At 45.5% G+C, this 115,343-nt stretch carries 84 protein-coding genes (2 of these 84 only partly in view); 61 read left to right on the forward strand and 23 right to left on the reverse strand.

What is annotated here, in order from left to right; translation table 11 throughout:
* Nucleotides 1-1,429, reverse strand: the 5' portion of a protein-coding gene (gene cls / locus U1I11_RS09580; protein WP_322905872.1) for a cardiolipin synthase. Its footprint begins 23 nt before the window's first position; 1,429 of the gene's 1,452 nt are visible here — the first part of the coding sequence; it begins with the start codon at nucleotides 1,427-1,429; its stop codon lies off the left edge, out of view.
* Nucleotides 1,430-1,794: 365 nt separating this feature from the next.
* Here cls and U1I11_RS09585 point away from each other — a divergent pair, with 365 nt between their 5' ends.
* The 3 genes from U1I11_RS09585 to U1I11_RS09595 all read left to right on the forward strand — a co-directional run bounded on the left by U1I11_RS09585 (nucleotide 1,795) and on the right by U1I11_RS09595 (nucleotide 5,727).
* A complete protein-coding gene (locus U1I11_RS09585) occupies nucleotides 1,795-2,847 on the forward strand; it encodes an NAD(P)/FAD-dependent oxidoreductase (protein WP_322905873.1) in 1,053 nt (350 codons plus the stop codon).
* A 649-nt stretch (nucleotides 2,848-3,496) separates the two neighbouring features.
* Nucleotides 3,497-4,840: an amidohydrolase gene (locus U1I11_RS09590; protein ID WP_322905874.1), complete on the forward strand. Its 1,344-nt coding sequence runs from the start codon at nucleotides 3,497-3,499 to the stop codon at nucleotides 4,838-4,840.
* A gap of 281 nt (nucleotides 4,841-5,121) precedes the next feature.
* Nucleotides 5,122-5,727, forward strand: coding sequence for an undecaprenyl-diphosphatase (locus tag U1I11_RS09595; protein ID WP_322905875.1), 606 nt, complete (start codon nucleotides 5,122-5,124; stop codon nucleotides 5,725-5,727).
* 508 nt (nucleotides 5,728-6,235) lie between these two features.
* Here U1I11_RS09595 and U1I11_RS09600 read toward each other — a convergent pair.
* The gene (locus U1I11_RS09600; protein WP_322905876.1) at nucleotides 6,236-6,586 is read right to left on the reverse strand and encodes a DUF3243 domain-containing protein; all 351 of its coding nucleotides are present in this window, start codon (nucleotides 6,584-6,586) and stop codon (nucleotides 6,236-6,238) included.
* Between the two features lie 973 nt (nucleotides 6,587-7,559).
* Between U1I11_RS09600 and U1I11_RS09605 the strand changes: the two genes are divergently transcribed.
* A complete protein-coding gene (locus U1I11_RS09605; RefSeq protein ID WP_322905877.1) occupies nucleotides 7,560-8,144 on the forward strand; it encodes a hypothetical protein in 585 nt (194 codons plus the stop codon).
* Between the two features lie 259 nt (nucleotides 8,145-8,403).
* Nucleotides 8,404-8,943: a hypothetical protein gene (locus U1I11_RS09610; RefSeq protein ID WP_322905878.1), complete on the forward strand. Its 540-nt coding sequence runs from the start codon at nucleotides 8,404-8,406 to the stop codon at nucleotides 8,941-8,943.
* Nucleotides 8,944-9,415: 472 nt separating this feature from the next.
* Here the strand turns inward: U1I11_RS09610 and mprF are convergent, their stop codons facing one another.
* Nucleotides 9,416-12,064, reverse strand: coding sequence for a bifunctional lysylphosphatidylglycerol flippase/synthetase MprF (gene mprF / locus U1I11_RS09615; RefSeq protein ID WP_322905879.1), 2,649 nt, complete (start codon nucleotides 12,062-12,064; stop codon nucleotides 9,416-9,418).
* A 960-nt stretch (nucleotides 12,065-13,024) separates the two neighbouring features.
* On the opposite strand from mprF, the gene U1I11_RS09620 reads away from it, so the two are divergent.
* On the forward strand, nucleotides 13,025-13,960 hold the full coding sequence (locus U1I11_RS09620; RefSeq protein ID WP_322905880.1) for a cellulose binding domain-containing protein: 936 nt from the start codon (nucleotides 13,025-13,027) through the stop codon (nucleotides 13,958-13,960).
* 887 nt (nucleotides 13,961-14,847) lie between these two features.
* On the forward strand, nucleotides 14,848-15,714 hold the full coding sequence (locus U1I11_RS09625) for a VOC family protein (RefSeq protein WP_322905881.1): 867 nt from the start codon (nucleotides 14,848-14,850) through the stop codon (nucleotides 15,712-15,714).
* Between the two features lie 567 nt (nucleotides 15,715-16,281).
* On the opposite strand, the gene U1I11_RS09630 is transcribed toward U1I11_RS09625, so the two are convergent.
* Both U1I11_RS09630 and U1I11_RS09635 read right to left on the reverse strand, forming a co-directional pair.
* On the reverse strand, nucleotides 16,282-16,701 hold the full coding sequence (locus U1I11_RS09630; RefSeq protein WP_322905882.1) for a DUF4190 domain-containing protein: 420 nt from the start codon (nucleotides 16,699-16,701) through the stop codon (nucleotides 16,282-16,284).
* Between the two features lie 205 nt (nucleotides 16,702-16,906).
* Nucleotides 16,907-17,362, reverse strand: a complete 456-nt coding sequence (locus U1I11_RS09635) for an IDEAL domain-containing protein (protein ID WP_322905883.1) — start codon at nucleotides 17,360-17,362, stop codon at nucleotides 16,907-16,909.
* Nucleotides 17,363-17,585: 223 nt separating this feature from the next.
* On the opposite strand from U1I11_RS09635, the gene U1I11_RS09640 reads away from it, so the two are divergent.
* The 9 genes from U1I11_RS09640 (at nucleotide 17,586) to U1I11_RS09680 (ending at nucleotide 26,612) form a co-directional block, all read left to right on the forward strand.
* The gene (locus U1I11_RS09640; RefSeq protein WP_322905884.1) at nucleotides 17,586-18,098 is read left to right on the forward strand and encodes a mismatch-specific DNA-glycosylase; all 513 of its coding nucleotides are present in this window, start codon (nucleotides 17,586-17,588) and stop codon (nucleotides 18,096-18,098) included.
* Between the two features lie 330 nt (nucleotides 18,099-18,428).
* Nucleotides 18,429-19,016: a TetR/AcrR family transcriptional regulator gene (locus U1I11_RS09645; RefSeq protein WP_322905885.1), complete on the forward strand. Its 588-nt coding sequence runs from the start codon at nucleotides 18,429-18,431 to the stop codon at nucleotides 19,014-19,016.
* Nucleotides 19,017-19,102: 86 nt separating this feature from the next.
* Complete coding sequence (locus U1I11_RS09650; RefSeq protein WP_322906189.1) at nucleotides 19,103-20,584, forward strand: MDR family MFS transporter; 1,482 nt, start codon at nucleotides 19,103-19,105, stop codon at nucleotides 20,582-20,584.
* A 702-nt stretch (nucleotides 20,585-21,286) separates the two neighbouring features.
* Nucleotides 21,287-21,904: a flavin reductase family protein gene (locus U1I11_RS09655; protein WP_322905886.1), complete on the forward strand. Its 618-nt coding sequence runs from the start codon at nucleotides 21,287-21,289 to the stop codon at nucleotides 21,902-21,904.
* A gap of 51 nt (nucleotides 21,905-21,955) precedes the next feature.
* Nucleotides 21,956-22,774, forward strand: coding sequence for a uroporphyrinogen-III synthase (locus tag U1I11_RS09660; protein WP_322905887.1), 819 nt, complete (start codon nucleotides 21,956-21,958; stop codon nucleotides 22,772-22,774).
* Between the two features lie 325 nt (nucleotides 22,775-23,099).
* Entirely contained in the window at nucleotides 23,100-24,041 is a 942-nt protein-coding gene (locus U1I11_RS09665) for an oxidoreductase (RefSeq protein WP_322905888.1), read from the forward strand.
* Nucleotides 24,042-24,196: 155 nt separating this feature from the next.
* Nucleotides 24,197-25,006, forward strand: coding sequence for a pyridoxine/pyridoxal/pyridoxamine kinase (pdxK, locus tag U1I11_RS09670; protein WP_322905889.1), 810 nt, complete (start codon nucleotides 24,197-24,199; stop codon nucleotides 25,004-25,006).
* A 174-nt stretch (nucleotides 25,007-25,180) separates the two neighbouring features.
* Nucleotides 25,181-25,864, forward strand: coding sequence for a hypothetical protein (locus tag U1I11_RS09675; protein WP_322905890.1), 684 nt, complete (start codon nucleotides 25,181-25,183; stop codon nucleotides 25,862-25,864).
* A 463-nt stretch (nucleotides 25,865-26,327) separates the two neighbouring features.
* Nucleotides 26,328-26,612: an HPr family phosphocarrier protein gene (locus tag U1I11_RS09680; protein ID WP_322905891.1), complete on the forward strand. Its 285-nt coding sequence runs from the start codon at nucleotides 26,328-26,330 to the stop codon at nucleotides 26,610-26,612.
* Between the two features lie 355 nt (nucleotides 26,613-26,967).
* On the opposite strand, the gene U1I11_RS09685 is transcribed toward U1I11_RS09680, so the two are convergent.
* The gene (locus U1I11_RS09685) at nucleotides 26,968-27,837 is read right to left on the reverse strand and encodes a helix-turn-helix transcriptional regulator (RefSeq protein WP_322905892.1); all 870 of its coding nucleotides are present in this window, start codon (nucleotides 27,835-27,837) and stop codon (nucleotides 26,968-26,970) included.
* 246 nt (nucleotides 27,838-28,083) lie between these two features.
* Between U1I11_RS09685 and U1I11_RS09690 the strand changes: the two genes are divergently transcribed.
* The 3 genes from U1I11_RS09690 to U1I11_RS09700 all read left to right on the forward strand — a co-directional run bounded on the left by U1I11_RS09690 (nucleotide 28,084) and on the right by U1I11_RS09700 (nucleotide 31,185).
* Nucleotides 28,084-29,337 carry an ABC transporter substrate-binding protein gene (locus U1I11_RS09690; RefSeq protein ID WP_322905893.1) on the forward strand — a complete coding sequence of 418 codons (1,254 nt, stop codon included), beginning with the start codon at nucleotides 28,084-28,086 and terminating at the stop codon, nucleotides 29,335-29,337.
* A gap of 105 nt (nucleotides 29,338-29,442) precedes the next feature.
* Nucleotides 29,443-30,315: a carbohydrate ABC transporter permease gene (locus tag U1I11_RS09695; RefSeq protein ID WP_322905894.1), complete on the forward strand. Its 873-nt coding sequence runs from the start codon at nucleotides 29,443-29,445 to the stop codon at nucleotides 30,313-30,315.
* A 60-nt stretch (nucleotides 30,316-30,375) separates the two neighbouring features.
* Complete coding sequence (locus tag U1I11_RS09700) at nucleotides 30,376-31,185, forward strand: carbohydrate ABC transporter permease (RefSeq protein WP_322905895.1); 810 nt, start codon at nucleotides 30,376-30,378, stop codon at nucleotides 31,183-31,185.
* A 575-nt stretch (nucleotides 31,186-31,760) separates the two neighbouring features.
* Here U1I11_RS09700 and U1I11_RS09705 read toward each other — a convergent pair.
* Complete coding sequence (locus tag U1I11_RS09705; protein WP_322905896.1) at nucleotides 31,761-32,483, reverse strand: response regulator transcription factor; 723 nt, start codon at nucleotides 32,481-32,483, stop codon at nucleotides 31,761-31,763.
* A 179-nt stretch (nucleotides 32,484-32,662) separates the two neighbouring features.
* A complete protein-coding gene (locus U1I11_RS09710) occupies nucleotides 32,663-33,850 on the reverse strand; it encodes a sensor histidine kinase (protein ID WP_322905897.1) in 1,188 nt (395 codons plus the stop codon).
* 312 nt (nucleotides 33,851-34,162) lie between these two features.
* Here U1I11_RS09710 and U1I11_RS09715 point away from each other — a divergent pair, with 312 nt between their 5' ends.
* From U1I11_RS09715 to U1I11_RS09810, 20 genes are all read left to right on the forward strand, one after another.
* The gene (locus U1I11_RS09715; protein ID WP_322905898.1) at nucleotides 34,163-35,284 is read left to right on the forward strand and encodes an iron-containing alcohol dehydrogenase family protein; all 1,122 of its coding nucleotides are present in this window, start codon (nucleotides 34,163-34,165) and stop codon (nucleotides 35,282-35,284) included.
* A 65-nt stretch (nucleotides 35,285-35,349) separates the two neighbouring features.
* Entirely contained in the window at nucleotides 35,350-36,387 is a 1,038-nt protein-coding gene (locus U1I11_RS09720) for an ABC transporter substrate-binding protein (RefSeq protein WP_322905899.1), read from the forward strand.
* 228 nt (nucleotides 36,388-36,615) lie between these two features.
* Nucleotides 36,616-37,503 (forward strand): aliphatic sulfonate ABC transporter permease SsuC, encoded by an 888-nt coding sequence (ssuC, locus tag U1I11_RS09725; protein ID WP_322905900.1) that lies wholly within the window; start codon nucleotides 36,616-36,618, stop codon nucleotides 37,501-37,503.
* Between the two features lie 95 nt (nucleotides 37,504-37,598).
* Nucleotides 37,599-38,450 (forward strand): ATP-binding cassette domain-containing protein, encoded by an 852-nt coding sequence (locus tag U1I11_RS09730; protein WP_322905901.1) that lies wholly within the window; start codon nucleotides 37,599-37,601, stop codon nucleotides 38,448-38,450.
* A 47-nt stretch (nucleotides 38,451-38,497) separates the two neighbouring features.
* Nucleotides 38,498-38,809, forward strand: coding sequence for a glutaredoxin family protein (locus U1I11_RS09735; protein ID WP_322905902.1), 312 nt, complete (start codon nucleotides 38,498-38,500; stop codon nucleotides 38,807-38,809).
* Between the two features lie 27 nt (nucleotides 38,810-38,836).
* A complete protein-coding gene (locus U1I11_RS09740) occupies nucleotides 38,837-40,162 on the forward strand; it encodes an LLM class flavin-dependent oxidoreductase (RefSeq protein ID WP_322905903.1) in 1,326 nt (441 codons plus the stop codon).
* A gap of 295 nt (nucleotides 40,163-40,457) precedes the next feature.
* Nucleotides 40,458-41,393 (forward strand): LysR family transcriptional regulator, encoded by a 936-nt coding sequence (locus tag U1I11_RS09745; RefSeq protein ID WP_322905904.1) that lies wholly within the window; start codon nucleotides 40,458-40,460, stop codon nucleotides 41,391-41,393.
* A 394-nt stretch (nucleotides 41,394-41,787) separates the two neighbouring features.
* A complete protein-coding gene (locus U1I11_RS09750) occupies nucleotides 41,788-42,762 on the forward strand; it encodes a transporter substrate-binding domain-containing protein (RefSeq protein WP_322905905.1) in 975 nt (324 codons plus the stop codon).
* A 201-nt stretch (nucleotides 42,763-42,963) separates the two neighbouring features.
* Nucleotides 42,964-43,737, forward strand: coding sequence for an amino acid ABC transporter permease (locus tag U1I11_RS09755; protein WP_322905906.1), 774 nt, complete (start codon nucleotides 42,964-42,966; stop codon nucleotides 43,735-43,737).
* Complete coding sequence (locus U1I11_RS09760; protein ID WP_322905907.1) at nucleotides 43,734-44,444, forward strand: amino acid ABC transporter permease; 711 nt, start codon at nucleotides 43,734-43,736, stop codon at nucleotides 44,442-44,444. Before U1I11_RS09755 ends, U1I11_RS09760 begins: the two co-directional genes overlap by 4 nt.
* Nucleotides 44,441-45,193 (forward strand): amino acid ABC transporter ATP-binding protein, encoded by a 753-nt coding sequence (locus U1I11_RS09765; protein WP_322905908.1) that lies wholly within the window; start codon nucleotides 44,441-44,443, stop codon nucleotides 45,191-45,193. The genes U1I11_RS09760 and U1I11_RS09765 overlap by 4 nt, the downstream gene beginning before the upstream one ends.
* A gap of 108 nt (nucleotides 45,194-45,301) precedes the next feature.
* Nucleotides 45,302-46,360, forward strand: coding sequence for an LLM class flavin-dependent oxidoreductase (locus U1I11_RS09770; RefSeq protein WP_322905909.1), 1,059 nt, complete (start codon nucleotides 45,302-45,304; stop codon nucleotides 46,358-46,360).
* Nucleotides 46,361-46,756: 396 nt separating this feature from the next.
* On the forward strand, nucleotides 46,757-47,950 hold the full coding sequence (locus U1I11_RS09775; protein WP_322905910.1) for an amidohydrolase: 1,194 nt from the start codon (nucleotides 46,757-46,759) through the stop codon (nucleotides 47,948-47,950).
* A gap of 48 nt (nucleotides 47,951-47,998) precedes the next feature.
* The gene (locus tag U1I11_RS09780; RefSeq protein WP_322905911.1) at nucleotides 47,999-49,273 is read left to right on the forward strand and encodes an aminotransferase-like domain-containing protein; all 1,275 of its coding nucleotides are present in this window, start codon (nucleotides 47,999-48,001) and stop codon (nucleotides 49,271-49,273) included.
* Between the two features lie 455 nt (nucleotides 49,274-49,728).
* Nucleotides 49,729-51,924 (forward strand): CBM35 domain-containing protein, encoded by a 2,196-nt coding sequence (locus U1I11_RS09785; RefSeq protein WP_322905912.1) that lies wholly within the window; start codon nucleotides 49,729-49,731, stop codon nucleotides 51,922-51,924.
* Nucleotides 51,925-52,081: 157 nt separating this feature from the next.
* Nucleotides 52,082-53,782, forward strand: a complete 1,701-nt coding sequence (locus U1I11_RS09790; RefSeq protein WP_322905913.1) for a cache domain-containing sensor histidine kinase — start codon at nucleotides 52,082-52,084, stop codon at nucleotides 53,780-53,782.
* Complete coding sequence (locus U1I11_RS09795; RefSeq protein ID WP_322905914.1) at nucleotides 53,779-55,386, forward strand: response regulator; 1,608 nt, start codon at nucleotides 53,779-53,781, stop codon at nucleotides 55,384-55,386. Before U1I11_RS09790 ends, U1I11_RS09795 begins: the two co-directional genes overlap by 4 nt.
* 439 nt (nucleotides 55,387-55,825) lie before the next feature.
* A complete protein-coding gene (locus U1I11_RS09800) occupies nucleotides 55,826-57,127 on the forward strand; it encodes an ABC transporter substrate-binding protein (RefSeq protein WP_322905915.1) in 1,302 nt (433 codons plus the stop codon).
* A gap of 184 nt (nucleotides 57,128-57,311) precedes the next feature.
* Nucleotides 57,312-58,208 carry a carbohydrate ABC transporter permease gene (locus U1I11_RS09805; RefSeq protein WP_416235610.1) on the forward strand — a complete coding sequence of 299 codons (897 nt, stop codon included), beginning with the start codon at nucleotides 57,312-57,314 and terminating at the stop codon, nucleotides 58,206-58,208.
* A 30-nt stretch (nucleotides 58,209-58,238) separates the two neighbouring features.
* Nucleotides 58,239-59,078 carry a carbohydrate ABC transporter permease gene (locus tag U1I11_RS09810; RefSeq protein WP_322905917.1) on the forward strand — a complete coding sequence of 280 codons (840 nt, stop codon included), beginning with the start codon at nucleotides 58,239-58,241 and terminating at the stop codon, nucleotides 59,076-59,078.
* Nucleotides 59,079-59,792: 714 nt separating this feature from the next.
* Here U1I11_RS09810 and U1I11_RS09815 read toward each other — a convergent pair.
* From U1I11_RS09815 to trhO, 3 genes are all read right to left on the reverse strand, one after another.
* On the reverse strand, nucleotides 59,793-61,913 hold the full coding sequence (locus tag U1I11_RS09815; RefSeq protein ID WP_322905918.1) for a glycoside hydrolase family 36 protein: 2,121 nt from the start codon (nucleotides 61,911-61,913) through the stop codon (nucleotides 59,793-59,795).
* A gap of 570 nt (nucleotides 61,914-62,483) precedes the next feature.
* Nucleotides 62,484-63,338 (reverse strand): AraC family transcriptional regulator, encoded by an 855-nt coding sequence (locus U1I11_RS09820; protein ID WP_322905919.1) that lies wholly within the window; start codon nucleotides 63,336-63,338, stop codon nucleotides 62,484-62,486.
* 817 nt (nucleotides 63,339-64,155) lie between these two features.
* Nucleotides 64,156-65,040 carry an oxygen-dependent tRNA uridine(34) hydroxylase TrhO gene (gene trhO / locus U1I11_RS09825; protein WP_322905920.1) on the reverse strand — a complete coding sequence of 295 codons (885 nt, stop codon included), beginning with the start codon at nucleotides 65,038-65,040 and terminating at the stop codon, nucleotides 64,156-64,158.
* A gap of 410 nt (nucleotides 65,041-65,450) precedes the next feature.
* On the opposite strand from trhO, the gene U1I11_RS09830 reads away from it, so the two are divergent.
* Complete coding sequence (locus U1I11_RS09830) at nucleotides 65,451-66,473, forward strand: UDP-N-acetylmuramate dehydrogenase (RefSeq protein ID WP_322905921.1); 1,023 nt, start codon at nucleotides 65,451-65,453, stop codon at nucleotides 66,471-66,473.
* Between the two features lie 141 nt (nucleotides 66,474-66,614).
* Here U1I11_RS09830 and U1I11_RS09835 read toward each other — a convergent pair whose 3' ends face one another.
* From U1I11_RS09835 to rsgA, 3 genes are all read right to left on the reverse strand, one after another.
* A complete protein-coding gene (locus U1I11_RS09835) occupies nucleotides 66,615-67,844 on the reverse strand; it encodes an MFS transporter (RefSeq protein ID WP_322905922.1) in 1,230 nt (409 codons plus the stop codon).
* Between the two features lie 549 nt (nucleotides 67,845-68,393).
* On the reverse strand, nucleotides 68,394-68,864 hold the full coding sequence (locus tag U1I11_RS09840) for a MarR family transcriptional regulator (protein ID WP_322905923.1): 471 nt from the start codon (nucleotides 68,862-68,864) through the stop codon (nucleotides 68,394-68,396).
* A gap of 300 nt (nucleotides 68,865-69,164) precedes the next feature.
* Nucleotides 69,165-70,226, reverse strand: coding sequence for a ribosome small subunit-dependent GTPase A (gene rsgA, locus U1I11_RS09845; protein ID WP_322905924.1), 1,062 nt, complete (start codon nucleotides 70,224-70,226; stop codon nucleotides 69,165-69,167).
* 739 nt (nucleotides 70,227-70,965) lie between these two features.
* On the opposite strand from rsgA, the gene U1I11_RS09850 reads away from it, so the two are divergent.
* Nucleotides 70,966-73,341, forward strand: coding sequence for an AraC family transcriptional regulator (locus U1I11_RS09850; protein ID WP_322905925.1), 2,376 nt, complete (start codon nucleotides 70,966-70,968; stop codon nucleotides 73,339-73,341).
* 306 nt (nucleotides 73,342-73,647) lie between these two features.
* On the opposite strand, the gene U1I11_RS09855 is transcribed toward U1I11_RS09850, so the two are convergent.
* From U1I11_RS09855 to U1I11_RS09870, 4 genes are all read right to left on the reverse strand, one after another.
* Entirely contained in the window at nucleotides 73,648-77,430 is a 3,783-nt protein-coding gene (locus U1I11_RS09855) for an S-layer homology domain-containing protein (protein WP_322905926.1), read from the reverse strand.
* A 407-nt stretch (nucleotides 77,431-77,837) separates the two neighbouring features.
* Nucleotides 77,838-79,499: a type 2 periplasmic-binding domain-containing protein gene (locus U1I11_RS09860; RefSeq protein WP_322905927.1), complete on the reverse strand. Its 1,662-nt coding sequence runs from the start codon at nucleotides 79,497-79,499 to the stop codon at nucleotides 77,838-77,840.
* 36 nt (nucleotides 79,500-79,535) lie between these two features.
* Nucleotides 79,536-80,447 (reverse strand): carbohydrate ABC transporter permease, encoded by a 912-nt coding sequence (locus U1I11_RS09865; protein WP_322905928.1) that lies wholly within the window; start codon nucleotides 80,445-80,447, stop codon nucleotides 79,536-79,538.
* Between the two features lie 105 nt (nucleotides 80,448-80,552).
* Entirely contained in the window at nucleotides 80,553-81,524 is a 972-nt protein-coding gene (locus tag U1I11_RS09870) for an ABC transporter permease (RefSeq protein WP_416235430.1), read from the reverse strand.
* Nucleotides 81,525-82,087: 563 nt separating this feature from the next.
* On the opposite strand from U1I11_RS09870, the gene U1I11_RS09875 reads away from it, so the two are divergent.
* The 5 genes from U1I11_RS09875 (at nucleotide 82,088) to U1I11_RS09895 (ending at nucleotide 88,822) form a co-directional block, all read left to right on the forward strand.
* Nucleotides 82,088-82,624, forward strand: a complete 537-nt coding sequence (locus U1I11_RS09875; RefSeq protein WP_322905929.1) for a general stress protein — start codon at nucleotides 82,088-82,090, stop codon at nucleotides 82,622-82,624.
* Nucleotides 82,625-82,896: 272 nt separating this feature from the next.
* Nucleotides 82,897-83,898 (forward strand): general stress protein, encoded by a 1,002-nt coding sequence (locus U1I11_RS09880; protein WP_322905930.1) that lies wholly within the window; start codon nucleotides 82,897-82,899, stop codon nucleotides 83,896-83,898.
* A gap of 360 nt (nucleotides 83,899-84,258) precedes the next feature.
* Entirely contained in the window at nucleotides 84,259-85,107 is an 849-nt protein-coding gene (locus U1I11_RS09885; RefSeq protein ID WP_322905931.1) for an ABC transporter ATP-binding protein, read from the forward strand.
* Nucleotides 85,104-86,627, forward strand: a complete 1,524-nt coding sequence (locus U1I11_RS09890) for an ABC transporter permease/substrate-binding protein (RefSeq protein WP_322905932.1) — start codon at nucleotides 85,104-85,106, stop codon at nucleotides 86,625-86,627. The genes U1I11_RS09885 and U1I11_RS09890 overlap by 4 nt, the downstream gene beginning before the upstream one ends.
* A gap of 227 nt (nucleotides 86,628-86,854) precedes the next feature.
* The gene (locus U1I11_RS09895) at nucleotides 86,855-88,822 is read left to right on the forward strand and encodes an ATP-dependent DNA helicase (RefSeq protein WP_322905933.1); all 1,968 of its coding nucleotides are present in this window, start codon (nucleotides 86,855-86,857) and stop codon (nucleotides 88,820-88,822) included.
* A 200-nt stretch (nucleotides 88,823-89,022) separates the two neighbouring features.
* Here the strand turns inward: U1I11_RS09895 and U1I11_RS09900 are convergent, their stop codons facing one another.
* Together U1I11_RS09900 and U1I11_RS09905 are read right to left on the reverse strand one after the other, a co-directional pair.
* Nucleotides 89,023-90,438 (reverse strand): M28 family peptidase, encoded by a 1,416-nt coding sequence (locus U1I11_RS09900; protein ID WP_322905935.1) that lies wholly within the window; start codon nucleotides 90,436-90,438, stop codon nucleotides 89,023-89,025.
* Between the two features lie 424 nt (nucleotides 90,439-90,862).
* On the reverse strand, nucleotides 90,863-91,270 hold the full coding sequence (locus tag U1I11_RS09905; protein WP_322905937.1) for a MerR family transcriptional regulator: 408 nt from the start codon (nucleotides 91,268-91,270) through the stop codon (nucleotides 90,863-90,865).
* A gap of 281 nt (nucleotides 91,271-91,551) precedes the next feature.
* Between U1I11_RS09905 and U1I11_RS09910 the strand changes: the two genes are divergently transcribed.
* Nucleotides 91,552-92,259: a DL-endopeptidase inhibitor IseA family protein gene (locus U1I11_RS09910; RefSeq protein ID WP_322905938.1), complete on the forward strand. Its 708-nt coding sequence runs from the start codon at nucleotides 91,552-91,554 to the stop codon at nucleotides 92,257-92,259.
* 102 nt (nucleotides 92,260-92,361) lie between these two features.
* Nucleotides 92,362-93,438: an SDR family oxidoreductase gene (locus U1I11_RS09915; RefSeq protein WP_322905939.1), complete on the forward strand. Its 1,077-nt coding sequence runs from the start codon at nucleotides 92,362-92,364 to the stop codon at nucleotides 93,436-93,438.
* Nucleotides 93,439-93,797: 359 nt separating this feature from the next.
* Here U1I11_RS09915 and U1I11_RS09920 read toward each other — a convergent pair whose 3' ends face one another.
* Both U1I11_RS09920 and U1I11_RS09925 read right to left on the reverse strand, forming a co-directional pair.
* A complete protein-coding gene (locus U1I11_RS09920; RefSeq protein WP_322905940.1) occupies nucleotides 93,798-95,234 on the reverse strand; it encodes a sensor histidine kinase in 1,437 nt (478 codons plus the stop codon).
* Nucleotides 95,200-95,874: a response regulator transcription factor gene (locus U1I11_RS09925; RefSeq protein ID WP_322906191.1), complete on the reverse strand. Its 675-nt coding sequence runs from the start codon at nucleotides 95,872-95,874 to the stop codon at nucleotides 95,200-95,202. The genes U1I11_RS09920 and U1I11_RS09925 overlap by 35 nt, the downstream gene beginning before the upstream one ends.
* A 252-nt stretch (nucleotides 95,875-96,126) precedes the next feature.
* Between U1I11_RS09925 and U1I11_RS09930 the strand changes: the two genes are divergently transcribed.
* From U1I11_RS09930 to U1I11_RS09990, 13 genes are all read left to right on the forward strand, one after another.
* A complete protein-coding gene (locus tag U1I11_RS09930; RefSeq protein ID WP_322905941.1) occupies nucleotides 96,127-96,582 on the forward strand; it encodes a hypothetical protein in 456 nt (151 codons plus the stop codon).
* Nucleotides 96,583-97,290: 708 nt separating this feature from the next.
* Nucleotides 97,291-98,277, forward strand: coding sequence for an FAD:protein FMN transferase (locus U1I11_RS09935; RefSeq protein ID WP_322905943.1), 987 nt, complete (start codon nucleotides 97,291-97,293; stop codon nucleotides 98,275-98,277).
* A complete protein-coding gene (locus tag U1I11_RS09940; protein WP_322905944.1) occupies nucleotides 98,258-98,851 on the forward strand; it encodes a ferric reductase-like transmembrane domain-containing protein in 594 nt (197 codons plus the stop codon). The genes U1I11_RS09935 and U1I11_RS09940 overlap by 20 nt, the downstream gene beginning before the upstream one ends.
* A 736-nt stretch (nucleotides 98,852-99,587) precedes the next feature.
* Nucleotides 99,588-101,192, forward strand: a complete 1,605-nt coding sequence (locus U1I11_RS09945) for an acetate--CoA ligase (protein WP_322905945.1) — start codon at nucleotides 99,588-99,590, stop codon at nucleotides 101,190-101,192.
* A 318-nt stretch (nucleotides 101,193-101,510) separates the two neighbouring features.
* Nucleotides 101,511-103,907, forward strand: coding sequence for an EAL domain-containing protein (locus U1I11_RS09950; protein WP_322905946.1), 2,397 nt, complete (start codon nucleotides 101,511-101,513; stop codon nucleotides 103,905-103,907).
* Nucleotides 103,908-104,467: 560 nt separating this feature from the next.
* Nucleotides 104,468-105,400: a LysR family transcriptional regulator gene (locus U1I11_RS09955; RefSeq protein ID WP_322905947.1), complete on the forward strand. Its 933-nt coding sequence runs from the start codon at nucleotides 104,468-104,470 to the stop codon at nucleotides 105,398-105,400.
* 9 nt (nucleotides 105,401-105,409) lie between these two features.
* Entirely contained in the window at nucleotides 105,410-106,531 is a 1,122-nt protein-coding gene (locus tag U1I11_RS09960; RefSeq protein WP_322905948.1) for a 5-methyltetrahydropteroyltriglutamate--homocysteine S-methyltransferase, read from the forward strand.
* A 220-nt stretch (nucleotides 106,532-106,751) separates the two neighbouring features.
* A complete protein-coding gene (locus tag U1I11_RS09965) occupies nucleotides 106,752-107,348 on the forward strand; it encodes a hypothetical protein (protein ID WP_322905949.1) in 597 nt (198 codons plus the stop codon).
* A gap of 170 nt (nucleotides 107,349-107,518) precedes the next feature.
* A complete protein-coding gene (locus U1I11_RS09970; RefSeq protein ID WP_322905950.1) occupies nucleotides 107,519-108,466 on the forward strand; it encodes an alpha/beta hydrolase in 948 nt (315 codons plus the stop codon).
* Nucleotides 108,467-110,514: 2,048 nt separating this feature from the next.
* Nucleotides 110,515-111,213 carry a GNAT family N-acetyltransferase gene (locus U1I11_RS09975; RefSeq protein WP_322905951.1) on the forward strand — a complete coding sequence of 233 codons (699 nt, stop codon included), beginning with the start codon at nucleotides 110,515-110,517 and terminating at the stop codon, nucleotides 111,211-111,213.
* A 129-nt stretch (nucleotides 111,214-111,342) separates the two neighbouring features.
* Complete coding sequence (gene poxB, locus U1I11_RS09980; RefSeq protein ID WP_322905952.1) at nucleotides 111,343-113,073, forward strand: ubiquinone-dependent pyruvate dehydrogenase; 1,731 nt, start codon at nucleotides 111,343-111,345, stop codon at nucleotides 113,071-113,073.
* Nucleotides 113,074-113,634: 561 nt separating this feature from the next.
* Nucleotides 113,635-113,811: a hypothetical protein gene (locus tag U1I11_RS09985; RefSeq protein ID WP_322905953.1), complete on the forward strand. Its 177-nt coding sequence runs from the start codon at nucleotides 113,635-113,637 to the stop codon at nucleotides 113,809-113,811.
* Between the two features lie 368 nt (nucleotides 113,812-114,179).
* Nucleotides 114,180-114,926: an SDR family NAD(P)-dependent oxidoreductase gene (locus U1I11_RS09990; RefSeq protein WP_322905954.1), complete on the forward strand. Its 747-nt coding sequence runs from the start codon at nucleotides 114,180-114,182 to the stop codon at nucleotides 114,924-114,926.
* Nucleotides 114,927-115,264: 338 nt separating this feature from the next.
* Here the strand turns inward: U1I11_RS09990 and U1I11_RS09995 are convergent, their stop codons facing one another.
* A protein-coding gene (locus U1I11_RS09995) for an LLM class flavin-dependent oxidoreductase (protein ID WP_322905955.1) crosses the window boundary here: on the reverse strand, nucleotides 115,265-115,343 show its end. Its footprint extends 1,133 nt past the window's final position; only the last 79 of its 1,212 coding nucleotides appear in the window; its start codon lies beyond the right edge, outside the window — the gene reads right to left on this strand; its stop codon occupies nucleotides 115,265-115,267.

A 115,343-nucleotide genomic window follows, 5' to 3' on the forward strand; every position in this document is an offset into this window, starting at 1 on the left:
GGGCAAACGATTCGATCACTTTACGATACCACGGACGATTTCTGTAGCCTTGCAGCGTCAATATATCGCTGTCTTGAATATCCTGCAAAAAAAGCTGTTGCAGTTGTGTAGCCGCTGCAGAATCATATACGACCGCATTGATCTCAAAATTCAGCTTATAACTACGAATATCCATATTGGCGGTACCGACCGAAGCGATTTTGCCGTCGATAACCATCGTTTTGGCATGTAAAAAGCCTTTGTTATACAAATAACAATGCGCATCCAACTCCAACAATTCTTGCAAGTACGAATACGATGCCCAATATACCATCGGATGATCCGGTCGTTTCGGAATCATCAAATGCACTTCCACGCCGGATAAAATTGCCGATTTTAGCGCGGTAATCATACTTTCATCCGGTATAAAATAAGGCGTTTGGATCATTACACTTTTTTTCGCTTCATAGATCATTTTAATGTACGAATATTTGATCGTTTCCAGACTGCTATCCGGGCCGCTTGATACGATCTGCATACCAATATTACCTTCAAACGGCTTGGAAACAGCGAATAATGAATAATCCCGATCCATCGGTGTGTTTAGCGCCAGATGCCAATCACGTAAAAAATGCGTCTGCATTTGCAAAATGGACGAACCTTCCACACGAAGATGCGTATCGCGCCAATAGCCAAATTTTTTCACATGACCGAGATATTCATCGCCTACATTGAAGCCGCCGATATAGGCGCACAACCCATCGATAATGACCACTTTGCGATGGTTGCGATAATTAACCTTAAAGTTAATGAGCGGAATGCTGGGCGGGAAAAAGGCGGCTGCCTGTCCACCGGCATCACGGAATGCTTGGAGGAATTTTTTGTTAATTTTGGAGCTGCCCCATGCGTCATAGACGAGTCGCACGGTTACGCCTTGTTTAGCTTTTTCGGTCAATGCTTGCATAAGCTGACTGCCTAGATCATCGCGTTGAATGATGTAATACTGCATATGGATGTATTCTTGGGCTGCCGCAATATCGCGGAACAGCGCCTCAAACTTTTTCTTACCATCCGAAAATATTTGCACCTGATTGTCCTGTGTGTACAGTGAATAATTGCTAATTAGATGCAGATGTACAAGTTCATGATATTGACTGATCGCAGGATCATTAAACCGAAACTTTTTTTGCTCAAATTCGGCACGCTGATCGTTGACGACCGATTCGATGATAGAGCGAAATTCTTTGCGCAATCGAAACCGTTTGACCCGGCTTAAATTTTGTCCGAGGAACAAATACACGATAAAGCCGACGATTGGAATAAACAGCAACACCATCAACCATGCCCATGTCGCTCCGATATTGCGCCGCTCTAGAAAAACGATGAATAATGCCAGAAATAAGTTGATTATGAGCAAAATCCAGGAGAAATGCGAGTAAAAGTTCAACATTCCCAGCTTCCCACCTTATAAGAATTGTCCATCAGCAAAGGCGCTTACGCAAATATAGTCCTCGGTATGAATAAAATTCCACATTAGCGCCGATGTTTGTTGTTCAAGCAAACGATCGGCTTATTTTACATCATACAGCGGCTATTTTCGTTTTGGCGCATGCGCGAGTAGGCACTTTACTATCAGCATACCAAAAATACAGTGTTTGCACACTACTCCATATGTATTCATACCCAAAACAAATGCGTATAGCCATTGCATCTAGTTTCAGCTTAATCTATAATGATAATCATTATCATTTGTAAATAACGGGAAAGTATAAATAAACTGTCTGTAGGACAGTGTCGATATAGGGGGCTTTATGTATGACAAGCAAGCATGAGCTAGAGTTATATGATGTAACGATTATCGGCGGTGGGCCAGCAGGATTGTACAGCGCCTTTTATAGTGGTATGCGTGATATGAAAACAAAGATTATTGAATATAACCCAACATTGGGCGGCAAAATTTTGCTTTATCCAGAGAAAATCATCTGGGATGTAGGCGGAGTGCCACCGATTAGCGGGGAAGGACTCATTCGCAATCTGACCGAGCAAGCGATAGTATTCGACCCGACGATTGTGCTGAATCAGCAAATTGTCGATTTGGAACGGTTGGCGGATGGAACGCTGCTGTTGACGTCCAATACAGGTGAGCAACATTACACACGTACCGTCATTTTGGCGATGGGACATGGTATTCCAAAAATGCGTAAGTTGGAAATCGCAGGTGCAGACCGTTACGAAGTGACTAATCTGCACTATACGGTACAAGAGTTGGCGATATTCCGTGACAAACGGATCGTCATTTCCGGCGGCGGCGACTCAGCGGTCGATTGGGCAAACGCATTGCAGCCGATTGCGGCAAGCGTAACGGTTGTACATCGACGCGAACAATTTGGCGGTCATGAGCGCAATGTGCTGCGTATGAAAGAACATTGTCATGAAATACTTACCTCGTTTGAGCTGACCGGTCTGCAAGGAAGCGGAGCGCTTGTCGAAGGTGTAACTGTAACACATGTAGAAACAGGTGAAATGCGCACACTCGAACTGGACGCATTAATCGTGAATCATGGTTTGACGACCGATTTAAGCCCGATGTTGGGCTGGGGATTAGAGCTGGGCGAATACAATATGCCGGTCGTCGATTCGGCACGGCAAACGAATATTCCGGGCGTATTTGCCGCAGGCGACCTAATCCAATATGACGGCAAGCTACGCCTAATTAGCGGAGCGCTCGTCGATGGCGGTACAGCCGTCAATAGTGCTAAGCGCCATCTTGATCCGGAAGCTCACAGCCAAGCGTACGTATCTTCACACAATCAAAAATTTAAAGAGAAAAATAAGCAACTAGAACAACAGCCTGTAACGGCTCGCTAATAATTGATATTAAATAGGTCATTCAAACCTGATTTTTACTTGAGACAAGCTATTAGTTATGAATAGGATATGCATAACAATAAATAAGATGCGTTCAGTAGAGGCGCAGCTTAGCAAAAATAGTCGTATATAATCTTTCCAAGTCTCTGTGCTAGCGATCGTACAGAGGCTTTTTGTTATGCTTCCAAGTGCGTAGCTTCTGAGTCGGGATGGAAGTCCATCCCCTTATTCCGTACCGCAGCGATAGATGCACGATCACTTTAATTTGTGGCATAGGCTCTACTCTAGTACGTGTACTTCAGTAACTTACTCTCAATAAAATGCGATTTGCAAAAAGATTTCTCTCGTTCCAATTGACCTTTACGTTACGTCAACGTATACGCTATCTCTATTACTGTAACCTGTCTAGTGAGCTGTCTCAAATGAAAATTGTGTTTGAACGTACCTTAACCTATTCATCATCAAGTGAGGGGGAGATCGATAAACTGTAAATGTATTTAAGACAAACTACTAGTACTTTGACCGAGATCAATTCGAGTTTTGAAGCTGGCTCAAGTTCTTATGGATAAGAAAATCAATACACAATCCAAGTTGACATTGAATGTGATCGGCGTACTAGGTAGTGAAGCAGATTAAGGGAGGCAATACGATGAATACAACGAATACAACGCTCTGGATTCGGCAAGCGTTAATCATTACGATGTGTGGCGAGCAAGATGTATTTTCAGGGGATATTTTGCTTGAAAATGAGCGAATTGTTGGCGTGTACGGTCAGCAACCCGATCAGCGCGAGCTGCTAAAGCAACAGGTGGCACGGCTTGGTCGTTTGGATCGGATTATCGATGCTTCCGGCATGGCGGTCATGCCCGGCTTGATTAATGCGCATCAGCATAGCCCGATGAATTTGCTCAAATGTTTTTCCGATGATCTAAAGTTGATGGACTGGTTGGAGCAAAAAATGTTTCCTGCTGAAGCGAGAATGACCCCGGCAGATATTTACTGGGGCAGCAAGCTGTCGATGGCGGAGATGATTCGTTCGGGTACAACCGCATTTGCCGATATGTATATTCATATGAATGAGATTGCTCAAGCGGTGCAGGAAACCGGGATGCGCGCTTCACTGACACGCGGGCTTGTATTTGGCGATGAGCGTGGGCAACAACGTATACAGGAGGCGATTGAGCTAGTTGAACGTTGGCATGGCGGTGCCGATGGGCGCATTACGACGATGTTTGGCCCGCATGCTCCTTACACATGTCCACCCGAGCAGCTACGGGAAGTGATTAAACTGGCGGAAAGTTATCAGTTGCCAGTGCATATTCATCTCGCTGAGACGAAGGAGGAGACAGCGCAAATTGCAGCGCGTTACGGGCAAACACCGACACAGTATTTATCTGAGCTGGGGTTATTTGAACATCTGCATGTACTGCTAGCACACGGAGTGCACATCACGTCTGCTGATATGAACAATCTGAAAGGAATGCGTGGCGGTATCGCGCACAATCCGCTTAGCAATTTGAAATTAGGTTGCGGGATCGCACCGGTGCTGGAATTACAGCGTCAAAGTATTACGGTTGGGCTTGGTACGGACGGAGCCGGTAGCGCCAGTACACTCGATATGTTCGCTGGCATTCGTGCTGCTTCACTGCTGCAAAAGCTTTATTATGGTGATCCTGCTGTACAATCTGCTTATCGCTTTTTGCAAATGGCGACGATTGATAGTGCACGTCTGCTACAAATCGATCATGAAGTTGGCACACTGGAAGCTGGCAAAAAAGCTGATTTGATCTTGATTGATCTGAACAAGCCGCATTTACAACCATTGCATCATGTAATTTCAGCGATTGCTTATGCCGTCAACGGAGCGGATGTGCATACAACGATCGTAAATGGACGTGTATTAATGGATAACTATGAGTTGTTAACGCTCGATGAGCAGCAACTGTTGCAGCAAGGACGCGAGCGTTCACAACGGCTGGTGAGCGGTTTATAAATGATTTTTATAATGGATAAATAAGGTTGATTTAACATTAATTTTACGTAAACTTTACACAAAGTTGATCTATACGCCAGACTGCTTTACAATTTTACAGGGCATCATTACATATGTGCCTCTGGGATGTACACAAGTGGCGAGTGATTCACTCTATACTATGAACCGCTTCAATCGTGAACAGAGCTGCTTCTATAGCGCTGCACTCGTATCGGGTGCTAAGTTTGTGTATACGACCAGATGAGATCAGATGCTGAATCGTTCAGCAGAAGGGATGTACGATGAAACATATGGATGAACTGTTATTTTTGTGGATCAACAGCGGTGCAGAGCGATTAGCTTTTTTGAATCCGTTGATGGTGTTTTTGTCTAAGTATGCGGTTGTGTTTTTTATAATCGGAGCGCTTGTATATTGGTTTACAAGGGCGCGTGCTGATCGACGGATGATTAGCGAAGCGCTTGTGTCCGTAATTATTGGTTTCACAGTAAGTTGGTTGTTGGGAGAGATGATCTACCGGGATCGTCCGTTTGTAACACTGCATGGACAGGCGATTCAGCTTATATCACATGCGGCAAATGCTTCATTTCCTAGCGATCATGCACTTGGATCATTCATTATTGCAATGACGATCTGGCAATTCCGCCGTCGTGCCGGTTGGCTATGGTTGCTGCTAGCATTTGCAATTGCATTTAGCCGTGTATGGACAGGTGTTCATTATCCGGGGGATGTGCTGGCAGGTGCACTGATCGGCATTTTGGTTTCGGTGCTTGTACACCGTTTATTTACACGTATTTCACTGGCAAGTAATTTGCTGGAACTTGGTATTTATTGGTATGAACGGATTGAACGTAAAATTTGGCGGCAACGAGGTTACCGTAATCATTAATAAGCTGTCCGGCTTGAAATCGTTCATGACAAGACAACTCATCGCTTCTTAAAAGTTGGATAGTGTAACGCTTGATGCGAACAGGCAAATTGCTTCAACAGATAACACAATGAAACACGTCTTGCACCCAAGTGTGCAGGCGTGTTTTTGGTTTGTTTGAACAAGTTAGGGACATGAATATTTTAAAATTAACTTCTATATATTACTTTGATCATGTTAAATGTCAGCATAGATTATGTGCTTTCATGTCCCAATCGCCTATAATATCGCCAATTCAGAAGAAGGAATACATGCGTTACAGTACGTTATATTATATGCCGAAATGTGTGTAATTTGGCGTTTAAGGAATAGCCAACGGCTGTCCTGACTTTATAGTCAAACAAAAAGACGGATTCCAAGTGTCCTTGAAAACCGTCTGTATTAAAGCTGGCGTTGTATTGTAAGCGATACTATTGCGCTCCTTAACAGCGTTAGCTGCTGATGAGCGAGGCAATATTCATTCATTTATTTATTTATTTTCGTTCGACTTCACCATTTTGACAAGCAGATGGGCAAGTTTATGGCGTTCTTCTTCATCGCCTACTTTCCACAGCTCATACAGCAATTGCTCCTCATTGTTTTGCGGTTCTTCGTGTTTGGCTAAATAATCAGCGATTTTTTGCGCCACTTTGGCAATACTTTCTTCGCCTAAGCCAATACTCTCCGCCATATGGATTCTTTTACCAAGATAACTACGGAAATGTTCAAAATCGTCCAAAATCTGTTTCTTACGTTCGTCGCTCATCCGGTCGATTACCGGTTCCACCTTGTCTGTAGCCACTTCTCCAGATTTGTTTACGATATGCGGTTGTTCTGTCATGTTGTTCATCCTCCTCTATCGTTGTAGGTGTGTTCATTTCCTGTACTCTATTAACCTTACAGCTGGCGGCTAATCGGATATAATAACAATGATTGTTCATAAATGCACTACTATGTTGTTAGTAGATGTATATTTTTTGGAATTTGGATAATTTCGACAAAATGAAACATTGTTATGAACATATAAATATTAAATCGGGATGAAAATGTCAGTAGATCATAAAGGAAATAAAGCTGAATGCACAATTACGTAAAACCGGACTGGAGGATATCTTTAAACGGTTATGCTCGCCATTTCATCGCTAGAAATGGTCGCGGTTGTCGTATTTTAAATAAAATGCGTGTTACATATGGCATAATCTAATGCTAATCAAACGCAACGGATTGCTTCAAAACAGTTTGAACATATGCCCGATATAAGCTCTAGGCAAAATGAAGCGAGAAATATACAAAAATTGCGTGCCATTTGATCGATTTATATGCTAAAACATAGCGCCAAAATAAATAAATTCAACCAATAAATTCAACTTAAAATCGATAACAACAAGGCAAATCAGCATATTAGGGGTGGTTTTAGAACCTGGTATTAATTTTGTCAATTAGAATTAACATTATTGCAACCAATTCATCTAGCAACCAGTGTATAGTGAAACTATCAACAAGCGCAGCGGCAACATTACAGTCAAGCCGCATAACAAGTTACCGAAATAGCAAATGGAAAATTTGCATGGTTCTGGCACTCAATGTTGTGGTTAATAACTGTTACGGCAGTAACCTAAAACAGATCACCTACATGATGCAACATTTTATAAACAGGATGCGTTTATAACAGAGAAGACGCCAACAGCACATGGAAAGCAAAGAATACATATTCCACCGCTTTCCGATCCAAATTAAAACAGATCGAAAATGGTAATGAAGTTTCCTGGCATGTGCCAGACTGATCGACCATTGAGAGAAGGGGAGATGCAGCGATGATGAAAACAATGATGGGTATACTGGGAGCAGGTGCTGCTTCTTTAATCTTTTTGACGTCGGCCAGTGTCGGTACAGCAACACCGGAAGCGATGGCAAAAGCTCCAACCGTACAAGCAGCTACCGTTACGACAAGTGTAGCCAAAGACACGTACAGTGATACGACGCCTGCGGATGGCACTTTTACCGTATTTATTAACAAAATTGATCGTGACAACAAGGGTAGCTACAAATTGACGATCGATCCGATTAACTGGTACACCGGTGAAGCTGCCAACAAAATGTTTGCCAAAGATAACCCTGAAAATGCCGATATGGGTGCACCAGACGGTTATTATATCGTCAATGATGATACCCGTACGTATGATTATACAGCACCAGAAAGTGCACAAGTGTTGATGCAAATTTATGATCATACTGGACGTTGGGAAGATATCGATACAAACTGGAACGAGCCAGTCAGCATGTCCAAGCTAAGAGCGATTTTCCAAAAACCTGATCTGCTTGATCCTACCGTATTCCCTTATCATATTACGGTGAAAAACGGTGAAATCGTCAAGATCGTACAGCAATTTATCCCATAAGCACAACGATCAAGTGCCGGACAAACGTTTTAATCGTATGTACAGCTTGTATTTATTGTAGGGATCGTCGCTCCGGCTATATAGAAATGCCGGACGGATGATCCCTTTTTTATTATGTGATGTAGTTATCGATAGGCAAAATTTTATTCGCGGCGCATAATCTGGTATGATGCTAATGGATGTTCTTTTGCCTGGTTGCCAAATACAAAGCAACTTTTACAGGCATAATGCGTTACACTATTGAGGAGGTGTATTTACGATGCAACGAAATATTCAATCATTCATCAGACGCAGTCCGTTTGCATTGCTGCTATTGATGGGAATTGTGTTGCTTGCAGCCTGTGGCAATCAGGCACAGCAGCAGCCCGCAGCAAGTTCTGCCAACACAAACGGCAACACGGACACTGAAGTTACGACACCACAGGATACGAACGAGACTACTCCAGCGGATAACAGTTCTACCGCCGGAACCGGAGAAGAAAGCACGGCATCTCCTGAAACGAGCACAGGCACAACAAATGAAGAAGGAACAACAAAAGGCACAACCGATACGTCAACAGGAGATCAAGCTGAAGTTACTCATGTTGCCAGCGGTACATTTTCCGGCTTGGCAGATGAGCATTCTGCGGAAATTATGGTAGACGGTAAACCGGTTGTATATCAGCTGACTGACAGTATCGCTGATGCGGCTAGCAAGCTGAAAGAAGGCTCTGAAATTACGTTCAAATATACGGAGAAGCCTGTGCCTAATGATGCTTCAACGATGGTAAGAACGATCGTAGAGCTGAAAAGCAAGTAATCAAACTAATCCGATGCAATCATCGCTCCGCTAGGCTAAACAAAATGCTGGCTACGGAAGATGGAATATGCATATTGGCGCGGCATATGTGCCGTATAAAGCTCAGTAACTGCAAATAGTAAGCCCTGTGTACCGATGATGTTTGGCGTACACAGGGCTTTTTTTTGTGCTATTGGATTATGCAGTCGTTGTATAATTTTAGCAAGTACGCTCTATCCCCAAAAATCTCCTACTTCAATCAGACCGCAAAGTCGATCAATGCGGGACAAGTCAATAACCGAATACGGCACATATAAAGATAGAAATATGCCTATTTGCAACAAGCGGACTCAGATGAACTAACATACATATAAAATGACGATAGCATAACGATAGCCCTTCACGATCAAAGTGAAGGGCTATCGATTAATGGTTAGTACATCAAAGTTAACAATTACAATTAACAGGAGCAACGTACTCATTGCTCATACTGTTAATTCGTCGATTCGACGGATATCGGGCGACGCGATACGAGACGCACCAAATCGATCGTCAAAATCGGCAACGGCATGCCGGCAGGATAGGCGAGATAACGTGCTTCCCATTCCGGCGAAAACTTTTCTTTGTAACGTCGTAAACCTTCAAACCCGTACCAGTGTCCGCCGTATTGGAATACGAGTCGTGCCAGCTTTTCCTCACGGTGAGCATTGGCATTTTCACCGACACTTGATAATGGTGACATGCCGAGGTTGAAATAAGCATATCCACTTTCTTTTGCCCATTCGATCAAGCGCACAAACAGTACATCCATCGTGCCATTTGGCGTTTCGTTTAGATGGCGCATCAGGTCAATCGAGATCACTTGATGGTTATCGTAAGCAGGAGCAAGGGTGGCGAACGCCAATATACGACCCTCCGCTTCGCGTAATAATGCGATCGGTCCTTGTTGCAAATACGATTCTTTGAACCAGCCGAGCGAATACGCTTTTTCTTTGCGATCGCCTAGCCATTCATTGGAAATCGTACGCAGCTCAGCTAGCAGTTCGGCAGAGAAAGGCGGCTGTAACACTTCAAAATGCTGTCCTTCGCGCTCGGATTTGTTTTTGGCTGTGCGCAAACCTTGATTGCTTTTGCCGGACAGTGTGAACTTATCCAGCGGTACAAGCGCTTCTTCACCAAGCTTGAAAAAGTTATAACCATTCTCATGATAAATGGACAAATATTCCGGTGACGCTTGGTAAAAAACTGCTGTTAACGCATAATGATCGGCATAGCGCTGAAATTCCTGAATTGCCTCACCGACCAGCGTTTTATCTCCGATCGGATCACCGAGCACGACTAACTTATCGCGGACGCGTGCGTAAGGAATAAGTACGCGGTCTGCCTGTGCCCAATAAAAACTTTTATCGCCCAAATACAATAAATGGGACAGTAAATTGCCGTGCTCATGTTTTAAAAATTCACGTAGCTTATCCAGTTCGGCATTATCCGGCGTATGCTCAATATGACGATTCGGACGCAATGCAAAAATAGCCGCAAGCAGCACAAGTGCGCTAATGAAAGCGATAACTGCTGTGACCGCATATTCGTGCGGATCGAGGAACCATTGTTGTGCTCGTGCCGGGAGATGTCGTAGCAGCTTTGGATGAATTTGCGCGCCAACGAGATAATAAGACAATGATGAGATAAACGCAAGCACAACCCAAATACCGACACTACGCGGTGACAGACTGGCGCTTTCGCGATTAAAGCGTGCGCGCGATACCCACAAAATAATCGCAACTACGAGCAAAATGATCGCTTCTTCGTAATCAAAACCTTTAGCAAAGGTAAACACAGCGCCGGCGATAAGCAGACCAGCTGTCCATACAAAGGCACGTCGGATACGCAGTGAAATGCCGCGTGAAACGACGATCAGCATAATGCCGATTACAACCGATAATTGTTCGGAAAAGCGCATCAATGGCAAGGACAGTATATTTTCCATAAAGCGTAGGCGGCTAATTAGACCGGGCGTTGCCGCTGACAGCAGCAAGATAATCCCACTCGCCAGCACGAGCTTGCCAAGTGCCCAGGCACCCAAATCACCGAGCAAGCCAAATTGTGACGGCCAGCCCCAAAATTTGATCCACGCGTTACGCGATGAATCGACACTGTTTGTAATCATATCTTTCATTTGATCGCGGCTTGGACTAATTTCAAAAGCAGACAGCACCAAACCGATTAACCACGGAATAAGGAAATAAAAAATACGGAATAACAGTAGTGCCGTAATGGCTGGTGTAGCGTCGATACCGAGCGTTTGCAAACCGAGCAGTGCGGTCAGGTCAAATGCACCAATTCCGCCCGGAGCCATACTAATAATCCCGGCAATCGCGGCAACGATATATACACCGATCACCGAAGCAAATGGCAGATGCTCTAAATCATGATAAATAATGAGCCAGAACAAGACGGCTGCACATGCCCACTCCAGAAATGAAGCGATCACCGAAGCGATGACAACTTTCCACGGTAGTTTGCCATCGCCTTTATGGAACCATTTGGCAAATAGCGTTGAGCGCTGCATTAGCAAAAAGAACGGAAGGTACAATGATATGCCCCATACCGCCCAACGTAGCCACGGATGTGCATTAAATAACAGTTCTGCCGGAAAGACGCCGATAATGACAAGCCAGCCGAGAAAAGAGAGACCGACCAAAATGATCGGTGACAGGAACAGCACGGCAGACCCCATCGTTTTGATCGGAACGCCGCTTTTTTTGTACAAAATCGTTCGTAGTCCGACCCCGGTCAAACCGGCAAACCCGATCATATTATTGAACGTATTGGCAATCCATGCATAACGAAATGTCGCTTTCCAATCGACATCGAGCTTGAATTGTCGCCGTAACAAATAGTCGTAGGCGCTCATGGCAGCAACGGCGATAAAAGCGACGACCGAAATTTCCACAATTGCGGATATCGGCATACGCCGTAGCTCAAATAGCACTCTCGCCAAATTAATATGCTGAATTTCCTTACGGCCTTGAATGAAAATAATGACCAGAATCACAAGCGGGATCAATATTTTAATAATTCTTGCCCTAAACAGGGCGGTAAGCAATTGCAGTATTTTTAGCTTGCGCAGCGATTCTCTCATAAGTGTATGAATTCCACCTTTGTCGATATAATTAGCAATTCATTTCGTGGCTTCAAGCTTAAATTAAGTATAATACAGCATGCAAATTGCGGATCAAGCATCACTATGAAACCGATCTTCAACGTGCTTATGTGGTTAGGTTACTCGTATAGTACGATGCAAAGCTGCTTTATGTTGCAGCGATCAGGCATATGATGGCATCGCTGTACGTATGCTATGACCCATCCTTGATATTACATCGGTAATTCATTGCCTAATGATGATGCAATGACTGAAAAACGTCCCTATAAACTTTATATGGACTAGATCGTCAAGGCAACGAACAGAACATCATAGCAGGCAAACGATCCAAGCTTCATTTAGGTGCCAGTTGGCTTTGCGCGGTAGAAGCAGAATTGCCGAGCATGCCGCAACCGCTTAGTAGTAGGGCGGATACGATCATACTTTTATCTATTGTATACTATCCGCCTGTGCATTTTAAATGCGCATCTATAAAAACACGGCTATTGTGGGCATAATTGTACATGCTCTATCATACGGGACGATGCTGCTCTATTGGCTACATTAATGTCATAAATATTTAACGTACATCAAATGTAAAGCCGACGCATGAAAAATGGATGTTTGCGTATCCAAATTTCAGATCGTATAGGACAAATGGAATTGTTATCATCGCCACGATTGCAACTTCAAGGCTATCTGCAATTGATGACAAAAATGTTATAATTCAGACTTGGTGAGTGTTTTATTTGCAATAGTACTGTTTAATAATGCTTCACAAAGGCTCACAAATGAACGTATTTACATGTTATGCATATTGTAAATACGTTCAACTCGTAATAAATTAGGCAAAGGAGGGAGAATACACATATACACATAGAAGTTTTAAGCCAAAATACTTAACAGCATGAATGGCATCAATGCGAGCGTGGTGTTTCACCACAAATTAGATGGAGGTTGATGATGAATATGGTACATTGGTCCAAAAAAGCTTCAGCGGTGTTGGCGGTTTCCATTTTGGCGGCAGGCAGCAGCTTGCTCGCTGCACCAAGTGCAAACGCAGCGATCGAAACGACTCAGGTGATGAACGATATTAAGTGGGACAATACATCCGCACCGGCTGCGCCGAGCAATGTGACCGCACGTTCCGGCTCTAATCAAGTCGTCGTCACTTGGACACCGGTACAAGGTGCATCGAGCTATGAAGTACGTCGATATAATGTTGTAAACAACACCTATGATAGCGTGCAAAGCAATACGTACGCGATGCTGACTACTGGTATTACGGATGCAGTATTTGCAGATACATCAGTTAGCAATGGCAAAATGTATGGTTATGTAGTTGATGCGGTATTGCCAAACGGTCAAAAAACGCAAATGTCCGCGCCGGTGATCGGAGCGCCAGCCGAACAAGCCGGCACTGTCAATCAGTCGCTCGTATTGCAATCGCAAATTAGCAATTCCGGTTCCAGCACGATCAATCCGACAATCAACATTCTCAATACGGGTACACAAGATGTAAACTTAAGCGATATCCGTGTACGTTATTATTTTACTGGGGGTACAGGACTGAATGCGCGTAACATCACATTCAATAAGTTCCCGTTCAACACGAGAAATGTGGAAGCGTATGTTGTAAACATGCCGCAGCCACAAGCAGGTGCAGACAGCTATGTAGAATTGCTATTTAATGCGGAAGCTGGCGTAATTCCGGCTGGCGGCGAAAGTGGGGATATGAGCTTTACGATCCAGAGAATGAGCGGTAATGTAAGTTCTGACTATTCCTACAGCTCCAATACAGCGATGGCGGATAATGCCAAAATCGTTGTCTATTATCAAGGCGGCCCGGTTTGGGGTCATGATCCAGGCGTAAAAGAAAACGACAGAGTGAACTAAGCTCTGTACACGTATTGTTTGTATATGTATAACTTGCGCGTTGTACAGCGCTGCACGTATTCATCAAAAAGCCTTTCATTTTGCTGCGGCAGAGTGAAGGGCTTTTTGCATATCCCACATAACGTTTGTAATCTATACGACCGAAACCGAGGCAATTCAACATAGTTAGGTCATAATGCTGAATGAGAAACTAGGGCGTGTACGTAAACCTGGTATGTTGGAGCAACCCCACTGCGGTACGGAATAAGGGAACGGACTCCCGTCTCATACGGGAATCCACGAATAGGGAGAGACGATAGATTCCCGTGTTCAAAGTAATAAGGTATTTTGCTGCGCAAAAACCTTTTTTTAGTGCCCTCCGTGTTTGGAAACCGCAAACACTGAAGTCGTCCTTATCCTGTATTCCTTCCCGCAGTGAAGTACTTCTCGCAGCATACGAGTTTGCATACACGCCCTAGGTGGTGTCTTCAAACGATGCTACGACTCACTTTATCGTTCACAAAGGTCAGAAATAAGCTCTTGTACAGACAGCTTAGTCTGACGCAAATTACCCGTATCGAACGATCTGTAAAGCAGTTTGAAGACACGCCCTAGTGCGATCACGAGATTAATTTAATTTCTGTATCTCGTTCAAGCTTTTATTCATAACGATTTCAGTACACAATCAAAGCTGAACTTTAACTTGGTTGACGTGTTAGGCTACAAACAAGCTTAGCATGAGATAAAGCTATTACGAATCTGATGGAGACAATCGACCTGATACCTATTCATTTACATAGAGCAATCAAACATGCAATTTCGCTACTTGCATAGTTACTTACAAAATGTTAATATAATTATCAAAAGTAACTAATTAAAAATAACCTCCTTTAGAAAGGGACATGATCATGAATACTTCTATAATCGATCCGGCGCTGGAAATTGGTCTCGTTAGCATTAAAGTCAGCCAATTGGAGCGCTCGCTTGTTTATTATACGGAAGTGATCGGCTTGCAGGTGTTGCGGCAAACGACAACGACCGCAGAGCTGAGTGCTGATGGAGAGACGACGCTATTGATTATTGAGGAAATTGCCAATGCGACTATTCCGCGCCGCCAATCGGTGGCTGGGTTGTATCATTTTGCGATTTTGCTGCCTGATCGCACCAGTCTGGGGCTTGCGCTGCGCAATTTGGTGCAGCATCGTCAACAAGTTGGACAAGGCGATCATCTCGTTAGTGAAGCGTTATATTTGTATGATCCAGACAATAACGGGATTGAGATTTATGCCGACCGTCCCCGTTCCGTCTGGCAAAAAGATGAGCACGGGCACTATATTATGGGCACAGAGCCTGTTGATGTGGACAGCTTGTTAGAGTTGGCAGAAGGACAACCGTGGTATGGATTGCCAGCGGGCACCAAGATCGGTCATGTGCATTTCCACGTATCTAGTCTTGATGAAGCGCGCAAATTTTATGTGGATACATTAGGTTTTGAAATTATGTTGACCGATAATCGCTCGGTGTTGTTTATTTCGGCTGGCGGGTATCATCATCATATGGGGCTGAACATATGGGCTGGTGCAGGTGCGCCCAAAGCGCCTGCGAATTCGACAGGTATCGCTTATTATACGCTGCAAATGCCAGATCAAGCCGCCGTGCAGGCGGTAGCTGAGCGTGTTCAAGTTGCAGGTTTGCCGCTGCAATACGATGGGCAGGAACTATGGATCACCGATCCATCCAACATCCGTATCCGTTTATATGTACCACAAGTATAATTGCCAAATGACAAAAAGAGGACAGCATAACCTACTATGCTGCCCTCTTTTTGTGTATAATGCGATAAGTATTGCTTGACCTAGTAGCTTGTCTCAAATTTATCCAGGGATTGCGTTCGTCTGAATCCTGCACGGTTCAAGCAGGGTTCAGATGGACGTAACCTTACATCTTCCTGAGACAAGTCACTAGTAGCTTGACCGAGTTAAATGTTAATTTTGAGCATGCGCTGGAATGCTGATAAATAATAGCTTGTTCCAGCTTTAATACTCAAATTAATCTCGGTCAGAGTATTAGTAGCTTGACCGTGCTAAATATGGAGTGTAATGTCGTATAGCCTAAAGAAGTTACGGCGTTATGCAGCTATGATCAGCCGTTGGAGTCGATCAGACAGCACCTGTACGCTGGTCAGCCTACTGGGGTTGCGTACACGCCCTCGAGGAGGCGTACCCTTGTTTCGATGTACGAAATCGTTATAGGCTGCTTATCGCAGACGATACTTGTACGACTCATTCAAGCTTTGCCACTCCATAAGATAGATAGTGGCTCGTTCAAGCTAAGCTTACTGCTTAATAAAAATTGGAGTTGTCATTTTGCTGGAAGGTCGGTTCCCAATTGTCTGATCCATTGTTCGAATAATCTTGTAACGAGACACCGATAATAACGACGATAAATATAACGAACAGGATGTGCAGCAATAAGCCGATAATACCGCATACCAATCCGCCAACTGCCATGTTTTTACCATTCAGATGGGAGCGTTGCAATTCCTTAAACGCAAGGATCGCAAAAATGATCGCCAAAATACCGATAATCGCGCCTACACCAGGCAGGAAAAACAGTGAGGCGATCGAGCAAATACCGAGTACAAGCGCAGCGATCGCTTTGCCGCTGTTAGGGCGATACGGATCATAAGGATTATGCTGTCCGTAAGGCGATGGCGTGCCATACGGCGGTTGCGAGTAGTGTGGGGGTTGGTTAGGGTCCATAATGGATGTCCTCCTTTACTATTGTATGTATGTGATGCCCTTAGGCGACAGGTTGTATACGATGTATTCAACCATCTTTTATATCATAGCAACAATTTCGTATAAAAGCATGGGAATTCAGCCGGAATCATAACAAAAGGGCTGTCTTTTGTCGCTTGATCACGATAAGACAGCCCTTGGCGGCATGTATGCTCAATACGGTAATTTACAGTGAACTTGGCAGTGGACGTGTCATCGTTAAATACATTTGCGTCAGTTCATCAAACCATTCTCTGTCTTTGATCACAAGCGCAAGATCAATTAATGCTTTCAGTTGTTCGGCTTCCAGTGTAACATGATCCTGAAAAGAGATTTCGGCGGTTGCTAATATGCTGCCATCTGTTTCCTGTTTCATAAACACGCGGATCGTGCTGTCCATATATTCCTGTCTTAAAAAATAAATCACTTCGCTCATCAAAATCGGACGCGAATGGGTCGGATATACGCAGTCCATTACTTTTACCCAATAATGTTTGTTCGTCAGCTCGACTTCGCCTTCATGGTTTACAAGACGGCTATCTGCTTCAATATGATATTGCAATTCCATCGTCTGCACGGGGAAGTTACGGTTTAATTGTTTATGAAGGACAGCATAAATTTGCTTTTCGTTTAATGTAATCATGCTAATCATTCCTTTGCTAATATTCTCGTTTAGTGTCAAATGTAAAGGTTGGTATCCATCTGTAAAATGTCAGGTGACGATAACTGAAAAATGAAACTTACTTAATTGATAAAATATATCGGTCTATAGTCACAGTTTTTGTAGAGTGTTTTTGTCGAAATACATAAAAAAATGGTGACGATATTGAAAGAATTACATGTTACTTATGAAAGGAGCAAATCATTTGCCTACTATACCTGATCATATTAAGCACGAACTGGACATTTTATTTGTCGGTTTTAATCCAAGTCTTCGTTCTGGTGAAGTGGGACACCATTATGCGAATCCGCGTAATCGCTTCTGGTCTATTTTGTATCGTTCCGGATTGACGCCGCGTTTATATCACCCGGAGGAAGATGGTGATTTGCTGGAACTTGGGTATGGTTTTACGAATATTGTGTCGCGTCCTACGCGTGGAATCGATGATATTTTGCCGGAGGAATATGCGACAGGACGAGTAGAATTGCGCGCAAAGTTGGCATTGTATCGCCCGCGTATCGCCTGTTTTGTCGGTAAAGGGGTGTATACGAAGTATAGTCAGCGCAGTCAGGCACCGTGGGGCATACAGTCCGAATCGGTAACAGAAGGGATAGTGGAATTTGTGGCACCATCATCCAGTGGGCTAGTGCGGATGCCGCTTGATGATATTGTCGATATTTATCGTGAGTTGCAGCAGTATGTGACAGGCAATAGATAAGCTGCCCGTTGGCATACATGCAAATCGATCTTTGATTTCATACAGCGCTAATTATGTGATATTAAAATAATAGACGAAGTAATGGTTTAATTTTGTTTATACAATAGTTTAAATTGTAGATGAATTGACTTTTTGCTCGATTTGCGTTTTAATTATATAGACCGATCGTTATAATCGTGTGCGGGGATGTAGAATCGCTCATACTGATCGTATTCCATATTGATCAACGACAGACCGGTTTGTTCAATGAACATAGCGCTTTAATTTATCCACAAACCGCTATCTGGATGAAGCGATACCGATTAAGTATGCGTTAAAGGAGTGATTTCATTGGGCGAAAAGTCCAATGCCAAGGAACAAATTATCAACACAGCGGCACGTCTTTTTTTTTCGCAAGGATATCATGCAACAGGGCTAAGTCAGATTATTAAGGAAAGTGAGACGCCCAAAGGTTCGTTATATCATTATTTTCCGCAAGGTAAAGAGGAGCTTGCACTCGTCTGTATCGAAAAAGCCAATCTGCATGTGATGGACAAATTTCGGGAAACATTTACTAAGCATGAGAGCACAGGCGATGCAATTCATGATTTTGTATATCAGTTGGCGGTGGAGACCGAGGCAGCAGGTTATACCGGCTTTATTCCGTTCAGTTTTTGGGCTTCGGTGGAAGCGTCTTGTATTAGCGATCGTTTGCGTGTTGCCTGTCAACAAGTGTTTGCCGGCTGGCAGCATATTATCGCGAACCAGTTATTGCAGGAAGGGGCGGATGCAGAAGCGGCACAAAACGCGGCGATTTTGACGCTATCGATGATGGAAGGTGCGCTGATTATTAGCCTGACCAATCAAAATAACAAACCGCTGCTGACGGCTGCACAATATTTGTCCACAGTGATGAAAACGATTCGTCGGCACGGTTAAACTGTGCTTGCTTTGTGCGGCACATAAACGATACACACTACACATAGAGAAACACAATCAAGGAGGATGGGAACGTGGATGCGTCCATGAATCAAGGTTCCAGCGAGAACCAGCAACAAACAAAGCAGTATAAGGCAGTACCGATTTTATTTGCGATGCTGCTGAGCGGTTTTATCGGCTTGTTCGGTGAAACGGCATTGAATGTGGCGATTACGCCGTTGATGGGGCTGTTGCAAGTCGGCCCGACGACAATCCAGTGGCTGACGACCGGCTACTTGCTCGTAATGGGTATTTTGGTGCCAGTGTCCGGTTTGCTGCTGCAATGGTTTACGACACGGCAACTGTTTACAACATCGCTACTGTTTTCAATTGCCGGTACGATCGTGGCGGCGCTGTCGCCTACATTTGAAGTGTTAATGATGGCGCGTTTGCTGCAAGCGGTCGGTACAGCGCTATTGCTGCCGTTAATGTTTAATACGATTTTGGTTATTTTTCCGATCGAAAAACGCGGCTCGGCAATGGGTCTGATCGGGCTTGTCATTATGTTTGCACCGGCGAGTGGCCCGGCGATTTCCGGTTTGATTTTGGCGAATTTGTCGTGGCATTTTATTTTCTGGATTTCGCTGCCGTTTTTTATCATTTCGTTATTGTTCGGTTGGCGTTTCCTGCCGAACATTTCCAAGCTGACTAAGCCAAAAATTGATGTGTTATCGATCGTACTGTCAACGCTTGGCTTTGGCGGTATCGTTTATGGATTTAGCAGTGCAGGTGGTCATGGTGCGAGCGGAAGTGGTTGGAGTAGTCCAATCGTGATCATTACCCTTGTGATCGGTATCGTATCGTTGTTGCTGTTCAGCATCCGTCAATTGCGGATGGAGCAACCGATGATCGATCTGCGTGCATTCCGTTACCCGATGTTTACGATCGGTCTGCTGCTCGTATTTATTTGTATGATGATCATTTTGTCGTCGATGCTAATTTTGCCGATGTATTTGCAACAAGGGATGGCGCTCAGTGCATTAACCGCTGGTCTCGTACTGTTGCCAGGCAGTCTGCTTAACGGCTTCCTGTCTCCGGTTATGGGCAGACTGTTTGATAAATTTGGTCCGAAATGGCTCGTTACGATCGGTCTTGTTGTCGTCGCTGCTGTATTGTTCCTGTATACAGGCATTCACTCGACTACACCGATTGCGGTTATCGTTACGCTGCATATTTTTATGATGGTCGGCATTTCGATGATTATGATGCCTGCACAAACGAATGGTCTCAACCAGTTGCCGAGCCACTTTTATCCGCATGGTACGGCAATTATGAACACATTACAGCAAGTTGCTGGTGCAATCGGCACCGCACTTGCCGTTAGCATTTTGAGCGCCGGACAGAGCGGTTACTTAAGCGGTGTCGCTGATCCGGCAAGCACAACGAACCAGCTTGCCGCCTTTACGACTGGTGTCCAACACGCCTTTATTTTCGCTATGATTTTGGCGGTAGTCGGTCTGCTGTTCTCATTCTTTATTAAACGCGTCCGCGTTGGAAAGCAAGCCGGTATGCCAAGTTCAGGGCATTAAGAACAGGCTGGCGCAGTATAGCGTACACAATGCAGCACAACTGTCGATCTTGGTCGGTATATGGATGTAGATGTAGCTACTAGCATGTGTCAGATCGATGGATGGTAGGTTTAGCTACTATTGGCTTGCTTATGCATTATGCATATGCCCACATCCGTTCAACTTGATTTTATTTAAGGCAGAGCGCTATAAACATACTATGGATGGACATTATGCTGAGCTTACCTGTTGTATCGTTTGCTGAATTGAATGAATACCGCGCCTTGCAGATGGTAATATCTGTGATGCGCGGTATTTTATTTAGTGCGGTCATATTGCGAGGAGGATTTTAATGACACATATAGCTTTAATTTAATTAAAATAAAACATTAACCGTCTTATACGCTCATCCTTAAAGCAACTACATACCGCTAAAGCTGATTATGTTTAATCAGCTGCTTTTGGTTTTAAGCCTTAACTGGCTATGATTCGCTGTTATGACAGAGAATGATGATAAGAGTTGCTTTTACGAAATGTGAATTTTTGTTATGCTAAATAAAATTTAAGGCGTGTACGCAAATTCATATGATGAAAGCAGTGGTTGGTATTTCCCCACATATCGTATGCGTACACATATTAATACGCAGTAAGCGTACATGTGAAATGATTACGACAGCATGATACAACAACGATCCATTGATCGATTACAGGAGGCATATGAGGATGATTACTATTGATCCACAAACTATTTCGACTTTACAAAATTATAAGCTCGTAACCGGCTCGGTTGTGCCGCGTCCGATTGCATGGGTTAGTACGTTGACAGAGAGCGGCGTAATCAATGTAGCGCCGTTTAGTTATTTTAATATCGTCGCCTCTGATCCGCCGATCGTGTCGGTATCGGTAGCACGCCGTGAAGGGCAGATGAAAGATACGGCGCGCAATGCGATTACAGGTGGGGAGCTGGTCATTCATATCGTTAGCGAGCATTTGACCGAAGAAATGAACCGTACCGGTTCGACGCTGCCGCCGGATCAAAGTGAGCTAGAGCTAACAAGTCTTAGCACCGTGCCAAGTGATCGTATCGCTGTACCAGGTATTCGCGAGGCGCTTGTGCGGTTTGAATGTAAATTGGAGCAGCATATTCCGATTAAAAATGATGCAGGTGATGTGTCCAATGATCTCCTGTTAGCACGAATCGTATGTTATCATTTTGATGAAAAGATTGTGGATACCGACAAATATTATGTGCATACCGATGAACTTAAACCGGTAGCGCGTATTGCCGGCAACGAGTATGCACGATTGACAGAACCATTTGTCGTGGAGCGTCCGCTCTGATCGAGCTGGCGTTTGTACGGTAAGCGTGTTATAGACAGAGGGGGAGCAGCAGTGTCTAAACCATTGGCAGGCAAAACGATTGTTATCGCTGGCTCACGCAAGCTGGACGAGATGACAACATTAATTGAACGGCAGCAAGGAACCGCAATCGTTCGTTCGTTGCAAGGAATGACCTTGTTCAAAGAAGCAGAAATGCAGCAGGAGCTATACAGGCTGATCGAGACGCCGCCGCACTGGATAGTATTTACAACCGGGATCGGTACGACAGCGTTGTTTGAGGCGGCAGATCGTCTTGGGATCGGGGAAGCTTTCCGAGCCGCTGTAAGGCAGGCGCGGATTGCGATTCGCGGCTACAAAACGTACAACGCGCTCAAAGCGGAACAGCTCGCTCCGGATGTGCGTGATTCGGACGGCACTGTACATGGGCTGGAACAGCAGCTGGATGAGGTGGATTTGAGCGGTGCGGACATCTGGGTACAACTGCATGGTGAACCGGCGCCTGAACTGGTGCAATTTTTGCTTGACAAAGGGGCGCAGCATGTGCACACATTGCTGCCATATCTGAATATACCGCCAGAGCAACAGACGCTCGCCCAGCTTCGCCAAGAAATTGCAGATGCGAGCGTGGATGCGATCTGTTTTACAACGGCGGTACAAGTGCGCAATCTGTTTGCCAGTGCGCGTGAATTTGGTTATGAAGCGTTGTTGCGTGAGCGACTGCATGGGCCGATCGTTGCGGTTTCGGTCGGTAAAGTGACTTCACAGGCGCTGGAGCAAGCAGGCATCAGCCGCATTATCGCCCCGGAAAATGAGCGCATGGGCGCGATGATTATCGAAATGTGCCGCTATTATGAGCAGCAGTCCGTATAGGGCTGCTGTTTTTGCTACGGATAGTCGTCTGGCGCTGGAAGGCTGTTATTTGTCGATTCATATCGATATGATAGTTTGCTGGACAGAGGGGCGCCATCTAAACGCCATTAGCATATAAGATCGTTGCACTGGAATGGTCATTGCGTGTACATATACGTATAATGGGTATTATTATTGCAACACGTATGGTCGCTAGGTTGACGAGTTGTTCCAGTACGTTCAGTCAGCGCGTCAAACGAGAGCAAAACAATCGTTGGCACTGTACGTGTAAAAATGAATTTCGATTTCCAGCTTCATATTATGAGTATAGACAGGAGAGGATCGAATGTATAAGCAATGGACAGCAGATAGGATTCCCGATTTGACCGATAAACGAATCGTCATTACGGGGGGGAGTGGAGGTCTCGGATTGGAGACGGCGAAGGCGCTTGTGGCGCATCATGCGACTGTCATTTTGGCGGTGCGTAATTTGGAAAAAGGGCATCAAGCTGCCGCAGGGCTACTGCGCGAATATCCGCAGACGCGTGTGGAAGTGATGCACCTCGATCTGGCTGATCTGCAAAGTATTCGTACGTTTGCCGATACTTTTTTGCAGCGGTATACATCGCTTGATGTGCTCATTAACAATGCCGGTGTGATGGTGCCGCCGCTTGGTCGTACCAAAGATGGCTTTGAGCTGCAATTTGGCAGCAATCATCTTGGTCACTTTGCGCTGACTGGGTTGCTGTTGCCGGTGCTGCTTGATACACCGTCCTCGCGTATCGTAACGCTGAGCAGTATTGCCGCGCGTACCGGTTATATTTATTTTAACAATTTGAATGCACAGATCGGCTACAGTGCGCTGAAATTTTACGGACAAAGTAAGCTTGCAAATCTGCTGTTTGCCCGTGAACTGCAAAAGCGGTTGCAAGAAACAGGCGCATCAACGATCAGTGTCGCCGCACATCCAGGGGTGGCGAATACGAATTTGATCTCGCGCGGCTCCGGTCAACAAGCAGGCAAGGCAGCGAGTTTTGTATGGGGGCTGTTTAGTCAAACCGCTGAGCTAGGCGCACTGCCGACATTGTATGCAGCGGTTGAGCCTTCGCTGCGCGGCGGTGAATATATCGGCCCAGACGGCAAAGGCAGTCGCAAAGGCTATCCACAGCCGGATCATTCGTTTGAGCATAAATATAATGATTCTACCGCTTCGAAATTATGGCGCGTTTCCGAAGAAATGACAGGCGTGGAATATCCATTCCGTCAACCGGAAGCGGTGCAAGAATAATAGTTCGATCTTTAAAAATGGTATTTTATTACATTTTATTACACTATACAGTGACAAATGTATGAAACATAGTTGGATTTTCATGAAAAATGTATATTCTCATGTCATGTTATGTTAAAATGAGACTATCATTGAGGCGAAGGAGAATCCTACCTATGACTATACCCAAAACGTTAACGATAGCTGGCTCGGATACGAGCGGCGGTGCAGGTATACAGGCAGACCTGAAAACTTTTCAAGAGCTGGGCGTGTACGGTATGACCGTGCTCACAACGATCGTAGCTATGGAACCAAAAACGTGGAATCATCAAGTATTTCCGGTAGAACTGGGCGTTGTAGAGGCACAATTGCGTACCGTACTGGAAGGGATCGGTTTTGATGCTATGAAAACAGGTATGCTTGGTTCGGTAGAGATTATCGAACTGGTAGCGAGTTATGTTAAACGTTTCCCACTCAACCGGATTGTGATCGATCCAGTGATGGTGTGCAAAGGTACAGATGAAGTGTTGCAACCGGAAAATACCGAAGCGATGCTTGAGTTGCTTATTCCCGGAGCTGATCTGGTGACCCCGAATTTGTTCGAAGCTTCGCAACTTGCCAAAACGGCTCCGATTCGTACCGAAGAACAGATGAAAGAAGCGGCTGTGCGTATTTATGAGCGCGGCGCCAAGCATGTGTTGATCAAAACGCGCGGTAAAGTGAAAGAAGGCAAAGCGCTTGATTTGCTTTATGATGGACAAAGTTTTGACTGGTTTGAGGTGGATGCGATTGCAACCGAGTTTACCCATGGTGCAGGCTGCACGACATCGGCAGCAGTCACGGCAGGACTTGCCAAAGGCTTAACTGTCAAGGAATCGTATAGTGAAGCCAAGCAATTCATTACACAGGCGATTGCGAACGGCTTCCGTCTGAATGAATTTGTCGGCCCTACTTTGCATGCTGCTCATCGTTTGCAGCTTAGCTAATCTCTAAGGCAAAGGCGTACGCTGCTGAGAGGTATCGTCTTTTGCTTGGCAAAAGCCTCTGCCCTATGTTTGAACAACATAAACACTGAAGCAGTATCGTCTTTTGCTGCGCAAAAACCTTTTTCATTCTACCCTGTGTTTGAAAATCACAAACACTGAAGTGGAGGAACATCAATGAATCGCTTATCGAGATGGATACTAGGAGTCGGGCTGGCTAGTATGCTCCTATTCGTCACCGCCTGTTCATCAGGAAATTCTCAAACGCCTGCTCCGTCCGCACACCAGCCGTCGACAGCTGATGAATCGTCCGGTGCTACCGGAGCGGGCGGAACGGGAACGGTCGATCCAAGCTCGCCTGAAAGCAGCACAGGTACGAATGCAAGTACGAGCAATGAAGGAGCGGCAGGCAGCAATACCGAGTCGGGTAGCACTGCGGCACCAACACAAGGTTCAAACTCAACCGATTCATCTGAAGGCAGCACAAATGAAGGCAACACAAGTTCCAAGCCTAGCAACAATGCTAATCCGGAACTAACGCCAAAGACAACCGAATTGAAAATTAGCACCGTCCAGCAAGGCCCGGGTCAATTGTTTTTACGTGTGGACGAAATGCCCAAAGGGTACGGTGTGAGCAAAATGGAATGGGAATCACAAGGTTACAGCGAATCGGCAACATTTGATCAAGCTGTACAAAACGGAAAGAATGGCAAAGACGGTTTTTTTGCAAGCAGTGATCAGCGTAATTTCGGTTTTATTTATAATGGCAGCCATAGTGGACAAGCAGGAAGGGTAACACTCACATTGCGCAACAGCAATGGAGATGAACTTACTTGGTATGATGATGTGGTTTTGCAATAAATGAAATGTGCACTACGCTTAACGGCAAAAAAGCCTCTGCTGCTTCACCGGGCAGAGGCTTTATGCTGTTTAAAATTGCAATTGTTTATGCTAAATTGGTTGGAAATGTTGAACGGATAAAGGATGACATTCCCATATCAGGATATGACATCTACTTATTTGTAAAAAAAATTAAAATTTAAATGTGAAGTCGTGGAAAATGGGTTGAAATGAAGGGGTTGAAAGGGGTATCATTTGGCGTAAAACCAAGTAAATGATATCTATAGCGAAGCTTGTTGAATGTAAAGCAGTTTAGTATGGAAGCATGAGCGCAGTCCGCGTACGCTGGTACATGCCAGTCGTACGCTGTAGTGCCACAATCTGGAACGACGATCATTTTTGCATCATTCAACAGGCAACATTGGATTTCACACCATGAGCATTATCATCCCATTATGCCACCATGAGAAAGGATATGACCAAAATGAGAGTACATCAATTTACAGTTCCTAACAATCTTGACCGCGCACATCTGCTGCGTATCGCTACGGAAGCTTCCCGCTTTGCTGCGGACATTCGTATCGCTTTTGGCCCTAATGAAAGCCGGCGCGAAGTGGACGTCAAAAGTCTGCTCGGCATGATGCTGACGATTATTCATTCGGGCACCGAAGTGACATTGACGACCCGTGGTAAAGATGAGCTGGAAGCGCTGGAATACGTACAAGCGCTGTTTGAACAGGCGGTTACTGCGCCAAGCGCGAGCCTATAACATTAAGATTGCGTGTTTGCAAGTTAGCGCTAGCGGCATAAAAGGCATAATCGGTTCGTAATGCTACAAAAAAGCGGATCGCTACGTTCAGCGCTAAGTATACATGTTTAAACGAGTCTATTTTAAAATCGATTGACAAGCTCAATCGCACAAGCGTTATTTCATTATGAATATAGGAACAAGCAAGCCCTCTAAGCACGCTCTCCTGCTGGACATTTAGCAAGGGAGCGACGGCAAGAGGGCTTGTTTGCAAGCTGTTCGACTACAAAGGGGGCTGATAAGTAAATTTCGTATGTTGCGAGCTACAGTGGTGATAGCTCAATAACATAGGTTTATCTATACGTTCCATACCTAATTAGCTCAATTGCAGCCGGTAGCGTTTCGGCGTAAAACTGCTGTATTTTTTAAATGCTTTGGAAAAAGAAAACACGTCCGGATAGCCGACGGCATAAGCGATTTCAGCGAGTGAGTCGCTAGTGTCGAGCAGCATGCGGCGCGCTTTTTCCATTTTTAAACTGCGAATATATTCGGCGGGTGGCACTTTATACAATTGGTGAAATTGTTTACTAAAATGAGTGCGATGAATGCCTACATGCTCGGCTACATGATTGACGGTAATACTTTTGTGATAATGGGCATGAATATAGTCGACCGCTTCTTCCATCCAGCCAATGTGGCGTTTTTGCTCGGCATGATCGGTACGGCTATCGCTACACTTGCATAGCAGAGCAAACATTTTGTATAACATTTCCATCCGGCGTAATTCAGAGCTGAATGTATCAGGCTCATGTTTTGTGTTTAATATGGTAGTGTAGCATTGCAGTAAACAATCGAACAATTCATCGCTTAGCTCGCTATAGCCTTCTTGCATGCCGCTTTGTTGAATTAATAAAGCAGCCTGTGCGCCATGAAAGCCGATAAAAAACGTCTCTAACGGTTCGTCTGTATTGTTAATATATTCCAATGTGGCGTGAGGGGGGACGCACCATACATTATTTTTGCCTAATACATAATTTTGACCGTTTTTAATGATCATGCCATCTTGACGGGTAGCAACCCAGAAGCTGGTGCTATTCGCGGAGAAAATGCGCCGATTGTCCGGGTTAAGCAAATAGCGACCTGCCTGCGTAACCGCCAAACCGCCAGCTTGGGCGAATGCGGACGGGTGAATGCGAAAGCGTTCACTGCGATCTTGTTCAGTAACGATCGTAATATCTGTCGCCATACAGCAGTTGTCATCCTTTCATCTATATGAATATATTTCATTATACAATACATTTTGACAAATAAAAAACAATACATATTGACATTGTTTGCTATTCTTAAAATTTGCTATGATTTTAATCACGGTATTCCTACTAAATTAATTGGAATAGACCTGCGAAAATGGTTGTTCGTTCGGTACGTTTAGATACCGACTTGTTGAACGAGGCTCCGCAGCTTTTGCAACCGACAAAATGGAGGATAGATTATGAAAAAAATCACAACAAAATGGGCGATGTTGCTCGCAGTCGTACTTCTTCTTTCTGGAGTGCTGGCAGCTTGTGGCGGTTCGAATCAGGCAGCAGACGGAAAAGTAACGATTAGCTTTTTGCATTGGCGTGGAGAAGATACGCAGGCGTTCCAACAGATTATTGCTGAATTTGAAAAGCAAAATCCAACGATTAAGGTCGATATGCAAACATTGACCTCTGACCAATATCAAACGACTGCACAAGCAAAGCTGACCGATGGTTCGGTTGGTGATGTATTTGCTTCATTCCCTGGTGCGCAATTTGCTGCGTTGTCCAAAGCAGGTCTGTTTACCGACCTAAGCAATGAATCGTTTTTGAAAAATTACAATCCAAGTTTGATCGAAGCGGGTAAACGCGATGGCAAGCAGCTGGCGATTCCATATCAGCTTGTGTACAATCAGCCGATTTACAACAAGGCGATTTTTGCTAAATACAATTTGACGCCGCCAAACGATTGGGATGGCTTTTTGAAAATGTGCCAGACGCTTAAAGATAACGGTATCATTCCGATCGCATTTGCAGGTGGCGATATCGGCCCTGGACAATTGATGAACACGATGGTCATGAACAATGAGCCAAGCGAAGATATTTTCACTAAAGTGGAAGCCGGACAGGCGAAACTGACCGATGAATTTTGGGTGAAAACGTTGACTCAATTCAAAGAGCTGAACGATAAAGGCTACTTCCAGCCAAACTCGCTCGGCACAAAGGATGCGGCGGCAGGTGCGCTATTTATTCAAGGCAAAGCGGCGATGCTCGCTAGCGGTTCGTATCAATTGACACAAAATGCGAAGCAAAACCCGCAGCTTCAGCAAGGTTTGCTAGCACCGATTACCGTGGCGGCAGATCAAGCGAAATATCAAGGTGTGCATACAAGCACATTTATGCTCGCGGTCAACAGCCGTTCCAAACATCCGGAACAAGCGAAAAAATTCCTTGCGTTTCTGAGCCAGCCACAGATCGCTTCACAATACGCGAATGCAACCGGGCAAAACGTCACTGTCAACGATGTAAATTACGATAGCCCGGAACTGAAAATCGTCCAGGAGTGGGCAGACAAAAAAACATTGTTCCAGCCGCGCTTTACGATTTTGAACGGGGAAAACCAGAAAGCGGTGACGAACTCGATTCAGGCGGTATTAGGCGGTGCGACACCAGAACAGGCGGCGCAAGATGCACAGGCGATTATCGATCAACAGATCGGCAAATAATCGATCATGATCCGCAACATAACAACGGATTGCGCCGGGCACGTATTAGCCTGCATATCCGGCGCGATCTATACTAAGATGAAGTAAAGGGATACGGTAACGCTTATGATCAATCGTAAACTATTGTGGCTGTTCATGCTGCCAGGCATTGTGTTATATACCGGCTTGTTCGTATACCCGGCTTTATCGGGACTGTTTTATTCGTTTACAAACTGGGACGGTGTATCGCCGTCTTATGATTTTGTCGGTATATCCAATTATAAGGACAGCTTTGATAGCATTATTTTTCGTAAAGCATTTTTGAACAATATTAAATTTATGATCGTCGTCGTTGTTATTCAGACGATCGTATCGCTCGTATTGGCGCTAATTTTGGCGAAAAACTCCAAAACGAGTGTGTTTTTCCGTGCATTGTACTTTTTCCCGGCGATATTGTCGTCCGTATCGGTCGGTCTGATCTGGTCGTTTATTTACGATCCGTCGATCGGTCTAATTAATAGCGGATTACAACATGCCGGTTTGGAACAGCTGGCGAAAAGCTGGACAGGCGATGCCAAAATTGCGCTGTATTCGATTGCATTTGTGCAAATTTGGGCGCATGCCGGGCAAATGATGATCATTTTTATCGCCGGTTTACAGGCGATTCCGGGTGAACTGGTGGAAGCGGCACGTATTGATGGCGCGACAAAGCTACAGGTGTTCCGCAAAATTACTTGGCCGCTGCTCGCACCATCGGCAGCAATCGTCATTTCGTACACAACGATTCAGTCATTTAAAGCATTTGATCTGATTTTTGTTATGACCGATGGCGGTCCGAACTATGCGACTGAAATTTTGACGACCTATATCTATCATCTGGCATTCTCGAATTATTCCTTCGGTCTGGCTTCTGCTGGTTCGATGATCTTCCTCGTGCTGCTTGGCATTTTGACCTTTTTCCAGTTCCGTGCTTTGCGCCGGGATGGAGCGACAGGCTAAGCGAGACAGGAGGAGAGCCGGATCGATGCAGGGATTACAAAGGTGGGGGGAAAAGGCTACATGAAGTCGGTCGGACGCATCATTATGATTTTATACGGGCTGCTGATTGCGGCACCGCTTTATTTTGTCATCGTTTCTTCATTTAAGACGAGCCAGGCGTTTTATGCGAGTCCGCTCGGCTGGCCGCAGCCGTGGAGCATGCAGAACTTTATGACGATTTTTGCGGCGCAGCCGATGTTGCAATATTTTTGGAACAGTGCGCGGGTGACGCTGTTTACAGTAGTGATTGTGCTGTTCCTCGGCAGTCTGATCTCGTATTCGATCGTTAGATTAGGCGGACGTCTCGGAAAGTTTACGTTTGCGTATTTTGTGGCAGGGCTTATTATTCCGTCGCAAGTGATTATGTTGCCGCTCTATTCGCTTGTACGCGAACTTGGCTGGTCGGATAATCTGACCGCATTAATCTTTGTGACGGCGGCAGGGCTATTGCCGCTGACGGTGTTTACATTGACTGGTTTTATGGAAATGCTAAGCAAAGAAATGATGGAAGCAGGCAGTATGGATGGGGCGGACGAGTGGAAAATATACTGGCGACTCGTCCTGCCGTTATCCGGCCCCTCGTTGTCGGCAACCGCCGCGTTTCTGTTTGTGATGGTGTGGAATGATCTGTTGATTCCGCTCATGTTGCTAAACAGTACAGAAAAGCTAACATTGCCACTCGCTTTGTTACAATTCCGTGGTGAGTATGTGACCGACTATACGATGTTGCTGACTGGCGTTGTCATTACGGCTTTGCCGATGCTCGTTTTGTTTATCTTTTTACAGCGCTTTTTTGTTACAGGCTTGACGGCAGGGTCGGTAAAAGGATGATTTGTTAGGCGTGAATGCGAACTTTTGTTGGGTGGACACGCATCATTCCGAGAAGGAATAACGGTATAGAACGAATAAAAACAAACAGCCGGGCGAGAAGATATAATGTTCTCTCGTCCGGCTGTTTTGTTGTTAGGTGCGGATGTAATAAATATGAAAAGTTATGATAGGTTAGGGTTGTTTACTTTGCAAGTTTACAGAAGCTTGACTAGTACCTTGACCAAGTTAAATGTTAATTTTGACCATGCACTGTAATCCTGATAAATAGTAGCTTGTTCCAGCTTCAACACTTAAATTAATCTCGGTCAAGGTACTAGTAGGCTGTCTCAAATGAAAATTGTGTTTAAACGTACCTTAACCTATTCATCATCAAGCAATGGTTAGATCGACAAACTGTAAATGTATTTGAGACAAGCTACTAGGATGTCTTTGAAATATTTTATAGACAGCTTAATGTAGTTTGTGTTGATGAAATTACCCTATCATGTATATACAGCTCAGTTCATTTAACGCGCGATCTTGTTGATAATGAAATATGATGAGTGTGCATAAGTGTGATCATTTGAAAATGCTAATTACTGCACAAATCCTTGCCGGATCGCGATGACGGCTGCTTGGGTGCGGTCTTTGACGCCTAGTTTTTGGATAATATTGTGTACATGTGTTTTCACTGTGCTTTCCGATACGTACAGCTCATCGGCAATCTCAAAGTTACGTTTGCCATAAGCGATCGCTTGCAGCACTTCAAGCTCGCGTTCAGTTAGCGGCTCTAACAATCCATCATAATGAACGCTAGCGGCATGGTTTTCGTCTTTATGTTCTGGATCATGATCGGATGGAGCGGTATAGACCGAGAGTGGGCGACCGACTAATTCTACTAGTGCGTTGCCGGCATTGGTCGTATTGTAAATGGCTCCGCCTGCGCAGATGGAGCGGATGCCTTGAATCATCTCGCCCATATCGATATCTTTGAGCAAATAACCGGAAGCACCGGCACGGATGCCTTCGATTACGTATTCCTGTACATCAAATGTCGTTAACAATACGATTCGTATGCCCGGTTGTGCAGACAAAATCGTCTGTGTCGCTTCAATGCCAGTCATACCGGGCATTTGAATATCCATTAGCATCAGATCAGGCTGATGTTGCGCTGCCAATCGAACGGCTTCATCGCCTCTCGCTGCTTCGGCGATCACTTCCATATCAGGCTGTAGATCGAGAATATAACGGATGCCCTGGCGGATTAGTGCTTGATCATCGGCGAGAATGATACGAATCGGTTGTGCTGGTGTGTTCATAAGTAAGCTCCTTCACGTTATTGTGGCATGATATCGTCGTTATGTTATGCCTATTTGCTTAGGATGATAGCCCGCTTCGCCCTAATCAAAATGAAGATCGAACATGATAATGCAAGAGTGATAATAAATGGATCAGTACAATCGCATCGATATGTGCTAATCGTTAATGGACTAAGCGATTATTCACCGGCTACGGACAACTGGTTAATGTGTAGCGGTAAACTTGCTCGCACGGTCAAGCCGCCGCCGGGAGTAGGCAGAAACTGACAATCGCCTTGTAGCTCTTTGCAGCGGCGAATCATATTTTTGACGCCAAAGCCTTGTGTGATCGGCTCGGCTTCACGGTATTTGCCATTGTCAGCAATTGTAAGCAGCGCACAATCTGCGGCTTCGCGAATGTCCACATTGACCTCGGTCGCACCTGAATGGCGGACGATATTCGTGAGCGATTCTTGCAAAATGCGATACAATATACTTTCTACCGCTTCGCCCCAATTGCCGTAATCGCCTTCGGTATGAAAAGTCAATTGCAAACCGGAGCGCTCGGCAACTTGGGAAGCGAGCAGTCTTAGTTCGTCCGATGTGTGTTCACTGGTAGACCAGTCTTTGACAACGCTACGCACTTCCGCTAAACCTTGCCGGGATACGTCAAGCAATTGCTCGACTGTCTGCTCGGCTTGTGTCGGGTTTTGGCGTACCATCCATTTAAGTGCCTGTAACTGCACGATAATGGACGTAAAATGATGACCCAATCCATCATGAATTTCACCGGCGATGCGTGTCCGCTCTGCTAATGCGGCATAACGAACCGCTTGCAGCGCGTTTTCCTGTAGCTCATCATGAGCGTTTTGCAGCTCGCTATGTACTTTTTCCAATTCTTTCAATTGATCCCGATTGATGCGATTGACCGAAATGTAACGAATTAAGCTGTGTATACCAAAATAAGTGCTCACGAGCGAGATCAACAGTGAAAACGGAAATGTACCTTCATAGCTAATCGCCAGCATCAGCGCTCCGGTGAGCAAATTCAGTGCGACCGCAAGCCGGTCACTGCGAGCTGACCGTACTGCCATTAGCGAAAACCATATCCACAAAAAAGGCAGTGTATATTTTGTCGAATCAGCATCAGCATATTCGTTAACTAATGCCATCGTGAATAAATAGAGCGTCACCATGACGACGATAATGGCATGTAGACGAATAATACGCCAGAGCAAAAAAACAAAAAACAGCATCGGAATCGCATAACTGATCGATGACCAGCCTGGTTGTTCATTATAAATAGACCAAAAGCTGTATAAAAGCACAGCTGTAATCGCGAGGCGAAACAATGTTTTGTTACTGCGCAGTGCTTGCAAAAAGCTCATAATTGAACGATCCTTTCCGGTTGCTATTGTAAAGCAGTATCATTGTACACTATAGCAATTTTAACATCGTATAGAAGTTTACGATATACATATAGAATTTATTGATTAAGGTATCGATTGACGATAGTTGAACGCAAATGCTAGACTTGATTCAAGCTTTAACCAACTTAACAGGTCGGAATTGTAAGACATAGTTAATTTGAAGATGAAAAGGAAAATATCGCTCCTATTACCAACGATGGAGCATACGAGCAGTAAGGCATAACAGACTGCTTAATGCGAAGTCATTTTATACGAAAAGAGGTATAGCTTATGGTTACGATTAAAGCTCCAAGCGCTTATTACAATGAACCGGGTCTGCTGCAACGAAGTGGCAATTATATTCGCCCGTTCGGTAGTCAGGCGTTAATTGTTGGCGGCCAGACCGCATTGTCGATCGTTGGTGAACAGCTATATGCCTCATTACATGCTGCAGGTATCCGGACTGAGATTAACGTATTTACCGGGCAATGCACCGCGGAGGAGATCGAAGCGTATACAGCGATCGCCAGGCAGGTAAACGCGGAGCTAATTATCGGTGTTGGTGGAGGCAAAGTGCTTGATTTGTCCAAAGCGGTTGCTGAAGATGCAGGTTTACCGATTGTCACGATTCCGACTGTTCCTGCTACATGTGCAGCTTGGTCAGCGCTGACGGTGTTATATGATCAGTATGGGCAAGCGGCAGGTTATCGTCCGTTGTTGCATTCCCCAGAGCTTGTACTTGCCGATCCGAGTCTGCTCGCAGGAGCGCCACGTCGTTATCTTGCAGCAGGTATTGGGGATACGCTCGTGAAATGGTATGAGTTTGCCGTCAATCTGAACGGTAATAGCGGCAGTGTTGCGCTAAGAACGAGCGTTGCTACTGCCAGATTGGCACTCGACATATTGGAGCGACATGCCACCGACGTATATGAGCAAGCCGGACAGCCGGGCTACACACCAGATGTCGCTTTTACGGAAGTGACGGATGCGATTATTTGGCTTGCTGGTCTGGTCGGCTCGATTCAAGACGGCTCGGTACATGCTGCGATCGCACATGGGCTGCATGACAGTCTAACTTTTATCGAAGATACGCATCAAGCGCTACATGGTGAAAAAGTCGCTTTTGGCTTGCTCACACAGTGGGTGCTGGAAGGCAAAGAAGGTGAACAACTAGAGCAGCTTGCCACATGGTTACAGACGCTTGAGCTACCAATCACATTGGCACAGCTTGGCATTACAGATGATGCGCAGCAGAGCGCTGCCCGGATTGCACAGCGTTTTGTACTGCGAGAAGGCGCGGCAGACCAGCTTGACTTTGCGGTTACGACTGCGGCAGTAGAGGCGGCAATTGTCAAAGCGGATGCGCTTGGACAGGCGTTGCACGAGCGTGCTCGTTCTGTAACAACTGCATAGGCGATCGGCAATATTTGAGTCTGATATTAAAATAAAGTATCAATTATGGATAAAGGGTGGTATTCATGAAACAACGTATATACAAGCTTTATATAGCTGTACTATTAAGCGCTTTGCTCGTTATGATGGCAGGATGCTCGCAGCAACATTCCGGTACAGCAACAGATACAGCCGCCGCGGCAGGCAATGATGGAGCGGTCACAATCAAGGTAGCACAGACCGGTTGGGGCAATTTGGAGCAAGGCTTAAAAGCGGCAGGGTTGGACAATACGCCATACCAAGTGCAGTATAGCGTATTTCAAGGTGGCAATTTGATTTTGGAAGCGATGGCGGCGAATCAAGTTGATTTGGGGACGACGAGCGAGATTCCGCCTATTTTTGCTTCACAGGCGGCAAATGGCGGCAATTTTAAAGTGGTAGCTGTACAGCAAGGCAATACGCTCAATCAGGAAATCGTCGTCCCCCAAAATTCACCGATTCACACAGTAGCGGATTTAAAAGGCAAAAAGATCGCCTTTGTCAAAAATACGACCGCCCAATATTTCCTGCTCAAAATATTACAGTCTGCCGGATTGACGTGGCAAGATATACAACCGGTTGAGCTATCTACCGCTGACGGGTTGAGTGCGCTCATTAGCGGCAAAGTCGATGCGCTGGCAAGCTATGGTAATGCGATCATTTCCGCTCATCAAAATGGCGCTACGACATTGGCAAGCGCGAAACATATTTTGTCAGGCAGCTTTTTAGTCGCTGCTGCCGATCCGGCGCTCGCTGATGCAGCGAAGCAAAAGGCGATTGCCGATTATTTGAACCGACTTAATCAATTTTACGATTGGACGCGCAGTCATCCGGAACAATGGGCGCAAATTATCGCAGCGGCAACACATCAGCCGGAACAACAGGCATTAACGACATTAACAGAAGGCGAAGCACAGCGTCCGAGCCGTGTCGTGGCGATTTCCGCTACCGCGATCGCTTCCGAGCAAGATGTTGCCGATACGTTCGCCAAGGCAGGTATATTGCCAGCCAAAATCGATGTGCACAAATTTTGGAGTGATGTGCTAAGCAAACAGCTTCCACCAGCAGAGGCGAACAGCAAGTAACAAGTAATAACAAGAAAAGCCATCATCTGATCGCCTAAAGTGAATACATTCCTACATCTCTACAGCCCTGACAATCGAAATTATCGCTATAGTTGTCGCCTAACTGACAACTATAGCAAAGATTGATTTTTCGTGCTCGATCCATTCATTTGAAATGATGTTCCAGTTTAGCTCATCGATTTCAGTTTGATATGAACATTACACTATTTGTAAGGAGGCGGCATACACATGTCTTCCAAGTCATTACCTGGTTCGCTCACTAGCAATATTGCCGAAGTGAAAACACTGCCTGCGGCGGCATCGACTGCTGTAGTAGCTGTAGGCAGCAGCGCAACTAGTCGCAAACGCTGGCAAAACTTTTTAGCGGGATTGCTGCCATTTGGCTTACCGGTGCTACTCATTGCTGCATGGCAACTTTTGTCCACAACCGGCTGGTTAGCTAGTCAAATTTTGCCTTCACCAGCGCAGGTGCTGCAAGCATTCTTTCGTTTGCTCGGTACAGGTGAGCTTGTAAGCAATATTGCGATCAGTGCACAGCGTGCGCTGAGCGGGTTTGCGATTGGCGGCGGACTAGGTTTTGTGCTCGGAGCGCTTAACGGCATTTCCCGTCTATCGGAAAAGATTTCAGATTCTTCGATTCAGATGATTCGCAATATTCCGCATTTGGCACTTATTCCGCTCGTCATTGTCTGGTTTGGTATCGGTGAAGAAGCGAAGCTATTTCTCGTTGCGCTTGGTGTGTTTTTCCCGATTTACCTTAATACGTTCCACGGTATTCGTGCGGTCGATCCAGGTTTGATCGAGATGGGACGCATATATGGATTGAGCCGACTGGCGCTATATGTACATGTGATTTTGCCGGGAGCGTTGCCTTCGATTTTGATCGGAATTCGGTATGCGCTCGGTATTATGTGGTTGACATTAATCGTTGCCGAGACGGTCGCTGCCGATTCGGGGATCGGTTATATGGCGATGAATGCGCGCGAATTTATGCAAATGGACGTGATCGTGCTGAGCATTATTTTGTATGCATTGCTTGGCAAGCTGTCCGATAGCATCGCCAAACTGTTGGAAAAGCGCTGGTTGCGCTGGAATCCATCGTTATCGCGCAAATAATTCAGCCTATAGTTGAGCGATAGCAGCACATAGCATGACAGCGAAAACGGATTATCGAGATGATTAGCAAATAACTGTACTAGGAGGGCTATACCATGACGGTAACGGAGCAGCAACCATTTTTACGGATTCACAATGTGCAAAAGCAGTTTGGCACGCGTACTATTTTGGAGCAGATCAATATCGATGTGCAACGTGGACAATTTATTGCGATCGTCGGGCGTAGCGGTTGCGGCAAAAGCACATTGCTACGCATGATTGCCGGTTTGGAACAGGCATCTAACGGGCAGATTGAGCTGTCACAGCGTGCGACGACAGCACAGCCGTCTTCGCAAAATGTGCCATCCGGTAAGATTGGTAGTAAGCGTCGGAAACCGATACGTGAGCAGCAAACGGCAAGACCGAATACACGTTTTCTGTTTCAGGAGGCGCGATTGTTGCCGTGGAAAACGGTGCTCGATAACGTCCGGCTCGGCATTCCCGACAAAAGTAAGCAACATGCCAGCGAGGCTTTACAGTTGGTCGGTCTCGCTGAGCGTGAGCAAGAATGGCCGTCGATTCTGTCAGGCGGTCAGCGGCAACGGGTTGCGCTGGCACGTGCATTAGCAAGTCATCCTGATCTGTTATTGCTGGACGAACCGCTCGGTGCGCTCGATGCCCTTACCCGCATCGAAATGCAGAAACTGATCGAACGACTTTGGATTGAGCAAGGATTGACGGTCGTGCTCGTTACCCATGATGTGAGCGAGGCAGTCGCGCTTGCGGATCGGGTAGTATTGATCGAACAAGGTCGGATTGCGCTCGATATTCGGATTACACTCGATCGTCCGCGTGAGCGGGATAGTGGGTTTGCGCATTTTGAAAATTTGATTTTGCAGCGTTTGCTACAGCCGGGTACACAGCCACATCCGTTGGAGCAACAGCGCCAGCCGAATTTTTCAATCTGAACGGCAATGTAGCCGTAATATGAACGATTACAAGGGAGGAACGATCAATGTCGCAATCAGTTCATGTTAGCGATGCATTCAATCCGGATGTTGCACTACGCATTATCGTCTGGAGCAAGACCGGCTGTCATTTTTGCCAGGAGATCAAAACCTATTTGGAAACGAACGGGTATGTGTATACGAATTTGGAAGTAGCCGGTCATGACGAACTGCGCGACATACTGGAAGCCAAATACGGCATTCGCCACGTTCCGGTCGTTGAAGTTGGTCACGGAGCGACGTATACCGCATTGCTAGAACCGGATTTGGAAAAGTTACAGCATCTGTTAACAGGCGAGCATAATCGGCAATCGGTTTAATGATTTAGAAACGAGAGGATGAATGAAATGAGCAAACGTCAATTGAAATTTGGTGCGATTATTCATGGGATCGGTGGCAGCATGTCCACGTGGAGACATCCTGAAGTACAGGCGGACGCCAGCGTTAGCTTTGACTTTTACAAACGGCAAGCGCAGAAGGCGGAAGAAGGCAAGTTCGATCTTGTCTTTATCGCTGACGGGTTGTTTATTAATGAAAAGTCGCTGCCACACTTTTTGAATCGGTTTGAGCCGGTGACGATTTTGTCTGCATTGGCGGCGGTTACGTCACGTATCGGTCTAGTCGGTACAATCTCGACTAGCTATAGTGAGCCATTTACCGTCTCCCGTCAGCTCGCTTCGCTTGATCATATTAGCGGCGGACGTGCAGGCTGGAATGTAGTTACTTCTCCACTGGAAGGCTCTGCGCTCAATTATAGCCGTGAGCAGCATCCATCTCATCCTGAGCGGTATCGCATCGCTGCCGAATATCTCGATGTAGCAAAAGGACTCTGGGATTCGTGGGAAGAAGATGCCTTTCCGCGTGATAAGGAAAGCGGCGTCTTTTTCGAGCCTGAGAAGTTACATACGCTCCATCATAAAGGGGAGTATTTTTCGGTACAGGGCCCGCTAAATATTGGACGCACACCGCAGGGACAGCCGGTCATTTTCCAGGCAGGTTCATCTGAAGATGGCAAAAATCTTGCCGCTCGCTCGGCAGATGCTATTTTTACCGGGCAGGAGACGCTGGCGGATGCGCAAACTTTTTACCAAGATGTGAAAAAGCGGGTAGTCGCTTACGGACGCAGCGAGGACGAGGTGAAAATACTACCAGGCATCAGTCCGATTATCGGAGCGACAACAGAAGAAGCAGAGCGCAAATACGAGCAAATCGCCAGTCTGGTCACGATCGACAAAGCGCTGCAATATCTCGGCCGTTTCTTCGACCATCACGACTTTTCCCAGTATGCCCTTGACGAGCCATTCCCTGAGCTAAATGAGATCGGCAGCAATAGTTTCCGTAGCGGCACCGACAAGATCAAACGGGATGCGCGAGAACGCGGACTGACGCTGCGCCAGGTGGCATTGCAGGCAGCAACACCGCGCAGCAGCTTTATCGGTACCGCAGAGCAAATTGCGAATCAGGTGCAGGAATGGTTCGAAGCGCGCGGAGCGGATGGTTTTATTATTCATTCGGAGTTGCCGTCCGGATTGCATGATTTTGTAGAGCAGGTGGTGCCGATTTTGCAAGCACGTGGCATTTATCGTGACGATTATGAATACGACACATTACGTGAAAATCTCGGTGTGCCGATTCCGCAAAACCGTTATAAAGCTACTCCGGTCAACGGATAAATTCGGTCAATAAAGCCTGTATTTATGATCTATGCAATGATAAGTATGCTACGACCATCGTCTGGATAATAGCATAGCAGGACGCCGCTCCCGCACGTCTGTTCATTTTCCCATTCTGGTAACAAGCGGTGAGAACCCGCGTCCTGACTCGGTTGGTTGTAATACAGTATCATAGAGCGTTCGCAGAGAGGGCAGTTATTGCGTTGACACATCAGCACTCTAGTTCTATGATACATAAAACCAAGTTAAATGATTGGGAAAATAAGTTTTAATCATACAGAAAGGGGAATGCACCGTGAACATTGAGAATATGGAAGCTTTTGTGTACATCCATCATTATGGCAGCTTCAACAAAGCGGCAGAGATTTTGTTTTTGTCCCAGCCGTCTGTCACCGCGCGAATTCAATCGCTGGAGAGGGAGCTTGGCTGCAAGCTGTTCGAGCGGCTCGGTCGGCAAATTGTGCTGACTGAAGAAGGACGCCGTTTTCTGCCATATGCCCAGCAGATGTTGCAAGTGCTGCAAAAAGGCAAGCAGCGCATTCAAACCGTTCGCACTACACCAGAGGAGCTGACGATCGGATGTACACTTTCCGTATCCAATTACGTCATTCCCGAATTGCTGCCCCGATTGAAGCAGCAGTATCCGCAAACGAACTTTAAACTCGTTACCGCGACGACCGATCAACTGGTCAGCCGTCTGCTCGGTAAGGAGCTAGATATCGCTTTTGTGCGTAAAATGCTTCATCCATCGATTCGGACGGTATCCGCTTATGAAGACCCGATTTCGTTGTATGTGTATCGGGATCATCCGTTTGCGACACAGCAGCCGACTTCGATCGCAGCATTAGAGCAGCAAAAATTGGTGTTTTTTGAATGTGGCTCGCTTGACTGGTTACGTATCCACCGCGTGTTCGAAACGATGGAATCGCCACCGGAAATCGCTTTTCAAGTCGATCAAGCGGAAACTGCCAAAAAGCTCGTGTTGCAAAAAGCAGGGATCGCCTTTTTGCCTGGTTTGAGCGTGCATGAGGAAGTGAAGCAAGGGCTATTGATTCCGATCCATTTGCCGGAGATCGATAGCATCTCATTGCAGACGAGTCTGGTCACATTAAAAGAGCAGCCTGCGCATATGACAGCAGCGATGGCAGAGCTGTTACGGGAGCTGGACTATTTTCAAAAGCAACGTCAGCCGGAGCAGCAAAGACAGACAGCCGCTGCGATTACAGGCTAGAGCATGTCTCAAGTACATTTACAGTTTATCGATCCAACAATCGCTTGGTGCTGAATCGATTTAGGTACATTCAAACACAATTTCCACTTGAGACAGCCTACTAGAGCATGTCTGCCAACTTTTTTACAGATCGTTCGCTACGGTTGATTTTCTTCTAACTTATGCTAGGTATACGATTGCATTCATTTGCACCGTGACTATTTTGACCGATAACATGACAAGGGTGATAGTTTGCGGACGTTGCATCAGACAAAAAACAGCATTTGCTTGAACATGCTAATCAGCAGCGTAATACATGAAGCTGCAAAAGCGCATTACGCAAAGCGTCATCATACAGTATGGAGCCATGCAGCTTTAATTCCGATTAAATAGATGTGAATATGGGGGTACACGTATGTCCAAGCAAGCGAAGTCTAGCTATTCCGTTCATCCAACCGTGCCGGTGCTAGATGAACAACGCGCTATTCGTCTCAAACACAATCGTTTCCGCCAGCCATTATGTAAAGCCTCACTGCTGCTGTTGTTCACTTTTGCATTGTTGCTGTCCGGCTGCGCCTCAATTAGTGAATCAAGTGGCGGCTCGGCAGGTGGTAGTGTAGCAGCAAGCAGTAGTGATGGGACAAGCAGCACCGGCAAAGTGCGCAAAATTATCGTCGGTACTGGCACCGCGTTTCCGAATGTATGCTTTATTGATGAAAATGGCAAACTGACCGGCTATGATGTGGAGCTTGTGCGTGAGATCGATAAACGTTTGCCGGACGTGGAATTTGAATTTAAAACGATGGAATTTTCCAATTTGTTGCTTAGTCTGGAAACGAACAAAATCGATTTTGTCGCTCACCAGATGGAGACGAACCCGGAGCGTGAGCAGAAATATTTGTTCAATAAAGTGCCGTACAGCATTTTCCTCAATCGGGTAGCGGTCGCCAAAGACAACAATACGATTAAAGGGCTGGATGATCTGGCTGGCAAAAAAGTGTTGACCAGTGCGACAAGCAATGCGGCTTATTTGCTAAATCAGTACAACAAAAAGCATAACAATGCGATTGATATCGTCTATACAAGCGGTGCCGCCAATGATACGGTACAGCAAATCGTTAGCGGACGGGTAGATGCGACGATTACGACCGATTTTGCGAATCGTTTTAATACCGATGCCGATGGCAAAGTGGCGCTGAAAACAGTAGGCGCGCCGCTGAATGAATCGAATGTATATTTTGTGTTCCGCAAAGACGAGCAGCCGTTGGCAGATGAAATCGACAAAGCGATTACCGAAATTAAGCAAGATGGCACATTAAAAAAGCTAAGTGAAAAATGGCTGGGCGATGATTTCACCAAAACGCTAGCTGAAGCGAAAGTGACGCAGTAAACATCAACTTGCATCAATAGCAAGCGGAACAGATGATTTCATTCCGCTGGCTGGTCTGTCCTTTCAGCATCACTTTGTAATACATGCGGTGATTATGATCTGATCGTGTCTTGAAGATGCATGCGTGCAAGCGAGTTCAATCTGATGTGTACGGTTGGCTTTTTTTAACAAGTGTATGGATGATGCAGAAGGAGGCTCAGGATGAGTAGACGTTTTGACATTCATTATGTACTGGACTTCATTCCGAAACTGCTAGCCTATTTGAATATTACGCTGCTCATCGTGGGCAGCTCGATCGCGCTCGGCATAGTGATCGGTTTGCTAGTTGCTTTGCCGAGATTGTATCAAGTGCCCGGTTTGCAGCGGCTGTCGCGCATTTATGTATCGTTTTTCCGCGGCACACCGATTTTGATCCAATTGTTTCTCGTTTATTACGGCTTGCCGGAAATATTGGGCTGGTTACATATCGATGTGTCACGCATTGCGGTGTTGTACTTTGTTATTTTGACGTATGCGCTGAACAGTGGTGCATTTATTTCCGAGATGATCCGGGCGGCTGTGGAAGCGGTCGACAAAGGGCAGATTGAAGCGGCGCAGTCGATCGGCATGAGCGGTTACCAGACGTTTCGGCGCATCATTTTGCCACAGGCGCTTGGCATTTCGGTGCCATTGTTTGGCAATCTTGTCATCGGCAATTTAAAAGACACATCGCTTGCGTTCACACTTGGTGTGATGGAGATGACGGGGCGCTCGCAGACGCTTGGGACGGCGACACAGCATTTTATCGAAACGTATATTGCCTTGTCACTCATCTATCTGGCGATTAGTGTGTTGCTGGAACGTTTGTTTATAGGGTTGGAACGGTATTTGAATCGGTATGCGGGCAAGGAGCAGACTGCGCGCCAGCAACGTTTGCAACGACGCTGGCAGGCACGATTGATTCCATTGAGCGATAAAGGAGGCAAACAGGGATGAGTTTTGATCCATCATTTATGTGGACTGCGTTTCTGAGTCTGTTTAAGGCGTTGCCAACGACGTTGTTCATTACGGTAATCTCGGTCGCAGCGGGCTTTATGATCGGAACGATTGTGGCGTTGGTGCGGTTATATCGCATTCCAGTGCTAGCACAGCTCGCTTCAGGTTATGTGACATTTGTGCGTGGAACACCGATGTTGATGCATTTACTGCTTATTTATTTTGGATTACCGCTTGTGATCGATCGTATCGCCGGTCTGCTGGGCAGTTCGTTCACGTCGGCATCGATTCCGCTGTTGGTGTTTGCTTGTATCGCTTTTTCGATTACGGCAGGGGCGTATATGTCTGAAGTGGTGCGTGCTGGCATTTTGGCAGTGGACAAAGGGCAGATTGAAGCAGCGCACGCGATTGGTATGACGACACCACAGGCATTGCGGCGCATTGTATTTCCGCAGGCATTGGCAGTCAGTTTGCCTAATTTGTCCAACTCGGTGATCGGGATGCTGCATGGTTCCACGCTTGCGTATACGATTTCGGTCATAGAGATTAACGCACAGGCGCAAATTGTGGCGGCGGACAATTGGAAATATTTTGAGGCGTATGTGGCGGCAGCATTATTGTTCTGGGGCTTAACGGTCTTAATTGAACGGGCGAGCGGCTGGCTGGAATATCGACTGAACAGCTTTCAAAGAGGAGGTGCGGCATGATCCAATTGGAAAGTATTCATAAGTCATTTGGCAAACAACAAGTGCTCGGTGGCATTGATCTGACGGTTGACAGGGGTGAAGTGGTCGTGATTGTTGGACCGAGCGGTTCCGGCAAAACGACATTGCTGCGCTGCCTCAATTATTTGGAGCGACCGGATCAAGGTATCATTCGGATCGGCAACCAAAAGCTGGCAAGCAAGCATCCGAGCAAACAAGACATTCATCGTTTGCGCCAACGAACGGCGATGGTGTTTCAGCAATACAATCTGTTCAAACATAAGACAGCACTGGAAAATGTGATGGAAGGGCTAACGATTGTACGTGGTGTACCACGAGATACGGCAGCCGAGATCGGAATTCGGATGCTCCAAAAAGTCGGTCTCGGTGAACGAATTCATTATTATCCGAGTCAACTATCCGGCGGTCAACAGCAGCGTGTCGGGATTGCACGTGCGCTCGCCCTTAATCCTGAAGTCATTTTATTCGATGAGCCGACGTCTGCGCTTGATCCCGAACTTGTGGGCGAAGTGCTTGAAGTCATTCGCCGGATCGCTGAAGAAGGAATCACGATGATCATCGTAACCCATGAAATGGGTTTTGCTCGTGATGTAGCAAGCCGGGTTGTATTTATGGACGGCGGTACGATTGTAGAGCAAGGTACGCCGGATGATATTTTCCAGCGTCCGCGCGAGGAGCGTACTCGTCAGTTTTTACGCCGGATTACGCCGGAAGCGAATTATTCGATTTGATCTGTGAATAGATCATCCGATGTTCGTACGGTGTGTGATGAATGGGCTGGATAAGCGTCTGTTATAAACAGATACCGATTACTAAATGGATGAAACGGAGGTATAAGTATGACTATACGTGTGGGCATACTCGATCAAACCCCAATTTATGAAGGCGAAACGGCAGAGCAGTCGTTTCAACACACATTGCAGTTAGCACAGCTGGCAGAACGGCTCGGCTATCAGCGCTTTTGGGTGGCAGAGCATCATGATTCAGCCCATGTGTCAGGCTCATCGCCGGAAGTGTTAATCTCCCATCTGCTCGCACATACGAACAAGCTTGTCATCGGTTCAGGCGGTGTGATGTTACAGCATTACAGCCCGTATAAAGTGGCGGAAAATTTCAATGTGCTTGCCGCATTAGCACCAGGCAGGGTAGAGCTTGGGATCGGGCGTGCGCCGGGTGGTTTGCCGCGTTCGACACGTGCATTGCAAGGCGAGCAAGGGGATGCACGCTCACTGACGGACAAGCTGGAAGAAACGCGCCGCTTTTTGCGTAATGACGTGCCGGATGATCATCCGCTAGCAGGCATTCATGTCAGTCCGCAGCCTGCACAGCCTGCGCCGCTGTTTTTGCTCGGCGCAAGCCGTGATAGTGCTGAACTGGCGGCAAGGCAAGGTTTGCCGTATGTGTTTTCGCTATTTATTAACGGGGATGAGCAGCTCGCCCTAGAGGCGATTGAAGCGTACCGTAACGGATTTGTTCCTTCACCAGAACTGGCAACGCCGCATGCAATTTTGGCGTTATCGGTCATCGTGGCGGACACGGACGAGCAGGCAGATGAGCTTGCCGGTGAAAATTTGTCGGTCAAAATTCATCTGCATAGCGGGCGTGTGCTAACCGTGGCGACGGTAGAGCAGGCAGAGGAATTTGGCCGTCAATCGAATGAGCCGTTTCGGATTGAAGTAAAAGAGGCGAAAGTTGTAAAAGGCGCTCCAGCTTCTGTGTATGCACAATTGTCCGAGCTGCGGCAGCGTTTTGGGATAGATGAGCTGGTCGTGCATACGGTCATTCGCCAGTTTGAGCAGCGTGTGCGTTCATTTGAGTTGTTGCAGCAGGTGTTTACCGAGCATGGTGAAAATGAACAAGCTATACTACAGCCTGCGGCGGTGTCGCCGCTAGCATAAGGTTATGCTAGGTAAATGTGCACAGTGATGTCACATATTCACTTATTCAGACTGGGCGCTAGCATATAGTCGTTGTAACGATCCGTTGTTGCACAGCATTCATGATGTACCGGATAATGAAATACAAAAAGATTGAAAAAGAGCTTTGACAAAGCGTATGACATCAAACCCATTTTATCGCCGCCTGTTTGCTTCATAAGGTAGTACCTTGACCGAGATTAATTTAAGTGTTGAAGCTGGAACAAGCTATTATTTATCAGGATTCCAGTGCATGGTCAAAATTAATATTTAACTTGGTCAAGGTAGTAGTCTGTTCATAAGATGAGTTTTAACGAACATAAGCTGGATGAAATGAGTTTATAGGCGACAAGTTGATATGAACAAAGGAGGTTCTACATGCCGACAAGCGAAGCGTTGCAAGCGCGTCTCGTTGAGGTTAGACGTCATCTCCATCGGCATCCCGAGTTATCGGGCGCTGAGGTGGAGACGACCGCCTATTTGCGCCATCAGCTGTTGGCGGCGGACATTCGTCTGCTGGAATTGCCGGGTGTGCACACCGGTGTAGTTGCCGAGATCGGTCACGGTGAAGGGCATATGATCGCGCTGCGTGGGGATATCGATGCATTGCCCGTACAGGAAGCGACCGGACTACCGTTTGCATCGAGTGTGCAAGGGCGCATGCACGCGTGCGGGCATGATTTTCATGCTGCCGCTTTGCTTGGCGCTGCCTATTTGCTGAAACAGAGGGAAGCTGAGCTACCCGGGCGAGTACGACTTATTTTCCAGCCGTCCGAGGAAAAAGCGACCGGTGCGCAGCAATTGATCGCTGCCGGTGTGTTGGACGGTGTGGATGCGGTGTTTGGGCTGCATAATAAGCCGGATTTGTCGGTGGGTGAGATCGGTGTACGTGAAGGGCCACTGATGGCGGCGGCAGACGGTTTTCGTGTGGAAGTGCGCGGACGCGGCAGCCATGCAGCGGTGCCGGATGCCGGAATCGATCCGATTGTGGCAGCAGCGCATATCATTACCGCTTTGCAGTCGATTGTCAGTCGTAATATAAGCGCGCAGGATAGTGCCGTAATTAGTGTGACCCGTTTACATAGCGGGCAGACATGGAATGTCATTCCTGAGCTAGCGCATTTTCAAGGTACGATTCGTACATTTGATACTACGATCCGGCGGAAAGTGCGGCAGCAGTTTGAACAGGTAGTACAAGGCGTTGCATCGGCTTTTGGCACGGATGTCACGATTCAATGGATCGATGGGCCTCCGCCGGTACAGAATGCTGCCGATTGGACGCCGATTGTGCGCACAGCGGTCGCTGCTGCCGGTTTGCAGGCGATCGTTCCTGCTGTATCGCCAGCAAGTGAAGATTTTGCCTTTTATCAGCAGCAGCGACCAGGGGTGTTCATTTTTGTCGGTACGTCTGGGCCGCAGGAATGGCATCATCCGTCATTTGATGTTGATGAACGTGCATTAGCGCCCACCGCATCGGTGCTCACGCACATTGCCAGCCATGCGTTGGATCATCTTACCGCAACCAAAGCGACGGCTAGTAGTTTGAGCAACTCACATTCAATATCTGATTGATTACCTCTTATGAACAACACACTCTATTCAACAAGGAGGGATGTAGCGATGAATGAATCTGCCCATCTGCCTGATCTGAAGCTGTTATCCCGTCTCATTCCGAATACGCCATCAATCGGCAGCACAACGGTAACGACTGCGGATCATATACATTTATCATTTGGCTTTGCTGCGCCGAATTTGTTTCCACTGGCTGAGCTGGAAAAGGCAGCAACAGATGCCATTACAGTGCATGGCAGAGAAGCGCTGCAATATTCGGGAGCGCCTGGACCGGCTTATATTGCACGCTGGATCGAGCAGCGTGCTCGTCAAAATGGCATCGAGGCGACGCCCAATCATGTGCTTGTTACGTATGGAGCGACACAGGGACTAGCATTGGCAGCACAATTGCTAATAGAACCTGGCGATGAAGTATGGACAGAGGCACCGACTTTTTTTAGTGCATTGCAGGCATTCCGTTTGTCCGGTGCAATTATTCGCTCTTTTCCACTGGAGGCGGACGGGCTGAATGTAGAGCTACTGGCACAAGCGTTACGGCAACAGCGTGCAGCAGGCCGCCCACTGCCTAAGTTGCTGTATACGATGCCAACGTATCATAATCCGGGTGGAGTAACGTTGTCGCTCGCCAAGCGTCAGCGGTTGGTGGAACTGGCGCGTGAATATCATTTTTATGTACTGGAAGATGATGCGTATGGTGAGCTGAATTTTACAGGGCAGCTATTGCCCACATTGTACTCGCTTGCACCGGAACGTACGATTTATTTAAATACATTTTCCAAAATTATCGCTCCCGGTTTGCGACTCGGCTGGATGATTGCGCATCCGCAGCTGATCGATCGACTGCGGATTCTAATGTTGGGCGGCAGCACAGGGGTATTCACACAAGAGATCGTCGCCGCACTGTTGCAACATATCGATTTCGAGCAACATGTGGAACGGTTACGGACGTATTATCGACAGCAACGCGACGTAATGGCAACCGCAATCGATCGTTATTTTGGTGATACGGTTCGTTATGTGCTGCCGGATGGCGGTTTTTTTCTCTGGCTTTCTTTTCGCCCAGAGATCGATACGACCGAGTTACAACAGCGAGCACTGCACTATGGGGTTAGCATTGTGGATGGACGGAGCTTTTATCCTGAACGTGATGTGCATCATCAGTTGCGTCTTTGCTTTAGTTATTGCAGCGCCGAGCAGATTGAACAAGGGATCGCACGTCTTGCTACCGCCTATACGGAGCAGGAAGAACAGCTTGGGCAGCTAAATAAGGTTGTTTCTGCTTATGCCGCCGAAGGGGTGAACACGGGAAATCGCCATGCATAATCCATGCGAAACGAATGTATAAACCGCTGGTAGACTTGTTCCAATATGCATATTAGCAGGCAAAATTGCATAAATAGTACGCTTATTTTAGAGTGGATGTAAAAGGACAATGATCGGTGTGAATACTACGCGCCGATTATTGTCCTTTTATTATGAAACGTATCATATCGTTATTAGCGGAAAAAAATATCGTAATTTTTTATCAAGCAGAACTTGTAAGCGGTGGAGTGTGTATACTATATTATTACTTAATTAAGCTTTTCGGATTAAAGATAAAATTTGATTTATGCATCGCTAAAATTCTGAATATATACAACATTAATCGGAATTTTTTCGCCTATGCTTTTGAACGAACAGTTGGTAAATTAACTGTGAAGCAGGATGAAACCGCTTTCTGCTTATACTTATGTAGGTACCATCCCGTTTAACCATTCTATGTTTAAAGGAGAGTACACATGGGAAAAAGAAAAACATGGGGAATTAGTTTACTTACGGTCGGTTTGGTCGCAGCTATGCTTGGGCCTGTCACACCGGCGAAAGCAGCAGCGGAACAGCTTACGGTCGATGTTTCGCAAAGCACCGGTGCGATTAAACACGGTGCTTCCGGTTTTCTGTACGGATTAGGTAGCCCTGGCGTGCCAAATCCGAATATGCTGGCACCGTTAAGCCCACAAGCGATCGCGCAAAAAGCACCGGATGGCTTGCAGCATCCAAACGGCGATGCACTGAAAGTGGCACCGGAATTTCTGGCAGCTGGCGGTAAAGAAATCCAAATTTACATGCAGGACATTTACAAAAATTGGCCGTATGAAAATTTGGGGCTGGATGATTACTTGAATAAAATCGATGTGATGGTGCCTAAAGTCGTGAATGACCCGAATCATTCCAAATTTGTGTACATTCCGTTTAATGAACCGGATGGCATCTGGTATCAAGGGTTAACCCAAACTGGTAGTGACGCACAAAAGAAATTTTTCGCGGATTGGAAAACGGTATATCAACGCATTAAACAGCTTGATCCGGATGCCAAAATCGGCGGCCCTAATACAGCCGCCTATCATGCGCAATTTATGCATGACTTTTTCAACTTTGCGAAAGCCAATAACGTATTGCCTGACGTTGTAACATGGCATGAACTGAACAATGATTTCTTCACCGACTGGTACAATCATTACAATGATTTAAGAAGCATTGAGCAGCAATTGGGCATTAGTACGACGCCGATTGCGATTAACGAATATGCACGTCCATCTGATCTGGCGATTCCGGGCGAACTTGTACAATGGGTAACCCGTCTTGAAAATAGCAAAGTGGATGGCATGCTTGCTTATTGGACAACAGCAGGCACATTGAATGATTTGGTCACACAAAATGATACGCCAACCGGTGGCTGGTGGCTGTACAAATGGTATGGTGAAATGACTGGCAATACAGTTGCCACAACGCCAACGACCACGAACGGTTCATTCCAGGGGCTGGCTACCGTCGATAATTCCAAAAAACAAGTACGCGTTGTGTTCGGCGGTTCTTACCCTGACAATACGTATTCCACCACTATTAATGTCAAAGGTTTGTCTGCAGGCACATTCGGTCAGAGCGTTCACGCCACAGTATGGGGCGTAGACAGCACAGGCACATCTCCTTCAAGCGGCCCGTATGTCGTACAAGAAGGCGATTACACCGTATCCAATGGTCAAATTAATGTACCGTTAAGCAATCTGCAAGCGAAGTCGGCATATCAGTTGATCGTTACACCGGCGACAAGCTTGTCTACCGTAAATAACGCAGGACGTTATGAAGCGGAATATGCTAAAGTGGATGGAGCAGCAACGGTTGATTATGGTGGTCGTACCGGCTATTCCGGCACAGGTTATGTGACATTGCCTGGCGGACAGCAGGCTTCGACGGATTATGTCGTTCAAGTTCCTGCTGACGGTTATTACAATCTTGATCTTCGTTACTCGACTACTGCGAACAACAAAGCGAATATCGTCGTTAACGGCGAACCGCTGACAAGTGTATCGTTGTTGCCAACCGATACATGGAATACGGAAAGCCTGACTGTATTTTTGTCCAAAGGCATTAACCTGATCAATTATGATAATGCCAGTGGCAATTCCGGTTCCACGGCGATCGACTATTTGAATGTATCACAAGGCAATGGTGATGTTGGTGTGTATCAGGCAGAAGCGAACAATAACACATTGTCAGGTACAGCTAGAGTTGAAGATTCTTCGGCTGCATCGGGTGGCAAATATGTAGGCTGGATCGGCGCTGGCGCTGATAACACATTGCAATTCAACGATATTAATGTGGATCAGGCAGGCACGTATCGTCTAGTCGTTGCATTTGCCAATGCGGAAGTGGAAGGCAATCACGAATACAATACAAACATCGTAGATCGAATTTCCAACATTACTGTCAATGGTGATCAAACGCAAACCCGTTATTTCTTTAACACACGTAGCTGGAGCAATTTCCAGACGGTTACATTTGACGTACAGCTCAAAGCTGGAGCGAATACGATTAAGTTCAGCAATGCGGATGGTTACGTGCCAAATATCGATCTTATTAAGATCGCAGCGCCATTTGTACAAGGGTTGCCGGTTGTGAGCAGTGTAGTCGGAGACACGTACCAATCGCAAAATTAAGGTATAGGCGTATAGCGATCAGCATTGTATGATAGCTGTACTGCGCCGGTACAAACAAATGATACAGGAGTGGATGCACTGCTTTTAAGCGTGCATCCATTTCCCGTATTACACAGCAGATCGTCGCTTTACAATTTAAGTGAGCGGGTGAACGGGAATGAAGACGAGAAGAATTCGTACCAAAATTGCGATAGCTATGCTGGTAACTACAATCTGTCCATTATTACTCACATCTGTAGTTATCTTATGGCAAGTGTCCCAAAATATTGAGCAAAATCGTCTGTTCGCACAAACCCGCATCTCGGAAGATTTAGAGCTGCAACTGCAGCAATATATGGACGAGATGAAGGAAACGTCTTATCAATTGTATTCCAACTATACGATGGTACATCAGCTGTATAAAAGCGTACGGGAACATCCAGGCGAGCGGCTGGACTACAATTTATTGCTTCAGTTCAAGGAATATTATCTTAATACGTACTCACGTCTGGAAGATAAAGGTGTTAAAGGCATGTATATTCTTGACTTTTCCGGTAATGTGTACGCTGATTTTTTCCCGTATTATTATTTGCGGCTGCAGCAGCAATACAATAAAAAGACGATCGCTCCGTTATTGCCACCGTATGAAGAACCGACATTTACGATTAATCAGGATAGCATTTATGGGGAGCCGATTATTCGTTATTTGTATCCGATCAAAATGTTAGGTCATCCGTTTGCCGTGCTTGTGATCGATATGGATGAACAGCCGTTTGCGGCGATGCTGGAGCGATACAATATTTTTGCAAATGGACAAATGACGATTTGGGATCATAATAACGAGCTAATCTATCGTACCCCGTTAGTCAAACCGACGCCAGCTTATGCGGAAACGGTGCAAGTAAAGTTGCCGTTTGGAGACAAAATATTGCGGTATGAGTTTGATATTTCACCACAGCTATTGTTTTTTCGTCATTTTGCGATCGGTATTATTGTGTTTTCGCTTCTATTTAGTGTCGTACTCGGATTATGGCTAAGTCATAATATTACGAAACCGATCATCGAATTATGCGCCAAAATGAATGAGATTCGGCGCGGCAAGTACAATGTTAGTGTGCAACTGTCAACGACGGACGAAATCGCTTTTCTCGGACGCCAGTTTAACGAAATGGCAAGCCGGATCGAAGAACATGTCGATCATGAACTCAAGCTACAACTTAAAAATCAGGAATCGCAAATTAAAGCACTGCAATCGCAAATTTCGCCGCATTTTCTGTTTAATACATTACAGTTGATTTCCAACATTGCGATTGTCAATCAGGTGCCGGAAATGCGATTTATTTGTCAATCATTAAGCAATATGTATCGCTACAATATTGATATTAATCGTGAATGGGTACAGGTCAAAGACGAAATTGCCCATGTGCGCAATTATATGTTAATTATTAATAAACGACTGCCAGACGGCATCAAAATTATGATTCATCTAGAGCCGTCCATTCGTAATTTATGGATTCCGAAGTTGATTTTGCAGCCTGTGGTGGAAAATGCGGTCGAGCATGGTTTGCTGCCATTAATTCAAGGCAAAAAGCTGATGCGCATTAGCGCCGCTGTCGATTGGCAACAGCGTACACTTGTGTTTCGTGTGCTGGACAATGGCGTCGGCATTGACGGATCGGCGCTGGAACAGCTGCGATATTCACTCAATCATGATGAAATTTTTGCCCAAGCTTCCGGTGCTTCGATTGGACTGCTTAATATTCAGACGAGAATTAAGCTAATCTGTGGTGCCACGTACGGGATTGAAATTAGCAGCAAGCCTAATACAGGCACATTGTTAACATTTCGACTACCGCTGAAGGAGGTTGATCAAGGATGAAAGTATTAATTGTCGATGATGAAGTAACGGTGCATAGACAGCTAGAACAGTGCCTAGACTGGGAACAATACGGCTGGAAAATCGTTGGACATGCCTATAATGGCGAAGAAGCGTGTCAAATCGCTGAGCAGGAGCAGCCGAACGTAATTTTGACCGATATACGGATGCCGCATATGGATGGGCTGCAATTTTTGGCATGGCTTGAACAGTCTAGCATTACGGCAAAAGTTATCGTCTTAAGCGGTTATGGAGACTACGAATATTCACGCGCCGCATTTTTGTTACATGTAAAAGATTATTTGCTCAAACCTGTCAATGAAGCGGAATTACTGCATTTGCTTAGCCGAGTTGAAGCCGATTTGATGCAGGAATCGCAATCGAGATATCAATATCGTGAACAGCAAGTTGCGCTATATCAAGGGTTGCAATTAATGCAGGATGAATGGATTAGCCATCTGCTCAGTACGCACACACGGAATGAAAATGAAATTATCGTCGAAGCAGAGCAGCTTAAAATTAGAGTGCCGGAAGAAGCATATCATATTGTAATGATCAAGTTGCTGGATGTGAAATCAAGCATTGTCAGTCGATTTGAAAGTGACAAAGGCTCTTTCTATTTTGCTGTGCGCAATATTATAAGGGAAAGTATGGCTGTCTATGATGAAGATACGGATATTTTTCGTAATTTGAACGGTTACCATGAGTTTTTGTTTTTCCATTCTACCGCCAAAGATCGTACTATCTTAGAACGGATGCTCAAAAAAATGCAAACTGCGCTGTCATCCTATTTGCGAGTGAGTGTGAAGCTTGGCATTAGCGCACGCAAAAAGCGCATTATCGCGATGGAAAATGCGTATCAAGAGGCAAGGCATGCGATTAAGCAATTACGTCTGTCCGACCGCGATACGATCGCCTTTTATGCTGAGATGAATACGATGTCTGCACCCAGTCAGCAGACGCTATGGGAAGAAGTGCATGAATGGCTCGGCGTCATGCTCGATACGGGAGCACTGCACAATCAGATGCCTTTTATCGATAAACTTGATACATTACTGCAAGGTAGCCAGCTAGAGCAGACGAGCATCAATGAGCTGCAAACGAATATTACACGACTGCTCCAACGGCTGGAAGTCGAGCAAAAAGACGAGCACACCTTAATGCTACTGGCACAAATACGTTCCAGTATGCAAGAACTGGACATCGAACAGATGAAAAACCGTTTGTTTGAGCTGATTATGTACCATATGCATCAATCATCAGAACAAAACAAATCCCGCACTGCACGTCAATTGATCACACTCATTAAACGTTATGTAAGCGAACATTATTGCACCGTAACACTAGAAGAAATATCACGCCGCTTTTTCATTAACAAAAATTACTTTTGTACATTGTTCAAAGAGGAAAATAACGAAAGTTTTCTCGAATTCCTAACCCGTATCCGTATCGAGCAAGCCAAAAAACTGTTGCTTAACACCGATCTAAAAACATACGAAATTGCCGCCCGAGTCGGCTATACCGACGCACGCTATTTTAGCCAAGTGTTCAAAAAAGCAACCGGCACTCAACCAAGCCAATTTAAGCAGGAGCGTATTAACAGCTAACAATTAGACCAACTTAAATTTCAACTTTGATTGCGTACCCATAGTGGTGCATTTAAAAAATTAGACCGCTTCCTATCTTAAAATTAATCTCTGTCAAAATAATAGGCTGTCGCAAGTAAAAATCAAGTTTGAACGTATCTGGGTCTATTCATGATCAAGCTGCAAAGCAAAATACCCTACAGATTTGAGACTAGGAATCTACATGTATTCCTCATCCGTAGATTCCTAGTCGAGATGGGAGTCCGTCCCCTTATTCCTCCCCACAGTGGTGTCTGCTTCAGCAACCAAAGTTTCCTCCCACTCCCCCCACCAAAAGAGTTGAATAATTTAAACCATAATCTGAATTTCGTCATCTGGGCAGCAAGTGCCGGTCTGCTTACAATAAAGCTAGGCCAACAAGCCCGATACTAAGACAGCAATTACGGAAAGGACGAAAACAATGAAACTAAAAAAAGCATGGAAGTTAACGATGGTTGCTAGTGTCATCATGACGCTGCTTGCAGGTTGTAGCAGTGGTGCCAATTCCACAACCGGATCAAGCAGTTCCAACAATGCCAACTCCGTAGTGACGCTAAACTTTTGGGCGGCGCTTGATCCGAGCACAGATCAGGGGAAAGAAATCCAGCAACAAATTCAGCAATTTAATAGCGAACATAAAGATGTGCAAGTAAATATGCAAGTTATCTCCTATGATGTTATGCACCAGAAATTAATCGCTGCGGTAACAGCAGGCGATGCACCGGATTTGACATGGGGACTGGGCGAATGGTTTGGTGAATTGAACCAGATGGACGCACTGGCAGATTTGACTCCTTATGTAGATAAATGGGCAGATAAAGATAAACTATACCCTAACGTATTGCAAGGGCTTACTTTTGACGGAAAAGTGAAAGCGCTTCCGAACTATATCGGTATTCGTGCATTGCTGTACCATGACAGCATGCTGCAAAAAGCCGGCTTTAACGCTCCGCCAAAAACATGGGATGAGCTGCTGAAAATGGGTCCTGTCATCAAGCAAAAAACAGGTAAATACGCATTTGGTATCGCGGCTAGCGGCGTGCGTTCTTCCCAGGAATTGTTTACGTATTTAGCGCAAAATGACGTACAGCTCGTCAAAGACGAAGGTGGCGGCAAATACAGAAACACATGGCAAGAAGACCCGGATCAAATGAAAAAAGCAACACAAGTGTTCCAATTTTACAAAGATTTGCTGAGCAGTAATACGATTGATCCTAACGCCAAAACTTGGGGCTGGGAAGAAGAAGACCAAAACTTTGTACTTGCTCAAAATGCAATGTCGGTTAACGGTAGTTGGATCGAAGGCCGTACGGATGAAAATCCATCCGGCATGAAAGATGTTAAAATCGCGCCACCACCATATGGTGCTAAACCAGCTACATTCCTGGAAATTGCGCCATTGTACTTGTACAAATCAGATCATCTGGACAAAGCATGGGAATTTGCTTCCTTCCTGATGAGCAAAGAATACCAGTCCAAAGTTAACCCATCGTCTGCACCGCGCAGTGATGCAATCGTCGGCGCTTGGGGCAAACAATTTATGGAACTCACATCGCAAGGCGTAAACTTCCCGCCGATTTCACTTGGTGGTGTAACACAAGCGATGCAAGATTCGCTGGCACGTCTGTATTTACAAAATGATTCACCAGCAGCAACCGCTGCTTGGCTCAGTCAAGCAATTAACGATAGTTTGAAAGCAAGTGGGCAGCTAAGCGGAAGCTAAATGATCATTAAACGCATCCTCATTTAGAAGATAGGAAGTAGATCGATCAAGGAAGTAGATTCGTTAAAACAGAACGGTACAAGCGGTAACTAATAGAAATAGAGCTGATGGAGCAAACGGAGCTTGACGATGATGATTCCTACCTATAGTCGGTTCCGTTTGCTTCAATTACTCGGAAAAAGTGGTGAGTGGTTTGACATTACGTGAGAAACGTATTCGAATAGTCGCATATTATTTTGTAATCCCAGCGTTATTATTTTTCCTATTGCTCAATGCCTATCCACTCATTACGGTGGTGTGGGACAGCTTTCAATTAATCAATTTGCTGAATCGCGCTTTATCCGGTTTTGCTGGTTTATCCAATTATGTAGCTGTATTGCAAAGTGAAAATTTTAAAGGTGCATTAGTCAATACGTTAATCTGGACGATTCTGTCCGTCGCTGGTGAATACGTATTTGGACTGATCACAGCGTTAGCGTTAAATCAAAACATTCGTTTTCGCGCCTTGTTTCGCGGTATGATCATTATTCCGTGGGTCGTACCGATCGTTATTGCCGGGATGACATGGACATGGATGCTTGATCCTAGCTACGGCATTATTAATTACTGGTTAGTGAACCTAGGGATTATTTCCCAACCTTACAATTGGTTAGGTCAAATGAATACAGCGTTGTACGTTGTAATCTTTGTCAACATATGGAGAAGCTTTCCGTTTTATACGATCAGTTTGCTCGCAGGCTTGCAATCGGTTTCCAAAGACATACTGGAAGCCGCAGCGATCGATGGTGCAGGCGTACGAGTAAGATTTTTTAAAGTTGTATTACCGCAATTAAAAAGCGTATCGCTGACGATCATTTTCATTCACTTGATTTGGACAGCGATCAACTTTGACTTTATTTGGGTGATGACGGAAGGCGGACCATTGTACGCGACTGAAACGTTACCGATTGAAATTTATCGTTATGCGATGCAAACGTACAATTTTGGTTATGCGTCCGCATTGGCGTCGATGATGCTCGGCTTTATGATGACTGCGTTTTTGCTCTATTATTTCATGTCTGTTCGCAAAGCGAACCGTTAACAAATAGAGGGAGGAGAGAACGGTATGCTGATGAGCAAACAGAAACAGCTTTTTTTCCAAGTGTTAACTTACGTCATTTTGCTCGGATTTTCATTTTATTGTTTGTTTCCATTTTTGTGGATGGTCGTTACTGCTTTAAAGCCGACCGATCAGATTCGTACGATCACGCCTAGCTTTATTGTGGATCATCCGACGATGGAACATTTTATTAATGTCATTACGCAATCGAAGTTTTTGACTTATTTTCGCAACAGTGTGTTTGTATCGGTTGTCGTTACATTTTTATCGCTAATGATTTCCATTTTTGCAGGCTATGCGCTTAGTCGTTTTATCCGCTTTCGCGGCATCAAAATATTCAGTGTAGCGATGCTGTTATCGCAGATGATACCAGGTGTACTGCTGCTGATCCCGCTTTATTTAACGATGAAAGATTTAGGTTTGATCAATACGTACAGCTCGCTTATTTTGGCATATACGACATTTACGGTGCCGCTGTGTACGTTTATGTTAAAAGGATTTTTCGACTCGATTCCGATCGATATGGAAGAAGCGGCAGAGATTGATGGTTGTTCGCGTATAGGATTGATTTTCCGCATTTTGCTGCCGGTATCGTTGCCAAGTATGATTGCAGCAGGCATGTTCGCCTTTTTGAACTCATGGAATGAATTTATGTTTGGATTCGTATTTATTAACGATGATCAGCATCGTACGTTAACACCAGGCATTTATTTGTTCAAAGGTTTGTTCCAAACGGACTGGGGTAGCCTGATGGCGTCATCGGTACTGAGCGTACTGCCAGTAGTGTTAATGTTTGTGTTCATGCAGCGCTTCCTCGTGGAAGGAATGACTGCTGGCTCGGTGAAAGGCTGATTCATTTAGCGCTAGTTAGGGAGAGTAGCTGGTAGTCGTAGTCGTTACAATCAATATTGTTAAAGTAACTTAAGTATCGTTAAAGTGAATGATGAAATAGCATATAAACAGTTCAGTTGAACCAAACAAGCATAAGCCACCATCGCGGCTTATGCTTGTTTGCTTGTGGAGGGATATAGCGCAAAACGGATGTAGGGAGGTAGGGGGAAAGATATACCTAATCCCAGATGAATACACCGCCAACCTTATCTTTATCATACGAAAAAAGAATAAGGTTGGCGGTGTAGACGGTATATTTCAATAGGCTCTGTAGTTAGGCTATCGTACAGCTATTTGTTATCGATGCAAGCTTTTATATGGGCGTTGTTTCGTGGCTAGCACATTGACCAAGATTAATTTGAGTGTTGAATCTGTTTTAAGATCGCATGGATCAGGATTTCAGTACACAATCAAAATTAATATTTAATTTGGTCAAGCTACTAGGTTTGGTAGTTTGTCTTACTTTAAATGTGCAGTAAGTGCAGCGCATCCCCGTCTTATTTATGAACAGGTTTAGAGGAACCTAGCTCTCATTTTACTTTAGACAGCTTATTCGGTATTTGTAGCTACTATATGCTCTTGTATATTCGGTCGCTGTTATGCTTTGGCTCGTTGTTTATGCTATTTGTGATCGTATCTCACTTCCAGTATTGCTATCGTTTTGTTTGTATACGGTTATACTGGATTGCTTACTTTGCGGACTTCGTACAGTCGCGCGATTTTATTTTGCTTAAAATGGAAGTGGATCGTATCCTCGTGCACACTGTGCGTAGCATGCTCGTCTTGCATAGGATTAGGATAAAGCTGTGTCACCGTTTCGATCGCTTGTGCTGGATAGTGTACGGTAAAATGATCGTTTAAACTTTCTGTACGCCAGACGGCAAGGTACAGACTTTCCGGCGTTTCGATACCAAAGCTAAACCATTCGTCGTCAATTAGCGGGATGCCGGTGAGCCAGACAGGGCATCCAGCGGCGATATGGTGCCGAATAGTTTTGTATACGTCAATCGCCTCTTTGACGAGCAGCAAACGATCATCGGTCAGCTCGCCCAAATGTCCGCTCTGGTGAATGCGCAGCAGCATCGTATTGACCATATTAAAAATAACTTCTTCCCGATCACCTTCACGTAGCGGATACGACCAAATGGCTGCCTGCTCCGGTGTTACATTGGCTGCACAAGCGGCAGCAATCGCGCCGTTACGTACATATTCCGTTTGATCGGTAATCGATTGAATGCTATGGCGTGCCAACATCTGGTAATCATGCCGCATGCCGCCACTACCACAATTTTCAATGACAAGCTCAGGATACATAGCAAAAATATGATCAAGCCACTGTAAATACGCACGATTATGTTCCAACAAACCGTCACCAAAGCTGTCGCTGTTCACGTCCGAACCGATGCCAGTCGTAATATTGTAGTCCATTTTGATATAGCCGATACCATAATCATTCACCAGCCGCTGAATGACAGAGGTTGCATAATCGCGCACCTGCGAATTGCGAAAATCGAGATGATAGCGGCTATGATCGATAATCCGTTTGCCATGCCGCATAAAAAACCAGTCATCCGGCAAACTCGCCGCCAGTTTACTGTTAATGCCCATAACTTCGATTTCCAGCCATAACCCGGCAATCATGCCTTTAGACTTAATATAATCGATCACTTCGATCAACCCGCCAGGGAAGCGCGCCTGCGATGGCTGCCATTCGCCCACATTGTCCCACCAATAACCGTCTGAATACCAGCCGCAATCGATAACAAAATATTCACAGCCCGCCATAGCAGCTGCATCGATAAGCGGCAGCTCTTTGGCGGTCGTTGGATCGCCGGACAGACAATTCATATAATCATTAAAAATAACTGGCAGTTGTCTATTATCCGCATTAGGTCGGCGAATGGTACGTCGATACTGAGTCAGCTCCCCAATCGCCGCCTGCCAGCCGCCAGGAACGGCGCCAAAAGCGACCGGAACCGTCGTAAACGATGCGCCAGGCAACAGATTTTTCCACCAGTGATTGTGCAGCTCGGTGGGACCGCTTAATCGCAGTGCCAATTGTTTACCAAGTGCCGCATCGGTCAATTCCCAATGCCAAGCGCCATTATGTTCGATTTGCCAAAATGTCGCCATACCGGTATAGTCATTTTCCACTACACCAATCGGCGCAAATTGTGAGCATGACCAGGATGAATTGTTGGATACAGCGATCACTTTGGTGGAATCTTGTAATTTCTCGCCATCAAGTGCATACAATAGACCAAGCTCTGGTAGACTGTATTTGCGCCATTGATTCTCGCCTGTCCACGAATTGTGCGGCAAATACACATGATTAGCGGTGTAAGGCAAAGCGGAATGATCGCTGTTAATGCCGACGACATTGAGTGAGGAGATGTATTCGATGCCTAACGGTTCAGCGCCTGTATTCGTAATCTCGCTCCATACTTTAACCGTTCGCAGACCAGGGAAAAATTGCATATGTGTATCGACGATTAAGGAGCAGCCAGGTTCATAAATTTGAGTGATTAACAATCGATCTGCCTGTTGTGAAATATGTTTGAAAATCAATTCGGTGCCAGGCAATGTGTTGGACAGACGCGTGCCTTTATGTCCGGGGCTGTTAAAACCGGTAAGCTGCAACTCGACTAACACGCTGGCACGTTTACGCTGCTCTGCCAACTGTTCCACATCCGGAATCGGCGCACTGGATAGATGCAGCAAGCGAATCAACTGCTGATCATTAACTTCAAATAATACATGGACGCCATAAATTTGATATTCATACAATTGAGTCATACGGTCCAACCCTTCCTGTTCAAATATAAAATAGCAAGCAGTGCACGATTAAAGTGAACTGGGGTCTATCGCACCTGAGTAGGCGCTTACATTAATTGTATCGCTTTCTGCGTCTATGCCTATAACCGTATCAAACGATAACTATACAATTTCCCATATTGTAATTTTTGTACAGACAGCACCAAAAGCAGGCACTTTTACGAAATAGCAAAAGTGGCTGCGGGAAGGGAAGTGGAGAGGAATTGGAGTTGAATCGAGTATACTGGCAAACTGTAGGCGATATTTATGTGTGCTGCGTGTAGTTGAAGTGAGCGGTACACTGAACAGACGTTTACTACGGCTTGCAGCAAATGGAGCGAATTCAATTTCATTGAACAATCACAAACACAATGGGCGATAGTATTAGTTGTTTTTATGATCCGAGCTAAGGCGTGTACGCTGACCGTACTAAATGTGAAGCGCGATAGATACGGATATGGTGCGAGTTCCATTTCTTGATCCATTTCAATTCATGCTCTCGCACGGAGTTTAATGCCGCCTAAGCCTAAAGAAGTTTATCGTATGCACATATTAGCTATGCTGCTTACTACTTTTGCCATATGAGCCAGGCGGTACACCAAATAAACGTTTGAATGCGCGCGCAAATGATAGTGGATTGGCATAGCCGACCGCATGTGCCACCTTTTCCACCGTATAATCGGTATTTTCCAACAGGAATTTACCGCGCAGCATACGGTAATGCGTTAAATACTGCAATGATGTTTGCTGTAATTCGCTTTGAATCATATGCGTAAGATAGGTCGGATGAATACCAATCTGTGCTGCAATACTGCTGACCGTCAGCTCTGGATTCCAGTAGGAGGTGCGCACATGAACAATAAACAGATCGACATAATGGCGGCGGCTACCTGGCGTATAATCGATATGACGTGTAGGCGGATCAATCCGAAAATAAGACAGCATATGCAAAAAATCGCCTTGTACACGCAACATCGAATGATGACGTAGCCAATGATCCGTAATGAGTGCATGAATGTACGATTCCGCTTCCTCACGATTATGCAGCATGCCGACCTGTACATGAGTATGAAAACCAAGCTCTTGCAGCACCTGTCCGGCACGACTACCGTGAAAGCCAATCCATACATATTCCCACGGCTCCTGTTCATCTGCTTCATAAACAGCATACAAATCGTTCGGCTCAATCAAAAAGAAATTGCCCGGTTTCAAATGATACACCGTTTCACGTGAACGAAATTGCCCTTTACCACGCAAAATATAATGCAATACATAATATTCACGAATTTGCGGCCCAAAACTATGACCAGGCAAACATTTCTCGTACCCGATATTCATCACATACAATTCGCTAAGCAGCGGATCAGTAAAAAACACTTCTTTTCGTTCATCACTTTCCATAAACATGATCGTTAACCTCGCTTTATTCGATAGGTTGAATAGGTCGGTAAAACGGCTATTTGGATCAATATAGTTAGTAAAGCTGAATATGTTTATCGATATTCATACCGGAATCAATAACACTAAATCAATAAGAACTGGTTAAAGATAGGTTGGATAGGGATAGGGCAGGGCTTGCATGTTCCGCATAGATTAGACCGCATAATAAGTACCTGTTATACAAACAGATGTTATGTATTGTATATTTTAAGTTTAATGTAACAGATTATGTGGTCAGATTGAAGTTTGGAGACAGAAAAAGGCGAACCTTGATCTATACAGGTTCGCCTTTTTATAAACTTTAACTTCATGCAAACTAACGTGCAGTTAGTAGCTTGTCTCGCTTTAATTTATAAGTATGTATAAAATTAGTGTGTAATATAGTCAATATATCCGAATATAGCTATACATGATTCGCTTTCGAGCCAATATGATATATTTTTGCTGCGGTGTGTACGCAAACTCGTAGGCTGCGAACAGCACTTCACTGCGGGCAGGAATAAGGGGTAAGGACGACTTCAGTGTTTACGGTTTCCAAACACGGTGTGCAATAAAAAAAGGTTTTTGCGTAGCAAAATACCCTACCTCTTTTGAACGCGGGAATCTACATTCTCTCCTCATCGGTAGATTCCGGTGCGAGACGGTAGTCTGTTCCCTTATTCCGTACCGCAGTGGTGGTTGCCACACATGTAAAGTTTACATACAAGCTCTATCCTCATTCATCTAAGTTTACATGTACGGCTTACAACTCATAACCCACCACTAGTGCCTAACTGCCATCTAATTACCCAACAAGCGCTTCTTCCCGACAAGCATCTGAACAATAATGCTCATGCTCATCCTCGCAGTGATCACAAACGATATGCTGTAAATTACACACTGGACAGTTGACATAATGATCGGTCGTTTCTTCACAATGGAAGCATTTGCCCACGATCACATCTTCATCCGTATGATTGATTTTAACCGAAATCCGCTCGTCAAACACATAACATTTGCCATCAAACAGTCTGCCTTGTACTTCAGGGTCTTTACTGTAAGTGACGATGCCGCCATCAAGCTGAGCGACATCATTAAAACCTTCATTCAGCAGGAAGCCAGACAGCTTTTCACAGCGTACGCCACCGGTGCAATACGTAAGAATTTTTTTGTCTTTGTGCTGACTTAAGTTTTCACGAATCCATTGTGGAAATTCGCGTGATGATTCCACTTGCGGACGAATCGCACCACGGAAATGACCGATATCGTATTCATAGTCATTACGACCGTCCAGTACGATCACATCATCGCGTTGCAATTGCTCGTAAAACTGTTTTGGTGACAGATGGGTGCCTGTCGTTACGTTAGGATCGACATCTTGTTCAAGACGAAATGTCACTAGCTCTTGTTTGTGACGAACGAATATTTTTTTGAACGCATGACCTTCGGACTCGTCGATTTTGAATACAATGTCAGCAAAACGGGCATCGGTAAGCAGATCGTTCATATATTGCTCGGTCTGCTCCCATGTGCCAGACAATGTGCCATTAATGCCTTCCGGCGAGATCAGAATACGGCCTTTTACGCCCAGGTCTTTGCAATATTGCAGATGCTCGGCAGTTAACGTTTCCGAATCGGTCAGTGGTACAAATTTATAAAACAACAAAATCCGGTATGGATGTGTGGACATAAATATCACCTTTAATCATAAAATGTAGGAAAACTTCTAAATCAGTTGAAAAGGATGATCCTGCAAACGATGAACGCAATTTAAAATTGTACGCCTGTTCACCAGCTTAGTCAACGGATATGTTGAAAAAGTGATGAAAATAAGAAAAATGTTATATTTTTATGCTTGGGTTTTCAAGTGGCAATATCATATAATAGAAAGGATGCAGGTATACAATAGAGTGATCTTGATCATAACGAAGCGATATGACGTGGCTATGCCTGCATGGATACGTTATTACCGGGATCAGGATACACCGCCACAGGCAATGGATCGTGCCGACTGCACTGTACCGTACGTTAACGACGGGAACGATAATGGCGATAATGGATACAGAGGGATCGAATATAAGGTAGAACAGAGGGGTTACGATGAATTTGAATACGCTGCAATTTGATGAATTATGCCAGTTGAACGCAAGCCTGGCACCTTATTCTACGTATGAGATTGGCGGTACGGCACGGCATCTTGGTTTGCCGGCGACAACGGCTGAGCTTGCCATCTTGCTGGAAGGAAGCAAACATAAAGGGCTGGATGTGAAATGGTTTGGGATGGGTTCGAACATTTTGTTTCCAGATCAACCGCATGATGATACGTTATTTCTATCGCTTAAACGACATGTAGAGCTTACATTTAAAGAAGATCGGCTGTTTGTATCCGCAGGCGTGCCGATGACATGGCTTGCACTGATCGGCGTGATGACCGGTTTGAAAGGCATGGAATTTACGTATTTGCTGCCTGGGACGATGGGGGCAGGCATTTATATGAATGCCAAATATTTTAATAACGATATTAGCGGACTGCTTGATCGTGTCTATTATATCGATGTTACGCGTCCAGAGCACGGTGTGCAACAGATCGGTGTTGCTGACTGTCAGTATGCGTATAAACAGTCGATTTTCCAGCAAAATCCGTGGGTGATCGTCGGTGCGGATTTGTATGTAGGTGACTATGTACTGCCGGAAACCGAGCGCTGGACGGCGTTAATGCAAGAGATGACGGTAGCGAGCGCAACTGCTTCAGTGCTGCCGGATTATTTCCGTTATTATCAAAATTGGCTCGGTCGGTTGGCGGCAGACGGTTATACGGTGCCACAGGCATTTCACGATGTGATCGCGGATCGTGGCGGTAAGCATCATTTTGACCATGCTTGCTGTGGGTCGGTGTTTAAAAACAATTATGATTTTGGACAGCCTACCGGCAAGTTGGTCGATGAGCTTGGATTGCGTGGAGTACAGTGCGGCAATGCACGTATTTCGCCACATCACGGCAATTTTATTCAAAATGTCGGCGGTGCAACGGCGGCGGATGTGTTGTATTTGATCCAGTTGGTGCAGGAAGGGGTACAGGCACGATTTGGTTTTGTGCCTGAGCCAGAAGTGGTTATTTTGTAAGCGATGATTGTATGGTAATGAACAAGCGATGCAGGCTGATTAACGTAATTGAAGACGATCACATCAACAGGTCCGACATAGCGGGCCTGTTTGGTTATGTGCATCGTTGTTATACGATGATTCAATCGGCATGTTCAACGTTTATTTTGCCTGATCTACGATCCGATATAGCATCGCAATCGCAAAGCCAATACAAACTACGCCCATCCATGCTGGTGCTCCATGACCGAGCGATCCATACAGTTGTCCACCAATTAACGGCCCGAGCACTCTTGCCAGCGATTGGATCGACTGGCTGCCACCTTGAATGCGTCCTTGTCCACTAGCATCGACAGATACAGACAACAACCCGTTAAAAGAAGGCGCAAAAATCGAATCGCCAAATCCGAACACAACCATGCCCGCTACAAATAGCCCATACGAAGCAAATGATGCTGACGCAGCAATCAACCCATAACCGCTCAACTCTGCCGCCATGCCAAGCAGCGCAATCGCCAAGCTGCTCCATCTTGTTAACAGACGCGGCATAATTAGACTTTGCGACAAAATATCTTGCATGCCGATAATTGAGAAAATAAGCCCGATCCAGACCGGTTGCCAATGGAACAGATCAAACGTAAACTGTGCCAAAATCGCTTGTATGGAGCCGCTTGGCAACCAAAGCAGAAAGGCGGCAATGAGCAGTCGCTGTAATGGTTTGACCGATAATATGCTGACAAGTTGCAGCAATGGATTTAGGCGGCTGGGGCTAATGCGCTGCAAACGAAGCGCTGGCGCGAGACTTTCCGGCATATAACGCCAGCCATACAGCACATTAAGCAACGTAACACTAGCGCCAAAAAACAATGGAGCCGTATAACTAATACTAGCAAGCATACCGCCCAGTGCAGGCCCAATAATCGTACCCGCGCCAGCGGCAGCACCGATCCAGCCAAAATAACGTGTACGCTGCTCGGCAGGCGTAATATCGGCAAAATAAGCAAACAATGTTGCAATCGTACCGCCTGTAATGCCTTCAATAATACGTCCGGCAAATAAAACCGATAATGCACCGCCGATCCCAAACAGCACATAACCGACAATCGACCCGAGCAGACAAAACAACAGTACCGGACGCCGCCCATAACGGTCACTTAGTGCACCGAGTCCGGGTGAAGCGATAAACACACAGATCGCATAAACAGACGTAAGCGCAGCGATAATCATTGCCTGGTTAGCAGGATTGTGCACGTAAGGCTGTACGAGAAAAGGCATAACCGGGATAACGATACCGAAGCCCATCGCACATAGAAATACAGACACAAGCCCAAACAATAAAGCTTTGCGGTTTACGGCTTGTGGCGAGGCAGAAGCTGTGGGGGATAATGTCATAGTTAACAATCATGCTCCTTTCGGATGTTACTCATTTGTGTAATGAAGCAGTCAATGTTTTCAAAACTGCTGTACTCGTTATTTCATTTAAGCGAAATGGTCGCCGTTTAAATGAAATGAGCGAAGTTGCCGAAACAGCGTAGTCTCATAAAAAGCGACTGCATCAAGCTACTTCATCAACAGTTTGAAGACATGCTTTAGAATGGAATGGAAAAAGGGACAACTATAGTTTTTGTTTCCTAGTTGACAATAATATATTCGTATTTTGTTTCCTTGTCAACAAAAAATAAAAACGCCTGCTCTAAACCAGAATATTTCCGGTAGAGCAGGCGTTTTACAATGTGCAGCATAACGTTTGGGATCGTTGTGCACATTCGCATAAACATTATGATGCAAATCGTTAGCGAGAACTAAGGCGTGTACGCAAACTCGTAGGCTGCGAGATGCAGGCAACGGAGGACAGGAAATAAGGGGAAAGGGCGGGCTTCAGCATTTGCGTACACGCCCTACCTAACCGTATGCTTATTAGCTATCGTTTCAAATGAATGATCAAGCTTCTTCATCCCGACCGATTGTGTTAATCTGTTTATCCAGATGGTTGCTGTAGCGCTGAATAAATTCCAGCATAGTGGCATATTGCTCATCGGTTACATCGGCAAATACAGCGGCATCGCGCTGTTGAAACTGTTGATGCAACTGTTCATGAATGCGTTCGATTTCTTTACCTTGTGCGGTAAGGCGGAAGTAAATTTCCTTTTTGTTGTCCGGCTTTTGGTAGCTTGCGATCAAGCCTTTTTCCAGCAGCTTTTTGGTCATTTTACTAATTGCGCTCCGGGTCATATAAAAGAACTCTGCCAGACGTGTAACATTACAATCGGGATGTTTGCCGATATATTCGATGCAGTGCACTTCAGACGGTTTATGTTCATGAAGCTGGGCTTCCATTTTGAGGCGATTTAGCCATGCCATTTTCGTAAACAATTGTCGAAATTCCAGCATAATTTGCTCTTGTTTGTTCATAATAAACCTCCTTTGCTGGGCGTGTCGATTGTATTTAGTATAGCGTATTTTGTGTCCTTTTCAACAATCGCTTAGTGTGAAAAATATAGCTCGGATATACAAATACTCCACCTGCCTTGCGACTATATAACCGTCTGCAAGGCAGGTGGAGCATAAAGTGAGGGGATAAACGCTAGTGAATACATTGTCTCAAATGAATTTATACAGACTAGCAGCAACACAGCGGAGTAAAGCTACATGCTGCGGCTACTGATCATATACAACCAATTATGAATGGACGGTTCGGATCAACACTAGCAGTTACATACGATGCTTGTTTTTGCTCATCTGTTTGCTCATCGTTTTCCATTTTTGCTTCTCTTGTCGTTGTAGCTGTGCGTTCTGTTTGCGTTCATTAAAGGCGATTTCGCGTTTGAGTTTTTGCCAGTTGTTGTAATGCTGATGCGCTAATGTACCGTCTTGTAGCGCTGCTTGCACGGCACAGCCTGGTTCGTCCTCATGGGTACAATCGCTAAACCGGCAATATTCGCCAAGCTCGTCGATATCGCTGAACGTTTCGTCCAGTCCTTCGGAGGCGGTGCCTACGCCGAGCCCGCGCATACCCGGCGTATCGATAACAATGACGCCATTGGGCAGCAGATGCAGCTCGCGATGGGTAGTCGTATGCCGTCCGCGTGCATCGTCTTCACGTATACCACCGGTACGCATCTGATCTTCGCCAGCGAGTGCATTTACAAGCGATGATTTGCCGACACCGGATGAGCCGAGCAATACGATCGTTTGCTCGGGCTTTAGCAGACTGCGCAGTTCGTCCAGTCCATTACCGCTAATGCTATCGACCGCATAAAATGGTACACCGAATCCGGCTGCTTCCAGCTCGCTGCGATAATGATCCAACTGAGCGGTCAAATCTGCTTTGGTCAGTACGATGACCGGCATCGCACCGCTATTCCAGGCGACGGTCAAATAACGTTCCAACCGGTTCATATTAAAATCGTCATTCGCTGAACTAACGAGAAAGCAATAGTCAAAGTTGGCAGCAACGACCTGTTGACCAGCATCCGGATCAGGGTCATCGCGTACAAATAAGCTATTGCGCTCCAGCACGGCATAAATAAGCGATGTATCACCAGGATGGCTTTCAATCGCTACAAAATCGCCAATCGCCGGTCGTCCGATCCGATCGACCTCGCGAAAAGAGGACGTTTTCGGTCGTGCTAGTCCTTCGCCGTCTGCGGAGACGACACGCATCACATGTTTAAATACCGCGGTTACACGTGCAGGAATAAGGTGTGGCGGCAGCTCCAATTCAGCGAAGCGCGCTGCAAAATGATCATGATATCCGTATCGTTTAAGTTCCAATGAAATTAGCTCCTTTTGTTGTACGGGAGCTGGTGAATGTTTATCCGTTCATTGCTCCCGATTTAGAAATGGTCACGAGTGTCGGACGGCTGCGAAAAAACATAATGGCTCTCATATTCATCATCCTTTCTTGTCGGGATTTCATGTCCAGCATACCAGAAGCAGGAAAAAAAGTCATGAATAAATTGGAGCATATTCACTGAAAATGGCTGTGCTAACGTTCACTATAAGCGCCATTTCTACCATTACACGTTATAACCTCGTATGTAAACGCCACGTTAGCCAAATGTGATTAAAAAGTACCAAATTTTCCGATTATGCAAATTTAACCCTTCTCACATAACGAAAATAAGCTACAATTGATTTAATTATGTATGCGTTTTGTAAACTAAACGACTGCTTAATGCCCTTATATGTACGGAATAAATATTGAAATGTTATGAATTGTTGCAAGCATGGATAAAGATTTGCAGAAACAGCTAATCAGCTTCCAGCAATAGAGTACATTCGTTGAGGTACGATCGTTGAAATTACGTTGTTACGTGTTCCATATTTCATAAGCATTGACATTAACCGTGCATCAGCCGGGTTTGCCTGTCACACCGTATAGTGATAGGGCAATGGAGTACAGTAAAATGCGCTAGCTAAGCAAGTTTGGAGCGATCCTGTTTATAATTGTGCTCGCTTAACGATCTGCTGCCGGGCTTGCCTGTCATCGTCATGTGTGAGGAGGAAACGGATGGGATTCAAACGTGGAGGCTCAAAATTACAGCGAAGTTATATGGTGTCGTATTTGTTAATTTTCCTCGTGCCATTGATTGTGATTACGGTTTTTATTTATCAAAGTGCGGTCAACAGCTTGCGTACCGAGATAGAGCAATCGAATGTGAACCAGTTGAATCAAGTACGGATGACGATTGATGGACGGATGACCGAATTGCGCGATATTGCGATTCGAATGAGCTATGACAACAGTTTGACCCGTTATATGGTCAAGCATCCTTATTATAGCAGCGAAGCGATTCGCAGATTAGATCAATATCGTGCCAACAGTGCGATTATCGATGATCTGCTGCTCTATTTTCACCATGATTCGGTTATTTATTCGTCGGAAGGATTAAGTGGATTACATGTCGTATTTGGCAAAACGTATACATTTAGCAACTGGGATCAACAGCAAATTAAGCGTGATCTAAACGAAATTAAGTATCCGCTTACACGACCTGCCGATAGGGTAACGGTCAATTCGCGTCAATCGTCAATGCTTGTGCATATGGTGCCGATTAAGCCGACCGCTGCGTATCCGTATGCGACGGTCGTATATTTGATTAATGAGTCCCGTTTAACCGGGATGATGAATTCGGTGCTCAGTGATTTTAAAGGCAACAGTTATATTTTTGACAATAATGGTCATGTGTTAACTGCGAACAATCATGATACATTACCGACACCGCTTGAGCTAGGCACATTGTCCAAGCTTACATCCGGCATTCACAGTATGGAGCTGAACGGCAAGCAGCAGTCGGTCGTGGCGGTGGAATCGCCGGAAAATGGTTGGACATATGTGACGACGATGCCAAGCGATCAGTTTTTTAGCCGTATTTTTCATGTGCAAACATTGATTGTGTTCATCTTTGCATTGGTGGCGCTGGCGGGCATTCCGGTTGCCTTAATGCTGGCAAGGCGGCAATATGGCCCATTGCGTGATCTGGTGGAATTTGCGCAAAACCGCAGCGCTGGAACGGGAACGCAGACTGATCGCGGTCATGCTAACGGTCAAGCGCTACACAATGAATGGACATGGATTCGCGACACATTGCTGCATTATCGCGATCAGGTTGGATTGCAGCAGCCATATGTGCGGCACCAATGTTTGTTAATGTTGATGAAGCATGGTCAACCGGATGATGCGGAGACGGTGCGTTTGATTGATGGACTTGGATTGCGTGAGCAGGGGCTGCATTATTTCGTCATGATCGTATCGAGTGATGCACTATTGCTGCGATCGCCTGCTGCTTCCACTGCCAGCAATGTGGAGCTGCTGGACGAAACGGTAGGTTCGTATCCAAGTTTGCCTGATCTGTTAAGCGAAGTGAACTTACCGCAGCATGGTGCACGCTTGTACGGGGTTGAATATTCGTCCAGCAATCGTTTGGCATTGGCGGTATGCTGGCATCCGCAACGAGCAGGTGAGAGTGAAGCGGATCAAGGGTTAAACGGTATCGTGGCAGCAGTACGGCAGCTCGTGTATACGCATTATAGTACCTATCCAACCGTAGGGGTAGGCAATAGTTATACAGAGCTAGAGGCGATTAATCAGTCGTTTATCGAGGCGGCGACGGCGATGGAATATCGTGTGATCGGGGAAACGTCGAGTGTAACGTATTTTAATCAATTGCATCAGGATGATCACCGCGCAGGCAGCAGCCAATTTTGGATTAGCAATGAATCACTACTCAAGCTGTCACAAAGTTTAAAGCAAGGTAATATTCAGGTAGCAAGCCATATGATTCATTACATTACCGCTGGCGTGCACGCTCAATCGTTACCGTTGCCGTTAATGCGCTGCATTTTGTTCGATCTGCTGAATACGGTGCTGCGTACCGCGTCTGATGCCGGTTTGCTTGGCAGTTTGCGTGATATGCCGCAGTTATCGGCATTTGAGACAGCGGAGGAACTGGAAGGGCAATTGCAAATGCTGGCGATCCGTATTTGCGCATGTGCCGAGCACAAACAGGAAACCGAGCAAGTATCACTGCTCGATCAAATTGTCGCTTATGTGGAGGCGCAATATGCCGATTATGCGCTTAGTCTGGAAGGGATAGCGCAACAATTTTCCATTTCCAGTTCGTATTTAAGCCGTACGTTTAAGGACAAAACCGGGCTGACCTTTTCGCAATACATCTGGCAATTGCGGCGTGATGAAGTGATTCGGCAAATTACCGAAACCGATGATCCGCTTAAAGATATTATCGTACGGGTCGGTTATTTGGATACGGCTAATTTCATTCGTAAATTTAAAAAGGAAATGGGCTGTACACCGGGGCAATACCGCAAACTGCATCGTGGGGAAGAACAGCAGTCGGCGCTGGAAATTCGCGACTCGATCTCATAGCATTGTGACAGAGGCAGAGGCAGAGGCAGAGGCAGAGGCAGAGGCAGAGGCAGAGATAGAGAAAGGGAGAGAGACGGAGATAGAGACAATTACAGTGGGGGCAATCGATCAAGGAGGAGTCAAAGTTACAGGTTTTATGTTCCCATAGCCTAATAGGTTATATCCATATCAAACACAACATACAAAACAAAAATAAAAAACCACCTTCAAGAGATTAATACCAGCAGCGAATATGCCGGATGCTCTCGAAGGTGGTTTTTGTTAACTTTCGTTTCGCTTATACAATGTTACTTTATTTCAGTCGTTTTATTTCAGCGAGTAGGAGTTGGAAGCTTCCATAATATCTGCATACGCCCAGTGGCTGGATGGTACGTCTTTCCACGGTGTTGGACGAGCAGACAGTACTGCTGTTTTTTCCAAAATCTTATTAAGGATTGTGACTGCCTGTGCACGAGTTAACGGTGCATTTGGCTGGAAGCTGGATGGGCTAATACCTTGCATCAGACCTGCGGTGAGTACGAGCTTGATATCGCGTTCTGCCCAGTGTCCATTAATATCAGTTGCAAATGTGGTACCACCTTGACCGCTTAAACTTTGCCAGCGGCTTAAAATGATCGCCATTTCCGCACGTGTGATTGGTTTGGACGGTGCAAATGTACCGTTTGGCAAACCGCTCATCAGTCCAGCAGATTGCATCGATTGAATCGCTTGATTCGCCCAGAAGCTAGACGATACATCTTTAAAGCTTTTCACTGCGCCTGCATTGCTGCTTGTTGCTTGCAGACGATAGAGCAGGGAAGCGAGTTCTGCACGAGTCAGACTATTGTTTGGACGGAATGTACCATCTGGATAACCTTCAATATAAGCAGGTTTGACGATACCGCCTGTATTGGCAGGATTTGTGCCTGTTACAGGTGTAGTTCCCGTAGTGGTAGGAGTAGATGTGCTACTCACTTGCATAACGGTAAACGTACTGAATTTGCTAGTGTTGACTTTCAAAACGGTATTGCCGGAATCATCGGTAATCTGAATCGGCTTAATAAATTCTTCACTACCGTCGCTATGGTTTACATAGACATACAGACTTTTCACGACGGAAAGGCTCGGTATTTTAACGGTATCGAGTGGGATTAACACATCGACAGGTTTGTTCTGGAAGTTCGTAATGATGTCGATCGGCTGGCTAACGACAGACAGATCACCATTGCCAACAATTTGTTTGACAAGCGACATGTTCGAAGCGCGTATTTTCTCGTTGATCATGTCTTTGTATTGATCGAGTACATTGATTTTGAACGTGACATCTTGATTGACCTTTAACATTGAACTGGAAGGGATGGATAGCTGAATCTTATTCGTATTAATGTCCAGGTTCATGTCATTGCTGCTAATGGAATTGGATACACTCAGCGGCAGGTTAATATCAGTGTTCAAACTCAAATTGTCGATTGTAGGGATATTCAAGCGAATTGTAGATTCTTTCATGTTTTTAAGCAAATTGATCGCAGCTGGCATTTTGTCTGGATCAAATGTGATCGTACGTACTGTACTGCCATCGAATTGGGTGGAGCGAGATTCGGTAGCTGTAGAAGGCACGAACGTTTTACCTACGCCACCATCTACACCTAGTGTCAGTTTGCTATCGGTTTTCTTTTTGTCATCTTTCACGATAACCGGTTTAGCATTAACGGTAATTGTCGCTATAGCAGATGCCTCTGGCTGACTCGCTGCATAAACAGAGATCGACGCCGTACCGGTACCAACTGGCGTCACAATACCATTTTGAACGGTAGCTACTTGTTCATTGCTGCTTTTCCAAACAAGCTGTATATCTGTAGCGTTATCTGGCAAAATGCTTGCAGTGAGCAGAGCAGGAGCATCGCCTTCCGTGAACGTCAGCGTCGATGGATTCAGTTGGATGCTCGTTACTGGAATGGTTGGAACGGAATCGAGGAAGCCAAGCTTTCTCAATGTGCCTGTAGGTTCTACCGAGCTTGTGTAACCTGTACGATCCGGCAGGAATACAACACCATAGGCTGAGTTGAAATTGTCCATCAATTTGAATTGAGTGGCAGCTATCGGAACATTATTCAGCAGGGAAGCATCAGCTTTATACAGACCATTCAATCCTACGTTCACATACAGATTGCCGAGCGGACTAATCGTCAGACCGTATGCTCGTGTTGGATACGTAGCTACTAGTTCAGGATTGGTTGCAGAATTGGCAGAGAAACGCAAGATTTGAGAGAACGCTCGCAGCTCATTGTCCATTTGCAACGTAAAGTACAGACTGTCGTTCCCATCAAAAGCTAAGCCGTTAATGGATACATCGTACCCATTATCGGTTGTGTCTCTTGGTGCTTCATAATAAACCGTACTGGATTTCATCAGATTGCTTTCCGAATACGGTAAAAATTCGGAATCATTCAGATACGAATGATCGAGCTTGTAAATTTTGCGTTGACCGCTAAACGAATAGAATAGATCGCCGTTTTTGTTGACCGCAACCGCGACCATATCGTAATCATCGCTTTTAGAAATACGAGTGACTTTAAATGTTTTGGTCGAAATTTTGTAAATACCGCGAGAGTAATCGGCATAATACACATCGCCATTATAATAAGCGAGTCCGAAAGGACGTTTAACAGAAACATCGCTCAATTGCGATGGTCCGGATTTAACGATCACGTCACGCGTCACTTCTTTAGCCACATACTGTGGTGAAATCGAAGCGTTATAATGAATTGTATACGTACCAGGCACACTTGTGTCCACACCTGGAACCGGGGAACCGTTCAATGTATACGTAGTGACAGTTTGAAGATTCGTGTATTGACTTGGCGTAACCGTTACACCTGGATCATAGAAGTTATCATTTTGATTAACTATAGTTGGTGAAGACCCATTCAGCGTAATGACCGGAATCAGCGTAGATTCTGGATTCTTTTCAAAAGAGGAACCCATATACGATGTACCATCTGGGGTAAAGAACATGCCATAACCGCCACTGAATTGACCGTTGCTAATATTTACGAGACTATTCGCACTCAGAGGGAGGGATTGAAGTGAACTAGAATCAATTCGGTACACATTCCCATCTCTGCCGCTCGTATATAAATTTCCTAGCGGATCAAAGGTGAAGCTGGTAAATTTAACAGAAAAGCCGTTTATTACTACCTGTGGCGTGAGTGAATTCGTAGGCAGCTTTATAATCGATTTAGAGCTGTAATCCGTGAAGTAGATGTTGTCTTTGCTGTCAACCGCTAAACCATAAAAGAAGGTGTATTGGTTAGAAGAAAAGTAGGCACTCTTTTTGGTCGTAAAATCACTCTGGCTTAGAGGCAGATTATTCAAATCATTATGATCCAATTTGTAGATGGTCGAGTCGCTATCAATGGTATAAAAAAGATTACCCGACGAATCGAGCGCTACCGCCATAAACGACTGGTTGGAGCTGACAATCTGTTCGATCTTGCCACTGTACAGGTTGACACGTGCTAACCCTTTATCACGTTGGGCAACATATACATAATCTCCGTAATACGCCATACCGTAAGCATTAGGTACGTTAATGCTGGACAGGTTGGTGTAATCGCCAACATTGACAATCGTTACCGTACGTGTAGCTTCATTGGCAACACGATTGTCTGAAGTGGTCACATTGTAATGAATAACATAGTTGCCTGTTACATTGGTATTGATCGAATCAACCGGCTGGCTATTGAGTGTATACGTTACCTTTGCGGTGAGGTCATTGTATACATCATCCTGTACCGTTGTGCCTGAATCAGCAAACGTTGTACCGACCTTCATACGCACATTGCTGTCGCCGATCAGGTTGATGACGGGTTTGTTCGTTGTAGCAATCGTAATGACTGTACCGCCGCCTCCAGAAGTAGACGTAGTCGTGTTATCGGTGGACGTTGAAGAATTGTTTGTAGAGTACGTATCCGATGAAACGGTACTGTTGTTGCTAGTTGTATTACTGTTTGTCGTATTCGCCGTATTACCATCGGCATAGACAGGTGTAGCCGCTGCGCTCGGCAAGGCGATCATGATCGCTAAACACCAGATCATCCATTTTTTCATATGCTGTCCCCTTTGCTGCATATTTAATCTTTTTCCCGCAAATCTATTATCGGTTGTTAAGTTAGTTTCAGTTAATGAATTAAACTATTTTTTTTGTACTGTTCCATAGAGGTATGTTGGGATGGCACATAGGATCGATTTTGTTAGGTAAATAGAGTTATTGGATCATAGTCTGTCCATTGGTTAAAGCTTCTTCAAAATAAGGCGTTAAAACAAGGCGATAAGCACAGAGAAAGGCAGTCCGATTAGGGGCTGCCTTTAGATGAATATGCCGATGCGTCGTTGTACGTATCGTTGCTTTATGAGCACGATACGGAATCCATTGGAGGATTCATGTGGCTTTTTTGCATGTTTATGCAAATCGATAACTAGTAATCGGTAAGGCTAGTGAAGCTGTAACACAACAATTAGCTATTTTTCCAGCGATCATAGGCGGTCTGGTAAATCTCAATCATGCGGTCACTGCCCATTTGCTTAACGGTGGCGAGATAATTATCCCAGCCGGTCAAAGGTTCCTGACCGGTGACGAATTTGGCTTCCATTTGTTGAATGTACGTATCCATATCGGCACGCAGGCTAGAGATTTCCGCCTGTTCTTCCTGTGTTAAATACAGGATTGGGAATGGCGGCTGCGGATCGTATGCGAGAATCTTTTCTTCATTTTGCTTGTCGACCCAGAGGTCGAAGTCTTCTTTTAAGCCTTTTTGCAAATCTGGACTGAGCAGTGTAGGAGCCGGTGTACCATAGTTTGGCGTCAACGTACCCCGATAATCTTCACGGCTATTATATTGGCTCGGTAACGGTTTCCATTTTTTCGTATGGTCTTCTTTGTTCACGGTTTCGTACATTAGCCCTTCCGGGCCTTTATCGAACAGCATCGCGCCATCGTAACTGTACATATAGTCAATCCAGCGCATCGATGCTTCAGGGGCTGGATTGCTTTCGGTAATCGCAAATGCGCCAGTAGACAATCCGGGGTGAATCGCTACGGCTGGCTGGTCGACTTTGTCGCTTTTCACCGGGATAAACATCGGGTCTTTAGTCGTTGGTTTGCCGCCATGTGTAAAGTAAGCATGCCAGTCTTGAAACAGACCGAGTTGATTGTTTGCACCTTTTGCTTTTTTCTGATCCGGTGTTTGCGAGAACGTTTCATGATCAAGCAAGTTTTCTTTCCACAGTCGATTCATATACGTCAGAAACTCGCGATAACCATCTTCAGTACGGGCAAAATGCACTTTGCCGTTAGCATCATTGTATATATCTTCGCCATAAATGCCCCATGCGCCGAGCAGCCATGAACGAATATCGTCCAGTTTGACGGAAGCGAGCGGAATTTCGTCTTTTTTGCCATTGCCGTTCGGGTCTTCGTCACGGAAACGGACGAGCAGATCGTATAGCTCATCGGTCGTTTTGGGCAATTGCTGATCACTCACACCAAGCGCTTCCAAAAAGTCGCCATTGTACCACATCGGACTACGATACCAGATGCTCTGTTCATTGATCACTGGCAGCGAATAAATATGACCATCTGGTGTAGTGATCGATTTGCGAATTTCCGGACGTTCATCAAGCAGTTTTTTCAAATTAGGCGCATAATTGTCGATCAAGTTTTCGAGCGGCAGCAAAATGCCCTGACTGCCATAGTTCACTTCATCCGCCTGTGTCAATGAAGATGCATAGAAAATATCCGGGTATTCACCGCTGGCAAATACGAGATTTTTTTTCGTTTCAAAGCTGTCGAGCGGCGGATTTTCGAAAGTGAACGAAACGCCGCTTAATTTTTCCATCTCTTTAAAAGCAGGCATGTCTTTCCAGTTTTGCATCCCGACGTCCGGGCCCATCATCGTGAGTGTGATCGGCTCTTTGACGACAGGAAAGCCTTGTTTGTTCACATTGGCAGCCGATTCGGCACTGCCAACTTGCGGCTCACTAGTGGCACCGGAAGAACAGCCTGCCAGTATGGACGTGCCGAGCGCGACCGATAATACAAGCGCTGCTGCACGCGGTGCTTGAAAACGCCGGAAAAACGAAGTGGACGAGCTAGAGCGAGCACGGAATGAACCTTTCATAGTATGCCTCCTTCAAAATAGAAAATGTGGAGCTGATCAACCTTTCACCGAGCCAATCATCACACCTTGCACAAAATAACGCTGCAAAAATGGATAAATCGCAATAATCGGCAGCGTCGATACGATAATGACCGCATATTTTAACAATGCTGCCGAATCAGCGCGTGCATTCATCGCCATCGCCGCTTCACCACTAGTGGCAGAGCCGATTCCGCTGCCGGTCATTTCCTGCAAAACGAGAATTTGCCGCAGCACCATTTGCAGTGGATATTTCGATTCATCGTTTAAGTAGACGAGTGCGTTAAAATAGCTATTCCAATGCCCGACTCCATAAAAGAGCGCCATGACCGCGATAATCGGCGCTGACAGCGGAATGACGATTTTCCAAAACAGCCGCAAATTCGTACAGCCATCTATATGCGCCGCTTCCTGCAATTCTTTTGGAATCGTCGATTGGAAAAATGTACGTGCCACGATAATGTTCCACACCGAGGCAGCACCTGGTAAAATCAATGCCCACATCGTATTCACCAGCCCGAGATTTTTGACTAGCAAATAGGTCGGAATCAAACCACCGCTAAAAAACATCGTCACTAGAAACATCGCCATAAAAAATCCACGCCCGACAAAATCCGCTCGACTGAGCGCATACGCTGCCGGAATCGTCACGAGCAAATTGACTAGCGTACCGACAACGGTGTACAAAATCGTATTAGCATAGCCTTGCCAAATCGATTGGTTTTCAAATACACGTTGATAACCTTCAAATGTAATACCTTTGGGCAGCAACCACATTTCGCCAGAGCTAACGTAAGTAGGTGAGCTGATCGAAGCGCTGACGATATAAACGAGCGGATACAGTACACAGACTAGCGCAATCGCTAAATATACATAATTTAGCAGCAAAAACATACGATCCGAGCGGCTTTCTTTAATGACAGCAGCCATACCAAAATCCCCTCCTTGACGTTCAGAATAAAAGTGTTGAGGCAAACGTATATCGTCGATTAGCAGCAAACGAAGTAGCCTGAAAAATAATAGCTGTTCAAGGCGTCACCATAAACTGTGCTCGCTCGTCTTACGTGCGACTTGATTGACAGCAATAAGCAGCGCCGCATTGACAACCGAGTTAAACAGCCCGACCGCAGTCGAGAAGCTATACTGTACATTGAGCAAACCGGTGCGATACACAAACGTATCGATCACATCGGAAGAACTCATATTAAGCGGATTTTGCAATAACAGTATTTTTTCAAAGCCGACCCCCAAAATGCTGCCTACATTCAAAATGAGCAAAATCGTAATCGTCGGAATGATCGTCGGTATGTTAATGCTCAAAATGCGCCGCCAGCGGCTCGCGCCATCTACAATTGCCGCTTCATGAAGCTGTGGATCGACAGCCGACAATGCGGCAAGATAGATGATCGTGCCCCAGCCGGTACTTTGCCAGACGCCAGACAGCACATACATCGTTTTGAACCATGCCGGATCGGTCAAAAAAGCGGGCGAGCTAAAGCCCATCCATTCGATCATTTTAACGATAATGCCGGTGGAAGGCGACAGGAAGGTAACGATAATGCCTGCCATTACGACAACAGAGATAAAATGCGGTGCATATGTGACCGTCTGTACCGTACGTTTAAACCAGCCATTGCGTATTTCGTTAAAAGCGAGCGCCAGCAAAATCGGCAATGGAAAACCGACGATCAGTTGATAAAGCGAAATCGTTAATGTGTTGCGGATCAAATCCCAAAAATAATAGGAATTAAAAAAACGGATAAAGTGATCCAATCCGACCCACGGACTGTCCGTAATGCCACGAGCAGGCATAAAGTTTTTGAAGGCGATCTGGATACCATACATCGGTCCATAATGGAAAATGAGGAAGTACAAGAATGCGGGAGCGATCAACAGATACAATTCCCAGTTACGTGAGACTCGTTTCCAGCCAGAATGTCGTTTATCCCCAGCCGAGGATTTGGACAGCCGATCCACTTGCACCGTATCAGACATATTCTTTTGCATCCTATTCCTCCTTTAATGCTCATTACAGCATGTTAGTGCAGCCATTACTTGACAACAATGATGAGAGAAGCTGATCATTGCTATTCGTTCATCCTATCGCTATCATCGCCGCAACTGGCAGAAGTAAAAGCGGTGATAACAAAATCGCGATGTCTGTATTGTAAAAAGTAATGCCGATCCGCGTAAATATGTAGAATGTGCTTCCTCACCATACACACATATCACAATGATGATCGATGATACAAAAGGGTTTGTTGCCAATGTGAGCTTATATCAACAAATAACAGCCACATTAGCTTGCTTGGTATAGAAATATGTCAAATATGAGGTCATAATTGGCTTATGATGAACAACTTCTATACTGTAGTACAGTACAAATTAAAAATGATAGCGTTATCATAAATGGCATGTTGATGTTCGTGTCAGTTGTATGTGTTTACATATGTTAGCTATTTCCGTCACAAAATACATACTGCCGTTTAAGCAAGCAAGTATTACGTCTAAGTATAAGTGTGCTGACCATAAGCGGATCAGACTATGACACTGGATGAAGGTGAACCGATATGAGCGATCCATATAACAAAGTAATGGAAAAGATTATAGGCGTCTTTATAACCGAAGATCAGGCGTTGCAGGCAGTTCGCGATTTACGGCAAGCGGGTTTTAAAGAACGGGATATTTCCGTGCTCGCGCAAAATCCGGGTGATGCCGCTGCGATTGAACGGGAAACAGGCGTTGATATTGAAGCACAGCGACAGGCAGGCATGTCAGAAACGACCGTATTTGGTGGGCTTGCTGGTATGTTGGCGGGTTTTGCCACCTTTGCTATTCCAGGGGTGGGGCCATTGCTGGCGATTGGGCCGATCGCCAGTATGTTTACCGGCGCATTGTTCGGAGCAGGCGCTGGTGGTCTGCTGGGCGCTTTAATCGGTTATGGATTGTCAGAGGAAGAAGCAAATCGCTATCAGGATCAGCTAGGACAAGGCAATATTTTGATTCTTGTCGCGGAAGCGACCGGGCGTACAGAAGACATTTATGATATATTCCGCCGTAATGAAGCGGTTAATGTGAACAATCCGTGGAGTGAAGGCGCGGAATGAGCAACATGGTCACATACACGATATGAAAAAAGTAGTTGATAGAAAAGATAGTTGGTGACTTGGCAACAAACAGAGCAAAACAGTGAAGCAAAAAATCTTCGATCATTAGAAGTGTAGTTGTAGCGGTGTAAGACGACTTTTTTGAGTGTTTTCACGTGTTAAATACGATCGAATGATGTTTGGAATTTACAGTTAAGGTTAATACTGTAATGAGCTAGCGCGTATACAATATCATGCATCCCATTACTTGATTATGCGAAGGAGGCAACATCATGTTGAACAACGGGCACAATCGTAATGAACTTGACAATGACACACGCAAAATTGTAGGTGTATTCACAACCGAGGAACAAGCAAGTCAAGCGATACGTGATTTAAAAGATGCAGGTTTTGCTTCAGACGATATTTCGATCGTAGGCAACAATAAAGCAGACATGCGTCAATTAGGAGACGAAACGGGAACCAAAGCGCCTGAAGGCGTAGCGACCGGTGCCACAACTGGCGGTGTAATCGGTGGTGTAGCAGGTTTGCTGGCAGGGTTAGGTCTTGCCGCGATCCCGGTATTTGGACCGATTATGGCAGCTGGTCCAATCGCGGTTACACTAGCTGGAGCGGCAGCAGGTGCCGGAGCAGGTGGGCTTGTCGGCGGATTGATCGGTATGGGGATACCGGAAGAAGAAGCGCGTGAATATGAAGCGAATGTGAATGAAGGCAATATTCTCGTGATGGTCGATAGCGCAGCTGGCAATCGCAGTCGTATTTATGACGTGTTCCGGGCAAATAGCGCGACTAACAGTCGTTATTATGATGCGCCACTTAGCACTAGCGTTAACGGTGAAACAGCGCACCCGGCAACAGAACATGTTAGCGGTGTATATACAACCGAAGAATCACAGCAGCGTATCGTAGATCGCGAGCAGCGTCTTGCTGATGAGGATACAGGTACACTCGGTACAACAGCGACAAATGCACCGTTATCAGAGCGCGATGTGCGCGCAGAGCAAGGGCTTGGCGCTACTAATGATATGGATGTCACGCATGATGAGCAGCGTGTAGATCGTAGCGGACAGCCAACGATCGGGGATGCTTCCGCACAGCGTGCCGGCATGGGCACAAATGGCGCATTGGGGGCGAATATGGCGAATACAGGTTCGTTAGACCCGATGGATCATGAGCGTAGACGTACAGATGACACCCATGATGAATCACTAAAGGAAAAAGGCAAAGATTTGATCGATAAAGGCAAAGAACAAATTGATCGTATGCGTCGCTAATTCATCGCAGATTGATAATATAACAATATGTGCTGTTCATATAGCATACTGCGTACAGTCAAACAGGCAAAATTGGATCGATACAGCTTTAAATGACCAGATAATTCGCTGATGAATAAAATGAGCGTTGTGCTGTAGCTAGCCACATCAATTGGACAGCCGAACGCATCTGTATAGCACATTCACCAAAAGTATCGATCAACACATCTATAGCAGATTTCGGATGGATTACTTCATCCGAAATCTGTTTTTTGTCATAAATTAATTGGAAATCTACACCTATTCACCGCTAACTGGGTAATTTTACAAAAGGTTGGGTAATAGCAAATGAGCAGCGAACAATGAGTCAGGAGGCGAGAAATGATTACTTTTAATAGCGTATCAAAACAGTATGATGACGGTACAGTTGCTGTACAGCCGATGGATTTACATATTAAACAAGGCGAATTTTTCGTGCTCGTTGGGCCGAGTGGCTGTGGTAAAACGACCACGCTCAAAATGATCAATCGCCTGATTGAGCCGAGCAATGGCACGATCGAGGTAAATGAGCGGATCGTACAAAATATGCGACCCTATGAATTACGGCGCGGGATCGGCTATGTATTGCAGCAAATCGCGCTGTTTCCCCATATGACAGTGGAGCAAAATATTGCAATTACGCCTGAGCTAAGTGGCTGGGAGCGTACGCGAATCGATAAGCGTATCGACGAACTGCTACATATGGCAGGGCTTGATCCATCCGTATTCCGTACCCGCAAACCGTCTGAGCTGTCTGGAGGACAGCAGCAGCGGATCGGTGTGCTGCGCGCACTTGCTGCCGACCCACCTGTCGTATTGATGGATGAGCCATTCAGTGCGCTTGATCCAATTGCGCGCGAACGGTTACAAAATGATCTGCTTGCACTGCAAGCAACGATCCGTAAAACGATCGTGTTTGTAACCCATGACATTCAGGAAGCGATCAAGCTAGGTGATCGGATCGGCTTGATGCGGGATGGGCGCATGGTACAGGTGGACACACCGGAAATGTTAATGCAACGTCCAGCGGATGATTTTGTTCGTGAATTTTTCCAGGCAGCAACGCCAACAATGGATACATATATACAGGCGGCTTCCATTCCTCCAGCTATCGATGCTACGGCGAACGATATATCAGGCAATGCCGTTGCCGGGCAGCGCACGGATGATGAAGGGAGGCGGAACAAGTGAGCCTATGGAGCAATCTTGTTCATGTATGGATTCAACGTCAGGATCAATGGGTGCAGGCGTTAACTCAACATATTTTGATCTCCTTTGTCGCTTTATTGTGCGCGCTCATCATTGCGATCCCGCTCGGTATTTACATTTCACGCCATTTGAAAATATCCGAAGGCGTACTAGGCGTAGCGGCAGTATTGCAGACGATTCCGTCACTGGCGTTGCTCGGCTTGCTTATTCCGCTGCTTGGGATCGGCATCGTACCGGCGATTGTAGCGATCGTCATTTATGCGCTACTGCCGATTTTGCGCAATACGTATACCGGAATTCGCCGGGTCGATCCTTCACTGTTGGAAGCGGCGGACGCGATGGGCATGACGCGTGGGCAGCGTCTGTTTAAAGTTGAATTGCCGCTCGCCTTGCCTGTTATTATGGCAGGTATTCGCACGGCGATGGTGCTCATTATCGGGACTACAACATTGGCGGCATTGATCGGTGCGGGCGGGCTAGGCGATATTATTTTGCTCGGCATCGATCGTAATGATACGGCGTTGATTTTGCTCGGTGCGATTCCAGCGGCGCTGTTGGCGATCGTATTCGATTTGTTGCTGCGTGTGATCGAGCGCGCCAGCTTTCGACGTGCGGTATGGATGCTAGCGTTGGCAGCGGTTGTCGTCGTAGCGGCAACCGTGCTGCCGCTGGTCAATCAATCGCAAAAAGACCTCGTCATTGCAGGCAAGCTGGGCGCCGAGCCGGAAATTCTTATTAATATGTACAAAGAGCTAATCGAGCAAGATACGAATTTGCACGTATCGCTTAAACCGGGGCTTGGCAAAACATCGTTCCTGTTCAATGCGCTGCAAAATAAAAGTATCGATCTCTATCCGGAATTTACCGGTACAGCAATTTCTGAATTTTTGCGTGAAGATGCGGTTAGTACTGACAGTGCCAAAGTGTATGAACAAGCACGCAACGGCATGCGGCAAAAGTTTAATATGGAGCTGTTACCACCGATGAAATATAACAATACGTATGCACTCGCCGTGCCGGAAGCGTATGCCGAGCAAAATGGAATCCAAACGATTTCTGATCTGCAAAAAGTAGCGTCTACGATCAAAGTCGGCTTTACGCGTGAATTTGCCGATCGTAATGACGGCTATGTCGGCATGCAAAAGCTGTATGGATTGCAATTTCCGAATTTGACCACGATGGAGCCAAAGCTACGCTACAGTGCGATTGAAGCCGGTGACATTCAGTTGATCGATGCGTATTCGACCGATAGTGAGCTGGCTCAGTATAAACTGCGGGTGTTGGAAGATGATCGTGGTCTGTTCCCGCCCTATCAAGGTGCACCGTTAATGCGTGAACAAACGTACAAAAACGATCCTGAAGTCGTCACTGCACTCGACAAGCTAACCGGTCAAATTACCGATGATGAGATGCGGAAAATGAACTATCGTGTCAATGTTGGCGGCGAGTCGGCAGCCGCAGTAGCACGCAGTTTTCTACAGCAAAAAGGGTTGCTAAAGTAAACTGGCAACAACATGATTAACATCGCATAGCTAACGGAACCGAATGATGGGCGTATCGGCTCTGTTATGCATGAGGTCGTATAGTATAACCATCTATAATTTATTTTAAAATCTCTTTCCCTACCGCTGCTCTATCCGTTATAATATAATGATGCAATCGTACGCCAAGCAGGTCCAAAACAAAGCGTTGTGTACGATATTTTTTAGCGGGTGGGGGAATTACAAGCTTGAGCACTTATCCATTTACATTTGATCCATCGCGTCCATTTGTACAGCAGGCTGGCGAGTGGATTGCCGATGTGTTTTATGACATTTTACCGGAGGCTGGGCTGGAGCTGCGGGATGAGCAGATTTATATGGCATTTCAGCTTGAAAAAGCGTATGCCGAGAAGAAGACGATTTTTGCCGAAGCAGGTGTCGGTACAGGTAAAACACTTGTCTATTTATTGTATGCGATCGCTTATGCACGGTATACACGCAAACCGGCGATTATCGCTTGTGCGGACGAGTCGCTAATCGAGCAGTTGGTCAAGCCGGAAGGTGATATTAGTAAGCTGGCGCGTTATTTGGATTTGCAAGTGGATGCTAGACTTGGCAAGTCACCGGATCAATACATTTGCCTGAACAAGCTGGACGTCGTGCGTACCGAGCCGTCGGCAGGCGATCTGTATCGTAATATTTATGCGGATTTGCCGGAATTTGTCCATTATTCGGATACATTGCAGCGTTTTTATCCGTACGGTAATCGCAAAGAGTACCCGGAGCTAAGCGATGAACAATGGAACCAAATCGGCTGGGATGTGTTTCAAGATTGCCTCGTCTGCTCACAGCGCCATCGCTGTGGACAAACGCTGTCACGGGATCATTACCGCAAAGCGACCGATCTGATCATCTGTTCACATGATTTCTACATGGAGCATGTATGGACATATGAAGGACGCAAGCGTGAAGGTCAATTGCCGCTGTTGCCTGAGCATAGTTCAGTCGTATTTGATGAAGGTCATCTGCTGGAAACGGCGGCGCAAAATGCGTTAACGTACAAACTGAAACAAGCATTGTTTGAAAATATCGTAACCCGTCTGTTGGATGGAGAAGTGCGTGAAACGTTAGCGCTCGCAGTAGAAGATGTAATCGTGCAAAGTGATCAGTTGTTCGGGTTGCTAGATCGATATAGCCGTCCGGTGCCTGGCTCCAATCGCCGCGATATCGGCTGGAATGAGGAGTTGCTGCAAGGGATTGCTGCGGTGAAACGGCAGATCGATGTGATCGAGGAGGAGCTTGTATTTGAAAGCGGTCTGTTTACGCTCGACGATTACCAGCTCAAAATCGTAGAAGAACATTTGGAAATGATTCAGCTTGCGCTCGGTCTGTGCCGTCAGCAAGATCAACTGATTTCTTGGGTAGAAGGTGTAGGAGACGATTTGACACTCGTCATTATGCCGAAAAAAGTCAAAGAAGTGTTAGGCGAAATGGTATTTGATAAACAAATGCCGGTTATTTTCTCATCTGCAACATTGTCGGTAGACGGATCGTTTGCGTATATTGCCGATAGTCTTGGCATTGAGAAATACTTGTCTTTTTCGGTCGCTTCGCCTTACGATTATGAGCAGCAAATGCAAGCTGAGCTGTTCCCGTCGCCGCTAGTATCAACCGGTATAGCGACGCTAGCTGAAGTGGGCACACCGGAATATGTGCGTGTGCAGACCGAACATGTACTGTCACTTGTGCAGGCGAGTGGCGGTCGATCGCTAATCCTGTTTTCTTCCCTACAGGAGCTGGAAGCGTTCCGTCACACCGCACAGACGGTATTGGAAAGGACAGAGCCGTTGTCATACCGGATGCTGTATGAAGGCACCGCAGAGATTAGCCATCTGATCGCTGCTTTTCAGCAAGAGGAGACGAGCGTATTATGTGCGGTAACGCTATGGGAAGGTCTTGATATCCCTGGGCCGTCACTGTCGCGTGTGATCGTCTGGTCATTGCCGTTTCCGCCTAATGATCCGGTATTTGCCTCCCGTCGTGCAGAAGCAAGCGATGCATTCCGTGAAGTGGATATGCCGTATATGCTGCTTCGCTTGCGCCAAGGGATCGGTCGCCTAATCCGGTCGCGTGATGATGCGGGCGCTGTGTCCATTTTCGGGCATGAACTGGCGCGTGATGAAGTGCGCCAGGCGGTTGTGCAGCTATTGCCGTAATATGTTGATGATACCGTATTGTAGTTATCATTAAGATCAACCAAAAACAGCGTGGCAACCCTATCCGAGTAGCTAGGATGGAATGAAGCAAAGCGATGATGATAAACTTACTAAACATCCGGTTCTCTGCTTAAGAGAAACCGGATGTTTAGCATATTGACTACATCGCTTCAGTTTGCGTGCACGCCTTCATTGGCTATCTAATGCGTGTTGCCGACAAAAAATGAATAGCGATCTGCTTTGCCTAGCTGAGTCGTTGCCGTATGATCGATCATTTGTAATGCTTTTAACAAAGAACCGACTTGCTCATGCATCAGATCAATATCAAATTTATCCATTGCTCGATCCGGACGATCGACGAGCAAATAATCCGGCATCGGGATCAAGCCAATCATTGGAATCCGGGCATTAAAAAGCGGCTGACTTTCTCCGAATTGAAACTTATTATGTCCACGCAACATAACGGTGCGTGTATTGTGTCGATCTGCAAGCGCTCTTTTCCAAATGGCACTCATCATTTCATTACCGGTATAAGCGAATTCTGTGCTGATCTGCCCTGTCGATTCATACGTTCCGGTAGCGTTATCTTTCCATTCCAGACTGCCCAAATGCTCGGCAGTCATGCCTGCCACCGCTGTTACATGTCCATGTTTGCCATCCCATAGTTCAGGATGAGCTTGCATCCAAGTTGACGTAGCTTGCGATGTGCCTTTAAATTCAGGCAATCTAAAATGCCCTGTCACAAAAGCAAAAATGAGCGTGCGTTCCGGTTGCTCCTGCTGCTGTAAATAACGAATCATCGATAACATGCCGATCGCACCGTTTTCTTCGATCACATTGACACCATCGGTATGTGTGTTAATAATGATTGATTCTTGTTTGTTTTTGCCTTCAATTTTCACATAAAAAGATTCCGTCACTGCCTGGTGCTGTTGTTCCGCTTCCAAAATGACCGTGCCTGCTTGGTGCGCCTGTGCTGCGCGGATTACTTTCTGTCCTTCCGTCTCATTTACCCAAACTGCCGGGATGCCTGCGTAAGGTTCTGTAAACGGGAGATACTGCTTGTCTATCTTGTCGTTGGAGACACCATTCCAGACGAGGATAACGGCTTTAACGCCATATTGCTTAGCTGTTTGCAAATTGGCATGTTTTAAAGCGGTCGTTAGCACAAGATCACCTTCACCAGCAGGAATACCGGTTGGCGTTCGAAATGATTCACGCCTATTCATGACCAATCCTAGCGGGAAATGTTTGAAATTGTTTATGTTAACGACGGCGATTTTCCCTTGCGCTTGTGCATAATTGCTCGTCTTCGTGTAGACTAACTCTGCGGTCACGCCATATTTATCAGTTTGCCCAGAGTAAGGAAATGCTGAAGATGTGTGGATTGGCGCGTCATTAATAATGATCGCACTGTGCTTCTCTTGCCAGCGGTCAAACGTATACTGATCGCGGTGCACTGTAAGCCCCATTGCCGTCAACTGCTGCTTTAGCCAAGCAATGAACTGATTATGCCCTGGCGAACCTGTTACACGACTTCCGAACGAATTCATAATTTCGATATGTTGCAACATCGTTGCAGTAGAATCAAATCGTTGCTGATCGATGCCAATCATTCCTTTCGTCAAGTGAGGGAGAGTGACCGGTTTTGTTAGCGGCGGAGCATACAGATTTACGATCCAACAAACACTCGTCACGATAGCCAAAAGACGATATAAAACGCTGCGAACGACTGACCGGGCATGCGTATGTTGACGCCCTCCAGCAAAAAAGATATTCCATATTCCTGCCACGAACAGCAGTAAATTAGCTATTGCTAGCATCCAAAACGTTTCGGTTGCTAAAAATAAAATTTCAGCGATAAGTGCACCGCCATACGCCCAAACGCGGTTACCGTTAGGATGGAAAAAAGCACCGATTGTTAACTGGGCGACTAGCATGATGATTGTAGTTATACTTATTGCAGTGGACAACCCGCTCCATATACAAGTACTTAACACCAACAGCAGACATAATATCCCGCAGCGTGCTGCATATACTTTACTCGTCATCATCTGTTTCTTGCTGAACATGAAACGATTCAACGTACGCCTGTATGTCTTGATCCGAAGTAGTTAACAGATTGGCTAGAAAATTTTGAATCGTACGCAGATGATTAATCTTTTGTTCAATCTCGTCTATTTGGTCATGTACTATTGTTTTTAATGTAGCTGGTTCTATGTTTGTATTGATCATTTCTAACATTTTTTTGATTTGTTTGAGCGAGTAGCCTAATGATTTAGTATCTTTAATAAATTTAATTTTGACGAGGTAATCTGGCGTATACACTCGATAGCCGTTAGCATTGCGTTGAGGGGCAGGTAAAAAGTGATGCTGTTCATAATAGCGCAGCGTAGCGGCGCTTACGCCTGTTTTTTTGGCAATTTCGCCTCGGGTCATTAGTTTCATGTGTATTCTCCTATTTTCGTTGTAATTTGTCGTACGTTTATATCATAGTTCGGACAGTCATTACACTATAACGGTTGAACTATACTTCAAGGTCAAGCTGAATAATGATTTCCAATTAATGTAATTGTATGTATGCATTCATGGATAGCGATTACCGTAATGCCACAATCTGAACTTGGTCTAGTTCGCCGGATTGTAGTATAGTGTAAACATGACATAACCGCTCATTTTCAGTCATCGTTATTGTAATCCATGCCCAATCGAAAGGAACGAATCTACTTATGAATTTGACCAAAATGTTAACAAATGCTTGCCTGCTTGGTACTGTGGTGACGGTTGCATTGTATGCACATACCGGCTTGGCTGGAGCGCAAGCGAACACAGCGGCATTGCTGCCTGCGGGCAAATCGGCTTCACAGACTGTATCATCGCAAACGGCAGTGACGACGGATACGCCGGTAACGATTACAATACCGGATGATACGATTCCAATGGATTCGCCTACCGTTACGATTACACAAGAATGGGGCGGGGTAACGAAGCTAAACAGCACGACCGCGATTCCACTTATCGTCGAAGCGCAAAGGCGTTATACGTATGTGATGGAAGGCGGACAATTCAGCAGTGATAACCGTACATTTCAGTATAAAGGAATGTCCTATCGTTATCTGTCTGAAGATATCGGTACCCGTGCGAAGCTGAGCGACTATTTACAGCAGGCATTTACCCGTCAGGCGAGCGATGCGCTGATCGGTAAATTTTTTATTCAATACAACGGGCGGATGGCACAGCCGGACGCGGACGGTGGCAGCATGCTTGATTGGGAGCGCTCGACAGCCAAAATGATCAGCATGACGAATACTGCACGCGTATACCGTCTTACCGTACCGTATGCGAACAATGCGGCTCCGGTCGAGCGCATCGTGGTCAAATTCAGTCTAGTTGACGGACTATGGAAAGTGAATACCGCTCCGCAGTTGATCTTTTAACGATTGGCATGCCCGCAAGGCATCATCCTGCTCGATCAGGATTGGCATGAATGCGATGGGGGTAAATTGTTGTAGAGACTATTTCGAGGAGGGGTCACCATCATGGCAATATCACTCAAAAAACTTAAAGATCAGGTTATCGTAATAACCGGTGCATCAAGCGGCATCGGACTGGTGACAGCAAGAATGGCAGCAGCCAAAGGCGCAAAAGTCGTATTGGCTGCACGCAATGAAGAAGCGATTATTCAGCTAGCTGCCGAGCTGCGCGGCAAAGGTTATCCTGCCACATGGGTAACCGCCGATGTGGGCAAAGAGGAAGATGTCAAACGGATCGCTGAGACGGCAATTCGTACGTTTGGTCGTTTTGACACTTGGGTGAACAATGCGGGTGTATCGATTTTTGGCAAATCGACCGAAGTGAGTGTGGACGATATGAAACGTATGTTTGATACGGTGTACTGGGGCGTCGTGTACGGTTCGCGCGTAGCGGTACAGCATTTCACCGAACGCGGCGTACCAGGCGCACTCATTAATATCGGCAGCATTTTCGGTGATCGGGGCGTATTGCTTCAATCGACCTATTCATCGGCTAAATTTGCCGTACATGGCTGGACCGAAAATTTGCGGATGGAGCTGGAAAAGGATAAAGCACCTGTGTCCGTTACACTCGTTCATCCAGGCAGAATCGATACACCATACAATGAACATGCACATAGCTATCTCGATAAGCAGCCGGCTCATCGCGGTATGATTTATCCGCCAGAATCGGTTGCTCGTGCGATTCTATATGCGGCAGAACATCCAAAACGCGATATGTTTGTCGGCTCACAGGCACGACTTGGTGCGATGTTTGGCAATGCTGCGCCGCGTTTGACGGACATCGTATTTGAATCATTAATGTCCCGTGGTCAGCAATCCAAAGACCGTCCATCGATTCCGCAGCAAAAGAGCGCATTGTACAAACCAGGTTACGGTTTGCATGAACGCGGCAGTCAGGAAGGACATATTCGTAAAGGAAGCTTGTATGTTGAAGCGAGCCGTCATCCGATCATTACGACACTCGCACTGGCAGGGCTGGCAACGATCGCTTTTGCTGTTGCCAAAAACAAATGCGATCATCAGCCGACTACAACTGTACGGCTACCATTGGAAACGATCGATCATGATGCACCGCAATAAGACGGTATGGTGATCCGCTTCGTGCCATTGCACTATCTATACATCATGTTCTGTACGATACGTTCGCTATAAGGCAAAATGTGTATTCATTCCAGCAAGTGTATACTATACATCAAACATCATCAAAGACCTGTTAACGGCTTCACGGCAGTTAACAGGTCTTTGCATTATCTTTCGGAGCCGTACCTAATCCAACGTTATCATCCACAAAACAAACAATAAACGAATCTCACCTATAATAACCGCTGCAATTGGAATATCCCAATCCTAGTATGGCTATCACATCATCGTTTGATCACAATCGAGTTTGCGTACATCGAAAACTAACTTTCACTTGAGACAGCACAGCAGTCATCTATTTATGCTAGTAAACGCACCGTAAATGTACTGCCTACTCCGAGCGTACTTTCCACCTCGATCGTGCCTTGATGTGCTTCCACAATCCAGCGCGCAATCGACAAGCCGAGTCCATACCCTTCAATACGGCGTGTACGCGATTTGTCGACCCGGTAAAAACGATCAAAAATATGACGTTGATCATCGTCCGGAATGCCAATACCGTTATCGCTGACCCGAATAAGTATGCTATGTGGCTTCTCAACTAGCTGTTCTAACGTGAGCGATACATGCCCGCCTGCAGATGTATATTTAACCGCATTATCAAGCAAAATGATCAACAACTGCCGAATGCGTTCGGCATCACAGCGCAGAAGCAGGGCAGCAGGTGCATCATAGTGCAAGCTGATTTGTTTGGCTTCTGCTAGCGGACGGATCGATGCGAGCGTGCGTGCCGCTTCCGCTTGTAGATCATGTTGCTCCACATTCAGTTCACTATGTCCTGAATCCGAACGTGCTAGTGTGAGCAGACTGCCGGAGAGCTGGATCATACGCCGCACTTCTTCTTTCATATTTTGCACCACTTTGGCAGCAAACGGATCATGTTCGACCGCATCTTCCATCTGCAATGTATCGATGGACGACAACAATACACTAAGCGGTGTGCGTAGCTCATGCGAAGCATCTGCCGTAAATTTGCGCTGCCGTTCATACGAGGCAAGAATGGGCACCATCGCTTTGGCTGCCATTCGATAGCTAAAATAGACGGCAAGCGCGCAAAATAACAAAAACGCCGCTCCCAAACCGAGCATCAATTTGTAAAACTGATGATACGAGCCGGTCACATCTTTGCCAACATACAACATGCCGATCGGCTTGCTGCCATCGTATACCATTTCCCCGGTAATAAGCATTCGAATCGTCTGTGGAACCATTGCTGAACGATCCGGTTGATCATCTAAATCATCCTTATCCGGTCGCTGTTCAGGTAAGCGGATCGCCGTACCTTTGAGCAGCAAATGTTGATTGCGATTGGTTGGAAGACGTTTACCTTGTGCGCGAGCATGTTGAATCAATGTTTTTAAACTGGCAGAGTAGATGGAAGTGCCTGTTTTCATAGTGCCAGTAGGTTCGATCAATACATTGCCCATGCCGTACGTATCGTACAATGTATAATATTCGATATATTGACTGAGCGAATCATCGTCATCTTGCTGCCGATCGACCTTTAGTGCGTGTATTTTCTGTTCGATCGTTTCATGCACATCGACCGTAGGACTAAATATAAGCAAATAATAGAGCAATCCATACAAAATAAGCACAAACAGCAGCAAAAACGCGATCAACACCAAGCTATATTTCCACGTCAGACTACGTTGAGTTTTTTGGAAAATATTGTAATTAGCACGAGGGCGCTTTAGCCATTTATTTTTCCACTTTGTAACCGAGTCCTCGTGCACTCTGAATCAGCTCCTTGTTGTCCAACTCAGCAAGCTTGCGCCGCAACAGCTTAATCGTCGCATCGATCGTTTTGGGCCCTACATCTGTTTCCATTCCCCATACCCGATCCAAAATCACTTCGCGTGTCAGCACAACACCACGATTTTGCACAAGCAGATCGAATAACTGGAATTCACGCGGTGTCAGTTGTACCGAGCGTGCATCGAGTGCAACTGTCTGATCGGTACGATTAAGCACTAGCTCGCCAAACTTCAGCTCGTCCGCCTGAATCGGTGCATGACTGCGCCTCGATAAAGCACGTAGCCGTGCTAACAGCTCCCCAATCTCAAACGGTTTGACCAAATAATCGTCGGCACCGGCATCTAAACCATCGATTCGATCTTGCAGCGCATCGCGTGCAGTCAGCATCAAAATAGCACCGGTATATCCTTCTTTGCGCAGCCGTGTACACAAACTCAAACCGTCACCATCCGGCATCATCCAGTCAAGAATTAAAATCGGGTACGAACTGTATTCAATATGTGCATACGCATCATTGCCGGTCATTACCCAATCGACCGTATAACCTGCTTTTTTTTGCAACATGTGTACAATCAATTCCCCGAGTCGGGTATCGTCTTCCGCCAGCAAAACGTGCATCATCGCCCACTTCTTTCTCTATATAGTCAATAATAGCTCCAGCATATCATGTTACGGTGAAAATGGAGTGAAATTCAGACTTTCCCTACGCCAACGAGCAATGAACGATTTATTTTGATGCAGCGATCGCCCAAAAGCTAGTAACTTTCACAATTTCACCATAATTTCACCATTGCCGATTACACTCAGTACGATCAAGCAGGCATAGCATTACAGCAGTCAATTATTTCATTTACGATAAAAGGATGGGATATGATGAAAAATCAAACGTTGATCAAATGGATGACAGGTGTATCCAGCGCACTTTTATTCACTGGTTTTGTCGGTTTTATCGGGTATACAGGCAAAACATCCGCTTCTGCCACAACTACAAACGATACAACGACAACGGATAATACAGCAACAGAAGCGACTACCGCTCAGCATAAACAAGTATCCGCCGGGCTGAAAAAACAATGGCAGCAGGAAAGCAGCAGTGGCGATTCGAACAGCAATAATGCCGCAGCGGTAACGACCGTAACCCCAGCATTTAGCGCGGCTAACTATTCGAATCAGATCGCCGCGACGAGCACACCAACGAGCGCACATTCCACAACGAGTAAAAAGCTGGAAACTCATCACAAATCGACTTCCACAAAAACGCCGTCAACGTATTCTTCCGAAACATCGTCTGCCAAAAAAGTGCATACACGCACACATGCTTCTTAAGCTGCAGTTCATACTGTAATAGCAATACATGACAGGCTAACTGTTAGCTTGACCGTGTTAACTAGGCAGTTTGATATTGCAGAGCAGAGCTGTGCGGATGCTACGATTTCAGTATGTTTTTCATAAGATGTAGTCAATCACATATTGAATGTAAGCTGGTTAAGCCTGGTAAATCGACCAAGATTAATTTGATTTTTGAAGCTGGCTCAAGCTCTTATTGACGAAGATGTAGGTAGATAATCAAAATTTAAATTTAACTTGGTCTGTGTACTGGGGCTTGTCTTCAAACTGCTTTACAGATCGTTCGATCCGGGTAGTTTGCTTTGCGTCAGCCTACGCTGTACAGAGTCTTATCTGACCTTTGTGAACAATAAAATGATACCTAGGATCGTTTGCAGACACCACCTAGTAGGCTGTCTCAAATGGAAATTGTGTTTGAACGTACCTTAACCGATTCATCATCAAGCAATGGTTAGATCGACAAACCGTCAATATATTTGAGACAATTTACTAGTGACTTGTCTCAAGCAGATGTAAGGTTGCGTCCATTTGAAGCCTACTTGAACCGTGCAGCATTCAGATGAACGCAATCCCTGAATAAATTTGAGACAAGCTACTAGTGCATATATTCAAACTGCCGAGTACGTAAAACCGGTGTGTATAACGCTTAATGTTCGCGACAATAACGGCTGTAAAGGAGGAGATCAGATGCATCATTTTCGCGCTATGAATACAAACTTTTATACAGCCGGTCTGTCTACAGCTAGCGAGTTGCAGGCGGAATCATGGTTTGCGTTTGTGGAACAGCATTTAAGCCGCTTTCAGCCGGATAGCGAGCTGTCACGACTAAATGCACAAGCTGGATATCCGTTTTACGCTTCACCGCTGCTATATGAGGCGGTAAAAGAAGCGCTGCATTTTTATGAGTGTACAGACGGTATTTTTAATCCGTTAATGGGGGACATTTTATGCCAGCTCGGTTATGATCGCAGCTTTGACTGGGATCACATATCATTGTCCAATACACCATTACAGCAGCAGACGAATGCTGCTATGGCGTATCGCCATCCGCCTGCTTATCGGCGCTTTGGGCAAACTTATTATACGCTTGACCCCGTGTTGCATACGATTCATATGCATGGCGATATGCAGCTCGATTTGGGTGGAATTGCTAAAGGCTGGAGTGCGGCGCAATTTGCTAGCATCGTACAAGAGCAGGGCGAACAGAGTGGTCTGATCGATGCGGGCGGCGATCTAGTCATCTGGGGCAGCCAGCAACGAGCCTATTGCGTCGAGATTGCCGACCCGTGGGAGGATCGCAAAACGGCAGCTTCGATCGATCTCGTGCGGGATGCGGGTATCGCAACGAGCAGTACATTGCGCCGTAGCTGGCAAGGTAGCGACAATCGCCATTATCATCATTTGCTTGATCCGCGTAGCGGAACGTCAGCGCAATCGGAATGGGTGCAAATGACCGTAATTAGTCCGTCACTTACCTATGCGGAAGTGTATGCCAAATGCGTGCTCATTTTAGGAGTGGATGAAGGACCACGCTGGTTACGTCGGCAAACAGACAATGCGGTAATGATCGGTTTTTGCGCAGATGGCAGTTGTATTATCGATGGGCTTTTGTCTCAATACGGACAATGGAATAGACAAGGAGAGTGGACAACCTATGAGCAATATATGGCATGAAATAGGACAATATTTAAGCGTATGGTACACATCACGGGCAGCAGGCTTAACCGCCTATCTGCTGCTGTTTGCAGCGGTCAGCGCAGGCTTGTTACAGGGCAGCAGCTTTGCCAAAGGCAAGCGCAAAGCGATCGTTAGTTTGATTCACCAATGGTGCGGCTGGTTTGGTCTGTTGTTTGGTATGATGCATGGGCTAGTGCTTGTGTTTGACGATTATATCGGGTACTCGATCTGGAATATAGTAATTCCATTTACCGCTCCGTACAAACCGATTTTGACCGGGATCGGTACGATCACATTGTATATGTTTCTGATCATTATGCTCAGCTCAGATATGATGAAAAAGGTAGGCAAAAAAGTATGGCGAGCGATTCACTTTTTGGCGTTACCTACGTATGGTATGGCATTAATGCACGGTATGCTGCTCGGTACAGACACGGCGTCCACACCGATTTTCTGGATGTATATGATCACCGCTATCATTACATTTGTACTGTTGTTCGCTCGAATTTTCCTGTTCAAAAAGCCAGCCGTCCGCAAAGCATCCACTGCCAAGCCAACTGCTACGGCATAAGTTAAACCGTGTAATGCTGGTCAGCCTACTAGGCAATGTCTTCAAACCTTCCGCGTTGTCATTTTATTATTCAAGTTGATCGCGTTTTAGGTGAGTTGAGCTTCGTATACAAGCGTAATCTAATAAAAAAACGCATCGAATTGCCTACGAAGCAGTTTGAAGACACGCCCTAGTAGCTTGTCTCAAATATAGTTACAGTTTTTCGATCCAACAATGGCTTGGTGCTGAATCGATTTAGGGACGTTTAAACACAATTTTCATTTGAGACAACCTACTAGTACCTTGACCAAGTTAAATGTTAATTTTGGTTGTGTACTGAAATCCTAATCAATACGATCTTAAAACAGATTCAATACTCCAATTCATCTCGGTCAACATACTAGTAGCTTGTCTTAAGTACAGGTACAGTCTATCTATGTAACAATCTTTTGATAATGAGTACAGTAAAGTATGTTCAAACACGATTTTTACTTAAGACCGCCTACAAACTTGAAGAACGCACAGTGCAAGCTGCTCTATCTTTTCGGTAGTACCAAGCCTACCAAGTCGCTGCATAGAAACGTATAGATGAGTCAGTGACCGTACAGACGGTCATGCTCATGTATGCGTTTTTTGGTATGAATTTGGCATAATAAAGTATGATCATTTTGCGTTGCTTCAATTCATATTAGAACCTGGTCTTAAGACGTGCTATACTATAGACCACACATTTTTTATTTTGATAAATAAAGGAGCAATGAAATTGAATGTTCAAGACTGGATTGCACCCGAACGATATAATCTTACCTCTGAAATGGAAAAACATCCGCCTGCACGACTGGCGCTAAAATGGTTAAATGAAGCAGGCGATCACGAGGACATTACGTATGGCGCATTGTTGGAACAGGCGAATCGACTTGCGAACGGTTTGAAGCAGCTTGGACTGCAACAAGGGGATAAAGTGCTGGTCATGGTACCAAGACAGATTATTGCTTACGTGATCTATCTTGCTTGTCTTAAAAGCGGCATCGTCATTATTCCGTCTTCCGAAATGCTGCGCGCCAAAGACCTTGCTTATCGTCTGCGCAATTCCGGTGCGCGTGCAGTCATTGCCTGGTCGAGCGTGACCGCAGAAGTGGACAGTATCGATGAATCATTGCCGGAATGGACGTGGAAAATCGTTGTTTCCGCTGATGGCACAGCAGCTCAGGCAGGCTGGCATGGACTGCATCAGTTAATGGAGCAGCAATCGTCCAGCTTTACCGCAGCCGATACCCATCGGGATGAGATGGCGATTTTGGCGTATACTTCCGGCACGACAGGCAACCCGAAAGGCGTTGTGCATAGTCATGGTTGGGGCTATGCTCATCTGCGTATTACGCGTCCGTGGCTTGATATTCGCGAACATGATATCGTCTGGGCAACCGCAGCTCCTGGCTGGCAAAAGTGGATTTGGAGCCCGTTTCTGTCAGTGCTTGGCTGGGGCGTAACCGGGTTTGCTTACAACGGTAGCTTTAAGCCGCATCGGTATTTGCAACTGTTACAGGAGTATGGCGTCAATGTGCTGTGTTGCACACCGACCGAATACCGACTGATGGCGAAAACGGAAGGGCTAGATCAGTACGATTTGTCCCAGTTGCGCAGCGCCGTATCCGCCGGGGAGCCGCTGAATCAGCAAGTGATTCATACGTTTGAACGACATTTTAACATTACGATTCGCGATGGATATGGACAGACTGAAAGTACGTTGATTATCGGAAACTTGACCGATGCGCCGATTCGTTTGGGCGCGATGGGACAGTCGATTGCGCCCGGTCTGGTGGAAGTAATCGATGAAGCAGGCAAGCCGCTGCCAGCAGGCGAAGTGGGCGATATTGCAGTCCGGACGGATATGCCGGCATTGTTCCACGGCTATTATCTCGATCCTGAACGTAAGCAAACGAATATACGGGGCGATTATTTTGTGACCGGTGACCGGGCAAGCCGGGATGAAGAAGGCTATTTTTGGTTTGAAGGACGGGGTGATGATATTATTATTAGCTCCGGTTATACGATCGGGCCGTTTGAGGTGGAGGAAGCGTTAATGAAACATACGGCAGTCAAAGAATGTGCTGCCGTCGCCAGCCCGGACGAGATTCGCGGTAATGTAGTCAAAGCGTTTATCGTTTTGCGTGATGGAGTAGCAGGTAGTGCAGAACTGATCAATGAACTGCAAAACCATGTTAAAAACTGGACGGCTCCTTACAAATACCCACGCAAAATCGAATTTGTGAGCGATTTGCCCAAAACAAGCTCCGGCAAAATCCGCCGTATCGAATTGCGTGATCAAGAAAAACGATCTTTCCGCGCTGAACAAGGCTGAAGCTAGACAAAATGATAGGATTAACTAGCAGCTTTATTCATGTCTTGCCGTAAGCGTTATCGTTATAGCTGAACATAGTCGATAAGTTTCCAAGTAGGGGACGAATGAAAGGCTGACCGAGCGTTATCTTTTCCTTCTATACTTTATATACACCTGTTACGACAATCTACATGATAGTCGTTGTAGCAGGTGTTTTTGTGTGCTTAAACGGAGCAAACAAAAGAATTCGTATAAGTAAGCTCATTAGGTATACATTTTAATGTGATTTTGTTCGATAACTATGGTAAGCCATGTATGTTTTTGTTGGAGGATAAGCGTATGTATGTGTTTCTTAATGCATTTTTGTTATCTTTTATTCCTTTTGTATTGCTCGGTTTTTTGGCTATAGAAATATTATTGCGTCAACCTGATCATCCGTTGCATCAATTGACGATGTTATTGATTAGCATATTATCACTCATTTTTTTATCTGATTTTTTGACGCAAGTATTAGAATTTGATGTAGTGAGCTTATTTAATCCAGAGACTACTTATATTCTTAGTTTTGTGTCGATTAGTTTGCTAATTTACTTTTTTACGGTATTGAGTCGGATTAATCTTCCGCGTTGGTTGTTGCATCTGCTCGCTGCGCCTCCATTGATTGCTAGTATACTGATGCTGGGCAATCCGGTCTATTTTTATATTGTGCTTAAACAGGGCCAATATTGGCGAGCGGAAATTCACAGTCAAGCATTTGATACGCTGTTTTTGTTAATTGCCGGCTATGCGCTGACGTATTTGTTGGCAATGATGGTATTTGGTTATAGTAAGCTAAGACGGTATCGCATTTATCAGCGTGAACAGCGTATGATGCTGACGATTATACGGGGTAGCTTTTTTGCTTCCGTCTGGCTGGTCATTTCATTTCTAGCGAGCGGGATTGGAACGGAAAATTTGATCGTTCCATTGGATAGCTTACCGACGTATGCCGGGCTTATTTTGGCGTGTACGCTGCGGGTAGCGATGAATAAACATCAGTTTCTAGCTGTAGCAGAGCAGCGCTATAAGCTGCTGTTTACATTGTCGAATAGCGGGATTGCGCTCGTCAATGCTGAAGGAACAACAGTGGAAACGAATCCTGCTTTTAATGAAATTGTCGGCATATCAGAGCAGGAAGATATTAATCTGCTGGAATTGATTCCGTCTAAAGATCATGCACATTATATTGCGCTGATGCGTCAAGCGTTTATCGATGGTTTTATGCCGCAAAACTTGCAAGTAGATATCGTGAATCGGCAAGGGAAAGCGTATATCGTTGAAGTTAGCAGTGATTTTCTGGAAGTTGAAGGGGTTATGCATTGTTATCTCGTCGTGAGGGACATTACACAACAGCAGCAAAATGAAACACGATTGCTGGAAATGGCGTACACTGATGCGCTTACTGGACTTGCCAATCGGTTTCAATTTAATTTGCGACTGGAAGAAGCGCTGGAGCGTTCACGTATGTATCGTACTCGTGTCGTAGTGATGCAAATGGACTTGGATCATTTTAAATGGATTAATGATACGATGGGACATTCCGCTGGCGATTTATTGCTTGTCGGTGTGGCACAGTTGATTCGTGTACAAGCACCGCCTAATAGTGTAGTCGCACGGATGGGCGGAGATGAGTTTGCACTGCTGGCAGAGCTTGGTCCGGGTCAAGGACAAGCGGTTGCTGCCGATATTGCGAACCGAATTTTACAAGGGTTTGAACAACAGATCGTATTGCGGGATAAGTATTATCATGTATCTTGCAGTATTGGGCTGTGTACTGCTCCTGAAGATGGAGAAGACCCGGAAACATTGCTGCGCAATGCGGATACAGCGATGTATGCGGCGAAGCGTATGGGACGCAATCAGTATCAATTGTTTAATGAAACGTTAAAAAGCGCTGCCGAGCAATATTTGCTAATGCAGCAAGGGCTGGAAATGGCACTGGCACGCGATGAATTTTCACTTGTATATCAGCCTCAGGTGGACAGTCGCACCGGTGCGGTCATTGGAGCTGAAGCGCTATTGCGCTGGAATTCGGCTGAACTTGGCTTTGTGTCGCCGCAGGACTTTATTCCGATTGCCGAGCAGAGTGGTATGATCCGGCAAATTGGAGAATGGGTAATGTTGCAGGCGGCAAGGCAAGGCGCCAAATGGATTAACCAAGGCGGTTACTGTCCGATGCAAATTTCAGTCAATGTAGCATCAAGTCAGCTGAGCGATCCGGCATTTGCTTATAAAGTTGCCAATGTGCTGCAAAGTACAGGGCTACCTCCACGCTTTCTTTGCCTAGAATTTACCGAAAGTGCCGCTATTCGTGAAGAAGAACAAATTATGGCGATGTGTAACGAACTGGTCAATATGGGCGTCGCCTTAGCGGTAGACGATTTTGGTACAGGATTTTCATCGATGCGCACAGTGACCACTTTTCCGTTTCAATTTATCAAAATCGATCGTTCACTTATTTATGATATCGATCGTAATCCGCGCAATGAAGCGGTCATTCGCTCTGTACTAGAGCTTGCTGAACAGCTCGATATGCATGTGCTTGCAGAAGGGGTGGAAACGCTGGAGCATGTAGAGCTATTGCAACAACTTGGCTGTTATTATATTCAGGGCTATTATTACGGGCGACCGATGAAAGTGACAGAGTTTGAGCAGTGGGTGCTTGAGCGAGACATTCATGTTAAATTTTCTTTCTAACCTATACTGTTAAACATTTGAACGCTCATTTAGCAAAGCATGTTTTAGGCTTTCAAGCTGATGGTTAGCTGCAACGAGCGCGCTATTGCTGAACAGATCGATGAACTAAGGCATGTCTTTAAACTGCTTTACAGCTCGTTCGATCCGGGTAGTTTGCGTCAGGCTAAGCTGTACAAGGTGTTGTTTTAGTTTAAAAGTGATCTTTGTGCACGATAAAATGATGTGTAGCATCGTTTGAAGACACCGCCAAGCGGCAACGTTTTGTAGTTACTGGAATTTGCATTGCTGCTGCTAATACAGACAGCGAACTCGCCGCAAATTAGCTTATGTATGGATGGTAAACAACAACCGATTTGCATCATGCAAATCGGTTGTTTTCGTATTGCATTTATCAGCTCGTCACGTAGGAGCATAAGGCATGTTGATATCATCAACCTAGCTTTTGTAAGTAAACGCTTGGATTGACATGTATTTCTGTGCTACGATAACTCCGTGTTATGATAGAATAGGTGTGCTCTGGACGTGAACAGGCAGACCGCCAAGTCAAAGGGGGAACGGCATTGACACTGCAACAGCTCCGCTATGCGATCGAAATCGCAAATTGTGGCTCGATGAACGAGGCCGCCAAGCGGCTTTTTATTTCCCAGCCCAGCCTGTCCAATGCAATCAAGGAATTGGAAAATGAATTGGGAATCTCGATTTTTGATCGGACGAATCGGGGCATTAGCATCTCGGTTGAAGGGATGGAATTTCTCGGCTATGCGCGCCAAATTATTGAACAGGCGGAATTGATCGAGAATCGTTACCACGGCAGTAAACGCAATTTGATCCATTTTTCCGTTTCGACACAGCATTATGCGTTTGTGGTCGATGCATTTGTGAAGCTGATGGAACAGAGCGATATTAACGAGTACAATTTGCAGTTGCGTGAGACACAGACATACAACATTATCGAAGATGTCAAAACATTGCGTAGCGATCTCGGCATTTTGTACATTAATGAACGTAATTTTAAAGTGATGAACAAGCTGTTTAGCGATGGCAATTTGATGTTTACGCCACTGTTTAATACAAGCCCGCATATTTTTGTACGTGCCGGACATCCGCTAGCAGAGCGCGAATATGTGACGACTCAACATGTGAGCACGTATCCGTACATTACGTTTGATCAAGGGGCGAACAATTCGCTGCATTTTTCAGAAGAAATGGTTAGCTTCTCCAATGTAGTGAAAAGTATTAAAGTGAATGATCGTGCGACACTGGCGAATCTGCTTGCCGGCACGAACGGTTATACGATCGGTACAGGCATACTCGTCTCGCAATTTAACTATGAGCAGTTGACGGCGATCCCGCTACAGACGAATGAAGATTTCACCGTCGGCTGGATTGCCCATAAAGACCGCAAGCCAAGCGATATTGCTTCCAAATATATCGATATTTTGAACGATCTCGTATCCAATAGTTATCTGAATATGAATCAATTCTTATTGTAGGAGGAGCATATGTCCATTCCAATGACAGGCACACGCAGAATTTATCCTCCATTTCGCTGTGATATTGTGGGCAGTTATTTGCGTCCGGAGTCACTGCGGGAGGCGAGATTTCAATTCGAAAGCGGCGAGCTGAGTGCCGAACAGCTCAAGCGGATTGAAGATGAAGAAATTACACTGCTCGTGAACAAGCAAAAAGAAATGGGACTGCAAACAGTAACCGATGGCGAATTTCGGCGTGGCTGGTGGCATCTGGATTTCTTTTTTGGTGTAAAAGGTACCGAGAAGATCGGGTTGCCTACCGCCGGCATCGACAATCGTAACCGGGCGGAAAGCTTTCGCGTAGTCGATAAAATCTCGTTTGGCGAGCATCCGATGTTGGAGCATTTTCGCTTTTTGAAAACGCTGGCAGGGGATCGGGTAGCAAAGATGACGATCCCGTCGCCAGCACTGTTCCATTTTGTGGAGAGCTATAACGGCAATGATGTATACGATGATCCAGAGGAGCTTAATCGCGATATTGTTACCGTATATCGTGATGCGATTCAGGCGTTTTACGATGCAGGCTGTCGTTATTTGCAGCTCGACGATACAACTTGGGGAACGCTGTGCAGCAGTCGTCATCGTATGCTTATTCGCAATCGTGGACAAGACCCGGATCAGCTTGCCCGTGATTATGTACGGCTCATTAATGAAAGTATTGCCGAGCGTCCGGCGGATATGACGATTGCATTGCACGTATGTCGAGGCAATTTCCGTTCTACTTGGTTTGCGGCTGGTGGTTATGAGCCGGTGGCGGAACAACTGTTTGCACATACCGAAGTGGACGCCTTTTTCCTCGAATACGATAATGAACGCGCGGGAGATTTCCATCCATTACGCTATATTGCCGATCAATTTGTAGTGCTCGGACTTGTGACGACAAAGCATGGCGGGTTGGAGAGCAAAGAGATGCTCAAACAACGTGTCGCTGAAGCAGCAGGTTTTGTCGAGCTGGAAAAGCTCTGTCTGAGCACACAATGTGGCTTTGCTTCGACTGAGGAAGGCAATATGCTGACCGAAGAAGAACAATGGAATAAAATTCGGCTTGTGCGTGAAACCGCCAACGAAATATGGAATAGTAATCCGCTATAATGCCGCAACCTATACAATAAATATGAGCAGGCGCTTTCTGTAAGTAGAAAGCGCTATTGCTTATTGTCGCCGCTAGTTATTAGCGATGAACAGTAAGCAATCATTAAGCAATCATTTTGCTTGACGCAAAAGAATGGTTGTACACTAAGCTTATACGTAGCGCTCCATGATCAATCAAACGGGTGAGTCGAAAAGCTTAAAATAGATGGAGGAGATTATCATGCAATCAAACGAACCCTCATTATTAACCCGACAATTGCTACAGCATCTAAACGATTGTGAGTGGATTACAGATGTCAAACTCGTCGGTAGTCATACGACAGGCATGTCGGATCGTTTCTCCGACATCGATCTATTGCTTTCCATTCGACATATGAACCCAGCTACCGCTTTATGGCAAACGTTCGAGTCGATTCAGACGTCATTTTCAACATTATGGCACGATTTTGCCAACAGTTTAATGCCCGATAAATTTCTCGTCTCCTTGTTTATTGACGGTGACAATCCATTTGCTTTTTACGATATCGGCATTATGAACGACCGAGCGTACTCGACCTATAATTGTGCGTTGTTTGTCAACGATCCGTGGGTACATTTGCTAAAGCTATGGGTGATGAATTTTAAATATGGGATGCGTCATGCACTACAATTTGAGCGGCGCTACACAGTGATGATGCAAAAGGCAAATTTGGCATATGATCCGGATTACTATGCCGGATTTGCCCGATTATTGAACCTATTAAAACAAAAGCCTACCGTTAACGAACAGTATGTACATAAACTTGAAATGGAATTAAAAACCAATTTAAATTTCTAAACGTAAACGCATGTTATCCTAATATATAAACTGCATTTAACAACAGATAATCGTATGTAAACCTTGTCATATTCTAGCTCGGATGCAGCATTAGCTCAAAAAAAGGTTAAAAGATAGAGAGAACAGCCGTATTTTTGGCTATACAATTTAAACAATGGAGCGTGAACATTATGGCACTTGATCCAGAAGTACAGACAATGGTAGACAATTTTAATCGTTTACGCATTCCGCCCATGCATACGATCCATCCAAAAATGATGCGTATTATAGAGGCACGCATGGCACGCAAACAAGTTCCTCATCCGACCGCTCTGTATAACGTAAACAAAGCGAAAATCAAACTTCCTCAGCGCAAACTAAAGCTACGCATCTATACGCCAACCGAGGTCGAGCAGGGCACATTGCAGCCTGCAATAGTATTTTATCATGGAGGCGGATGGGTGATCGGCAGTCTTGATTCACATGACGAATTGTGCCGCCGCTTGGCACTACAATCGGGTTGCTGTGTGATCGCCGTCGATTATCGCCTTGCACCAGAGCATCCTTTTCCGGCAGCAATGCAAGACGCCTACGATGCCTTTCATTATATCGTCCAACATGCCGAACAATGGCAATTGGACGCATCACGGATCGCAGTCGCAGGAGATAGCGCCGGTGGCAATCTGGCGACCGTAGTTTGTCTAGCAGCCAAAGACCATCATACCGTTATGCCAGCTGCACAGTTATTGTTTTACCCATCTACAGGTAAAGGCGAAGGCACACCGTCCTATACGGAAAATGGAGAAGGCTACATCCTAACCGCCGAAATGATGAGCTGGTTTGAACAAAGCTATTTTACCGAAGCAGAAAATACGAAACAACCATACGCCTCACCATTACTTGCTACCGACCTAAGCGGCATGCCACCAGCAATTATTATTACCGCCCAATACGACCCACTACGCGACCAAGGCGCCCAATACGCAGAGCGTCTAAAAGAAAGCGGCAATGAAGTACACTATGAATGCTACGATGGCATGATCCACGGTTTTGCCTCCCAGCTACAACTACACCGTTCAGCGGCAGCCGTGCGCAAAGCAAGCCAACAGATCGGAAGCTGGTTGAGAGCGAAGCAGTAATAGGTAATATAGTTAAAATTCAATCTTTCTCCAAATATACGAGTATACGAGAAAATTCGTTTAGTGCGAGCCAAAATGAACGGACAGCAGCAATAAGAGCAGTAGTAAGAAAGCAAACGAGCGAAATCCCTTTTAATTTGGAATGGATGAGAGTATGTCCTTTGTATAATGCAAGCAGCACAGAGCGGCGGCTATCCCGCCACAAAAGTTATGCATATGAAAATCCCCACATACTTGAATTAACAAGGCTGTGGGGTTTTAATCATTAATAACAATATTCAATTGTAAACGGTCCTCCTACAACAATTCACATGCGTGACATGGTTACTTTCGCCGTCCATGCTGCCGATTGTCATTGCTCTGCAGACGCTGACAACCGTTTAGCGATTGTTCTCATTGATGTCATAGCGCTGTTCGTATGCCGAATGCATAACGAATGGCTATGCTTGCTTCACAGCCATTTTCTACGGGCGTGTGAGCGATTTATGCTATCCAACCCATCGGGGTCGAAACGTATTTTCATCCGCACATTTCTCATTACATCATCCATGTCTTTGCATATGGAATGATTTCCAGCATACCACGTCTTCACGAAAAACGTTGTCACTTACGCTTTTCTAGCGTGAATTACGCTTCAGTATGCCTCGCTAACCTGTTTCATTGGAATCCTGCTCCCTTCCTAACAAGATACTACACACTTGCTCGAAAATAGCATTTTCCTCTGTTCACAGCCTTTCTGCATAATGGAGAAACATAATTAACATCCATTTCATTCAAACGAACAAAATATTCATTCAAAAAACGAACACAGGTCAATCCAAATCATTTCATTTGTGCCTTCATGTTCTTGCAGCCATAAACTCAATTAAGAGTTGTTCGGTCATCGCATCAGATGAGTTTCCCACATATCCACGAACTGCGAAAAATGTTTTCACGGACACTTTTCTGTGTGCAGCCGATTATAATATGCTTCGCTTTCGCTATTGCATTGGAATCCTGCTCCCTTCCTAGCAAGTCATAGTGCTTGCTTGAAAACAGTTCATTCCTTACCTACTTTCCATTCGTACATTTTCAGTAGCGCAACCTTCATCCTATGCGTTCCCACATACTCCCATTTCACGAAAAACGCTGTCACTACGCTTTTCTTACGTGAAATCGTGCCGGTATGCTTCGCTAACCTGTTTCAACGGAATCCTGCCCCTTTCATACAAGTGAAATTGAACTTGCTTGAAAAAGTTGTTCGTTGTCTCGTCCAATGGTCTAAGTTGTGCTAATTCTCTATTCCTCAATCTGCGCATCAGGGCGTTTTCACGGACGCCGATTGGTTCTGCAGTTGAACGAATAGGTGGCAATAACTTACGCCATAGGACGACTCTCTCCTTTCCTAAAATTAAATCATTAGGAAGTAATAGAGTACATCACCTGCAACAATGCTTGATGTCTTGCATTAAAGCGTTGCTGTTTGGTGATGTCTACATCATATACCGTGTTATTAGAAAATGAAAGCGGTGTAAAAAGCGTTAAACGAGTGTAAAATCCGATTTATGTAAAATAAGTCTCGCAAGCTTTAAAATCCATCTTTTTCCTTTTGTTTATGCGATTTTACGCCTACATTACATAATGAGTAGCTCGCAAAGAGTGGAACAGACACTGTCTCAAAATGCTGAAAATCACCGTTATATCAACGTTTAAAGGATACATTGTACAGACGAAATTTCATTTTCACACGTAAAAAATAATCCAACCTAGATAAATTGTAAATTACAAAACATCGTTTAGCCGGCTCAAAATGATCAAATAGGTAAAATAATTATGTTAACGGCAAACGAGGCATAATCCAGTCTAAATAACATTTCAATATCGTAAAAAAAGTCTGTAATTCCGTGTCATATCTTGACGATAATTGGGTAATAAATGATGTAATGCTACAGCGATACATCAATCGTCAAAGCAACACAGAATGGGTAATGCAGCACAGAACAACGTAGCAGCACAAGCAGCAAGAATAAACATACAGCATTATACTAAAGCCGAATGGAGGACAATCTGTGAGAAACCCGATCAAAGAACTGATGGGCATCAAGGACAGCATTAATGATGTAAAAGGCACAATGAACGAAATCAAAACGATGCTGGACGAGGTGAAAGGCGATGTGGATGAGGCGCAGCAGAAGCTGCAAGGCACGATGGAGCATGCCAAATCGACATCTGAAAAGGCAAAATCGTCTACCGATCAGTTTAAGCAAGCATTAAGCGAAGCAGGTACGAGTATCGGCGCATCAAAGCAGCATATGCGATCGAGCAAACAAGATATTCAGCAGACGGCTACGGTCATCAAAAGTTTGTTTGGCAAGGCTAATGATGACAGCCGTCCAAATTCGCTTGCCGAGCAGAGCAGTCAAGATGCTGCTTTGTCCAGCACAGATTCCAGTGTCAACGCTAGTAGTTGGCTGCATGATGTAGAAGGAGCCAAGTTGTTTAAAGAAGGGCCGGCATATTTTGTAAAGCTAGGCGAACGAATTATTGGAGAAATTACGTATGTGCCTGGACCGGAAAATGATACGTGGACGCTTAATCATACGTATGTCGATCCACAATTTCGCGGCGGTCGAATCGCCAAAGGCTTGCTGGATGAAGTCGCTCAAGCTGCACGAACGGCAGACAAAAAAATATTCCCGACTTGTTCGTATGCACTCGCACAGTTCAAACGGGATCAAAGCTATGCGGATGTGTGGCTACGTTCGTAATAGCCATCCGTAAAACGTATAAGTAACAAATCATACAAACATTATGATTTAGTACGTGAAACGAGTAACATTGTATGCGAACGATTCAATTATGCTTTATATACAGTAAAGTACAGAAAGGTGAGCACAATGAAAAAGACGATTGCAGATGCTGTAGTAGAAACGCTTGTTAATGCCGGTGTAAAACGAATCTTTGGCATTACTGGAGACTCGCTAAATGCGATTATCGATGCGGTGCGTCGCTCCGGCAAAATCGAATGGATTCACGTACGTCACGAAGAAGTGGCTGCTTTTGCGGCAGGAGCGGAGGCAGAGCTGAACGGAACGATCGCAGTATGTGCAGGCAGTAGCGGTCCCGGTAACTTGCACCTGATCAACGGATTGTACGATTGCTACCGCAACCGTGTACCGGTGCTGGCGATCGCTGCCCATATTCCGAGTGATGAGATTGGCAGCGGCTATTTTCAAGCGACGCATCCGGAGCAGATTTTTCAAGAGTGCAGTGATTTTTGCGAAACGATCACAACGGAGAAACAGATGCCACGCATCTTAACGATGGCGATTCAGACAGCGATCGGCAAATCGACCGTATCGGTTGTTGTACTGCCTGGTGATATTGCTAGCCTGGACGACTCCGGTCATGAGGTGCCGGCACATGTTGGTTATCCGTCGAAGCCGATTGTACATCCGTCTGCCGATGATTTGCAGACGCTGGCAAGCTATTTGAATGACGGCAAAAAAGTGACATTGCTCTGTGGTGCAGGTTGCAAAGGCGCGCATGCTGAACTGATGGAGTTGTGCGCGAAACTGCAAGCACCGATGGTTGTTGCTTTACGCGGTAAAGAACATCTCGCCTATGACAATCCTTATTTTGTCGGGTTGACCGGTCTGATCGGGTATTCATCCGGGTATCGGGCGATGATGGATTGTGATGTATTGCTCATGCTCGGTACGGATTTCCCTTATCGTCAATTTTATCCGGAAAAAGCAACGATTTTGCAAGTGGATATTAATGCCGCTAATCTCGGTCGTCGTACCCCACTGGCACATGGTGTATGTGGCGATGTGAAAGATACAGTCCGTGAGCTGCTGCCACTGTTGCAAGATGATCGCAAAAGTGATCATTTGCAAAAATCGGTCGAACGTTACAACAAAGTACGCGAAGAACTGGATGAGATGGCGGTCAAAGGCAATAGTGTCAAAAACGGCATGCATCCGCAATATTTGACCAAAGTGATTAGTGATGCGGCTGCGTCAAATGCTGTATTTACGTGTGATGTCGGAACGCCAACCGTTTGGGCAGCGCGCTATTTAGAAATGAATGAACAGCGGCGGTTGATCGGTTCATTCAATCACGGCACGATGGCAAATGCGTTACCGCAGGCGATTGGTTTGCAGGCTACTGAGCGCGATCGTCAAGTCATTTCATTTTCCGGCGATGGTGGATTAAGTATGCTGATGGGTGATCTGATCACATTAAAGCAGCACAATTTACCAGTTAAAGTAGTCGTGTTTAACAATAGTGCCCTCGGCTTTGTAGAGTTAGAAATGAAAGCAGGTGGTTATCTCGAATCCGGTACTGATTTGCATAGCACCGATTTTGCAGCGGTAGCCAACGCGCTCGGCATTCATGGCATTCGTGTTGAAGACCCGGAACAGTTGGAAGATGTTGTTGAGCGTGCACTTGCCTATGATGGTCCGGTAGTGCTTGATGTGCTAGTTAATCGTCAAGAGCTGTCGATGCCGCCAACGATTACCGTACAGCAGGCAAAAGGCTTCTCGCTCTGGATGGCAAAAGCAATTATGAACGGACGCGGAGATGAGTTAATCGATCTGGCAAAAAGCAATCTGTTCCGTTAATGGTGAAGGAAGGTAAGCTAGCGAAGCGATGCAATAAGCATGGATTTGGCGATCGCCGTAGTATAAATTGAAATGATCCACTACGTGTGTAACCGTAATTTTATATACGAAAAAGGTAGCTGTCCTCGTGATAGCTACCTTTTTCATATTATTTATACAATGTGGAGCAAACGTGGACACCTACTCTAGTAGGCTGTCTCAAGTAAAAATCGTGTTTGAACTTATCTTAATCTATTCGTAATCAAACGATGGTTAGATAGACAAACTGTAAATGCACTTAAAACAAGCTGTTAGTAGCTTAACTATCTTACATATGCTGTCTGACCGACTCTATCGTATGTCCATATCCATGTATCACATCATGCAAATGTGTAGGCTATATGACATTAAACTCCACATTTAATGCATAACGTAGTCAGCCTAATAGCACATACTAAACGTAGCAATTTTAAAAAGATCAAAAATAATTTAAAATTTCAGTTCATTTGTGAAAAATGTCACATTGTTAAATAGGAATATCGCTTATGATGAAGGTGTAGAAAATACGAGGAGATGATTAAGATGAGAACGAACGTAAACGAGAACTTTACCCAATACTATATGAATTTATGCTACAACTGTCAGGAAGCAGCAAAATGCCAAGATGAAGAAACATGTCTCGCTTGCTGGGCAGATCAAGGGCTATTCGATGGTGAGAAAGATGATACCCAGCAATTGCTTAACGCCTACTATGCGTAAGCTGCATACGCTGCGCATCAGCTTAAAGAGCGTCTGTATACGATGGCAGCAGTGTGGCACAACGCTAATTACAGTAACTATGTTTTTTTTAGGCAGGCGAGAATGGATCATTGGCTATTCATAAACCGCTACACTTCATCATATGGAGAAGTGTAGCGGTTTTTTGATGTGTACAGATGACGTTTTTTCGTAGCGGGATACGGTATATTATAAAAACAGAACTATACATACAGCAACGTTTCGCAGCTATAAAAGACGTTGAATAATGGTTATACAGGAAGCTGCATCTATTGATAAAATAGCATGATCAAGCCAATCATCTATACTATAACTCTCCGGCAAGTAGCGGAGAATGGAGGGGATAACATATGGACTACACGGCAAGCACAGTCATCGTCACCGGAGCAGCACAAGGAATTGGGCGCGCAGTAGCAGAAGCTTATGCCGCGGCTGGAGCGACTGTATTTCTGAGCGATGTTGCTGAATCTGAAGGAGCAGCGGCAGCAGCGGGGATTAGAGAGCAGGGGGGACAAGCTCACTTTTTGCCGTGTGATGTACAAAATGAACAACAGATTAAGCATCTCGTCAAGGAAGCAGTCGAGACAACAGGACAGATCGATGTAGTCATCAATAATGCCGGTATCGGGCATTGGGTGTCGCCATACGAATTAACTTTAGCGGATTGGGATCGTGTAATGAATACGAATGTACGCGGCTGTTTCCTGTTGTCGCGTGAAGCTGGCAAAGTGATGCGCGAAGGTCAAGGTGGAAGTATCGTAAACATTTCTTCAACGCGTGCACATATGTCTGAGCCTCATTCCGAAGCATACGCAGCGTCTAAAGGTGGCATTACCGCATTAACCCATGCGCTCGCTATATCGATGGGACAGGATGATATTCGCGTAAATTGTATCAGCCCAGGCTGGATCGAAAATGGCGATTATAAAGCATTAAAACCGGAAGATCATAAACAGCATCCAGCAGGTCGTGTCGGTAAACCAGAAGATATTGCACGTGCGTGTATGTTCATTACGTCTAAAGAAAATTCATTTATTACAGGCGCAGAGCTTGTGATCGATGGCGGTATGACTCGTAAAATGATCTATATGGAGTAGCCAGCAGCATAGCATATAGCAGATTAGAGTCTAAGTACAACAAGGCAATTTATAAACTATACAAACAACAGCCAATCCGATGAATACAGTAGGATTGGCTGTTGTTATACTTATTTTTATGCGATATCTGTTAGTATATGATGAACTCAAACTGTCGGATTGAAGTCTGTTGCTGCAAATGAAGACGACATATGTTCAGCAATATACCATCTATGTTGTTCAAATCTATGCGATTCATTCAAGCAGTGTAGCTATTTTTTGTGCATAGCTACGCCTTTTACGATGATGTAGTTACTATTTGCTGAAGCACAGATAGCTTTTTGCAGAACAATGTAGCGCTATGATGATGTAGTTGCTACTTGCTCCTGCTGAACCGCACGACGGCTCCATTTTTCCTTGAACAGAGGCAATGTACTT

This window comes from Paenibacillus campi (genome assembly GCF_034659835.1).
Classification (GTDB): Bacteria; Bacillota; Bacilli; order Paenibacillales; family Paenibacillaceae; genus Saccharibacillus; species Saccharibacillus campi.

Excerpts from the sequence above, each read along its gene's own strand:
- U1I11_RS09680 (WP_322905891.1), top strand. The coding sequence starts at position 26,328 with ATGAGAGTACATCAATTTACAGTTCCTAACAATCTTGACCGCGCACAT.
- U1I11_RS09940 (WP_322905944.1), top strand. The coding sequence starts at position 98,258 with ATGAGCAATATATGGCATGAAATAGGACAATATTTAAGCGTATGGTAC.
- U1I11_RS09760 (WP_322905907.1), top strand. The coding sequence starts at position 43,734 with ATGAGTTTTGATCCATCATTTATGTGGACTGCGTTTCTGAGTCTGTTT.
- U1I11_RS09585 (WP_322905873.1), top strand. The coding sequence starts at position 1,795 with ATGACAAGCAAGCATGAGCTAGAGTTATATGATGTAACGATTATCGGC.
- U1I11_RS09695 (WP_322905894.1), top strand. The coding sequence starts at position 29,443 with ATGATCAATCGTAAACTATTGTGGCTGTTCATGCTGCCAGGCATTGTG.
- U1I11_RS09925 (WP_322906191.1), bottom strand. The coding sequence starts at position 95,874 with ATGCACGTTTTGCTGGCGGAAGACGATACCCGACTCGGGGAATTGATT.
- poxB (WP_322905952.1), top strand. The coding sequence starts at position 111,343 with ATGAAAAAGACGATTGCAGATGCTGTAGTAGAAACGCTTGTTAATGCC.
- U1I11_RS09945 (WP_322905945.1), top strand. The coding sequence starts at position 99,588 with ATGAAATTGAATGTTCAAGACTGGATTGCACCCGAACGATATAATCTT.
- U1I11_RS09770 (WP_322905909.1), top strand. The coding sequence starts at position 45,302 with ATGACTATACGTGTGGGCATACTCGATCAAACCCCAATTTATGAAGGC.
- U1I11_RS09665 (WP_322905888.1), top strand. The coding sequence starts at position 23,100 with ATGTATAAGCAATGGACAGCAGATAGGATTCCCGATTTGACCGATAAA.
- U1I11_RS09730 (WP_322905901.1), top strand. The coding sequence starts at position 37,599 with ATGACGGTAACGGAGCAGCAACCATTTTTACGGATTCACAATGTGCAA.
- U1I11_RS09850 (WP_322905925.1), top strand. The coding sequence starts at position 70,966 with ATGGGATTCAAACGTGGAGGCTCAAAATTACAGCGAAGTTATATGGTG.
- U1I11_RS09835 (WP_322905922.1), bottom strand. The coding sequence starts at position 67,844 with ATGACATTATCCCCCACAGCTTCTGCCTCGCCACAAGCCGTAAACCGC.
- U1I11_RS09875 (WP_322905929.1), top strand. The coding sequence starts at position 82,088 with ATGAGCGATCCATATAACAAAGTAATGGAAAAGATTATAGGCGTCTTT.
- U1I11_RS09855 (WP_322905926.1), bottom strand. The coding sequence starts at position 77,430 with ATGAAAAAATGGATGATCTGGTGTTTAGCGATCATGATCGCCTTGCCG.
- U1I11_RS09650 (WP_322906189.1), top strand. The coding sequence starts at position 19,103 with ATGAATCAAGGTTCCAGCGAGAACCAGCAACAAACAAAGCAGTATAAG.
- U1I11_RS09865 (WP_322905928.1), bottom strand. The coding sequence starts at position 80,447 with ATGGCTGCTGTCATTAAAGAAAGCCGCTCGGATCGTATGTTTTTGCTG.
- trhO (WP_322905920.1), bottom strand. The coding sequence starts at position 65,040 with ATGTCCACACATCCATACCGGATTTTGTTGTTTTATAAATTTGTACCA.
- U1I11_RS09985 (WP_322905953.1), top strand. The coding sequence starts at position 113,635 with ATGAGAACGAACGTAAACGAGAACTTTACCCAATACTATATGAATTTA.
- U1I11_RS09690 (WP_322905893.1), top strand. The coding sequence starts at position 28,084 with ATGAAAAAAATCACAACAAAATGGGCGATGTTGCTCGCAGTCGTACTT.
- U1I11_RS09740 (WP_322905903.1), top strand. The coding sequence starts at position 38,837 with ATGAGCAAACGTCAATTGAAATTTGGTGCGATTATTCATGGGATCGGT.
- U1I11_RS09960 (WP_322905948.1), top strand. The coding sequence starts at position 105,410 with ATGTCCATTCCAATGACAGGCACACGCAGAATTTATCCTCCATTTCGC.
- U1I11_RS09915 (WP_322905939.1), top strand. The coding sequence starts at position 92,362 with ATGGCAATATCACTCAAAAAACTTAAAGATCAGGTTATCGTAATAACC.
- pdxK (WP_322905889.1), top strand. The coding sequence starts at position 24,197 with ATGACTATACCCAAAACGTTAACGATAGCTGGCTCGGATACGAGCGGC.
- U1I11_RS09815 (WP_322905918.1), bottom strand. The coding sequence starts at position 61,913 with ATGACTCAATTGTATGAATATCAAATTTATGGCGTCCATGTATTATTT.
- U1I11_RS09885 (WP_322905931.1), top strand. The coding sequence starts at position 84,259 with ATGATTACTTTTAATAGCGTATCAAAACAGTATGATGACGGTACAGTT.
- U1I11_RS09900 (WP_322905935.1), bottom strand. The coding sequence starts at position 90,438 with ATGATTGGCATCGATCAGCAACGATTTGATTCTACTGCAACGATGTTG.
- U1I11_RS09590 (WP_322905874.1), top strand. The coding sequence starts at position 3,497 with ATGAATACAACGAATACAACGCTCTGGATTCGGCAAGCGTTAATCATT.
- U1I11_RS09820 (WP_322905919.1), bottom strand. The coding sequence starts at position 63,338 with ATGTTTATGGAAAGTGATGAACGAAAAGAAGTGTTTTTTACTGATCCG.
- U1I11_RS09930 (WP_322905941.1), top strand. The coding sequence starts at position 96,127 with ATGATGAAAAATCAAACGTTGATCAAATGGATGACAGGTGTATCCAGC.
- U1I11_RS09870 (WP_416235430.1), bottom strand. The coding sequence starts at position 81,524 with ATGCAAAAGAATATGTCTGATACGGTGCAAGTGGATCGGCTGTCCAAA.
- U1I11_RS09655 (WP_322905886.1), top strand. The coding sequence starts at position 21,287 with ATGATTACTATTGATCCACAAACTATTTCGACTTTACAAAATTATAAG.
- U1I11_RS09905 (WP_322905937.1), bottom strand. The coding sequence starts at position 91,270 with ATGAAACTAATGACCCGAGGCGAAATTGCCAAAAAAACAGGCGTAAGC.
- U1I11_RS09755 (WP_322905906.1), top strand. The coding sequence starts at position 42,964 with ATGAGTAGACGTTTTGACATTCATTATGTACTGGACTTCATTCCGAAA.
- U1I11_RS09880 (WP_322905930.1), top strand. The coding sequence starts at position 82,897 with ATGTTGAACAACGGGCACAATCGTAATGAACTTGACAATGACACACGC.
- U1I11_RS09735 (WP_322905902.1), top strand. The coding sequence starts at position 38,498 with ATGTCGCAATCAGTTCATGTTAGCGATGCATTCAATCCGGATGTTGCA.
- U1I11_RS09700 (WP_322905895.1), top strand. The coding sequence starts at position 30,376 with ATGAAGTCGGTCGGACGCATCATTATGATTTTATACGGGCTGCTGATT.
- U1I11_RS09790 (WP_322905913.1), top strand. The coding sequence starts at position 52,082 with ATGAAGACGAGAAGAATTCGTACCAAAATTGCGATAGCTATGCTGGTA.
- U1I11_RS09775 (WP_322905910.1), top strand. The coding sequence starts at position 46,757 with ATGCCGACAAGCGAAGCGTTGCAAGCGCGTCTCGTTGAGGTTAGACGT.
- U1I11_RS09785 (WP_322905912.1), top strand. The coding sequence starts at position 49,729 with ATGGGAAAAAGAAAAACATGGGGAATTAGTTTACTTACGGTCGGTTTG.
- U1I11_RS09795 (WP_322905914.1), top strand. The coding sequence starts at position 53,779 with ATGAAAGTATTAATTGTCGATGATGAAGTAACGGTGCATAGACAGCTA.
- U1I11_RS09625 (WP_322905881.1), top strand. The coding sequence starts at position 14,848 with ATGAATACTTCTATAATCGATCCGGCGCTGGAAATTGGTCTCGTTAGC.
- U1I11_RS09595 (WP_322905875.1), top strand. The coding sequence starts at position 5,122 with ATGAAACATATGGATGAACTGTTATTTTTGTGGATCAACAGCGGTGCA.
- U1I11_RS09620 (WP_322905880.1), top strand. The coding sequence starts at position 13,025 with ATGATGAATATGGTACATTGGTCCAAAAAAGCTTCAGCGGTGTTGGCG.
- U1I11_RS09750 (WP_322905905.1), top strand. The coding sequence starts at position 41,788 with ATGTCCAAGCAAGCGAAGTCTAGCTATTCCGTTCATCCAACCGTGCCG.
- U1I11_RS09910 (WP_322905938.1), top strand. The coding sequence starts at position 91,552 with ATGAATTTGACCAAAATGTTAACAAATGCTTGCCTGCTTGGTACTGTG.
- U1I11_RS09765 (WP_322905908.1), top strand. The coding sequence starts at position 44,441 with ATGATCCAATTGGAAAGTATTCATAAGTCATTTGGCAAACAACAAGTG.
- ssuC (WP_322905900.1), top strand. The coding sequence starts at position 36,616 with ATGTCTTCCAAGTCATTACCTGGTTCGCTCACTAGCAATATTGCCGAA.
- U1I11_RS09860 (WP_322905927.1), bottom strand. The coding sequence starts at position 79,499 with ATGAAAGGTTCATTCCGTGCTCGCTCTAGCTCGTCCACTTCGTTTTTC.
- U1I11_RS09710 (WP_322905897.1), bottom strand. The coding sequence starts at position 33,850 with ATGAGCTTTTTGCAAGCACTGCGCAGTAACAAAACATTGTTTCGCCTC.
- U1I11_RS09965 (WP_322905949.1), top strand. The coding sequence starts at position 106,752 with ATGCAATCAAACGAACCCTCATTATTAACCCGACAATTGCTACAGCAT.
- U1I11_RS09605 (WP_322905877.1), top strand. The coding sequence starts at position 7,560 with ATGATGAAAACAATGATGGGTATACTGGGAGCAGGTGCTGCTTCTTTA.
- U1I11_RS09600 (WP_322905876.1), bottom strand. The coding sequence starts at position 6,586 with ATGACAGAACAACCGCATATCGTAAACAAATCTGGAGAAGTGGCTACA.
- U1I11_RS09685 (WP_322905892.1), bottom strand. The coding sequence starts at position 27,837 with ATGGCGACAGATATTACGATCGTTACTGAACAAGATCGCAGTGAACGC.
- U1I11_RS09840 (WP_322905923.1), bottom strand. The coding sequence starts at position 68,864 with ATGAACAAACAAGAGCAAATTATGCTGGAATTTCGACAATTGTTTACG.
- U1I11_RS09715 (WP_322905898.1), top strand. The coding sequence starts at position 34,163 with ATGGTTACGATTAAAGCTCCAAGCGCTTATTACAATGAACCGGGTCTG.
- U1I11_RS09810 (WP_322905917.1), top strand. The coding sequence starts at position 58,239 with ATGAGCAAACAGAAACAGCTTTTTTTCCAAGTGTTAACTTACGTCATT.
- U1I11_RS09705 (WP_322905896.1), bottom strand. The coding sequence starts at position 32,483 with ATGAACACACCAGCACAACCGATTCGTATCATTCTCGCCGATGATCAA.
- U1I11_RS09630 (WP_322905882.1), bottom strand. The coding sequence starts at position 16,701 with ATGGACCCTAACCAACCCCCACACTACTCGCAACCGCCGTATGGCACG.
- U1I11_RS09635 (WP_322905883.1), bottom strand. The coding sequence starts at position 17,362 with ATGATTACATTAAACGAAAAGCAAATTTATGCTGTCCTTCATAAACAA.
- U1I11_RS09970 (WP_322905950.1), top strand. The coding sequence starts at position 107,519 with ATGGCACTTGATCCAGAAGTACAGACAATGGTAGACAATTTTAATCGT.
- U1I11_RS09780 (WP_322905911.1), top strand. The coding sequence starts at position 47,999 with ATGAATGAATCTGCCCATCTGCCTGATCTGAAGCTGTTATCCCGTCTC.
- U1I11_RS09830 (WP_322905921.1), top strand. The coding sequence starts at position 65,451 with ATGAATTTGAATACGCTGCAATTTGATGAATTATGCCAGTTGAACGCA.
- U1I11_RS09675 (WP_322905890.1), top strand. The coding sequence starts at position 25,181 with ATGAATCGCTTATCGAGATGGATACTAGGAGTCGGGCTGGCTAGTATG.
- U1I11_RS09610 (WP_322905878.1), top strand. The coding sequence starts at position 8,404 with ATGCAACGAAATATTCAATCATTCATCAGACGCAGTCCGTTTGCATTG.
- U1I11_RS09800 (WP_322905915.1), top strand. The coding sequence starts at position 55,826 with ATGAAACTAAAAAAAGCATGGAAGTTAACGATGGTTGCTAGTGTCATC.
- U1I11_RS09990 (WP_322905954.1), top strand. The coding sequence starts at position 114,180 with ATGGACTACACGGCAAGCACAGTCATCGTCACCGGAGCAGCACAAGGA.
- U1I11_RS09935 (WP_322905943.1), top strand. The coding sequence starts at position 97,291 with ATGCATCATTTTCGCGCTATGAATACAAACTTTTATACAGCCGGTCTG.
- U1I11_RS09720 (WP_322905899.1), top strand. The coding sequence starts at position 35,350 with ATGAAACAACGTATATACAAGCTTTATATAGCTGTACTATTAAGCGCT.
- U1I11_RS09950 (WP_322905946.1), top strand. The coding sequence starts at position 101,511 with ATGTATGTGTTTCTTAATGCATTTTTGTTATCTTTTATTCCTTTTGTA.
- mprF (WP_322905879.1), bottom strand. The coding sequence starts at position 12,064 with ATGAGAGAATCGCTGCGCAAGCTAAAAATACTGCAATTGCTTACCGCC.